We start from the raw sequence: 115,343 nt of genomic DNA, 5'->3' as shown, positions 1-115,343 counted from the left end.
CAGCTCGTCGCCCACACGCACCTGGCCGGCGAAAGCGGTGCCAGTCACCACCACGCCTGCGCCGGTCACGCTGAAGGCACGGTCGATGGCGAGACGGAAATGGTTGTCTTCGCTGCGTTTGCGCAGGGTTTCGGCCTGTGCGAGGAGTGCGGCCCGAAGGGGTTCGACGCCTTCACCGGTCACGCTGGATACCGGGAAGATTGGCGCGCCGGCCAGCGGGCCGGGTTGCAGCAACGCCTCGAGCTGTTCGCAGACGGCCTGGACATGGGCGGGTTCGACGCGGTCTATCTTGGTTAATGCCACCAGCGCGCGGCGGATTCCCAGCAGTTCGACGATGGCCAGATGTTCGCGGGTCTGTGGCATCACGCCGTCATCGGCGGCGACCACCAGCAGCACACAGTCGATGCCACAGGCCCCGGCGAGCATGTTGTGAACGAAGCGCTCGTGGCCCGGCACGTCGATGAATCCGGTGAGGTCATTCTCACCGAGGGAGGCATAGAGGTAGCCCAGATCGATCGTAATGCCGCGCAGACGTTCTTCCTGGCGGCGGTCGCCCTCCTGGCCGGTCAATGCTTTGAGCAGCGTTGTCTTGCCGTGGTCGATGTGGCCAGCGGTGCCGATGATCATCTGGCCAGCTCCTGCTCGAGGTGGGGCAATTGTTCCAGGAATGCTGGCTCGTCATCGAGCTGGCGCAGGTCGAGCCAGAGCGCGTCTTCGGCTACCCGACCGAGGATCGGGATTGGCAAGCCGCGCAGGGCTTCTTCCAGCAAGCGCAGGCTGCGGCCACGAAGGCGCCGGGGCTGTTGCGAACGAATACACAGGGCAGCAGTTGGCAGGCGGGCCACGGGTTGAGCCCCACTGCCGATCATGCCAAGGGTGTTTTCGACCGTGACCTGCCAGGGCTCGCCCAGTGCGCTGGCCAGCGTTGACGCCAGGCGTTCGGCCTGGGTGCGGATGTCCGCGTGTGGACGGCTGAGCAGGCGCAGGCTGGTCAGTCGCTCGGCAAGGCGATCAGGATCGCGATAGAGGTTGAGCACCGCTTCCAGCGCAGCAAGGGTCAGCTTGTCCACCCGCAGGGCGCGCTTGAGCGGGTTCTTCTTGATCTTCTGGATCAGCTCGCGGCTGCCAACGATAAGCCCTGACTGTGGGCCGCCGAGCAGCTTGTCGCCGCTGAAAGTGACGATGTCCGCACCGTCGCGCAAGGCTTCCTGAACGGTGGGTTCCTTGGGCAGGCCCCAACCCGAGAGGTCAACCAGGCTGCCACTGCCGAGGTCTTCAAGCAATGGCAGACCGTGTGCATGGGCAATCTGCGACAGCTCGGCGGTGGCGACGCTGGCGGTGAAGCCCTGCACGCTGTAGTTGCTGGTATGAACACGCATCAACAGGCCGCTGCGCGGATTGATCGCGGCTTCGTAGTCCTTGGCGTGGGTGCGGTTGGTGGTGCCCACCTCATGCAGCTTCACACCGGCGCGGGCCATGATGTCGGGGATGCGAAAGGCGCCGCCGATCTCGATCAGCTCACCACGGGAAATGATGCCTTCCTTGCGGGCGCCAAGGCTGTTCAGCGCCAGCAGCACGGCGGCGGCATTGTTGTTGACCACCGTGACGGCTTCGGCGCCGGTCAGCTCACGGATCAGCCCTTCGATCAGGTCGTCGCGATCGCCGCGCTTGCCGGTGGCCAGGTCGAATTCGAGGTTGAGCGGATAACGTGCCGCGAGGGTGATCGCCTCGACGGCTTCATCAGGCAGTAACGCGCGGCCGAGGTTGGTGTGCAGCACCGTGCCGGTCAGGTTGAAGACGCGGCGTACGCGGCTACGGTGTTGATTGGCGAGCCGTTCGCCGGCGCGGCCCGCAAGCACCGCTTCGGACAGCTCCAGCGCGGCCAGCTGACCGTGACGCGCCGGCTCTCTCAATTCGTCGAGCAGATCGCGCAGGGTGCCCAGCAGGGCATCACGGCCATAACGCTGCTGCAGCGGTGCGCAGGCCGGATCTCGCAGCAACTTGTCGACGGAAGGCAGGCGAACGCTGCTCATCGTGGGTGCACCCAATATGGGTGTGCCGTGAAATGGCTGCTCTGGTTACCGCTGTGTCGCCCACCGGGCCGTGTTTCGATGCTGCCTGACACGCAGGACCTCTCGACTATTACTGCTATGCGAACAGCATAGACGTCCATTTACGGGCAGGGTTCAGCGAGCGGTCGCCACGATAGGCACAGGCCAGAGCCGGTGAGCGGGTTTTGAAAGGGCCAGCGGATAGGCGGCGCATGGCCGGATTATTCAGCCGTAGGCGCGGCCGACGGAGGCCGCGCCTACGGCTGTCGGTTTGTTGTGTTCAGTCAGTGATGCAAGGCGCAAACAAAAAGCCCCGCCAACGGGGCGGGGCTTTTCTCAAACGACTCTGTGCGCAGCGGAGTCGCGTCAAACATCAACTCAGGCGTTTTGGCGGATACCGGCAACCAGCCATGGCTGATTCTCGCCCTGGGCTCGCTCCATGCGCCAGCTTTCGCTGAACGGCTCGCCCTGATCGAAACGCGAGTTCTTCGACACGCCGACGAAGGTCAGGGTGGCGATGGTCTTGTCGGCCTGATCGTCCACACCGTCGAGCTGAATCTGCAGATCGTCGATGTAGGTGGACTGGTAGGCATCGCCAATTTCGGCACGCTCGCGCTTGAGGAACTCCAGCAGCTGCGGTGTGACGAACTCGCCGATCTTGTCCATCTCGTTGGCGTCCCAGTGCTGCTGCAGCGACAGGAAATGCTCACGAGCGGCAGAGACGAAGTTCTGCTCGTTGAACCAGGCGGGTGCGTTGATCATCGGTGCGGCAGCCGCACGAGCGGCACTGCTGCCACCGAAGATCGACTGCTGAGCAGGCATCTCACGCTGCATCGGTGCGTTTCCATGTCCGTGTCCGGCCATCGCAGGCTGCTGCTGACGACGGCGCGCGGCGAGGAAGCGGAACAGCAGGAAGGCGATCAAGCCAAAGATCAGGATATCCATGAACTGGATGCCTTCGAAGCCATCACCCATGAACATCGAGGCCAGCAGACCACCTGCGGCGAGACCGGCCAGCGGGCCGAGCCAGCGCGATGCGCCACTGGCAGCTGCGGGAGTCTGACGGCCAGCCTGGTTGGGCGCTGCTGCCTGAGTCTGTTGGGGTGCCTGGCGAGTCTGATGGCTGGGCGCAGAGCCGAAGCTCTTGCCGCCGCCGAAGCGCTTGGCGTGAACGTCAAGGCTAAAGGTCAGGCTGATACACAGGGCCATGAAAATGCTGAGCACACGTTGCATTTGGTATTCCTGATTGAATGATGATACGGCGCTGATGGTGCATGGCCCGGTGCGGGCACGCCAGTTATAGAGTGTTTCGGGCTTTTGCTTCGCTGCGCTTGCAAGCTCGACGGCAAGCGCAGCGGAGCATCTGACTCAACGCCAGTTATACAGCTCTTTTTCGGAGATTTCGTGCATCGGCTTGACCTGCGCCTGGAACGCCTTCATCGAGGCCCAGATGCGGCCGTTCAGCTCGCTTTGCGCAGCCAGCTCGCCCAGAACGACGTCGGACTGTTCACGCATGGCGCTCAGCACTTCATCGGGGAAGCGCTTCAGCTCGGCGCCTTGCTGCTTCAGCTGGTCGAGCGCCATGGCGTTGTTGTAGACGTAGTCGTCCATCATGTCACGGCTCGCGGCGAGGGCCGCTTCGGTGAGGATCGCCCGCAAATCTTCCGGCAGGGCTGCCAATGCCTTCTCGTTGACCAGCAGCTCCAGCACGGCCTGGGGCTCCTGCCAGCCTGGGTAATAGTAGTACTTGGCAGCTTTATGTAGGCCAAAGGCGAGGTCATTGTAAGGGCTGACCCAGTCCGAGGCGTCGATGGCACCGGTCTGCAGCGCGGTGAACACCTCACCGCCGGGCATATTGACGGTGGTCGCGCCGAGGCGGCTCAGTACTTCGCCACCCAGACCCGGCATGCGGATCTTCAGGCCCTTGAGGTCCTGCAGCGAGTTGATTTCCTTGTTGTACCAGCCGCCCATCTGCATGCCAGTGTTACCGACTACCATCGGCTTCACGCCATATGGGGCATAGGCCTCTTCCCAGAATTTCTGGCCGTCGCCACGGGTCAGCCAGGCGTTCATCTCGCTGGTAGACAGTCCGAACGGAACCGAGGTGAAGAACTGTGCGGTCGGGACCTTACCCTTCCAGTAGTACGCCGCGCCGTGGCCCAGCTCGGCCGTGCCACGCGAGACGGCGTCGAACACTTCCAGCGCTGGAACCAGCTCACCGGCAGCATAGACCTTGATGGTCAGGCGACCATCGCTCATGGTGCTGACACGATCAGCCAAGCGCTGAGCGGCGGTGCCCAGGCCGGGGTAGTTCTTCGGCCAGGCGGTAACCATTTTCCAGTTGTAGGTCTTGGGCGCTTCGCTAGCGGCAGCTTGCGGCTCGGCGGTGGGTTCGACTTTCTTCTCGTCGTTGCAGCCTGCAAGGCTGAGGGAGGCAAGCAGGGCAGCGGCGGCACCAAACAAGTGACGGCGTTTCATGAATGGCTATTTCCTTTGGCGAATTTTATTAGTATCGGTACAGGTTGACGTAAACGTCATAGCGCTTCCAGTTTGGCATAACTGAGCATCAACCACTTGCTTCCTTCACTCTCGAAATTCACTTGCACGCGGGCCTGGGCGCCGGAGCCTTCGAAGTTGAGAATGGTGCCCTCGCCGAACAGCGAATGGCGGACGCGCTGACCGAGATTGAATGGCGTCTCCGGCACGTTGGCGCCGTCGAACAGTGAGCCGCCGCTCATGCCGCGGCTATTGAAGCTGCGGCTGACGGTGTTGCTCAGGCGTACTTCGCTGACCAGCGCGGGCGGCAGCTCCCGCACGAAGCGCGAAATCTTGTTGTAGGTCTCGCTGCCGTAGAGCCGACGGGTTTCGGCGTAGGTCACGATCAGCTGCTGCATGGCGCGGGTGATGCCGACATAGGCCAGGCGGCGTTCCTCTTCGAGGCGGCCCGGCTCTTCCAGACTCATCTTGTGCGGGAACAGGCCTTCTTCCATGCCGACGAGGAAAACCAGTGGGAATTCCAGACCCTTGGCGCTGTGCAGGGTCATCAGCTGCACGCTGTCTTCGTGGTCGCCGGCCTGCTGCTCGCCGGCTTCCAGCGAGGCGTGGTCGAGGAAAGCGGCAAGCGGGGTCTGCTCGTCTTCTTCCTCTTCACTGTAGTGGTCGAAGGCGCGCGCAGCGGACACCAGTTCCTCGAGGTTTTCCACCCGCGCCTGGGCCTTCTCGCCCTTTTCGTCGCGGTGATAGGCCAGCAGCCCGGATTGCTCGATGACCAGCTGCGTCATGTTGTGCAGCTGCATGCCTTCGACCTTCAGCGCGAGCGTGTCGATCAACTCGACGAAGCCGTTCAAGGCGCTGGCGGCACGGCCCGACACCACCTTGGTGCCAACGGCCTGGTGCAGCGCGGCCCACATGGATGTTTCCTGCTGTCGGGCCAGCTGGCGCAGGCATTCGACGGTTTTTTCACCAATCCCGCGCGCCGGCACGTTGATCACGCGCTCCAGCGCCGCGTCGTTGTCCCGCGCCTGGATCAGGCGCAGGTAGGCCATGGCGTTCTTGATCTCGGCGCGCTCGAAGAAGCGTTGGCCGCCATAGATTCGATAGGGGATACGTTCGCGCAGCAGCGCTTCTTCGAGTACCCGGGACTGAGCGTTGGAGCGATATAGAATGGCGATCTCGCTGCGGCTCATGCCGTCGCGGATGGCCTTTTCGATGCTCTCGACCACGTAGCGCGCTTCGTCGTGTTCATTGAAGGCGGCGTACAGGCTGATCGGCTCGCCTTCGCAGCCCTCGGTCCACAGTTCCTTGCCCAGGCGACCCTGATTGTTGGCGATCAGCGCGTTGGCGGCCTTGAGGATGCAGGCGGTGGAGCGGTAGTTCTGCTCCAGTCGGATGGTTTCGGCATCCTGGAAGTCTTCGCTGAACTGGTGCAGGTTTTCCACCCGCGCGCCGCGCCATCCGTAAATCGACTGATCGTCGTCGCCCACCACCATCAAGCTATCGCCGCCCTTGGCCAACAGGCGCAGCCAGGCGTACTGGACGGCGTTGGTGTCCTGGAACTCGTCCACCAGGATGTGGCGGAAGCGCCGCTGATAATGATCCAGCAGGCCCGGATTGTCGCGCCACAGATCCAGCGCGCGCAGCAGCAGCTCGGAGAAGTCGATGACCCCGGCGCGTGCGCAGGCGTCCTCGTAGGCCTGGTAGATGCTCAGCATGGTCGCCAGGAACAAGTCGCCGCTGGGCTGGATATGCTTGGGCCGCAGGCCTTCGTCCTTCTGCCCGTTGATCCACCACTGGGCCTGACGCGCTGGCCAGCGCTGCTCGTCGAGGCCGAGATCGCGAATCACCCGCTTGACCAGGCGCTGCTGATCGTCCGAATCGAGGATCTGGAAGTTCTGCGCCAGCTTCGCTTCCTGCCAGTGGGCGCGAAGCAGGCGATGCGCCAGGCCGTGGAAGGTGCCGACCCACATGCCTTGCGGGTTGACCTTCATCAGCTGCTCGATGCGATGACGCATCTCTGCGGCGGCCTTGTTGGTAAAGGTCACTGAAAGGATCGAGTGCAATGATGCGCGTTCGACCTGGTGCAGCCAGGCGATGCGGTGCACCAGTACGCGGGTTTTGCCCGAACCGGCACCGGCGAGGACCAATTGACGCCCCAGCGGCGCGGCTACGGCCTGGCGCTGGGCATCGTTCAGGGAGTTCAGGAGGAGGGAGAGATCGTCATGCATGGCGCCATTCTAGCCGGAAACCGGGTCGTGCCGCTCGTTCAACGGACGGACGCCAGTGACGCCGGGGGTAAGTTGAATGCTTGGCTGGGTAGACGGAGCGGGCCTCCAGAGCCGTATGGCTGCGGTCGGCCCGTCTTTGAATATCCGCCTGATCGATACCTGCGTATCGTCGTTCACGGTCTTTGGTCGGACAGGCGATGACCGGACGCTAGCGTCGTGCCATTATCGGGGCGTGCTGCAGTGAACGCCCTGCTCCAGACATCTATTATAAGAACAGCCTGATGATCGATTCCGCACAAGCCAACTCGGCGGCGTCCATGGCCATGGAGGACCCCGCCGCTTTCAACCTCGCCAAGATTGACCAGCGGGCCGAGCGTACGCGGCTGCTCTACGAGGGTTCCCGGCTTGCGCTGGTGCTGATGATCATCACCAGCCTGGTCTTTCCCATTGTGCTTTGGGCGGAAGCGCCAAAGCTGCAATTGTCGATCTGGTCGGGCGTGACCTTGGCGCTCGCTCTTTTGCGGCTGCAGCAGACACTTAGCTTTGTCAAGGCCAGCGCTGACGAACGTAAACGCCCCCGCTGGTATCGATCCTTCCTGCTGACCAGCGTCGCCAGCGCGGTAACGCTGAACTACGCCATCATCGAGCTGGCGCTAGGCGGGTCTTTCCTTCAACAGACGCTACTGCTTGGCTCGCTCGGCTCGGTATTTTTCGCCGGCGGCGTGGCGTGCGGCGTATCGCCTCGAGCGTTCGGTGCCTTTGTCATTCCTGGGCTGCTTCCCGCTGTGGGCGTGCTGCTGGGCAGTGGAGAGCCCCAGCTGCAGGGGTGGGGTCTGCTGGCGGCGATCCTGCTGCTGACGCTGTGCATGATCGCCTGGCAAATGAACCGGCTGGTGACGGCTAGCCTCGCGCAACGGCTACAAAATCAGTTGCTGATTCGGCGATTGGAAAGCATGCGTGGTGAGGCCACTGAACTGAACGGCGAGCTGGCTCGGGAAATCGAACAGCGCCGGTATGCCGAGGGTCGGCTGCGAGAAGCCTTTGACGGGCTCGAACGGCGGGTAGTCGAGCGCACTGCAGCGCTTCGTGAAAGCGAGGCACGGTTGACGCTGGCGCTGGAAGCCAGTGAGTTGGGAATGTGGGATTGGGACATGGCCAATGGTGATGTCCATCATTCGAGGATGGATGTGATTTTTGGTGTTGGTCGGAGCGACCGGCTGCGGCTGGCCGATCAGCAGCGACCCGAAGTGCATCACGAGGACGGGCCGCGCGTTCGGCAGGACCTGATCGATCACCTGAAGGGCAAGACCGACAGTTACTCGGTGCAGTACCGTGCGATGCTGACCAACGGTAGGTCGATCTGGATCGAAGACCGCGGCCGGGTGATCGAGCGTGACGCGGAAGGGCGCGCCTTGCGCATGATCGGTACCCGGCGAGACATCAGCGAGAGTCATCGGCAAGCCGAGCAATTGCGGTTGGCCGCGACGGTGTTCGAGGCCGCGGGTGAGGGCATGGCGATCATGGACCCCGAGTTCCGACTGCTGGCGGTCAATCAGGCCTGCTGTAATCTGTCCGGCTTCAGTCGAGAGGAGCTCATCGGTGAAAGCGTCGCCCTGCTCGCCAGTTCCGAGGACAGCCGCCAGCAGTACGCCACGATTCGTGAAAGCCTGGCGCAACACGATAGCTGGCAAGGCGAGCTGATCGAGACGCGCAAGAATGGCGAGGTGTATCCGCAATGGGCACAGATGCGGGTGGTGCGGGACGTGCACGGCAACATCACCAATGTGGTCGCCTTCGTATCCGACCTCAGCGTTCGGCGGCAGGTCGAGGAGCGGCTGCGCTACCTGACCTACTATGACGAACTCACCGGGCTGGCCAATCGGACCCTCCTCAAGGAACGGCTGCACAGTGCATGCGAACGCAGCCGTAACAGCAACCGCGGGCTTGCCGTCCTGTATATCGACCTGGACCGCTTCAAGATTCTTAACGAAAGCCTCGGGCACGAAGTTGCGGATCAGCTGTTGCGCGAGGTGTCCCGCCGCCTTTCGCACACGCTCTCGGATGCCGACACCATTGCACGCCTGTCCGGTGACGAGTTCGTGGTGGTGCTCGATGGCTATGGCAGCCTGGCGAGCCTGGCGCATACGGCCAGCCGGCTGCTGACGCGCATCAGAAAACCGATTCATCTCGACGACCAGGAGGTGGTAGTGGGCGCGTCCATTGGCGCGAGCCTGATGCCGGACAATTCACGTGAGGCGACGACGTTGTTGCTGCAGGCCAATATGGCCATGCAACACGCCAAACATCTAGGGGGTAATACCCTGCAGTTCTTCACAGAGCGCTTGCAGGTGTCGAGCCTGGAAAATCTCAAGCTGGAGAACCAGCTGCGTCACGCACTCGAGGATGGCCAGCTGGAGGTGTTCTATCAACCGCGATTGAACGTGAAGGATGACAGCCTGGATGCGGCCGAAGCGCTGGTGCGCTGGCGCCATCCACAAAAGGGCCTGATCGCGCCGGGATTTTTCATTCCCCTGGCCGAGGAAACCGGTCTGATCATCCCGCTTGGCGAGTTCGTGTTGCGCGAGGCCTGCCGACAGGCGCGTCAATGGCAACTCGAAGGATTGGCGGCCATTAGGGTCTCGGTGAACCTGTCCGTCAAGCAGTTGCGCCAGGGCAATTTCGTCAGCCTAGTGCGGCAGGTGCTGGAAGAGACAGGTCTACCGGCCGACCGGCTCGAGCTGGAACTGACCGAAAGCCAGTTGCTCGATGACATCGACAATGCCGTCAGCATCAGTCGTCAATTGCGCGGGCTGGGCGTAAAACTGGCCATCGACGATTTCGGCACCGGCTATTCATCGCTCAGCTACCTCAAGCGGTTTCCGGTTGACTACGTGAAGATCGACCGCTCTTTCATCTCCGAGCTGGATCAAGTAGGTGAAGACTCGGCCATCGTTCGCGCAATCATTGCCATGGTGCACAGTTTGGAATTGAAAGTCGTGGCTGAGGGTGTCGAGACCCAGGCGCAGGCGGAATTTCTTAAGGCGCACAACTGTGACGAGATGCAGGGCTATCTGATCAGCCGGCCCGTGCCGGCCGAAGAGTTCATCAAGCTGTTGGTCTGACAAGCCTCGCCGACTCAGGAATGGCCCGTCTCGCTAGCCGCGGTGCGCGCTGCCGTCCAGCTCGCGCATCACCAGCGCATGCTGAAGGTTGACGCTGTCCGGCACCGGCAGGTACAGCACATGCCCATCACCCGGCGCCACTTCTGTGCGTTCGCCGCGCTTGTTTTCCAGGGCGTCCAGGCGGAAGTTCAGATTGCCTTCCGGGGTCATGAGCTCGAGGCGGTCACCCACGGCGAAGCGGTTCTTGACGATTACCTCAGCCAGCCCGTTGCGCCGCTCCCCGGTCATCTCGCCGACGAACTGCTGGCGGTCCGACAATGAGAAGCCGCGCTCGTAGTTCTGGTACTCGTCGTGGACATGACGGCGCAGGAAGCCTTCGGTGTAGCCGCGGTGAGCCAGCGATTCCAGGGTGTCCATCAGTGATTTATCGAAGGGTCTGCCAGCGAGTGCATCGTCGATCGCCTTGCGGTAGACCTGCGCTGTACGCGCCACGTAGTAATGGGATTTGGTGCGGCCTTCAATCTTAAGCGAGTGCACGCCCATCTGTACCAGCCGCTCGACATGCTGCACGGCGCGCAGGTCCTTGGAATTCATGATGTAGGTGCCGTGCTCGTCCTCGAAGGCTTCCATCATCTCGCCAGGACGGCTGCTGTCCTCGAGCAGGAACACCTGATCAGTTGGCGCACCCGCGCCCAGGGTCGGCTGGCTTCGGTCGTGGTCAAGCTGCTGGAGCGGAATCGGCTGGTACTGCTGGACGATGTTGCCCAGCTCGTCTTCCTTGCCCTCGTGGGCTTTGTACGCCCAGCGACAGGCATTGGTGCAGGAGCCCTGATTGGGGTCGCGCTTGTTGATGTAGCCGGAGAGCAGGCAACGCCCGGAGTAGGCCATGCACAGCGCGCCGTGAACGAACACTTCCAACTCCATGCCCGGCACCTTTTCGCGGATTTCGCCAATCTCTTCCAAGGACAGCTCGCGGGAAAGAATGGTGCGGGTCAGGCCCTGCTGACGCCAGAACTCGACGCTCGCCCAGTTCACCGCGTTGGCCTGCACCGAGAGATGAATGGTCATCTCCGGGAAATGCTGGCGAACCAGCATGATCAGCCCCGGATCGGACATGATCAGTGCATCGGGGCCCATCGCGACCACCGGCTCCAAATCCTTTATGAAGGTGCGCAGCTTGGCGTTGTGCGGCGCGATATTGACCACCACGTAGAACTGCTTGCCCTGGGCATGAGCCTCGTCGATGCCCAGGCGAAGGTTGGCGTGGTCGAACTCATTGTTGCGCACGCGCAGGCTGTAACGCGGCTGTCCCGCGTAGACCGCGTCGGCGCCATAGGCAAAGGCGTAACGCATGGATTTCAGGGTGCCGGCGGGCGACAGCAGTTCGGTGCACGAGTGGGTCATGGTGCAGTGGCTCTGTATACCAACATAAAGTGTGCGGATTCTATCGGGTTGCCCAACGCTTTTCGCCCCGCCAGATCAAGTGAAAGACGAACTCCTGAGCCTGCGCCAAGTCACTCTTAGACAGGGCTTGGGTCGAGCGCACCAAGCTCCGATGCGAGCCAGCCCGTTACCTTCCGGAGGCCATCGTGAGCGCCAACCTCGTCGATGCCAGAGGCAGCCTGACCGCGACGATCTTTCTTGGGATCGGTTTGATGGCGGCGATCGATGAGATCGTTTTTCATCAAATCCTCGCCTGGCACCATTTTTTCGACCGTTCAACGCCTGCCATCTCGCTGCTGTCCGATGGCTTGTTGCATTCGGCTGAGCTGCTGATGCTGGCGGCCGGCTTTTACCTGTTCGTCCGGTTGAGTCGTAGTCAGGCAGTGTCGCGCCTGCACGCCTGGGCGGGACTGTTCTTCGGCGCCGGCGGCTTTCAGTTGTTCGACGGCATCGTTGATCACAAGGTGCTGCGCGTGCATCAGGTGCGCTACGTCGATAATCTGTGGCCCTACGATTTGGCCTGGAATGGCTTCGGTGTGCTGCTCCTGGCGGTGGGTTTCATCATCTGGCGTAGAGCCCGCCCCAGCGTGCAGCAGAGGGGGGGTGAGTAGCCTGTGAGTCACAATGCTCATTTGTTGACCCTGGCTGGAACGTTTTTTTTGGTACTGCTGACGCAGGGGATATGGTTTGCCTATGTGCTGGGTGTCCGTGCCCAGCGTAAGCAGCGCAAGACCTGGCATTGCTGGCGGTTAATCAGTTTCAGCCTCGGTTGCGGGCTGTTGGTGCTGGCGTTCTCGCCACCGATGGTGGAATGGGGGCATTCCGATCTGCGCGGGCATATGGCTCAGCACCTATTGCTTGGCATGTTCGCGCCTATCGCTTTGATGCTCGGGGCGCCGGGCACGCTGTTGCTGCGCAGCTTGCCGGTGATCACTGCACGGCGCATCACCAGTCTCGCCGGAACCACGCCGGTGCGCTGTGTCACTCATCCCGTCACAGCATTGCTGCTTGATATCGGCGCGCTCTACTTGCTCTACCTTACGCCGCTGTATCAGCTCAGCTTCAGCGAGCCGGTTTTGCACATCTGGCTGCACCTGCATTTCGTGCTGGCTGGCTATTTGTTCAGCTGGTCCATCGCCGGACCGGACCCCGCGCCCCATCGGCCAGGGATGCGGGTGCGGTTGGCCGTCCTGTTCGTCGCCGTCGCCGCCCATGCTGTGCTCGGCAAGCTGATGTATGCGTACGGCTACCCTCGAGACGCAGGGCTCGACTTGGCCGAGATCGAAGCCGCAGCGCAGCTGATGTACTACGGCGGTGATCTGGCCGAGCTTATCCTGGCGCTGGTGTTCTTCGCGGGCTGGTATCGGCGACGCCGTATGACTGAAGCGGCAAGCGAATGGCAGACGGCAAACCGCCGGACCTAGCGGGCACCAGATCCGGCGGTTCGTGTTGCAATGGCGCCGAGTGACTAGGCCGCGGCGATTACATCGCCATGGTTTTCCGGCTCGATCAGCGCGCGGTGCAAGGCCGCGACGGCGTCATCGTAGTCTTCCTCGTTGACCACACACTGCATCTCGACCTGGCGGATCGACTGATGCACGGCCTGGATGCTGATCCCGGCGCCGGCCAGCGCTGCCACGGTCTTGGCCAGGATGCCCTTGACCTTGAGGTCGGAACCGATCGCCGAGACGATGGCCACGTTATGTACCGTGACTTCCGCAGCCGGATACTTTTCCTCGATCAGCCGCGCGGCGCGGTTGATGAGCTTGCGCGAGCCCGATGCGTAGTAGGTGATGCTGTTGGCGTCGGAGTCCTTGTTCACCACGTAGAGGCGCAATTGCTTGAGCAGTTTGCTGATCTCGATGTCGTAGCCGACGTCGCCGAGCATGTCCTGATCGAACACCTCTATGCCAAAGACGTCCTTGCGCCCGGCGATGATCTCGACACAGGGCCGCTCGCTCTTGTAGTCCTGGCTGATGAGCGTGCCGGCGTGATCGGGCTCGAAGGCGTTTTTGATGCGGAGTTCGATACCAGCGCGGCGCAGCGTCTTGGCTGCACGCGGATGGATCGCTTCCATGCCCAGGTTCGACAGCTGGTCAGCCACGTCATAGTTGGTCCGGCCGATGGTCACCACCTTGTCGGCACCGACGAGATTCGGATCGGCGCTGGAGAGGTGAAACTCCTTGTGAATGATCGCTTCCCGAGCACCGGTCGCAGCAGCAATCTGGGCAAAGGTGATCTCGCTGTAGCCGCGGTCGAAGGTGTTCATCAGGCCCTCGCTGCAGTGCGTATAGCCGGTGGCTACGACCAGCTCACGGGACAAATCCACCTCCGTGAAGCTGTGACGGACCATCTCCTCGAAGGGCAGCGGCGCGTCGCGGTGCCAGCCAGTGAGATCGACCATCTTGGCGTTGACGCCGCGGTGCTTGAGCGCCAGCACCGAATTGAATGCGCTGTGCGCCTCGCCGAGAGAGGCAAGCATTTCGCGCACCTTCATCAAATGTTCGTCGAGCTGGAAATGGCCGTAGGCGCAGAGGCGCTGCAGGCTGCTCATGCACTCACGCGCATCGTCGATACGCGAGTTGATGAATTGGTTGGCGGCACGCAGCTCGAAGTCGCCGAACAGCTCGGCATTCTTGCCAAGCATCCGCTCACGGACGGTTTCCAGCGCATCGAGCCAGGCGCCTTCGTTGCGGGCATCGGCGAAGCGCTGGTAGACGCCGGGCTCGCCGGTCTTCTTGTGTTCGAGCAGCAGGTTGGTCATGCCGCTATAGGCTGATACGACGAATACGCGCTGGTAGAGCGCATCGCCCTCGCGGCCGCCGATGAAGATATTGTCCAACAGCTCATCGAAGCGGCTCATGGATGTGCCGCCGATTTTTTCTACGGTATGCATCGATTCATCGTCCCGTCTTGGGGGTGAATTTTCATCCCTGGGCCGCCTTTCGGCCGCCAAGAAAGAGCAGGCCCGGTATGCGGGCCTGATCGGGTACGTCAGAGATATTGCTGTTTCTGAATCTGCAGGGGCTCGAAATGCTCGCGCTCGGCAACAAAGGCCGGACGAGGCGAAAGCCCGCAGAAGGGTGCCTGCGCCTGATTATCCACGTGGTTGTAGACGTAGAACAGGTTGCTGCGTGCACTGGGGGTGATGTTGCTGTTCGAGCCGTGCATGGTGTTGCAGTCGAAAAACACTACGCTGCCTGCCGGGCCGGTGGCGGTATCGATGCCGTAACGGTCCGCGAGTTGGGTCAGGCTGTCGTGATCCGGTACACCGAACTCCTGCTTGCGCAGGGATTTCTCGTAGTGGTTCTCGGGCGTCGCACCAACGCAACGGATGAAATGCTTGTGCGATCCGGGCACGAGCATCAACGGACCGTTGTGCGGCTCGTTGTCGGTGAGCAGGATCGAGCAGCTTAGCGTGCGCATGCGCGGCAGGCCGTCTTCGACGTGCCAAGTCTCGAAATCCGAGTGCCAGTAGAACTCTTTGCCGGTAAAGCCGGGTTTGAAGTTCATCCGCGACTGATGCACATAGATGTCGCCGCCAAGAATGAAGCGGGCGATGCCTGCGGTCCGCTCATCGGCAGCGATTCGAGCAAACAGCTCATTGTCCTGGTGGATGGCGAACACCGAACGGATCGCGCCGCTGTCGGGTTCCTTGATGGTCTTGCCGGACTCGGCGACGGCCGGATCCTGGCGCATGCGATCGAGTTCTTCGCGGAACACCGCGACTTCCTCGGCGCTGAACAGATTGGGGATGACCAGGTAACCGTCACGCTCGAAGCGTTCGATCTGCTCTGGTGCAATCGGGGCGTTGGATAGGTCATTGCGGTAGACGACCGGATCCAGACGTTCTTGCCAGCTGGGTTCGTCGTGCTGGCGCGAAGGGTACAGGTCGGCTTGCACGGGGTTCACTTTAGGCTCTCCTTGATTCGGGTGTCGCAGGGCGGGGTGCAGCCGCCCTGCGGAGTCGCGTCAGACTACGGTTTCGGCCTCGAGCGGATAAACACCGCTCTCGTCATGCACTTCCTTGCCGTTGAGTGGCGGGTTGAACACGCACGCCAGCTTCATTTCCTCACTGCCACCACGGAGCAGGTGCTCGTCGTGCTTGTCGAGGATGTACAGGGTGCCGGGCTCGATCTTGTAGATCTTGCCGTCTGCGATGGTCTCGATTTCACCGTTGCCGCTCATGCAGTACACCGACTCCAGATGGTTCTGGTAGTGAATGTGCGTCTCGGTGTTGGCGTAGATGGTGGTGATGTGGAACGAGAAGCCCATCTTGTCGTCCTTGAGCAGCATCCGGGTGCTGTCCCAGGTTTCGGTCTTGATCTTGCGATTGGACTGCTCGCATTCGGCCAGGGTACGTACGATCATCTTTTCTGATCCTCAAGAAGCTTGGTTGGCGGCTTGATCGGACATCACGGCGGCGAACGCCTTGTCCAGGATGCTCATGGCCTTGTCGATCTGTTCTTCGCTGATGATCAGCGGGCAGAGACACTTGACCACTTCGCTGTGGGCGCCGCTGGTCTCAACGACCAGACCGTTCTCGAATGCGTGGCGGCAGATAGCGGCAGCGGTGTCGCCGTCTGGGCAGCTGATGCCGATCATCATGCCGCGGCCCTTCACGAACAGCGAATCCGGACCATAGCGGCGGACGATCTTGTTCATGCCGTCGGCGATGCGCTTGCCCTTGGTCTTGACGCTGTTGGCGAACTCGTCGTCCTTCCAGAAGTGCTCGATGGCGGCCGCGGCAGTGACGAACGCATGGTTGTTACCGCGGAAGGTCCCGTTGTGCTCGCCCGGCTTCCACTGGTCCAGCTCCTTGCGCAGCAGCACCATGGCAAACGGCAGGCCGTAGCCCGACAGCGATTTGGACAGGGTGATCATGTCCGGCTTGATGCCCATCTCTTCAAAGCTGAAGAAGGTGCCGGTGCGGCCGCAACCGGCCTGGATGTCGTCGATGATCAGCAGCATCTCGTGCTTGCGGCACAGCTTCTCGAGCTTGCGTACCCATTCGGCGGATGCGGCGTTCAGACCGCCTTCACCCTGTACCACTTCCACGATCACCGCAGCCGGCTTGTCGATACCGCTGGACGGGTCGGTCAGCAGCTTGTCCATCATCGCGATCGTGTTGACCTTGTCGCCGAAGTAATTGGCGTAGGGCATGCGGCTGACATCAGTCAGCGGAACGCCGGCGGCGCCACGGTGGTGCTTGTTACCGGTCGCGGCCAGCGCGCCGATACTGCAGCCGTGAAAGCCGTTGGTGAAACTGATGATGTTGTTGCGGCCAGTCACCTTGCGTGCCAGCTTCAGCGCAGCTTCCACCGCGTTGGTGCCGGTCGGCCCGGTGAACTGCATGATGTAGTCCATGTTGCGGGGCTTGAGGATCAGCCGGTCGAAGGTGGAGAGGAAGTTCTCCTTCGCTTCGGAATACATGTCCAGGCCATGGGTGAGGCCGTCGGCGGCGATGTAATCGAGCAGCGCCTGCTTGAGCACCGGATGGTTGTGGCCGTAGTTCAGCGTGCCGGCACCTGCGAGGAAGTCGATGTAGGACTTGCCTTCGCGAGTGATGAGTTCAGCGCCACGGGCCTGCTTGAAGACCACTGGGAAGGAGCGGCAGTAGCTGCGAACGCCGGATTCGTGCAGTTCGAAAGTTTTCATGCGTTTTCCTCTAGTTCTTCTTCTGAATGGGGGGCGGCGAACGGGCCGGCGCGATAAAGCACTTCGTCTTCGTGCTTGCCGGCGAAATGTTCGGCGCGGGAGAACAGGGTTCGGGTGCTGTAGTCGACGCCAAGTTTGGCGAAGGCCTTCTTGAACAGCGCCTGAGATGCCCCGTTGTCCGGGGAGATAGTGGTTTCCAGATTGCTGACGCCCTGCTCCCTGGCGACCCGCGCGATCAATGCCATGAGCATGCGTAGCGCCAGACCCTGACCGCGCATCGAAGCGTCGACCGCGACTTGCCAGACGAAGAGCGTGTCCGGGCGAGAAGGGGGGCAGTAACCGGAAATGAAACCTACCAATTGTCCATCTGCGTCTGTGGCGGCAATGGAGGTGTCGGCGAAATCGGTGCATTGCAGCAGGTTGCAGTACGCCGAATTGGTGTCCAGAGGTTGGCAGCGCGCCACCAGCTCATGGAGGGGATAACCGTCGCCGTCGGTTGGGCGACGGAGCGTTACGGTAGGAACACTCAAAACAAGACCTTTGGGGTTGCTGATTGAAATCCTTTACTAGAATAAACACATCAAAAAATTAATCTCAACCCAAGTCACCGATCATGGCGGTGGATTCGCCACGGATATCTCCGAAGTTTGCCGTTTATCGCGAAAGTTGAACTATTACGAAATTCGCAGCGAGTGGTCCCGATCTGGCGGGTATATAGAGCCGGATATACATGCCGGTTCGGACGTCGATGTATGGGAGATCGAGCGACCGGATTGCGACGCGATCACGCGCTGTGTCGGCGCAGGGCAGTGCCTGTCTGTAGGCCTTGCCAGCCGGGGCTTTGGCGAATTTTTGGCGAGGCCATTTCAGCTGTTTATAGCCTGCGAGTTGGCATGGGCACAACTGACAGAAGTTGGCGATGAATCAAGCCGTCATCGATGGATGATAAGTAGCGAGTTCCATCGCCAACTTCGCGCAGAGATATCAGCGATCAGCATTACGAAGATGGCGACTCAATCCACATTGATTAAATTTTTTTGTCAGCAGCACAATCAGGCGATGCCGGAAAGTTCACCCGCTAGTTGCCAGACGTCCGGCGGGTTAGTTGCTACAAGTTGTATCGAGCCGCTCTAGTTCGGGGCTGGAAGCGATCTTGCGAGACTGGCAAATGGTTGCGTTGACTGGCTCAGCGCCACCATTGGCGTCCCTGATGCTCGATCAGCTGGTGCGCCTGCTCCGGGCCGTCGGTTCCGGCCGGATAAGGCCTGGGTTTGCGATAGTGGCTCTGCCAGCCGCTGAGGATGGGGTCGACCCAATTCCATGCCGCTTCCACTTCGTCGCGGCGCATGAACAGCGTCGAGTCGCCTTCGATGACGTCCAGCAACAGCCGCTCGTAGGCCTCCCAGCGACGTGTGCTGCTGAATGCCTTGGCCAGATTGAGATCGAGCTCTACGGGCTCCAGCTGCATTCCCTTGCCCGGTGCCTTGGCCATGAGCTGCAGGCTGATGCTCTCCTCGGGCTGCAGGCGAATCACCAGGCGATTGACCTCACCTTTGGTGAACAGCATGTGCGGTACCTGCTTGAAGGTGATGATGATCTCCGAGCGCTTCTTCGCCATGCGCTTGCCGGTGCGAAGGTAGAAGGGCACGCCGGCCCAGCGCCAGTTATCGATCTCGGCTTTGACGGCGACGAAGGTCTCGGTGTCGCTGTCGTTATCGACGTCCTTCTCGAAGTAGTAGGCCTGCACGTCCTGACCGCCGATCTGCCCCGCGACGTATTGGCCGCGCACGGTCTTGTCCTGCACGTCATTGCCGGTAATGGGCTTGAGGGCCTCCAATATTTTCACCTTCTCGCCGCGTATCGATTTTGCGTCGAAGCGCACCGGGGCTTCCATGGCCACCAGGCAGAGCAGTTGCAGCAGGTGGTTCTGCAGCATGTCGCGCATTGCGCCGGCATGGTCGTAGTAGCTGCCGCGTTCTTCGACGCCGAGGGTCTCGGCCACAGTGATCTGAACATGATCGATATGACCGCTGCGCCAGATTGGCTCGAACAGCGCGTTGGCAAAGCGCAGGGCCATGAGGTTCTGCACCGTTTCCTTGCCCAGGTAGTGGTCGATCCGGTAGATCCGCGATTCGGGAAATACGTTTCCGATGGCCTCGTTGATCTCGAGCGCCGACTTGAGCGAGTGGCCGATCGGCTTCTCCAGCACGATGCGCGCGTCTTCGCCCGCGAGCCCCGCGCTTTCAAGGTTCGATGCAATGGGCTCGAACAGGTTGGGTGCGGTGGCCAGGTAGTGCACACGCACGCGGCCCTCCGCCTGTCCAAGGTGATGTGCGAGGCGGACGTATTCGCCCCGCTGGGTGGCGTCCATCGAGAAATAGTCGAGGCGCTGGCTGAACGCTTTCCAGATATCAGCCTCGAAATCCGTGCGCACGATCTGGGCTCGGATATGCCGCTCGGCCAGAGCCATATAGGCGGCGAGATCGATGTCCTGACGGGCAATCGCAACGATGCGCACGTCGTCATGCAATCGTTTCTCACGGTGCAGGTAATAGAGCGCAGGGATGAGTTTGTGTAGTGCCAGGTCGCCGGTACCGCCAAATACCAGCATGTCGCAGGAAATGGACACAGCGTCACTCCTAGAAAGGTGGACAGACTCGATAGGTGGGCGATACTGCGAAGCTTGTAGTATAACTACAAGCCCACTACAACCCAGCCGGCATGACGGGTGCGAGCGCACCCGCAGCGTTCGACCATTCTTGCCGGGTTTTGATCATAGCGAGTCCCTCACGTGAACCTGCTGCAACACATCGCTCAATCGAGAAGTTCATTACGCAAGTCGGAACTCAAAGTGGCCGACCATGTGCTCCTCGATCCAGCCGCCGTGATGCACAGTTCGATGGCCGATCTGGCCCACACGGTAGGGGTCAGCGAGCCAACCATCGTGCGGTTCTGTCGCGCCATCGGTTGTCTGGGCTTTCAGGATCTCAAGCTGAAACTGGCCCAGAGTCTGGCTGCCGGCGCCAGTTTCGGCCAGTTCGCCATTAGCGAAAACGATTCGGTTACCGACTTTGCGCTGAAGATCTTCGACACCACCTTGCACACGCTGATGGAGGTGCGCGAGAAGCTCGACTCCGATGCGCTGGAGCGCGCAGTGGCTGCGATGGCCAAGGCTGAGCGGGTCGAGTTCTACGGCTTCGGTGCGTCCGGTGCAGTCGCCACCGATGCCCAGCACAAGTTCTTCCGCCTGCTGCTCAGCGCAGCTGCCTATTCCGATCCGCACATGCAGGCGATGTCAGCTGTCACGCTGAAGCCCAGCGACGTGGCGATCTGCATATCCCAGTCGGGTCGCTCCAAGGACCTGCTGATCACCGCGAACGTGGTACGCGAGTCAGGTGCCACGCTGATCACCCTCTGCCCGAGCCAGACGCCGTTGGCGGAACTGGCCACGATCAATCTCGCCATTGACGTGCAGGAAGACACCGAGATCTATACCCCACTGACCTCCCGCATTGCCCATCTGGTGGTGATCGATGTGCTCGCGATGGGTGTCGCCATGGCGCGCGGTCCGAGCCTGGTCAATCACCTCAAGAGCGTGAAGCGCAGTTTGCGCAGCCTGCGGTTGTCGCCGAAATCGGTGAAGCCGCACGAGGATTGATGCGTCGCACGACCCTTTGAGCAGCGTTCATCGCTCCGTCATCTGTTTGTCCTGACAGCGTCACCTGAGGCTTCGATGCTGGGCTCTCCCGACACCCGTTCCGGAGACCGCGCATGTCCCAGCACCGTGAAGCCTATGTCAACCTCGATGCCCGTGCTCGCCGCAAACAACAGGACGAGCGCCGTATGCATTTCCGCCGCGCCATCGAAAGCTACGACGAGCAGCGCCAGCTGCATGCGCAACTGATGGAGTTTCCCGACCTGCTGATGGTCAGCCCGCTGCTGGATGGTCAGGCGGAACACCGGCAAAACGCGCAGCCAGCGCGGTGATCTGAGCGCGCTCTTCACGGATGAAGGCAAAGAACGCCTGTGCGACCGGGCTCAGTCGCTTCGCTCTGGGATGCACCACGCACCAGCTGCGGTACAAGGGCAATTCCTGAACCGGCAGTTCTTGCAGTAGGCCGTGAGCCAGTTCCAGGTGAACCGCATGGCGTGGCATCAGCGCCACGCCCAGCCCGGCTATCACCGCCTCGCGCAGCGCATCCAGCGATGCGACCTGTATCGTCTGAGCGAAATGCGCGCGTTTCTGGCGCAAATAGTCTTCCCCGGCTTTGCGCGTGCCTGAACCTGCTTCACGTACGATCAGTGGATAGGCCGTGAGGTCCTGCAGGGTCAGGTCAGCGGTCTGGCTCAACGGATGATCAGCCGGCGCAACTGCCACGATGGGATTGTTCAGAAAGGGCATGAATTCCAGGTCCATGTCGGTTGGCACTTGCGACATGATCAATAGGTCGTCGCGACTGATCGACAGTCGCTTGACCGCCTGCGCGTGGTTGACCACGACCAGCTCCAGGCTGACCTCGGGATGCTTCCTTTTGAACGCGGCGAACAGGTGCGGCGTGATGTACTTGGCGCTCGACTCGACGGCTAGATTCAGCTGCCCCTGTAGTGAGCCCTGCATGTCGGACAGCTGCATATCCAGGCTGTCCAGACGCCCGAAGATGTCGGTGCTGGCGCGCTGGAGCGCCTCGGCCGCGGCAGTCAGATAAAGCTTCCTGCCCAGATAGTCGAACAGCGGCTGCCCGATCAACTCCTCGAGTTGGCGAATCTGCAAGCTTACGGCTGGCTGCGTCAGCGCCATTTCTTCTGCCGCGCGGCTGTAGGAGCGGCTTTCACATACCGCCCGGAACACCTGCAACTGGCGCAGGGTAATTCGCATCATGCTCTTTCGCATCTTCTCGCCCTGCTGTCCGTCGCAGCCTGCTGTTAATGGACGAGTCGCTAGGCCCCGTCTGGTCAGCCACTCGCTAGGTGTATAAGTAAATACTTATTCCCGGTCAAACTATTATTCATTTTCAGTAATCATGCCGGGAGGCGTAGGGTTTACGGGCCGGCACAAGATGCAGGCGTGACATGGGCCCCGTCAGGCGGCCTTCTGCTCATCGACCGAGGGAATGACAGCATGATCAAGAAGCTGCTGATCGCCAACCGCGGTGAAATCGCGGTCCGCATCGTGCGGGCCTGTGCGGAAATGGGCGTGCGCTCGGTTGCGGTGTTTGCCGAGCCCGACCGCCATGCGTTGCACGTCAAGCGTGCTGACGAAGCCTATTTCATTGGCGACGATCCACTGGCCGGCTACCTGAACCCACGCAAGCTGGTAAACCTGGCGGTAGAGACCGGTTGCGATGCGTTGCATCCAGGCTACGGATTTCTGTCCGAGAACGCCGAACTTGCGGAAATCTGCGCCGAGCGCGGTATTCGCTTCGTTGGCCCCAGTGCTGAAGTGATTCGCCGTATGGGCGACAAGACCGAGGCCCGGCGCAGCATGATCAAGGCCGGCGTGCCGGTCACGCCCGGTACCGAGGGTAATGTGAAGGATGTCGAAGAGGCGCTGGCCGAGGCCGGCCGTATCGGATATCCGGTGATGCTAAAGGCCACCTCAGGTGGCGGCGGTCGCGGGATCCGCCGCTGCAACTCGCGTGATGAACTGGCTCAGGCCTACCCGCGCGTCATCTCGGAGGCCACCAAAGCCTTCGGTTCGGCAGACGTATTCCTTGAGAAGTGTATCGTCGAGCCCAAGCACATCGAGGCGCAGATCCTCGCCGACGCCTTTGGCAACACCGTGCACCTGTTCGAGCGCGACTGCTCGATCCAGCGCCGCAATCAGAAACTCATCGAGATCGCACCAAGCCCTCAACTGACGCCGGAGCAACGCGCTTATATTGGCGACCTCGCCGTGCGTGCGGCCAAGGCGGTAGGCTACGAAAACGCCGGTACCGTGGAGTTCCTGCTCGCTGAAGGCGAGGTGTACTTCATGGAGATGAACACTCGGGTGCAGGTCGAGCACACCATCACCGAGGAAATCACCGGCATCGATATCGTCCGCGAACAGATCCGCATCGCCTCGGGCCTGCCGCTCTCGGTCAAGCAGGAAGACATTCAATATCGCGGCTTTGCCTTGCAGTTCCGCATCAACGCCGAAGAGCCGCGTAACAACTTCTTGCCTTGCTTCGGCAAAATCACCCGCTACTACGCCCCCGGCGGCCCCGGCGTGCGCACCGATACGGCGATCTACACCGGCTACACCATTCCGCCGTACTACGACTCCATGTGTCTGAAACTGATTGTCTGGGCGCTGACCTGGGAAGAAGCCCTCGCCCGCGGTTCGCGTGCATTGGACGATATGCGCGTGCAGGGCGTGAAGACCACCGCCACCTATTACCAGCAGATTCTTGCCAATCCGGATTTCCGCAGCGGGCAGTTCAATACCAGCTTCGTCGACAACCATCCGGAGCTGCTGAACTACTCGATCAAACGCAAGCCGGGCGAGCTGGCCCTGGCCATCGCTGCCGCCATCGCCGCCCACGCAGGACTGTGAGGAACGAACCATGACTGCTCAAAAGAAAATCACCGTTACCGACACCATCTTGCGTGATGCTCATCAGTCGCTGCTGGCCACGCGCATGCGCACCGAAGACATGCTGCCGATCTGCGAAAAGCTGGACCGCGTCGGTTACTGGTCGCTGGAGGTATGGGGTGGGGCGACCTTCGACGCCTGCGTGCGTTTTCTGAAAGAAGATCCCTGGGAGCGCCTGCGTCAGCTCAAGGCCGCGTTGCCAAACACCCGCTTGCAGATGTTGCTGCGAGGGCAGAACCTGCTGGGCTACCGGCACTACGCGGATGATGTAGTCGAGGCGTTCTGTGCCAAGGCGGCAGACAACGGCATCGACGTGTTCCGCATATTCGATGCGATGAATGATGTGCGGAACCTGGAAACTGCCATCCGTGCGGTGAAGAAGACCGGCAAGCACGCCCAGGGCACCATCGCCTACACCACCAGCCCGGTGCACACCGTTGAGTTGTTCGTCGAGCAAGGCCGGGCGATGCGCGACATGGGCGTTGACTCCATCGCCATCAAGGACATGGCTGGCCTGCTGACGCCGTTCGCCACCGGTGATCTGGTGCGCGCGCTGAAGGCGGAGATCGACCTGCCGGTATTCATCCACTCCCACGACACGGCCGGCGTGGCCAGCATGTGTCAGTTGAAAGCCATCGAGAACGGTGCGGACCACATCGACACGGCCATTTCCTCCATGGCCTGGGGTACCAGCCACCCCGGCACCGAGTCCATGGTTGCCGCGCTGCGCGGCACACCGTATGACACCGGGCTGGACCTGGAATTGATCCAGGAGATCGGCCTGTACTTCTATGCGGTGCGCAAGAAGTACCACCAGTTCGAGAGCGACTTCACCGGCGTCGACACCCGCGTGCAGGTTAATCAGGTGCCAGGCGGGATGATTTCCAACCTGGCCAACCAGCTCAAGGAGCAGGGCGCACTCAACCGCATGGACGAAGTCCTGGCCGAGATCCCGCGCGTGCGTAAGGACCTCGGCTACCCGCCGCTGGTTACGCCGACTTCGCAGATCGTCGGTACGCAGGCGTTCTTCAATGTGCTGGCTGGCGAGCGCTACAAGACCATCACCAATGAGGTGAAGCTTTACCTGCAAGGCGGCTACGGCAAGGCGCCAGGCACCATCGACGCCAAACTGCAGCGCCAGGCCATCGGCGGCGAGGAGATTATCGAAGTGCGTCCGGCCGATCTGATCAAGCCCGAGCTGGATAAGCTGCGTCAGGAAGTCGGTGCGCTGGCCAAGTCCGAAGAGGACGTGCTGACCTACGCCATGTTCCCGGATATCGGCCGCAAGTTCCTCGAGGAGCGCGAGGCGGGTACCCTGCAACCCGAAGTGCTGCTGCCAATTCCCGACGGCACCGCAGTCAGCGCCGCTGGCGGCGGAGGCGTGCCGACCGAGTTCGTCATCGATGTGCACGGCGAGACCTACCGTGTCGATATAACCGGCGTTGGTGTCAAAGGCGAGGGCAAGCGGCATTTCTTCCTCTCAATCGACGGCATGCCGGAAGAGGTCGTCTTCGAGCCGCTGAACAACTTCGTCAGCGGCAGCGGCGGCGGCCAGCGCAAGCAGGCCAGTGGTCCGGGCGACGTGAGCACCAGCATGCCGGGCAATGTGGTCGATGTGCTGGTCAAGGAAGGCGATACGGTCCGAGCCGGGCAAGCGGTATTGATCAGCGAGGCCATGAAGATGGAAACCGAGATTCAGGCGCCGATTGCCGGTAAGGTAAAGGCCGTTCATGTGGCCAAAGGTGACCGAGTGACGCCCGGCGATCTTCTGATAGAGATCGAAGCCTAAGCAAACACCCCACGGGGAGCCGCAAGGCTCCCTTTTTTTTGCCCGTATTGCGGGCTGAATGACTGAAGGAGGTATAGATGGGGCTCGACCCAGTAGTGCTGTTCTTCCTGTTCGGGCTGTTCGCCGGGCTGGTGAAGAGCGAGCTGAAACTGCCGCCAGCGCTGTATGAAACGCTGTCTATCCTGCTGTTGCTGGCGATCGGTTTGCACGGCGGCGTAGAGTTGGCCGAGCAGGCCAGCGCAGCGCTTCTTGGCCAATCAGCGCTGGTGTTGCTGCTCGGGTGTGCGCTGCCGCTGTTGGCATTTCCGACGCTGCGCATGCTAGGTTTTTCGCGAGTCGACTCGGCCAGCGTCGCGGCGCATTACGGCTCGGTCAGTGCCGGGACCTTCGCCGTGGTTGTGGCTTTCATGCTGGCCAACAAGATAGCCTTCGAAAGTTACATGCCGCTGTTCGTGGCGATTCTGGAGATCCCGGCAATTCTCGTGGGCATCGTGCTCGCCAAAGGCGTCACGCGCGACACCAACTGGCGGGAGTTGGGTCGCGAGATCTTTCTCGGCAAGAGCATCATGCTGCTGCTTGGTGGGCTGGTCATCGGTGCCATCGCCGGCAAGGAGGGAATCAAGCCGCTCGAACCTTTCTACACCAGCATGTTCAAGCCGGTGCTCGCCCTGTTTCTACTGGAGATGGGGTTGATAGCCTCGGGCCAGATGGGCTCGTTGCGCCGCTACGGCGTGCGTCTGGCGATATTCGGCCTCGGCATGCCGCTAATCGGCGCGGTAATCGGCGCTGTGTTGGCGCGGCTGATGGGACTTTCACTTGGCGGTACGGCGATGCTGGCCACGCTGGCGGCCAGTGCCTCCTATATCGCAGTGCCGGCGGCTATGCGCCTGGCACTGCCTGAGGCCAATCCGTCGCTGTCGCTGACCGCGTCGCTGGGGATCACCTTTCCGTTCAACATCCTGGTCGGCATTCCGCTGTATCTCGTGCTGGCCGAAACCCTGATCTCCTGGGGGCTGTAGACATGACAATCGCAACCCGAACGTTGCTCACCGTGATCTGCGAGGCGGCGCTAGAGAAGAAACTGGTGGCCGACCTGGACCACCTCGGTGCACCAGGCTGGACCCTGTCCGAAGCGCGCGGGCGAGGCAGTCGCGGCGTGCGCAGCGCCGAGTGGGACACCGAGAGCAATATCCGGCTGGAGATCATCTGCAACCGCGAACTCGCCGAGCGCATCGCTGATCACCTGCAGGTTCGCTATTACGACAACTTCGCCATGGTCTGCTACCTCGCCGACGTGCAGGTGTTGCGGCCGGGCAAGTTCTGATGACCCTCAAGCCGCTCCGGTCAGAGCAGCTTTCGGTACTGTACGAAGCCCGTGCGTTCTGCGATCCGATCGTAAAGCTGCCTGGCGGTGATGTTGTGTTCTTGCGTCAACCAATGCACACGGGAAGCGCCTGCAGCTAGCGCTGCGGTATGGACGTGTTCGATCAGCATGCGACCGACCCCTGCATCGCGCAGGTCTTTTGTCGACAAACAGGTCCTGAAGGTAGCAGTAGTCGCCCGCCGTCCAGCATGAGCGTTGAAGAAGAAATGCACCAGTCCGACGGCTTGCGCGCCGCGCCACGCCAGGCGTCGAACTCAGTGTACTGAGCGAGTATTGCCTGGCTGAGCCGGGCCAGGCGCCGCGTGCCGGTTTGGTGTTGGGCTTTGCCGGGGTCGACGAGCAGCGGATCGCCCAGGCGCTGGAAAAATTGAGCCAGGCCTGGCGTTAGCTGTGATGACGGCGGTTTGGTCGGCGTCTAGTAACGGTGACGCGACTGCATGGTCGGCCCAGGCGAAATCCCATCAAAGAGGTTTTGGACCCACCGGCACGTGTGCTTACCCAGATGAGACCTGCATGCAGAACCTATTGAACGAGATCCTCGATGAAGTCCGACCGTTGCTCGGTCAAGGCAAGGTGGCCGATTACATTCCGGCGCTGGCGCACGTGCCGGCCGATCAGCTGGGCATCGCTGTGTACAGCGCCGAGGGAGAGCTTTACTACGCCGGCGATGCAAAGACGCCTTTTTCGATCCAGAGCATTTCCAAGGTTTTCAGCCTGGTCCAGGCGATTCAGCATTGCGGCGAATCGTTGTGGCAACGGCTGGGGCACGAGCCATCCGGGCAGCCATTCAATTCGCTGGTGCAACTGGAGTTTGAACGTGGCATACCACGCAACCCTTTCATCAATGCCGGCGCACTGGTGATCTGCGATATCAACCAGTCGCGCTTTGCCGTGCCGGCGCTGTCCATGCGCGATTTCGTTCGCCATCTGTCCAACAATCCTTTGATCGTGTCCGACTCGGTAGTGGCCGATTCGGAGTACCAGCACCGTGCGCGTAACGCCGCGATGGCCTATTTGATGCAATCATTCGGCAACTTCCACAATGATGTCGAAGCGGTGTTGCGCAGCTATTTTCACCATTGCGCGCTGCGCATGAGCTGCGTCGACCTGGCTCGTGCGTTTGGCTTTCTGGCCCGCGACGGCGCGTGCCTGGCAGGTGGCGAGCCGGTGCTAACACCGCGCCAAGCCAAGCAGGTGAATGCCATCATGGCCACCAGCGGCCTTTATGACGAGGCTGGCAATTTCGCTTACCGCGTGGGGTTGCCCGGCAAAAGCGGCGTGGGCGGGGGCATCGTGGCGGTGGTGCCGGGGCGCTTCACGGTCTGTGTCTGGTCACCGGAACTGAACCAGGCTGGCAATTCGCTGATCGGCATGGCGGCACTGGAGAAACTCTCACAACGCATTGGCTGGTCTATCTTCTAAGGCCACCGAACCAGATTCATCACGCCGGGGCATGCCCCGGTGCTCGTTACGGTCTGTCACATCTGTAGAGTGTCCGGCTTGAAGCGTGCAACGTCGTATCTACCCAAACCATAAGAGAGATCGTGTTATGAGTCTCGATGACAAGACGACCGAAACAGCGCAGGAGGCGCTCGACAACCTGATCGCGGGGGTCATGCAGTTCCGCGAAGATATCTATCCGGAGCAACGGGAGCTGTTCAGCAAGCTCGCCCACGAGCAGACGCCGCGCGCAATGTTCATCACCTGTGCGGACTCACGCATCCTGCCGGAACTGATCACCCAGAGCTCACCTGGCGACCTGTTCGTGACCCGCAACGTTGGCAATATCGTGCCGCCCTACGGGATCATGAATGGCGGTGTGTCGACCGCCATTGAGTTCGCGGTAATGGCGCTCGGCGTGCATCACATCATCGTCTGCGGGCATTCCGATTGCGGCGCGATGAAAGCGGTGCTGAACCCCTCGAGTCTCGATGGCATGCCGACCGTACGCAGCTGGCTGCGTCACGCTGAAGTAGCGAGGACGGTAGTCGAGGAAAACTGTGGCTGCGCCGACCACAACACGCTGGGCGTGCTGACCGAGGAAAACGTGCTGGCCCAGCTCGATCACCTGCGCACACATCCGTCGGTGGCGGCGCGCCTGGCCAGCGGCCAGCTCTTCATTCACGGTTGGGTCTACAACATCGGCACCAGCGAGATCCGTGCCTACGATGCGGCCAAAGGCGAGTTCCGTCTGATTGGAGACGGCCCGCTGCCAATGGCTACGCCCAAGTCGCGCTACGTGTGACCTGTGCTGCGACCGATGCGGTCGCGGCACCTGCGGATCAAATCGCGATGGTCAGGGGGCGCCGGGGCCGGCGTACCCCTTGTCGATCCGTCATCTGGCGATCTGCATATGCCAGATGCCGCGCGTGTGACAGTTCCGGTTCGTCGAAACGCTCGGCATCTGTACTCTTCGGCAGTGGCGTGGGAGCGGTGCGCTCCTACTAAGCAGCTGTGTGGCGTGAGTGCGGTCGCGCTGTTGGACGACGTCAACACAGTTGCACGAAGGAATGGTTGACGCTCCAGGGTGAAGCGAACCAGCAGCTCAGGCTTATCGATGCAGCACGAATTGGCCAGTGAAACGCACCGCGTCGCGGCCATCGGCGGCGAGAATGCGGCTGTGGAGTGTCAGGCGTGAACGGCCGCGGCGGCGATAGATTGTCTCGAAGCGTTCCCAGGCCCCATCGTCTGGTGCAGAGCAGATCGCTGTCGCGTCATCGACCACCGGAAGCGGGTAGTCGATCTGCCCTTCCTGGATAACGATATGACCATCTTCGATCCCGGCTTCGCGCAGGCGTAGGTGTAGCCATCCCCAGCCCGCCAGCACCGACGCGCAGTACAGGCTGCCACCGAACATGCTGCTCTTGTGATTGATGTTCGCTTGCAGCGGGACCTTCAAGCGCAGCTCGTGATTTTCCCAGTGCTCGACACGCAGGCCCATCGCTCGGGTCAGCGGGATGTCGTGGTGCAGGATGGCTTCCAGGTAACGGCTATCGCGGCTCATGCCGGGCGGATTCCTAAACGTTTGCAGATACAGGCAGACGTCAAGCATGACCGCTGAGTCACGATATTGCCAGTTCCCTAAGCGGTTTTTAGCGCCCGGATGGGGGCTGTCCGGATGGAGTGGTGTTCTGTCAGCGAGCCGGTAGCTTCTGCTGATATGCGCAGTAGCCGGGACGAGGGCCGACGTGTGGATGGTTGCGGCAGGTGTCCGGGCGTTTGGCGTAGACCGTGCACAAACGTGTCTTCCGATCCAGATAGAGGCAATCGCCGTTGGCCAGGCGGGTCAGCGTGAAGATGCCGTGCTTCTGGTTGAAGTGTTCGACGATCCCGGCTTTGCTCAGGCGCTTGGCAACGTTCTTCGGAGGCTCGTCACGTTCGAAGGCATTCACCAGTTCCAGACGAACCAGGTCATCGAAGCGCACTTCGACCGGCAGCGTGCAGCAGGTTGCTCGGCAATCGCGGCACAGCCCGTTGCTGTAGCGAGCCCATGTTTCCAGGCGGTCAGGGTCGGCCGAAGCGATTAATCGTGTCTTCACGGTGGCGGTATCGGTGATGGCGGCGCGCGATCATAACGACACGGCGCGGAATTTCCAGTGAATCCGACGAGTCGAACGCCGGACAGACGGTCACGCAAATTCAGGCGAAACCTGCAAACCTGTCTGCATGCCATTTCCTGCGGTGGCCCGACGCCGCCATGAACCCCTCATTTGTCCTATTTCTCAGCTCCACGAGGTCTGTCCATGACGCAAGAAACGACTGCTCCCAACGCCGATGAGGTCGCAGCATTTCGTGAAAACGTAATCAGCAAGCTGACCTATTCGATCGGCAAGGACCCCGAGCATGCCTCCGACCATGACTGGTTCGAGGCGGTGGCGCTGGCCACGCGTGACCGCATGATCGACCAGTGGATGGACCGTACCCGACAGGGCTATCGCGAAGGCAAGAAGCGGGTCTATTACCTCTCGCTGGAATTTCTCATAGGCCGTCTGCTCACCGACAGCCTCAGCAACCTGGGTCTGCTCGATGTGGCGCGCGAGGCGCTGGCCGGCGTAGACGTCGACTTCGAACGTATCCGTGTACTCGAGCCTGACGCCGCACTGGGTAACGGTGGCCTGGGCCGTCTGGCCGCTTGTTTCATGGAAAGCATGGCGACCCTCGGTGTGGCCGCGCATGGTTACGGCATCCGGTACGATCACGGCCTGTTCCGTCAGGCGATCGTCGATGGATGGCAACACGAGCAAACCGAAACCTGGCTGAATTTCGGTAACCCATGGGAGTTCGAGCGTCCGGAGGTCAGCTATCTGATTGGCTTCGGCGGCAGCGTGGCGGCAATGCCGTCGGACGGCTCGGGCCAGGATCAACCCAAGCATTTCTGGCACTGGGCCGAAGGCGTTCGCGCGATTGCCTACGACACGCCAGTGGTGGGTTGGCGCGGTGCGAGCGTCAATACGCTGCGCCTGTGGCGTGCGCGGGCCGAGGCGGATTTTCATCTTGAGCGCTTCAATGCCGGCGACCACATCGGGGCGGTCGCCGAGGAAGCACGCGCAGAAAGCATCTCCCGTGTTCTGTATCCTGCCGATAGCACAGAAGCGGGGCAGGAGCTGCGCCTGCGCCAGGAGTATTTCTTCGTCGCCGCCTCGCTACAGGATCTGATCCGGCGCCATCTGGACCAGCGTGGCACCCTGATGAACCTGCCCGAGTTCGCCGCGATCCAGCTCAACGACACGCACCCGGCGATCGCGGTTGCGGAGTTGATGCGCCTGTTGGTGGATGTGCATGACGTGCCCTGGCGCAAGGCCTGGGAGCTGACCGTCGGCACCCTGTCCTATACCAACCACACGCTTTTGCCCGAAGCCCTTGAAACCTGGCCTGTAGGGCTGATGGAGCGCCTTCTGCCGCGCCACATGCAGATCATCTACCTGATAAACGCCCAGCATCTCGATGCCTTGCGCGAGCGTGGCATCCATGACGTCAACCTGCTGCGCTCGGTCTCGCTGATCGAGGAAGGTCATGGTCGCCGCGTGCGCATGGGCAACCTCGCGTTTCTCGGTTCGCACTGCGTCAACGGCGTTTCGGCGCTGCACACGGGTCTCATGCGCGAGACGGTATTTACCGACCTGCATTCGCTGTATCCCAAGCGGATCAGCAACAAGACCAACGGCATTACCTTCCGCCGTTGGCTGTATCAGGCCAACCCGCAGCTGACTCGCCTGTTGGTCGACCACGTCGGCGAGGACCTGCTCGATTCACCGGAAACCATGCTGCGCCAGCTCGAGCCCTGTGCCGATCAGCCGGACTTCCGTGCCCGCTTCGCCGCCCAGCGGCTGGGCAACAAACAGTTGCTGGCGCGGATGATTCAGGAGCGTTTGGGAATCAGCGTCGATCCGAATGCGTTGTTCGACGTCCACGTCAAACGCATCCACGAATACAAGCGTCAGTTGCTGAACCTGCTGCATACCGTCGCGCTGTACCAGGCCATTCGCTCCGATCCGGGCGGCCACTGGGTGCCGCGCGTGAAGATCTTCGCCGGTAAGGCGGCGGCCAGTTATCACACGGCCAAGCTGATCATCAAGCTGACCAACGATATCGCGCGAACCATCAATGACGATCCCACCGTGCGTGGCTTGCTCAAGGTCGTGTTCCTACCCAACTACAACGTCAGCCTGGCCGAGCGCATCATCCCGGCAGCCGATCTGTCCGAGCAAATCTCTACCGCCGGACTCGAGGCCTCGGGAACCAGCAACATGAAGTTCGCGCTCAACGGTGCGCTGACCATCGGCACGCTGGATGGCGCCAACGTCGAAATGTGCGAGCAGATCGGCGCCGAGCACATGTTCATCTTTGGCATGACCGCGCAGGAGGTCGAGGCGCGCAAACAGGCCAATGAGTACAACGCCGAAGCCACTATCATCGGTTCGCCGCGGCTCAACGAAGTATTGATGGCGATCCGCAATGGCGCCTTCTCCGCTGACGATCCGGGTCGCTACACCGCTTTGATCGACGGCCTGAAATGGCACGACACCTTCATGGTCTGTGCCGACTTCGAGGCTTATTGGCAGGCGCAGCTGGAAGTCGAGGCGCGCTGGCGCGACGCGGACAGCTGGTGGCGCTCGGCGGTGCTCAACACCGCTCGTACCGGCTGGTTCTCGTCGGATCGCACCATCCGCGAATACGCCGAGGAAATCTGGAAGGTGCTCTGACGTGCAGAGTGGGGCGGCTTGCCGGGACGGATCGGACCGGTGCCGCCCCGCATCACGATGGAAATTTTGTGATGACGGAAGGGTGGCTTACAGGCACTTTGCCGCTTCGCTGAACTCTGCGCGTTGCTGACAGGTCTGAGGGAGGGTTAGTTTCCCCCTGGCCTGCTAAACTGCGCGGGCTTATCCATCCCTCCGGAGCCATTCCATGTCACGCGTAACCCTGAGTCGCTACTTGATTGAGCAGACCCGCAGCAACAACACCCCTGCAGATCTGCGCTTCCTTATCGAAGTAGTGGCTCGAGCGTGCAAGGAAATCAGTCACGCCGTCTCCAAAGGCGCGCTGGGCGGCGTTCTTGGTGCAACCGAAACCGAGAACATTCAGGGCGAGGTTCAGAAGAAACTCGACGTCCTTTCCAACGAAATCCTGCTTGAAGCCAACGAGTGGGGCGGTCACCTGGCCGGTATGGCGTCCGAAGAAATGGACAATGCCTACCAGATTCCTGGCAAGTATCCGAAAGGCGCTTACCTGCTGGTCTTCGACCCGCTGGACGGCTCCAGCAACATCGACGTCAACGTATCGGTCGGCACCATCTTCTCTGTACTGCGCTGCCCCGGTGAGTGCTTCAGTCAGAACGACGTGCTCGGTGAGGAAGCGTTCCTTCAGCCCGGCACCAAGCAGGTTGCGGCGGGTTACGCGATCTACGGCCCGCAGACCATGCTGATGCTGACCCTGGGTAACGGCGTCATGGGGTTCACCCTCGACCGCGAGCTGGGCAGTTTCGTACTGACCCATGACAACATCCGCGTTCCGGAAAGCACTGCTGAATTTGCCATCAATATGTCCAATCAGCGCCACTGGGAAGCACCGGTTCAGCGTTACGTCAGCGAATTGTTGGCCGGCCAAGAAGGCCCGTTGAACAAGAATTACAACATGCGCTGGATCGCCTCGATGGTCGCCGACGTGCACCGCATCCTGACCCGCGGTGGCATGTTCATGTATCCGCGTGATTCACGCGAACCCGGCAAGGCCGGCAAGCTGCGTCTGATGTACGAGGCGAACCCGATGTCCTTCATCATCGAGCAGGCGGGTGGCGCGGCGACTACCGGCACTCAGCGAATCCTCGATGTTCAGCCCGAGTCGCTGCACCAGCGTGTGCCTGTGTTCCTGGGCTCCAAGGAAGAAGTCGAACGCGTCACTGGCTACCACAAGGGCTGACACGTGACGTCGCCCTCGCAGGACTTGCTGAGCTGGTGGTTTGGCGAGGGCACTACCGCCAGTGAAATAGCCGGCGCAAGAATGGGGCTCTGGTTCGGCTACAAGCCCGAACAGGATGCCGAAGCCCGAGAGCGTTTCGGTGTGATCACCGAACGTGCGCTCAGCGGTGAGCTTGACGAGTGGGCCGAGTCGCCGCAGGGCTGGCTCGCGCTTGTCCTCTTGCTTGACCAGCTGCCACGCATGATCCATCGCGGCACACCGCAGGCGTTCGCAGGCGACGACCGCGCCCTGCAGCTTGTGCGCGATGGCATGGCCCATGGCGGCGATGTTCTGCTTGCGCCCATCCAGCGGGTGTTCGTTTATCTAGTACTTGAGCATGCGGAAAATCTCAGCGTCCAAGATCAGGCCGTGCAGCAGTTCGAGCAGCTCCTGGCCATTGCCGATGCAGAAGAGCAAAAGCTGTTTGCCGACTTTCTCGACTTTGCTGAGCGCCACAGGCAGGTCATTGCCCGTTTCGGCCGTTTTCCCCATCGCAACGAAATACTCGGACGGACCTCCAGCGAGGCCGAACGGGCTTTTCTTGCCGAGCCCGGTTCACGCTTCTAGCCAGGCGCGGAACCTCCCGAGCGGCTCGCTTCCTAACCATTACTGCCAGGCGTGGCCAAGCACGGCCAGTTGCCGATAAACAAAGGAACCTGTCATGTCGTTGCGCCATCTGTCACTGATCACTGCCGTAATCGTGCTGGCTGCATGCAGCCCAGTGACTCAGGAGAATTTCGCCAAGCTGAAGGCCGGGATGCCCCGTGCCGAGGTTGAACAGCTGCTGGGCAAGCCGGGCGAATGCGCCGGTGCGCTGGGCATGTCGAGCTGCACCTGGGGGCAGAAGAATCGCTTCATCAGCATTCAGTTTGCAGGCGACAAAGTCATGATGTTCTCTGGCCAAGGCTTGAAATAGGGGGTGCTATGCGTCTATTCGTTGCGATGTGTTCAGCGCTGCTGATCGCCGGCTGTGCTGGCTCCGGTGCGGATGTCGACGGGCCGGAAACGGCCGGACAGGTCAATCTTGAGCGCTACCAGGGGACCTGGTACGAGCAGGCGCGGCTGCCCATGTTTTTTCAGCGCAATTGCGTCCGGTCGCAGGCCAGTTATCGTCTGCAGGAAGACGGCAGTGTCGCGGTGACCAATCGTTGCGAAACAGAAGAGGGTGAATGGGAGCAGGCCGAGGGCGAGGCGGTTCCCCAGCAGGAGGGCCAGACGGACAGACTTTGGGTGCGCTTCGATAACTGGTTCAGCAATCTTTTCCCGAGCCTGACCAAGGCGCATTACTGGATTCTCTATCTGGCCGACGACTACAGCGCGGCGCTGGTGGGAAGCCCGGACAGGGATTACCTCTGGCTGCTTTCGCGGGAAAAAGACATCGATGCTGCGACCCGTGACCGTTTACTCGACGAGGCGCGTAAGCGTGGCTATGACACCAGCGAGCTGATCTGGCGCGGAGAGTCGGGCTGAGTGCTCGCCAGTGACGGCACAGACCGCAGCTATACCCGCGTCAGTCCCAGCTCAATCGTGCCAGCTGCCATCGACCGTCGGTTAGCCACCATTCGAGTCTGACGTCGTAATGCCCGAGCCGCTGGGGCAGGAGTGCTTCAGCGCCGGTCAACGCCACCTGAGCTTCGCTATAGCCTTTGTCGCGATAGGTGGGGTCGATCCAGCTGCGGCTGTTGAGCGCGATCACGCGCACATTGCGATGGCGCAGGAACATCAGGGTCGCTGTACGGCGCACCCAGTCCCGGTCCAGCTCCCGATTAGCGCTGAACTCGTTGTGGACGAGGTCCATGAGCTGGGAAGTGTCCTTGTTCTCGATGCTGCTCTGGAGTGAATCAACCGCTGCCTTCAGTGCAGCCTCCGGATCATCGCGACCGCATCCCACCAACAGTACCGCCACCGTCACGAACGCGACGGCTAATTTCCATACGGGCATGCCTAACCTCTCGAACCTCGTTATGATGCCGGAAACGTCAGGCGGTCCTCACCCGCGTACCGATCATGGAGTGTGCCATGCAGACCTTGTATCCGGAGATCAAACCCTACGCCCGGCATGAGCTGGCGGTCGAAGCGCCGCATGTGCTTTACGTCGACGAGAGTGGGTCACCGGAGGGCCTGCCTGTGGTCTTCGTTCACGGTGGCCCAGGCGGCGGTTGTGATGCGCTGAGTCGACGCTTCTTCGATCCCAACCTTTACCGCATCATCACCTTCGATCAGCGTGGCTGCGGTCGTTCCACCCCTCACGCAAGTCTCGAAAATAACACCACTGCGCACCTGATCGCGGACATGGAGCACATCCGTGAATTTCTCGGCATCGACAAATGGGTGCTCTTCGGTGGCTCCTGGGGCTCGACGCTGTCACTGGCGTATGCGCAGTCCTTTCCAGAGCGCGTCCATGCGCTCATCCTGCGCGGGATTTTTCTCTGCCGACCGAAGGATCTCCAGTGGTTCTATCAGGACGGTGCCAGCCGGTTGTTCCCTGATTATTGGCAGGACTACATCGCGCCGATCCCACCGGAGGAGCATGGTGATCTGATGCAGGCGTTCTACAAACGTCTGACCGGCACGGATCAGATTGCCCAGATGCATGCGGCTAAGGCCTGGTCGTGCTGGGAGGGCCGCACTGCCACCCTGCGGCCCAATACTCAGGTGGTCGATCGCTTTTCCGATACGCATCGGGCATTGGCGATGGCGCGCATCGAATGCCATTACTTCGTCAATCAGGCGTTCCTGGAGCCCAATCAGCTGCTTCGCGACATGCACAAGATCGCGCATCTGCCCGGCATCATCGTCCACGGCCGCTACGACGTCATCTGCCCACTGGACAATGCGTGGGAGCTGCACGAAGCATGGACGAACAGTGAGCTGCAGATCATCCGCGAAGCGGGGCATTCGGCTTCCGAGTCCGGGATCTGCGATGCACTGGTCCGTGCCGCTGCCCAAATAGCCCAGCGTCTGCTCGATCTACCACCCGAAGAAGCCTGATGAAGGCCCTGATCCAGCGCGTAAGACAGGCGAGGGTCGAGGTGGCGGGCGAGACAGTAGGTTCCATCGACCAAGGGCTGTTGGTGCTGTTAGGGGTGGAGCGGGAAGATGATCAGGCGCGTGCCGATAAGCTCCTGCACAAGCTATTGCGATACCGGGTTTTCAGCGATGAGAACGGCAAGATGAACCGTTCGGTGGCAGATGTTGGCGGTGGGCTGTTGCTGGTTTCTCAGTTCACCCTGGCGGCTGACACAAGCAGCGGCCTACGGCCGAGCTTTTCAACGGCCGCACCGCCGGAACTCGGCAGAGCACTCTACGACTATCTGGTCGCTCAAGCGCGCTTGCAGCATGCGCAGGTGGCATGCGGCCGTTTCGGTGCCGACATGCAGGTGCACCTTCAAAACGACGGGCCGGTGACCTTTCTGCTGGAGAGCTGAGGGCTGACGCCAGTGCCAGGTCAGCGGCTCGACGGTTCGAGCCCGTTTTCGTGCAACCAGGTGATCGCATATTCACGTAGCTGCACGGTCTGGTATTCCAACCAGGCCTGGCGGACCGCCGGGAAGTCTTCCAGCTTGAAGTCGAAGGTGCGCAGCGGCTTGCGTCCCTGCAGTGCATTGCTTAGAACGGCATGGGCGTTCGGGTCATGCTGCGTGAAGAGAAACGCCTCGCGCATGGCGATGGACTGCGGTAAGCCGAGCGGCTCGATATGCAGGTAACGGTCATCCTGCACGTCATACTTCTCATTGACGCCCGGCGCTGCTTCGCCAGGGAACACCGCACGAATCTCACCTGACTCCAGGTCCAGGTAGTGCTCCGTGGCATCGCGATTGTCCAGCGCGTATTCCAGGCGGTGAAGGTCGATGGTCAAGGGTCGCATGGCTACAACTGTCATCAGGGTTCACTGTCTCTGACCCGTGTGCACCGAGTACGTGCACTACGTTTATCGGTACTGCGTCTCAATTCTAGAAACGCGGGTCAGAACAGGCGCGCCAGCAGGGCGCTGACGGCGGTTTCCACGCGCAGGATGCGCTCGCCGAGCTGAACGGGCTGCAAGCCGGCATCGGTCAGTTTCTCGACTTCGTAGGGTATCCAGCCGCCTTCCGGCCCAATGGCCAGGGTCACCGGTTCGATCAATGCCCGAGGGCAGGCTGGGTATTCGCCTGGGTGGCCGACCAGGCCGCGGGTACCGGCGACGAGTTGTGGCAGGCGGTCCTCTACGAAGGGCTTGAAGCGTTTCTCGATGATGACTTCAGGCAACACGGTATCGCGCGCCTGCTCCAAACCGAGCAGCAGCTGCTCGCGGATGGCCTGCGGTTCTAGAAAAGGCGTCTGCCAGAAGCTTTTTTCCACTCGGTAGCTGTTGAGCAACACAAGCCTGGGCACGCCCATGCTGGCTATGGTCTGTAGCACGCGGCGCAACATCTTTGGGCGGGGCAACGCCAGCAGCAGCGTAACGGGTAATTTGGCTGGTGGGGCTTGCTGGAGCTCAATCTTGAGTTCGGCTTCGCTAGGGGTCAAACGTAGCAGGTGCCCTTGGCCCATCTCGCCACCGATAAGCCCGACACGCAAACACTCACCCGCCTCGGCGCGGTGAACCTCGTGAATATGCGTCAGGCGGCGGTCTCGCAGGACTACCCGGTCGGCGGCAACAAAGTCGGCCGCCTCCAGTAACAGCAGATTCACGGGTGCGAAGCAGGTGGCTGATCGCCGTGGTGGGGCTCGCTGCCCTCTGCGTCGCCTTGGAATTCCTCTTCGCGCTTCTTCACCATGCTGCCGCAGAGCAGCCCGGCTTCGAACAGTATCCACATAGGGATGGCGAGCAACGCCTGAGAGAACACATCCGGCGGTGTCAGTACCATGCCGACGACGAAGCAGCCGACGACGACGTATGGACGGCTCTTGCGCAGGCTGGCTACGTCGACGATGCCCACCCAGATCAGCAGGAAGGTCGCCACTGGAATCTCGAACGCGACGCCAAAGGCAAAGAACAACGTCAGGACGAAATCAAGGTACTGGCCGATGTCGGTCATCATCGCCACGCCTTCCGGCGTCACGCTGGCAAAGAAGCCGAACATGATCGGGAAGACGACGAAGTAGGCGAATGCCATGCCACCGTAAAAGAGGAAGATGCTTGAGATCAGCAAAGGGACCGCCACGCGCTTTTCATGCTTGTACAGGCCGGGAGCAATGAAGCTCCAGACCTGATGCAGGATGACCGGCATCGACAGGAACAGCGCCACCATCATGGTCAGCTTGAAGGGCGTCAGGAACGGCGAGGCGACACCGGTGGCAATCATGGTCGCGCCTTCAGGCAGGTACGCCCTCAGTGGGGCGGCGACCAGTGCATAGATCTGCTGTGAGAAGTAGAACAATGCGCCAAACAGCAGCAAGATTGCTACCACGCAGCGCAGCAGACGCTTACGCAACTCCGTCAGGTGGGCAACCAGCGGCATTTCCTGATCATCGGTGGATGTTTTGCTCATGGCTCAGGCGATTTGTCCGGGCGAGGTATGGGGGCCGTGTCGGCGGGTTTGGCTTCGGCGGGCGCTGCCGCTTCGGAAGGGGTAGCATCCGGTGGCGGTGTAGCCGATTGTGGGGACGGCGTGCTGTTTGCGCTGGGCGAACTGGGCATGATGCTCTGCTTCATTTCCCGCTCGAGGTCGAGGATGCGCTCGTTGTGCAGCTGACGGCGAATCTCGTCGGCGCCAATCTCGCGCTCGACTTCGGACTTGATGCTCGCAAAGCTGCGCTTGGCGCGCCCGATCCATAGACCTGCGGTGCGTACCGCACCAGGCAAGCGTTCCGGACCCAGCACGAACAGCGCAACCAGGCCGATCAGCAGCAGCTCGGTAAAGCCGATATCGAACATGGCGCCTCAGTTCTTCTTCGTCGGTTCTTCGACCTTGCGGGCCTCGGCATCAATGGTATGACTCTGCTTATCGTCGACGCTGGGCTTTTCGTCGTCGGTGCCCATTGACTTGCGGAAGCCCTTGATTGCGTCGCCCAGGTCCGAGCCCATGCCCTTGAGGCGCTTGGTGCCGAAAAGCATGACCACGATGAGCAGAATGATCAGGAGTTGCCAGACGCTGATTCCACCAAAACCCATGCTGCAGTACTCCGAAGTTGTGTATCAGGGTTGCGGGCGAGCGGCTTTTTCCGCGTGCCCAGAGAGACCGAACCGCCGGTCCAATTCGTCCAGTACCGCCTGTGGATGCTGATCCAGCGCGGCCAGCATGACCAGGCTATGAAACCAGAGGTCGGCGGTTTCGTAGATCAGATCACTGGCGTCACCGCTGCTGGCGGCATCCTTGGCTGCCAGTATGGTTTCCACCGACTCCTCGCCGACTTTCTCGAGAATCTTGTTGAGTCCCTTGTGATAGAGGCTGGCGACGTAGGAACTGTCCGGTGCGGCACCCTTACGGGCCTCTAGAACCTCGGCCAGACGGGAAAAAGTATCACTCATGCGTGTGCTCCGCGTATATCGCGTGCGGGTCCTTTAGAACCGGTTCGACGGTCTTCCACTCGTCATTCTCAAGGACTCGATAGAAACAGCTTTCCCGGCCGGTGTGACAGGCGATCCCACCGATCTGTTCGACGATCAATACGATTACGTCGGCATCACAATCCAGGCGCAGCTCGTGAAGATGCTGCACGTGGCCAGATTCCTCCCCCTTGCGCCACAGCTTGCCACGCGAACGTGACCAATAGATGGCGCGGTTCTCTTTTGTGGTCAGCTCCAGCGACTCGCGGTTCATCCAGGCCATCATCAGGATGCGCCCGGTCTGATGGTCCTGGGAGATTGCCGGCACCAGGCCGTCCTCGTTCCAGTTGATTTCGTCCAGCCAGTTCATCGAATTCTCCATTCAATGCGCCAAGTGTGCCAGCCCTGCAGGCGGGTGGCTATCGGCGCACCACGATGTAAATGCCGGTCGCGAGCATCAACCAGGCGGGCCAAGCGGCAACCGCTGAAAAGCTTTCTGCGCCAGCGGCCAGCGTGGCACCTCCGCCCAGCAGGGCCGCACCGACGAGGCGCAACGGCCAGTGATGACGATGCTCCCGCCAGGGAGGCGGCAGGTTGTTCGCGTGGGGGCCCGACATGCGCTCGAGCAGTTCACGGGTCATGCCGGCCAGGTGCGGCAATTGCTCGATCTGCGCCTGGGCATTCTTCAGCAACTGCTTGGGGCTCATGCGTTCACGCATCCAGCGCTCGAGGTAGGGCTGTCCCGTCGCCCACAGGTCCAGCTCGGGGTACAGCTCCCGGCCCAGGCCTTCGATGTTCAGTAGCGTTTTCTGGAGCAGGACCAGCTGCGGCTGGACCTCCATGTTGAAGCGGCGCGCAACCTGGAACAGGCGCACCAGTAGCTGACCGAAGGAAATGTCCTTCAGCGGTTTCTCGAAGATCGGCTCGCAGACGGTACGGATTGCCGCCTCGAACTCGTTGACCTTGGTCTCCGCTGGCACCCAGCCCGAATCGATATGCAGTTGCGCCACCTTACGGTAGTCGCGGCGGAAGAATGCCATCAGGTTGCGTGCCAGGTAGTCCTGATCTTCCGGGGTGAGGCTGCCGACGATACCGAAGTCCACCGCAATGTATTGAGGGTTCCACGGCTGATGGGAGCTGACAAAGATGTTCCCGGGATGCATGTCGGCATGGAAAAAACTGTCGCGGAAGACCTGGGTGAAAAAGATCTCCACGCCGCGCTCGGCCAGCTGTTTCATGTCGGTGCGCTGTTCTGCCAAACGCTTCATGTCGGTCACTGGTACGCCGTAGATGCGCTCCATGACCAGCACCTGTGAGCGGCAATAGTCCCAGTAAACCTGAGGGACGTAGAGCAGCGGAGAACCTTGGAAGTTGCGCTTGAGCTGACTGGCGTTGGCCGCCTCGCGCAACAAGTCGAGTTCGTCGTAGATTGTCTTGGCGTAGTCGTCGACCACTTCCACCAAATGCAGGCGGCGGGCTTCGTTCGAGGCGCGTTCAGCAGTCTTCGCCAGCAAGAACAACCAGGCAATGTCCTGACTGATGATGGGCCGCAAGTTCGGCCGGACAACCTTGACCACCACTTCTTCGCCGCTGCGCAGTCTGGCGGCATGGACCTGGGCAACCGAGGCAGACGCCAGTGGCTTGCTGTCGAACCGAGCAAACACCTCGCTCACTGGCGCGCCCAGCGCCCGCTCGATGAGCGCAGTGGCGACAGCCGAATCGAACGGAGGCACTCGGTCCTGAAGCATGGCCAGCTCTTCGGCGATGTCCAGCGGCAGCAAATCGCGTCGGGTCGAGAGAATCTGGCCGAACTTGATGAAGATCGGGCCGAGCCCCTCGAGCGCCAGGCGTAGGCGCGCGCCTCGGGAAAGCGCAGTGCGGCGGCGTGGTAGCCAGCGCCATGGCAGCAGATAGCTGGTCGCACGCAGCCACCACGGCATCGGCAAGTCGAGGATGATGTCGTCCAGCCGGTAACGGATCACCACCAGCAGGATGCGAAACAGGCGGCGGGCCGCGGCGAACAGCTTCATTCGGATCGGTCTGGTTTCGAAAGGTGAGTGAGCCGCTCGATACGGGCTTCGAGTCGGTCGAGGTCGAGCTTGAGGCGGTCAAGTTCGGCGAAGCGCGTTTCGGCCTCAGCCGTGCCGACCAGCATCCGTGATTCTTCGCTGAGGTAGTCCGCCAGGTTCTGCTGCAGGCTGTCAGCGCTTTGTCGAAGCCATGCGGACTGGCTGCGCGCGCTGGCGCCCAAGAGGTGCGCGCCGACCGGCCCCAGCCAGCGTGCTACCTCGTATTCCCAGTCCAGCTCCAGGTCTTGCAGGACCTCGGCCAGACTGATCAGCACGCTGCTGTCCCCTTCGATCTCGACGTCTGGGCCGTGCAGGATCGTCGTCTTGTTGCGGGTGGTCGCCAGGCGCATCAGGCTAGTGGCGGACGCACGCAGGCGGCAATCCGCGTCGCTGCCCCATTGCGCAGCCAGCCGCAGGCCATCGTCATCGGCCAGGATGAACAATCGCCAAGCCGGTGCCGTGCAGTCGATCTCGATGATCCGGCCGCTGAGCCTGGCCAGCCGCGGTAAGGCGGTCGGGTCCAGGCGCAGTACGCTGTTGATGCCGCGCTCGGCGCCGGCCAGCAGGGCAGCGCGCAGCATCAGGGTTTGATGCCGCGGTGCAAAGCGACGATGCCGCCAGTCATGTTGTGATAGGTGACGCGCTCGAAGCCGGCGTCGGCCATCATGCCCTTGAGTGTTTCCTGATCCGGGTGCATGCGGATCGATTCGGCCAGGTAGCGGTAGCTCTCGGAATCGTTGGTGATCAGCTTGCCCATCATCGGTAACAGGCTGAACGAGTAAGCATCGTAGGCCTTCGAGAACAGCTGATTGGTCGGTTTGGAAAACTCCAGGACCAGCAACCTTCCGCCCGGCTTGAGCACGCGCAGCATGGACGCAATGGCGTCCTCCTTGTGCGTCACATTGCGCAGGCCAAAGGCGATGGTAACGACGTCGAAATGATTGTCAGGGAAGGGCAGCTTCTCGGCGTCAGCCTGGACGAACTTCACGTTGCCCGCCACGCCCTTGTCGAGCAGGCGGTCGCGTCCGACTTTCAGCATCGAGGCGTTGATGTCGGCCAGTACGACTTCGCCGGTAGGCCCGACGATGCGCGAGAACTGGCGTGCCAAGTCGCCTGTGCCGCCAGCGATGTCCAGGACGCGGTTGCCATGGCGGACACCGGAAAGCTCGATGGTGAAGCGCTTCCAGAGGCGATGCACGCCGCCGGACATCAGGTCGTTCATCAGGTCGTACTTGGCGGCGACTGAATGGAAGACCTCGGCCACCTTCTGCGCTTTTTCGCTCTCCGGCACGTTCTTGTAGCCGAAGTGGGTAGTGGGTTCTGCGTCACGCTCTATGCGGGGATCGGTCATGTCACTGTCACCGGAAGAATGTGCCCGCATTCTAAACCTAAATGCACCGTCGAGCGCCAAGCGGCGAGCGTCAAGTCAGCGCAGACCTAAGCGGCCGGGCGCAGCCCGACGGCCGGTTGCATGGAGCGGCAACTGATATAGTGCGCGCCTTTTTTAACCCGTCGTCAGGAGTCGCAATGGCCCGCATCATCGTCGAGCGCAACCACAACCTTGGCCTGGCCGCCGCCCGCGAGAAGGCCGAGCAGGTGGCAGCGAAGCTGGTGCGAGATTACGGCGTGCGCTGTGAGTGGCAGGGAGACGTGCTGGAAGTTCGTCGCAGCGGTGCTGATGGGCGTATCGAGGTCGAGGATGATCGTGTTCGAGTGCAGCTCGATCTAGGCCCGCTCCTGGCTGTCATGGGCAGCAGTGTTCAGGCGCAGCTCGAACGAGCGCTGGACAAGGCGCTGCAAGCCTAGGTCAGGGATCGCACCAAACATCAGAGCATCAGTTTGACCGGCGAGATATCCGGGTCCCGCGACTTTCCGGCGGCGGCAAGCGCGTCGAGGTAGTCCGCCCACATCTGCTGCTGTTCGGTCGCCAGCCGGTAGAGATAGTCCCAGCTGTACAAGCCGCTGTCGTGGCCATCGCTGAAGTTCAGCTTCAATGCGTACTGTCCAGCCGGCTCGATTCCTTCAAGCGCGACATTGATTTTGCCGGTCTGCAGCACAGGGTTGCCGTGACCCTGCACTTCGGCGGAGGGCGAATGGACGCGCAGAAACTCAGCGGGCAGCACGTAGCGCTCGTCGGTACCGTACTCCAGCTCCAGTGTTTTCGACAGCTTGTGTAGCTTGATTGCGGTGGGGATACGCATCGATGGCTCCAGACAAAAGCGCCGGGCCTCGTTCACGAAGACCCGGCGCAGCTGCTTGCTTAAAGGATGTAGCGCGACAGGTCTTCGTCTTCAGCCAGTTCGCCGAGGTGGCTGTTGACGTAGGCGGTGTCGATGCGGATCGGTTCGCCGTTCTGCTGCCCAGCCAGGTCCCCGGCGCTGAACGATACCTCTTCAAGCAGGCGCTCCAGCAAGGTATGCAGGCGGCGAGCGCCGATGTTCTCGGTCTTCTCGTTGACCTGCCAGGCGATCTCGGCCAGCCGCTTGATGCCATCGTTGGTGAACTCGATTCCCAACCCCTCGGTTTTCAACAGCTCGCGGTACTGTTCGGTCAGCGAGGCGTGCGGCTCGGTGAGGATGCGTTCAAAATCTTCCGGCGACAGGGCCTTGAGCTCGACACGTATCGGCAGACGACCCTGAAGTTCCGGTACCAGATCGCTGGGCTTGGACAGATGGAACGCGCCCGAGGCGATGAACAGGATGTGGTCGGTCTTGACCATGCCCAGCTTGGTGTTGACCGTGCTGCCTTCAATGAGGGGCAGCAAGTCACGCTGGACGCCTTCGCGGGAGACGTCTGCGCCACTGGTGTTGCCGCGCTTGGCGACCTTGTCGATCTCGTCAATGAAGACGATGCCGTTCTGCTCCACCGCTTCCAGGGCGCGGGCTTTGAGTTCTTCCTCATTGACGAGACGAGCGGCTTCTTCATCACGGACCAGCTTGAGCGCGTCCTTGATCTTCAGCTTGCGGCTTTTCTTCTTGCCCTTGCCCATGTTGGAGAAAAGATTCTGTAGCTGACTGGTCATTTCCTCCATGCCCGGCGGCGCCATGATCTCCACACCAGCCGGGCTCTCGGCCACCTCGATGTCGATTTCCTTGTCATCAAGCGAGCCTTCGCGCAGGCGTTTGCGGAACAGCTGGCGCGTATTGGAATCGGTGCTCTGCACGGGTTGCTCGTCGTTGAAGCCGGCCGGGCGGGCCTGTGGCAGCAACGCGTCGAGGATTCGCTCTTCGGCAGCGTCTTCGGCGCGATGGCGCATCTTCACGACTTCCTGCTCACGCAGCATCTTCAGCGCGGCGTCGGCGAGATCGCGGATGATAGATTCCACATCGCGGCCTACATAGCCGACCTCGGTAAACTTGGTCGCTTCGACCTTGATGAATGGCGCATTGGCGAGTTTGGCCAGGCGACGGGCGATCTCGGTCTTGCCGACCCCGGTGGGGCCGATCATCAGGATATTCTTCGGGGTCACTTCCGGGCGCAGCTCGGCAGAGAGCTGCATCCGCCGCCAGCGGTTGCGCAGAGCAATGGCGACGGCACGCTTGGCGTCGTCCTGGCCGATGATATGGCGGTTGAGTTCGTGGACGATCTCGCGGGGCGTCATGGACATGGTGCGGTACTCCGGGACTCGAGGGCGATCAGATCGCGCTGTCGAGCTCCTCGATGGTGAGATTCTGATTGGTAAAGACGCAGATATTGCCGGCGATGTTCAACGCGGTCTCGGCGATGTCCTGTGCGGACATGCTCTCGTCGCCCTTTTGCATTAAGGCCATCGCGGCGGCCTGGGCGAAACCGCCACCAGAACCCATGGCGATCAGGTCGTTTTCCGGCTGCACAACGTCGCCGTTGCCGGTGATGATCAGCGAGGCGTCCTTGTTCGCAACGGCCAGCATGGCCTCCAGGCGGCTCAGCGAGCGATCGGTCCGCCAGTCTTTCGCCAGTTCAACGGCAGCGCGCACCAGATGGCCCTGGTGCTTTTCCAACTGACCTTCGAAACGCTCGAACAGGGTAAAGGCGTCAGCAGTGGCACCCGCGAAGCCCGCCAGTACCTGGCCGTGATAGAGGCGCCGAACCTTCTTGGCGTTACCTTTCATGACGGTATTGCCGAGGGATACCTGGCCGTCGCCGCCCATGACGACTTTGCCGTTGCGGCGTACTGAAACGATGGTGGTCAAAGGAAAAATCTCCACGCAGCGGGGCGATGAATGCCCGAATGCGTTTGATATGGGGGACGCTGCCGCGCATTTCAACCAATGCGAGGGAATCGCGTCCGGTCCAGGTATCAGCCTGCCGACGCAACTCGGTCCGCCATGCAACGCGTGCTGATTGTTACTGATCCGAGCGTTAGGATCTGCGGGTGGCGAGGCTGCGCTATTGCAGCGCGAAATCCAGCTGTCGCCAGGCCTCGTATACCGCGACGGCAACCGTGTTGGACAGGTTCAGGCTACGGCTGTCAGGCCGCATCGGCAGGCGAAGGCGCCGCTCATTGGGCAGGGCGTCGCGGATGTCCGGCGGCAAGCCGCGGCTTTCGGGGCCGAACAGGAACGCATCGCCGCGTTGGAACCGAACCTCGTGAAACGGCTGCGAACCTTTGGTGGTAAAGGCGAACAGGCGCGGGTGGTCAAGGCTTTCAAGGCAGCTGTCAAGATCGGCGTGTCGCTTGAGTGGCGCGTACTCGTGATAATCCAGACCGGCACGGCGCAGCCGCTTGTCATCCAGTTCGAAGCCCAGTGGCTCGATCAGGTGCAGGCTACAACCGGCATTGGCGCAGAGCCTGATAATGTTGCCGGTATTCGGCGGAATTTCCGGTTGAAAAAGGATTACGTGAAACATGCGCGGCACCGACTCTGAAAACGACCGGCATTCTACTGCGGCAGGCGACCCTGCGGCTGACAACCCGCTACCTCGCCTTCGCCGGCGCTTTTTCGGCTCGCTGGTGCTGCTTGGGTTATTGTTTGGCTCGTTTCTCGGCCACGTTTTTCGGCCTGGCCCGGTGGAGCTGTTGCGCGTCGAGCCGGTAGCGAGCGGGCTGCAGCTGTGGTTCAACCGCGAGCCGGAGCTCTACAGCCAGGACGTCGACGGCGCCGTCGGGATGCTGTTCCAGTCCAGGGGCAACGCTGATGCCGGGCGTATAGAGATGGACGGCACCAGCGTCGGCTGGCGCGTGCAGACGACAGAGAAGGGGTTGTTGCTGCATTTCGTGGCGACCCGACCGCTTGTAGCCAGCTGGTCGGGTGAGAAGAGCAACGGTGAGTGGCGCCTGCTAGTGCAGGTCAGGCCGCGTTGAAGTGCTCCCGCTTGCTGCGTTTTTGACTGCCGGATCAGGCGTCGTCTCCTTCGTCTTCGTCGGTGCTGTCTTCGCCCATGCCCAGTTCCTTGATCTTGCGCGTCAGGGTGTTGCGTCCCCAGCCCAATAGCAGCGCTGCATCGCGGCGGCGGCCAGCGGTGTGCTTGAGTGCGGTTTCGATCATGATGCGCTCGAAGGACGGCACCGCTTCGTCAAGCAGGTTCGACTGGCCCCGAGCCAGCGCCAGGTCGGCCCAATGCCGCAGCGCCTGCTCCCAATTATTCGATGGCATGGCATCGGCTGGCTGATTGAGCAGTTCCGGTGGCAGGTCATCGATATGCACCTCGCGCCCGGACGCCATCACCGTGATCCAGCGGCACGTGTTTTCCAGCTGCCGCACGTTACCCGGCCACGGCAGGTTCTGCAGATATTCCTCGGTTTCGGGCTTGAGCAGCTTGGTCTCGACCGAGAGTTCTGTTGCCGCATTGGCAAGAAAATGCGAGGCCAGCGTGGGGATGTCTTCGCGTCGGTCGGACAGGCGTGGGATATGGATGCGGATAACGTTCAGGCGATGGAACAGGTCCTCGCGGAACTTGCCGGCCTGGACCAGGGTTTCGAGATTCTGGTGCGTCGCCGCGATGATGCGCACGTCCACCTTGACCGGCGTGTGTCCGCCCACTCGATAAAACTCACCGTCCGCCAATACGCGTAGGAGACGGGTTTGGGTGTCGGCTGGCATGTCGCCGATTTCGTCGAGAAACAGGGTGCCGCCATCGGCCTGCTCGAAACGCCCGCGCCGCTGATTGGCGGCGCCGGTGAAGGCGCCTTTCTCATGACCGAACAGCTCGGACTCCATCAGATCTTTCGGGATCGCGGCCATGTTCAGCGCAATGAACGGCGAAGCCGAACGTGGACTGTGGCGATGCAACGCATGGGCAACCAGTTCTTTGCCGGTGCCGGACTCGCCGTTGATAAGAACGGTGATGTTGGAGTGGGAGAGACGGCCAATCGCGCGAAACACCTCCTGCATCGCCGGTGCTTCACCGATGATTTCTGTTGTGTGGCGCTGATCGACAGGCGCTTTGAGACCCTGCTGCTCTCGGGCATGCTGATTGGCGCGCTTGACCAGGGATACGGCTTCATCGACGTCAAATGGCTTGGGCAGGTATTCAAACGCCCCTCCTTGATAGGAAGCCACTGCGCTGTCGAGGTCCGAATGCGCGGTCATGATGATCACCGGCAGGCGCGGATAAAGGTCGCGAATCTGCGCTAGCATGTCGAGACCGCTGACGCCCGGCATGCGAATGTCAGAAATGATCACGTCCGGCTGCTGCCGCGCGAGCTTCGCTAGCACGCCATCGGCGCTGTCGAAGCTCTGGGTGGTCATGCCTTCCTGCTGCAGCGCTTTCTCCAGCACCCAGCGGATGGAGCGGTCATCGTCGACAATCCAGACAGTTTCGCTGCGGCTCATGCGGTTGGTACTCCTTGCTCCAGCGGTAGGAAGATCGAGAACGCGGTGTGCCCGGGATGGCTTTCGCATTCGATCAAGCCCTGGTGCTGACTGATGATGTTCTGGGTAATGGCCAGGCCGAGCCCGGTGCCATCAGGGCGGCCGCTGACCATCGGATAAAAAAGCGTGTTCTGCAGTTCGGCGGGAATGCCCGGCCCGTTGTCGATGATTTCGATGCGTGAAACCAGACGGTGGCGAATGTGGCCGATGGTGAACTGGCGCAGGGTGCGGGTCCGCAAGGTCAGTCTTCCGAGGCCAAGGTCGGTTTGTGCGGCCATGGCCTGCATGGCGTTGCGCATGATGTTGAGCACGGCCTGGATCATCTGCTCGCGGTCCATCAGGACCTCGGGAATGCTTGGGTCATAGTCGCGCACCAAAATGATGCTGCCTTGGCATTCGGCTTCGATCAGGCTTGCCACGTGTTCCAACACCTCGTGGATGTTGGTCATCGACAGCGACGGTAATTTGTTCGAGCCAAGCATCCGGTCGACGAGATTACGCAGGCGATCAGCCTCCTCGATGATAACGCCGGTGTAGTCTTTCAGATGCTCCTCCGGCAGCTCGCGAGCCAGCAGCTGGGCTGCACCGCGAATGCCGCCAAGCGGGTTCTTGATCTCATGAGCAAGCCCGCGGACGAGCAGCTTGGTGGTTTCCTGCGTCGACAGCTGCGCCTCTTCCTTAGTGATGCGCAGCAGCCGATCACGCGGCAGTACCTCGAGCAGGAGCATCGTCTCTTGCTTCGTCAGTACTGGTGTGACGGCGTAATCCACGGTGAGCGACTGGCCACTGGCAGAGGTGAGGGTCGCTTCCCGCTTGGTAAAGGGGTGGGCCTCTTCCACAGCCAGGCGCAGTGCGGCCAGAGCCTCGGAGGACTCAGTAAAGAGTTCGCTGATGAACTGGCCATGGCTGCGCTGGCCGCTGACGGCGAGCAGCATTTCGGCAGCGGGGTTCATGTATTCCAGGCGCAACCGCGAATTCAAGAGAAGGGTGGCGGTGGTCAGGTTCTCGATCAGCAGGCGCTGTAGGGCTTCGTTGATCATGGCAGTCTGCATCCGGGATGTGAGTCGGGAAATGCAAGAAGCAAACCAAGGCGCTCCTTTTCGGCGCGGCGCCGGGTGGACTAGCGCTCCAGAGAGGGGCGTCAGCTGAAAAGGGCGGTGCTAAACGAGATGGTCCATTCTGCGCACCATTATGGTGCTGAGGATGATCACAGAAAGGGCACGAATGGAATATCTTTCTTTTCCTTCGGCTTATCCTTGATAAGGCACTCGGGACGGACGCCGTAGTCCGCCTTTTTGCAGGGATTGACCATGCGCCGCTGCGCTAGGGAGGTGCGCATCATATGGAACACATGAGGCGTGCTGGATTGCAGGCTTTCGCCCTGGCCGTCGATAACCTCGACCACCAGCTGATGGCTGCCCCTGTCGATGTTCTGCAGCATCATCACAGGGCTTTCGCCTGGCGCACCCACGGGTACGCCGTCGAGCAGCAGCCGATACTGATGGCCGGGATGCAGGGCAGGGTCGCTGGTCACGCTGACGGCCAGCTCGCCTGCGTTGTTGCGAATGGTGGCGTCAGACTCCGGCTGCACGACCGCGAGCATCGTGTAGCCGGGCGTGGCCGCCTTCAAGACCTTGACCGCCTGCTTTGGTGGCGGTACGGGCTGTGCGGCCATGCTGTTGGCCGGTTTGGTCTCGACCTGTTCCGCCGCACGGCCACCGGGGCGGTCAGTGAATACCCGATTGCCTTCGGCGTCGATATAGCTATAGATCGCGGCGCTCGCAGGCGCTGCGAGCGCTAGTAACAGACCCAGGAGTCCAAGCCGTGCGGTGTGCTTCATCGGCGCGCCGGGCTGGAGGTATGGACGCGCTGGACGGTGAATTGCTCCTTGGCGCGTCGCACGACCTCCTCTCCATTTATTACTTCGACCTCAAGCAGGTGGGTGCCTCGATCTACGTTAGTAAGCTGCAGTGAGGTCTTGCTGCTGGGTTGTCCCTGAGGAACACCGTCGAGCAGGAAGCGGACCTGGTGCCCCTGTTTCAAGGGTGGATCGAGTTGGGCGTTGACAACAAAGGTGCCGTTGTTAGCGCGCAGCGCCTGCTCGTCCGGTATACCCCCGATCGCGAGGCTCCGATAGGGCTGCTGACGCTGCTGTTCGCTCTGCTCGTTCGCCAGCGGCGGCGGAGCGTCGGGCGTCTTGATGTCTACGGTATTGGCGGGGGGAAGATTGACGGCGTCTGCGTTCACGCCTTCGGGCGGTTGATTGGTGAAGACGGTGTTGCCCTTGTCGTCAGTGTATTTGTAGATCTGCGCCATGGCTGGCGCCATGATCATGACTAGCAGGCTGAACAATGCAATGCGCATGGGAAGCTCCGCGGTAGGGATGACTGGAAGCCTTGCACCGCTCTGGCGGCTAGGCAAGTGCGACCGTTGCGATTTGAGATCGACGCCACTCCGGTCGTCTCTGGTTGCGTCGGTATCTTGGATAGGGACACTTCAGAAACGAAAAAGCCTCCCGAAGGAGGCCTTTTCTGTCACGCGTACCGGATTAGACGCTGTAGTACAGGTCGTATTCCAGCGGATGAACGAAGGTACGGACCTTGATTTCTTCCTCGCTCTTCAGCTCGAGGTAGGCATCGATGAAGTCGTCGGAGAACACGCCGCCCTTGGTCAGGAACGCACGGCCCTTGTCGAGTTCTTCCAGGGCTTCCTTCAGGCTGCCGCAAACCTGCGGGATCAGCTTGCCTTCTTCCGGCGGCAGATCGTAGAGGTTCTTGTCAGCTGCATCGCCAGGGTGAATCTTGTTCTGGATACCGTCCAGGCCAGCCATCAGCAGTGCGGCGAAGCACAGGTAGGGGTTGGCAGCCGGATCCGGGAAACGCGCTTCGATACGGCGGGCTTTCGGGCTGGATACGTAAGGGATACGGATCGAGGCGGAACGGTTGCGAGCCGAGTAGGCCAGCATGACCGGCGCTTCAAAGCCCGGAACCAGGCGCTTGTACGAGTTGGTCGACGGGTTGGTGAAGCCGTTCAGAGCCTTACCATGCTTGATGATGCCGCCAATGAAGTACAGGGCGGTCTCGGACAGGCCAGCATAGCCTTCACCGGCGAAGGTGTTCTTGCCGTCTTTGGAGATCGACATGTGCACGTGCATGCCCGAACCGTTATCGCCGTACAGCGGCTTCGGCATGAAGGTAGCGGTCTTGCCGTAAGCGTCGGCAACGTTGTGCACGCAGTACTTCAGGGTCTGAACTTCGTCAGCCTTGTTGACCAGCGTGTTGAACTTGACGCCGATTTCGTTCTGGCCGGCAGTCGCCACTTCGTGGTGATGCACTTCGACAACTAGGCCCATCTCTTCCATGGCGTTGCACATGGCAGTACGGATTTCGTGGTCGTGGTCGCACGGCGGAACCGGGAAATAGCCGCCTTTGACGGCTGGGCGGTGGCCCTTGTTGCCGCCTTCGATGTCGGCGTCGGTGTTCCAGGAACCCTGCTCGGAGAAGATCTTGAACATGGAGCCGGAAATGTCGGACTTGAACTTCACTTCGTCGAAGATGAAGAACTCGGGCTCCGGGCCAACGAATACGGTGTCACCGATACCGGTGGACTTGAGGAACTCCTCGGCGCGCTTGGCGATGGAGCGCGGGTCGCGGTCGTAGCCCTGCATGGTGCTCGGCTCGACGATGTCGCAGACCAGGATCAGGGTCGGTTCTTCGGTGAACGGATCCAGCACGGCGGTTTCGTCGACCGGCATCAGGATCATGTCGGAGGCTTCGATGCCCTTCCAGCCATGGATGGACGAGCCGTCGAACATCTTGCCATGTTCGAAGAAATCTTCGTCGTGAGCATCACGCGCCGGAACGGTCACGTGGTGCTGCTTGCCCTTGGTGTCCGTGAAGCGCAGATCAATCCACTTCACATCGTAATCTTTGATCAGTTGAAGCGACTTCGACATGGTGCTCTCCAAGTGGTGGAAGCGTTGACAGATGCTTCCGAAATCTAGGGGTGAAGCCGAGCGGGAAATACTCCGCCAAGGCGACCTGCCTCACAAGGGAGCAAATTGCATGCCAGTGCTCCGAGATGGTTCCGGGCGGGCTTATAAAGGCCATTCGGCGTGCTTTCGACCACTTGTCGGGCATATATCTACAGTACAGTGCACTTAGTTGGTGCGCTGATCAGCTTGATTGTTCCATTTAAGTGCATGGTAAGCGGAGAGCCACGAATCCGATAAAACTGACTAAAGCTTGATCAAATTCCGATATACTCCGCGCCCCTCTTTTTACGCCGTGTCGGCGCATGCGCTGTATTCAATGAAGCTGATCGTCAAGGTTTTCCCCGAAATCACCATCAAGAGCCCGCCGGTACGTAAGGGCTTCATTCGCCAGCTGGCGAAGAACATCCGTACCGTATTGCGCGACCTCGATCCCGAACTGCGGGTGGAAGGGGTGTGGGACAACGTCGAGGTGGAAACGGCGCTCAGCGACGCGAAGATTCTGCAGCACATGATCGAGCGCCTGCGTTGCACGCCGGGCATCGCCCATTGCCTTGAAGTGCACGAATACCCGCTGGGCGATCTGGATGACATTGTCGCCAAGTGCAAGGCGCACTATGCCGATCGGTTGAAGGGCAAGATTTTCGCCGTGCGCTGTAAACGCGCCGGCAAGCATCCGTTCAGTTCGATGGATGTAGAGCGCCATGTCGGTAGTGAGCTTCGGATTCAGTGTGGCGGGGCCGGCATTTCCTTGAAAGCGCCTGAAATCGAGGTGCGGATGGAAATCCGCGACCAGCGCCTGTTCGTCGTACATGCGCAGCACGACGGTATTGGTGGCTACCCGCTGGGCGCGCTGGAGCAGACGCTCGTACTGATGTCCGGTGGTTTCGACTCCACGGTGGCGGCCTATCAGATGATGCGCCGCGGGCTGATGACGCACTTCTGCTTCTTCAATCTGGGTGGCCGTGCCCATGAGCTGGGTGTGATGGAAGTCGCCCACTATTTATGGAAGAAGTACGGCAGCTCGCATCGCGTACTGTTCATCAGCGTGCCCTTCGAAGAAGTCGTGGGTGAGATCCTTCAGAAGGTCGACAACAGCCAGATGGGTGTGGTCCTTAAGCGCATGATGTTGCGCGTCTCGACCCAGATTGCCGAGCGTCTCCATATCGATGCCCTGGTCACCGGCGAAGCGATTTCTCAGGTGTCCAGCCAGACCCTGCCAAACCTGTCGGTGATCGACTCGGCGACCGACATGCTGGTGCTGCGCCCACTGATCGCCAGCCACAAGCAGGACATCATCGACACCGCCTTTGAGATCGGTACGGCCGAGTTTGCCAAGAATATGCCCGAGTACTGCGGTGTGATCTCGGTGAACCCGACCACCAAAGCCAAGCGCTATCGCGTCGAACACGAGGAAAAGCAGTTCGACATGGCTATCCTAGAGCGCGCCCTGGCCAATGCTCGGCAGGTGGCGATCGATCGAGTGATCGACGAGTTGGGTCAGGATGTGCAGGTTGAAGAAGTCGTCGAGGCCCGTGCAGGTCAGGTGGTCCTCGACATTCGCCATCCAGACCTTGCCGAGGACGAACCTCTGGAAATGCAGGGCATCGAAGTGCAGACAATGCCTTTCTATGCGCTGAACAACCGCTTCAAGGAGCTGGATGAGAATCGCCAGTACCTGCTGTATTGCGATAAAGGTGTCATGAGCCGCCTGCATGCTCATCATTTGCTGAGCGAGGGGCATGTCAATGTGCGCGTTTATCGTCCGAACTAAACAGCCCGGCCTGCTGGGCGGCAGTATCCGCCACCGCCCTCCCGACCTGCTTCGCGGCTAACTGCCGCGACACGTCGTTAACGATCTGCAATTCCTTCATCCGATTTTTTGCGTTGGGCCGCTTGATGCATTTGCCGAGTAGCCCCACCCCACTACGAGACCACTACTGTGATCGAGAATCTACGTAACATCGCCATCATCGCCCACGTTGACCATGGCAAAACCACCCTGGTCGACAAGCTCCTGCGTCAGTCCGGCACCCTGGAGCGCGGCGAGCTCAACGACGAGCGTGTGATGGACTCCAACGACCAGGAAAAAGAGCGCGGCATCACCATCCTGGCCAAGAACACTGCCATTCGCTGGAACGAGTACCGCATCAACATCGTCGACACCCCCGGCCACGCCGACTTCGGCGGTGAAGTCGAGCGCGTGATGTCGATGGTCGACTCCGTACTGCTGCTGGTCGACGCGCAGGACGGCCCGATGCCGCAAACCCGCTTCGTGACCAAGAAAGCCTTCGAAGCCGGTCTGCGTCCGATCGTCGTCATCAACAAGGTTGACCGTCCGGGCGCACGTCCTGACTGGGTTCTGGACCAGATCTTCGACCTGTTCGACAACCTCGGCGCTACCGAAGACCAGCTGGACTTCCAGGTCGTCTACGCCTCGGCCCTGAACGGCATCGCCGGCCTGGATCACACCGACATGGCCGAAGACATGACTCCCCTGTATCAGGCCATCGTTGACCACGTACCGGCCCCGCAGGTCGACATCGACGGCCCGTTCCAGATGCAGATCTCCGCGCTGGATTACAACAGCTTCCTCGGCATCATCGGTGTCGGCCGTATCGCCCGTGGTCGCGTCAAGCCGAACACCCCGGTCACCGCCATCGACATGCATGGCAAGAAGCGTAACGGCCGTATCCTCAAGTTGATGGGTCACCACGGTCTGCACCGCGTCGACGTTGAAGAAGCCACCGCTGGCGACATCGTCTGCATCAGTGGTTTCGACGAGCTGTTCATTTCTGACACCCTGTGCGACATGAACAACGTCGAAGCGATGAAGCCGTTGACCGTCGACGAGCCGACCGTTTCCATGACCTTCCAGGTCAACGACTCGCCGTTCTGCGGTAAGGAAGGCAAGTTCGTCACCAGCCGTAACATCAAGGAACGTCTGGACAAGGAACTGCTGTACAACGTGGCCCTGCGCGTCGAAGAAGGCGACTCTGCCGACAAGTTCAAGGTCTCTGGCCGTGGTGAACTGCACCTGTCGGTACTGATCGAGAACATGCGCCGCGAAGGCTTCGAGATGGCCGTAGGACGTCCGGAAGTTATCATTCGCGAAGTGGACGGCGTCAAGCACGAGCCGTTCGAGAACGTCACCATCGACATCCCTGAAGAAGCGCAGGGCAAGGTCATGGAAGAGATGGGCCTGCGCAAGGGTGACCTGAGCAACATGGTGCCGGATGGCAAGGGCCGTGTTCGCCTGGAATACAACATCCCGGCTCGTGGTCTGATCGGCTTCCGTAACCAGTTCCTGACGCTGACCAACGGCGCAGGCATCCTGACCTCGATCTTCGACCGTTACGACGTGATGAAGTCCGGCCACATGTCCGGCCGTCAGAACGGCGTACTGGTTTCGGTCGAAACCGGCAAGGCGCTGACCTACTCCCTGGAAACCCTGCAGGCGCGCGGCAAGCTGTTCGTCGAACACGGCCAGGAAATCTATAACGGTCAGATCGTTGGCCTGAACAGCCGTGACAACGACCTGGGCGTCAACCCCACCAAAGGCAAGAAGCTCGACAACATGCGCGCTTCGGGCAAGGACGAAACCATCGCCCTGGTTCCGCCAGTCCGCTTTACCCTGGAGCAGGCTCTGGAATTCATCCAGGATGACGAGCTGTGCGAAGTGACGCCGAAGTCGATCCGTCTGCGCAAGAAGATCCTCGACGAAGGCGAGCGTAACCGCGCTGCCAAGAAAGCCAAGGCCTGATAGGGCTTAGCTGTACAAAAAAGGCGCCTTAGGGCGCCTTTTTGCTGGGTCTGAAATCCCACCCAATCGCTGCTAATCCCGAAAGTTCCGTGCTTAATGTTAGGAATGTGACGCTGTTAGCGCTTTGCTCTCACTTCCAATATCGCCGGTAGTTGTCCGGTGATGGCATAACGCCCATCATCGCCGTCCTCCGCTTTACCGAACCAAGGATGGTTGCGATGCGCCCGCTGTTGTTCGCTACGTTCCTCTTCGTCATATCCACCGCCGGCTTCGTATCGGCCCAGACCCCGCCAGCCAACACCCCGCTGCCCGGCGAGCGCGACCTTATCCGAGATCGTCAGGAACGCCTGCTTGAAGAGCAGCGTCGACGACTCGAAGAGCTTCAGCAATTGCCTGGTCGCGATGCGACAGAGGTTGAGCCGGTGCCAGAGGACCAGCGGTGCTTCGATATCCGCATCATCAATCTCAAGGGCGCCACGCTCGTTTCTGAACCGCAGCAAGCGGCGCTGGTGCAGCCTTATCAAAACAAATGCTTGGGCGCCAATCAGCTCAATGCGCTGCTCAAGAGCATCACCCAGTTCTATATCGATCGAGGCTACGTCACCTCTCGCGCGTACCTGCCGCAGCAGGACATGGCCGATGGTGAATTGGAGGTTCTCGTCGTAGAAGGGCGCCTCGAAGGGCTGGAGCAATCGGCGGTAGCCAATGAGCGTGAATTGGCAATGGCTTTTCCAGGCCAAACAGGCGATGTGGTTGACCTGCGCGAGCTGGAACAGCTAGTCGATCAGTTGAATCGCTTGCCATCCCGTCCCGCCCAGTTGGAGCTCTTACCAGGCGAGCAGGTTGGCGGGAGCCGCGTCAGCATGAAAGGCGACCCGCTCAAGCCTTGGCGCGTCAGCTTGAATCGCCACAACGGCGGCGAGTCCAGCACGGGTGAGCAACAGTGGGGTGCCGGGTTGGATTGGGACAGCCCGCTGGGGCTCGCCGATCAGCTCAGAATCTATGGTGGCGGCGATGCAGTAAGCGACCAGTTTCGACATTCGGCCAATCAGGGTTTGTTCTACAGCGTGCCGTACGGTTGGTGGACGTTCAGCTACAGCTACAATCAGAGCTACTACCGCACCCAAGGTGAATCGTCGGGCTTTCTTTTCGAAATGGATGGCGAGAGCAAAAGTCACCAGGCCAATGCCGAGCGCGTGCTCTATCGCGATTCAGTCAGCAAGACTGCCGTCAGCTTCGGTCTGTCACATCTGCGCACCCGCAACTACATCGAGAACAGCCTGCTTGACGTCTCCAGTCAAAGGCTGTCAGAAACGCAGCTTGGCCTGAATCACGGACGTCGCATCGGCACCGCCTTCGTCAACGCCGACATCGGCTGGCAGCACGGCGTTGGCAACTTGGACGCCCAGCGCCGCGGCGATCCCCAGCATGGGGAGCCAGATGCTCGTTATCACAAATACAGCCTGACGCTCAGCGCGCTACAGCCGTTTGAACTGTGGGGCGAGTCCTTCAGTTTCGATTCGCTGATTAACGCCCAGAAGAGCGAAGACGTGCTTTATAGCCCCCAGCGCATCAGCATTGGCGGGCTGGCTTCTGTCCGCGGCTTTAAAGAGCAGTCGCTCTCCGGCGACACGGGCGGTTATTGGCGTAATCAGCTGCGCTGGCGTCGGCCCATCGGCTGGGAACCTTTGCGTCCGCTGCTTCAGGAGTACAGCCTGGCCTACGCCTATGACGTAGGTGTTATCCATGGCGGGCGTTACAACCCAGATCTTCATGGCCGGCTCTCCGGTCACGGTCTGGAGCTAAGCGCACGGGGCGCGCACGTGGCGACCTCGGTCACCTTTGCCCGCTCGTTGAAGCGTCCGGAAGCAATCACCGAGCGCGAGAGCCCGGCGTACTTCCGCGTGGACCTGTTTTTTTAAAAGATCTAGCCAGCCGTGTAGGGCCGGCCGGAATGAGCGGAGCTCGTTCCAAAACACCAATTTGAGTCAAGCAAAGCCGGAGTCTTAGACATGGACGTACGCAGCCCCTTCTTCCAGAACGTCGCCACCATCCTGGTCGGCGTCATGTTCCTCAACCCCATCGTCAGCGCTGCGGCAGAGCTGACGGCGGCGGCGGGCAGCGGCGCCACGGTCGGGCAGGCGGGCAACGGCGTGCCAATCGTCAATATCGCCACCCCTAACGGCAACGGGCTATCGCACAACAAATTCAAAGACTACAACGTTGGCCAGCAGGGCCTGATCCTCAACAACGCCACCGGGCGTACCCAGAACACCCAGCTGGGCGGCATCATCCTTGGCAACGCCAACCTAAACGGCAAAGCCGCCGGGCTAATCCTTAACGAAGTGACTGGCGGCAATGCCAGCCGGCTGCAGGGCTACACCGAAGTGGCTGGCAAGTCTGCCCATGTGGTGGTCGCCAACCCGCATGGCATCAGTTGCGACGGCTGCGGCTTCATCAACACCCCACGCGTAACCCTGAGTACCGGCACCCCGATCATCGAAAGCGGCCGGCTCGACCGTTTCGACGTCAACGGCGGCCATATCGGTATCGAGGGTCAGGGCCTCAACGCTAGCAACGTCGACCAGTTCGACCTCATCACCCGCAGTGCCAAGATCAACGCCGAGCTGCACGCCAACAAGCTGAACATCATCGCTGGTCGTAACGAAGTCGATGCCACTACGCTTGCCGCAACGGCCAAGGCGCCGGATGGCAGCGACCAGCCGCTGCTGGCCATCGACAGCTCCGCACTGGGTGGCATGTACGCTGGCGCGATTCGTCTGGTGGGTACCGAAGCGGGTGTAGGTGTGAAGCTGGCCGGGGATATGGCGGCCAGCGCGGGGGATATTCAAATTGATGCCAATGGGCAACTGACCATGGGGCGGAGCGCAGCGGGTAACGATCTAAACGTTGACGCGCAGGCCATCGAGCTCAAGGGCGATGTATATGCCGCTGGTACGGCCACCATCCAGTCCCAGAGTGACCTGGCAAATCGCAAAAGCCTGGCGGCAGGCAACAGCATTTCGCTCAACGGTGCCGACGTGGTTAACGAAGGCATCATCGAGGCGGGCTTAAACCGCGATGGCAGCCAAAATGCCAGTGCCGATCTCCTTGTTTCCGGTCGGTCGGTCATCAACAAAGGAACCCAGATTGCCGCACGAACGCTTGATATCCAGGCCTCCGAAAAACTAGACAACCGCTCAGGCACGCTATCTGGTGCCAACTCCCGTATCGAAGCCGGGCAGATCGATAACCAGCAGGGACGATTGCTGGCTGATCAAGGCATGAAGCTCACAGCAGCCCAGCTCAACAACCAGGCGGGCCTGGTCCAAAGCGGTACCAGCGCGCAGATAGCTGTCACCGGGACTGTCGATAACAGCGCAGGCGACTTACGCGCCGGTCAGCAGCTTGATATAAGCGCCGGCACGCTGAGCAACAAGCAGCAGGGCATCGTTGCTGCCCAAGGTGCGGCAAACGTGGATGTTGGTTCGCTGGACAATCGCACCGGTCTAATAAGTGCAAAACAGGGGCTCGCACTCACGGCTACCCAACTGGATAACCGTGACAATGGTTTGGTGGTATCGGAAGGGGCGCTACAGCTGAGCGCAGCCGAGCTTGACTCCAGCAATGGCGGAGAGGTCTCTGCAGCAGGTGATCTGCACGCCCAGTTCGGCCAACTGACCCAGGTAGGTGGTCGGATCATCGGTGGAGCAGCGGTTAGCCTGGACCTCCAAGGCGGCATGCTAGACAACCGAAAAGGGCTGATCAGCGGTAAAGAGTCGGTCGTTATTGCTGATGCGAAGTCGATTAGCAATCAAACGGGTGAGATTTCGTCTTCGGGCACAATCGAGCTAGCGGGCAGCCAGATCGATAACAGCCAGGGCGGACGCATCATAGCGGCTGGCACGCTTGGTATCAGTGCGGGTCACTTCGATAACAGCCAGGCAGGTCTGATGTCAGGCTGGCAGGGCGTTTCGCTGACTGGCGGCAGTCTAGACAACAGCGCCGCCGGCACACTTTCTAGCCGCGACGGTAAATTGAGCCTTTCATTAAGCGGAGCAATCGATAACCGCGGCGAGGGCGCTTTGGTCAGCAAGGGCGACCAGCAGATTACCGCCGGTAGCCTCGACAACAGCGATAAAGGCATCGTTTCCAGTGAAGGGGGGATTCAGCTTGATCTCGCTGGTGATTTGGATAACCAGGCGGCAGGACAGATCAGTGCAGTGGGGGATCTGGCCATCATTGCATCAACCGCGGGCAACCAGGGCGGCCAGATCAGCAGTGGCACTAGCCTCTTGCTCAAGGGCACTTCGCTCGATAACTCGGCGGGTCAAGTGAGCAGTGCGGGTGCGTTGACGCTCGGACTGACCGGAGCGCTGCTCAATAGTAACGAAGGACAAATCACCAGCGCTGGCCCGCTGGTTTTGACCGCCGACAAGATTGTCAACCAAAACGGCCGGCTCTTCAGCGAAGGCCTACTGAACCTGTTTGCTAATAGCTTCGACAACAGCAATGGCGGGACGCTAGGAGCCGGAGGCACGCTAACCGCAAAGATCAACGGAGCGCTGGATAACAGCCAGGATGGGTTGATATTCAGTCAGAACGACAAGCTCATTATCAGCGCCGGGAGTTTGATTAACAACAGCGGGACCCTACAGAGCGCGACCGATCTGCTCGTCACGACCACAGCCGACATGAGCAACCAGGCCGGCAAACTCATTGCTAATCAAGGCAACCTCGATATCCAGGCGGCCAGTCTCGATAATTCGGCGGGCGGGCTGCTCAACAGCATTGCAGGCTGGCTGAAAATCGCGACGGCAGGGCTATTCGATAACAGTTCGGGTACGACCCAGGGCCAAGCGCTTGATATCGAGAGCGGGCAACTCGCCAACATTGCCGGCCATGTTTCAGCGCTTGCAGGCGACACGGCGATCACTACTGGATCGCTGAATAACCGCAACGGCGGGCTCTATGCACATGATTCACTCATCGTCGACGCCAACGGGCTCAACAACGACGGAGGCAAGATTGGTGCGAGCCTGATTGATTTCAGCCTGGCAGGTGCTTTAACCAACACGTCCGGCCTCGTTGAAAGTAAAAGCCAACTGACACTGTTTGCGGCAAGTATCGACAACAGCAACGGAAAACTTCGTGGCCTTGGGCAAAGTGGCACGACGGTCCTGACAACGACTAGCGGTGAGTTCGATAACCGTAATGGCCTGTTGGAAACAGCCAATACCGACCTCAGCCTCGATGTTGCTGGCTTACTCAACGACGGCGGTACGGTGCAGCATGTAGGCACTGGTACCCTGGGTATCGCCAGTGCACGCGCCACCCAAGCTGGCGGCAGCTTGATCACCAACGGTTTACTGGATATCAGCGCAGCGAGCTGGACGCACAGCGGTCTGGTGCAGGCCAACCGGTTGCACCTGAATGTCGGCACCTTCACGCAAACTTCTTCTGGCCGCCTTCTGGCTACGAGCGCCCTGAGCGCATCGGGCGGCGACTGGATCAACCATGGCCTGATTGCCAGCGATGGCACCCTTGATCTGGACCTCGCCGGAGGTTACAGCGGCAACGGCCAGCTGAGCAGCCTCGGCGACATGAGCCTGCAAGCCGCGAATGTCACGCTGGATAGCAACAGCCATATTACGGGGGGAGGGGCAACCGACATCACTGTTACCGGCCTTGTCAGTAATCATGGCAGGCTGACTTCGGCGGGGGATTTCAGCCTGCGCAGCGCTACGCTGAACAACTACGGGACATTGGGCGGTGCGCAAGGGTTAACCATTCGCGCCGCCACTTTGCGCAACGAGAGCGGCCTCATCTTCAGTGGCGAGGACATGACGCTGCGTGGCAGTGACCTGCTAAACCTGCGCGGCGATATTTACAGCTTAGGTGGACTGGCCTTCGCGGCGACGGATAACGGAGCGTTGGCTCAGGGTTTCAGAAACTTGTCCGGTACCGTGGAAAGCGGTGGCGAAATGAACATCGCGGCTCGTAGTTTGGTAAACGCCCGAGAGACCCTGGACATTACTACCTACAAACAGGCGGCGCGTCTCGTTCATGTAGGCTGTACCGACTGCAGCGGCACTAACGAGGATGCACTGTTCCGCCTTGACGAACTGGAGCGTACAGAGGCTAGCAATATTAGCCCACAGGCGCAGATGCTTGCCGGTAAGAGCATGCGGCTGGTGAGCAATGAACTTGAAAACCGCTACAGCCTGATCGCAAGCGGTGGCGACCTTACCGTCGATACCTCTCGCTTTACAAATTTGGGCGCTCAGACCGGCGAAGTGACCGCTTCTCGGGTACTGAAATCCTACCGGGTTAAGGCTCGTCGGGTGAGGAACCAAATTGCGGACGCAGAAGCATTTACCGCACGTAATTGGAATACGAGCCCAAGCTATCGTCCAGGCGATATCAATGCCGACCTCAATACTTTCATCAACACTCACATCGAGCGCGTCCACAGCACGAGCGAGCCTGTAGTACAGAATGTCCAGTATTTCCACGGTATTGTGCAGGCTACTGGCAAGGTCACGATCAATGCTAGTGAGCAGCTGAACAACAGTCTTGTCCGACCTTCCTATAGCTACGTGAACGGGGGCGAGCGTGTCGCTGATACAAAGGCGCCGGGCACGAACATTGCCACCACCGTAACGCTCAATTCGCAGTTGCCACCCGACCTGCAACAAAAGCAGGTCAACCCGTTGACCCTGCCGGGCTTCACCTTGCCGCAAGGCGAGCATGGCCTGTTCCGCCTGAGCGACCAAAGTAGTCAGAACGCATCCGCAAGTGCGTCGGCCGGCACCGTGTCGCCTCAGCAAATCGGCGGTGTTCAGGGCTTGCCGTCAGCCGGCCGCCCTGCTGGTGCCCACAAGTACCTGATCGAGACCAATCCGGCACTCACCGACCTCAAGCAATTCATGAGCTCGGATTACCTGCTCGGTAACCTTGGCTATGACACCGATGCCACCCAGAAGCGACTCGGGGATGGCCTGTACGAGCAACGTTTGATTCGCGAAGCCATTGTCGCGCGTACCGGTCAGCGCTACCTCGCAGGCCTGACCAGCGACGAAGCGATGTTCCGCCACCTGATGGACAATGCCATCGCGAGCAAAGACGCGCTTGGTCTCAGCTTGGGCATCTCGCTCACAGCCGAGCAGGTCGCAGCCCTGACTCACGACATCGTCTGGATGGAAGAGCACGAAGTCATGGGAGAGACGGTCTTGGTGCCGGTGCTCTATCTGGCTCAGGCCGAGGGCCGGTTGGCCCCGACGGGCGCATTGATCCAGGGCCGTGATGTCGCCTTGATCAGCGGCGGTGCCCTCAACAACCAGGGCACTCTGCGCGCCAGCCAGAACCTCAAGGTGACGGCTGGCAACATCTCCAACGGAGGCCTGATGCAGGCTAGTGAGCGCCTGCAGCTACTGGCCACCGACAGCATCCGCAACACCGCCGGCGGCATCATCGCCGGGCGAGACGTGTCAGCCGTTGCCCTTACCGGCGACATCATCAACGAACGTAGCGTTACGACCCATCAGGCCGCTGACGGCGCGCGCTATCAGAACCGCGAAGACTTCGTTGACAGCGCCGCGCGTATCGAAGCAAGCCACGACCTGACGCTCTCAGCTGGCCGCGATTTGCTTAACCGTGGAGGTGTACTACAGGCGGGCGGAGATGCCAGGCTGGTCGCCGAGCGTGATGTAGAGATAGGCGCTGCTTTCGAGACCGACTTCTCCCTGCAGCGGAAAGGCAAGGGCGCCAGTCGTGTCGAGCAGACCGCCGTACATGGTAGTGAAGTCGCTGTTCAGGGCGATTTGACCATCGCAGCAGGCCGCGATGCGACCATTGCAGCGAGCCAGGTCGATGTAGGCTCAAACCTCACCCTTGTAGCTGAGCGTGATGTGGTGGTGCGCTCCGAAGCAAGCGAAAGCGCGTATCTCTACCAAAGCAGCCGGCGCAAGAGTGAAGGCTCCGACACCGTTCAGATAGGCTCTGTCATCACTATTGGCGGTGATGCGTTGCTTGCTGCAAGAAACGATTTGCGCGTAAGCGCTTCAACCGTATCCTCCGAAGACGGCGCTTTGACCTTGCAGGCTGGCAACGACTTAACCATCGATGCAACCGACAACGAGCACTTCGAGTCGCGCTACCGTAAAAAGACCAAAAGCGGAGCCCTTTCCAGTTCGACCAAAGTCACCTATGACGCAAGCGGCTACACCGAGGCGCAAGGCAGCCTCATCAGCGGCAATACCACCGTCTTGCAAGCCGGCAACGACCTCACCGTCCGCGGCAGTGACATCGTCTCGACCGAACAGACCACGCTGCGTGCGGGCAATGACATCCGAATCGTCAGCGCGACGGAAACCAGCACCAGCGAGCATCTGGAGCAAAGGAAAAAGTCGGGCCTGATGAGCAGTGGCGGTATCGGCGTAACGCTCGGTTCTACCGCCACCAAGAGCAACTCGACCAATGCCACCGAAACGTCCAGGGCAAGCACGGTTGGAAGCGTGCTGGGCAACGTCGATATCCGAGCGAGCAAGGATCTCGGCGTGGTCGGATCAGACATTGTCGCGGGTCGCGATATCCGCCTTGTTGGCCAGAACGTCACTATCGAAGCGGCAGAGAACCAGAGCCGTAGCGAGCAGCGTTTCGAAAGTAAACAGAGCGGCCTCACCTTGGCGCTGTCCGGCCCCGTCGGGAGCGCCGTTAACACGGCGTACCAGACGGCGCAGTCTGCACGCAAGGAAGATGATGGGCGCTTGGCCGCACTGCAAGGCGTCAAAGCGGGACTAAGCGGATACCAGGCCATGCAAGCTGTTGAGGCCGGTGGTGGCGCTGACGCAGCCAACGCTGGTCAATTCGTCGGCGTCAGCCTGTCTCTCGGTTCGCAAAAGTCCAGTTCTCAACAGGTGCATGAGCAGAGTGTTAGCCAGGGCAGCAACGTCACGGCTGGCCGTAATCTCAACATCGTTGCCACCGGAGGTGAAGGCGGTGGCGGAGACATCATCGTCAAGGGCAGCGCGTTACAGGCCGCCGGAGATATGGGGCTTGCGGCAGCACGCGACGTTCAGCTGCTTGCTGCCCAAAACACCCAGCAGCTCAAAGGCTCTAACAAGAGCAGTGGCGGTGCCGTGGGTGTCAGTCTTGGTTATAGCACTGAGGGATCAGCCGGCTTAAGTATCTTTGCCAACGCCAACAAAGGCTCCGGACAGGAGAAAGGCAATGGCACTACCTGGACCGAGACGACCCTCGACGCCGGAGGCAAGGTCAGCCTCGTCAGTGGTCAGGACACCGTGTTGCGCGGTGCGCAGGTCAGCGGCGACCAGATCGTTGCGGACGTGGGTCGTGATCTTCGATTGCAAAGCCTGCAGGACTCGGACCGCTACAACTCAAAGCAGACCGACGTCAGCGGCGGGGTGAGCTTTACCTACGGCACCATGAGCGGCAGCGGATCGATCAGTGTCAGCCAGAGCAAGCTCAAATCCGACTTCAACAGTGTGCAGGAGCAAACCGGCCTGTTCGCAGGCAAAGGCGGTTATCAGCTCGACGTCCAGGGGCACACCCAGCTTGATGGCAGCGTCATTGCCAGCACGGCAGATCCTGAGGCCAACCGGCTTGAAACCGGCACACTGGGTTGGACTGATATCCGCAACAAGGCCGAATTCAGCGCCCAGCAGCAAAGCGCTGGCTTCAGCAGCGGTGGCTCCATCGGCGACCAGTTCAAAGGCAACATGGCCAACGCCTTGCTTGTAGGCGCCAACCGCAGCGAAAGCGAAAGCAGCACGACCCACTCGGCCATTTCCCAGGGTGCCCTGGTCATCCGTAACGAGGCCGAGCAGCAGCAGGACGTGGCGACGCTCAGCCGCGACGTCGAGCACGCTAACAACGCACTGAGCCCCATCTTCGACAAGGAGAAGGAGCAGCGCCGTCTACGTGAGGTTCAGCTGATCGCCGAGATCGGCAACCAGACGATGGACATCATCCGCACGCACGGGCAGATCGAGGCGTCCAAGGCCGCGCGTGAAGAGTTTGCAAAGGCAGGCAACTTTAGCCCGAGCGCCGAAGAGATCGCTGGCAGCGACGCCTATAAGAAGAAGATGGCCGAATACGGCACCGGCAGCGACCTGCAGCGCGCCGCACAAGCCGTTACCGCAGCGCTGCAAGGCCTTGCCGGAGGCAACGTTGCCGGTGCCGTTGGTGGCGCAGCCGCACCATACCTGGCTCAAACCATCAAGCAAGTGGCTGGAGACAACGAAGCGGCACGGCTGATGGCCCATGCCGTGCTGGGCGCCGTGGTCGCGCAGTCTCAGGGCAACTCAGCTGCGGCTGGTGGGCTGGGTGCGCTGACCGCCGAGGTGGCCACGGATCTGATCGCCAAACAGTTGTACGAAGTTACTGACGTATCCAAGCTGACAGAAGAGCAGAAGCAGACAGTCTCTGCACTGGCAACGTTGGCCGGTGGGCTGGCGGGCGCGGTGGGCGGCTCGGGTGCTGCGGATGCGGTGGCGGGGGCGCAGGGCGGGAAGAACGCGGTTGAGAATAATGAATTTGGTTTGCCTATAGGAATGGTGCATTTTGGTCAAGCCGCAACTACATTGGCGGAGGATTTACAGGCAAAAGGTGCGACACCAGAGACAATTAGTTTAACGCTGCAGGGGCTGGCAAGAGGCGATGGGTATGATGGGCCTAATCCTGTCATGGACCTTCTTAAAACTGGAGGAGTTCTAGTACCTGTAGGGGCTGGGCTCGTGTTAAGTGCTCCGGTAACAATAGGTACTGTTGCAGTTGGCGCAGTAGTTTCTGGAGGTGTGGAATATTACTACCAGTATGACGTTAAAACGGGAGATGTGGATTTGATTAGTGTGGGTAAAGCCACTGTGATTGGTGGTTTAACTCAAGGGAAGAGCCTGCCGGTTACTGTGATGACAAACGTAGGTGGAGAGTATATATACAGAAGAATAAAAGATGATGATGTGGGGGCTTCGTTGGTTGGGAGTGCGATAGGCACGGCGGCGGGGTCGAAATTGGCTGACACAGCAGAAAACATTGGCGGAAATTCTCTTAGAACTACCAAGTCGGTTTTGGCCACTATATTAGGCTCTGTTGTTTCGAAGGAAGTGGAGTCCAAAGTGGAGCCGATTGTTGGCGGTCGCCAATGAAAAGAATAAAAGGATATAAAGGCCTTATATTCATAGCGATTTTGTATGTCTTAGGCGTTTTCGCAACGGTATATTTTGCTCGCTTTGCTACTGTTTGTTATTACCTTGGGATTAACCAATTTGATTTTTTTAAGGAGGCAGTCAGGGCTGGCGAAATAGGCATAAAGATAGGTGGATTGGTTGCGCTTATCAACTGTGCAGAAATCGTCTTTGAGAGATGGAGAGGAAAGAGGTAGACGGGCAATCGGATTGAAAGGAAAAGCAGAGAAAAGGGGGCAGATTTATCTTTCTAGGCTGGCGAGTTCATGAATAAATAAATCTGAACTGACCCCGGTTTCGCGGACACTGACCTAAGAGACAGCATGAAGGCGTTCATACTCAAACTGAAACAATAGGGGGCAGACCACGTTTTTGTTAGATGTTGATGTGGTTGAATAGCAGCTAACCTGAAGGAAAAGGATTTCCTATGCCACGTCGAGCAAGGCTTTTGCTGCCTGGTGTGCCGTTGCATTTGATACAGCGCGGTAATAATCGCAGCGCTTGTTTCTACGCTGAAGAAGATTATTTATTTTATCTGGACAACCTGAAGCTTCAGGCAGAGCAACATGGCTGCGCTGTTCATGCTTGGTGCTTGATGACCAATCATGTTCACTTGCTAGTCACCCCATCAAAACCTGAAAGCGCCAGCCTAATGATGAAGGGCTTGGGCCAGCGGTGCGTACAATACATCAATCGAACCTATGACCGTAGCGGTACGCTGTGGGAAGGGCGTTTTAGGTCTTGCTTGCTGCAAGAAGAGGATTACGTGCTTGCATGCTATCGCTACATCCAGATGAACCCTGTACGCGCCGGCATGGTCGAGCATCCCGCTGAGTATCGTTGGTCCAGCTACGGCGCTAACGCGCATGGGTTACCTTCAGCAATCATCGAGGCGAATCCGCTCTATACCCAACTTGGTGAAACGGCCGATCTACGAGCTAGTGCCTACCGTGAGCTCTTCAGGTATCAGCTTGATCCTGGCTTGGCTGATCAGATTCGGTCAGCAACCAATGGCAACTATGCCTTGGGCAACGCCCGGTTTGCATCGGAGGTCGAACAGGCTCTAGGGCGTCGAGCGGTGCGTGGGAAGGCGGGGCATCCGAAGCGTTCGATGTAGCTAGTTATCGACGCGAAATCGTGGTCTGTCCCCTATTCCCCGGCGCTAACGCGCATGGGTTACCTTCAGCAATCATCGAGGCGAATCCGCTCTATACCCAACTTGGTGAAACGGCCGATCTACGAGCTAGTGCCTACCGTGAGCTCTTCAGGTATCAGCTTGATCCTGGCTTGGTTGATCAGATTCGGTCAGCAACCAATGGCAACTATGCCTTGGGCAACGCCCGGTTTGCATCGGAGGTCGAATAGGCTCTAGGGCGTCGAGCGGTGCGTGGGAAGGCGGGGCGTCCGAAGCGTTCGATGTAGCTAGTTATCGACGCGAAATCGTGGTCTGTCCCCTATTCGTGGGATTCCAAAAGTATGCAATGACTAGGGGCGTGCCAGACGAAACAGCTGGAAGGATAACTAATAGCCTGTCCGCGATGAAGGTTTGCGACAATATCATCACGAATGGGAGGCAAACCTTTGCAGATGACTAACTTGCTTTATAAATATCGTTTTTGGATCCTTCTTCTTCTTGGGTGTGGTATCGCTATTAGCGCTGTTAGACACTGGGGCGACTGGAGGGTATTCGTGCCTGTCCTAGCAGGCCAAGTTTGGTTTGGCCGTGGTGTGTATTACTATGCCAGTGGAAAAGATATTATTTATGGGGGTGGAGGGTACGTAGCTGCAAACTCTGCACCATTGGTGAGAGCGATAATGGGTATCGTGGGGCTCGCAGTTTACTTAGCACTGTTTTTCTATTAATTTTTAATAGAAGATAAGAAAAGGGGACAGATTTATTTTCCGGCCCCGTTCGTGAGATGCGCTACAACCTGTTTCTCGCGTCTCCTCTAACCTGACGTCTTTCCACGGAATGGAGAGTGCCGCTATGCCCAGGATGGGCCGCCTCGTTTTGCCGAATTACCCGCACCATGTCGTGCAGCGTGGGCACAACCGTCAGGTTGTGTTTGCCGCTGACGAAGATTACCAGCGATACCTGGCTGATCTGCGTGAGCTGAAGGATGTCTTTGGCGTCAAGGTCTACGCCTATTGCTTGATGACGAATCATGTTCACCTGCTGCTGGCTCCCGGCGAGGCCATAGCAGGGCTTGGTCAGTTGATGAAAGCCCTCGCCGCAAATGCCACCCGGTATCGAAATCGATTGGAAGGTCGGTCTGGAACGCTTTGGGGAAGTCGCTATAAATCGAGCGTCGTTCAAACCGATAGCTATCTACTCGCATGTTCTCGCTATATCGAGCTGAACCCCGTCCGCGCACGGATGGCGGCTAACCCAAGCGAATACCGCTGGTCTAGCTTTAATAGCCGCGTAACCTTCGGGCAGTCGACCGGATGGCTAGATACCGATCCTTGCTATTTGGCTTTAGGGTGGACCCAACAACAGCGGAGCGAGCGATATGGAGCATTTGTTCGAGGCGCCTATCGCAAGCGGAGCTATCGCTGATCCGTGAGGGCCTGCAGCGCGGCCAGCTGACGGGCAGTAGCCGCTTCGTAGACGAAGTGGAGCGGATTGCCGGGCTTCGCATCGAACGAAGAGGACAAGGCAGGCCGAGAGCCTGCACGGAAAAATAGGTCTGTGTCCCTTTCCCCCAAAACAAAAACGCCCGATCAAAGACCGGGCGTTTTTCACTACTCAAGGCTAACCGTAACAATAGGGGACAGACGACGTTTTTGTTAGACGTTGATATGGTTGAATAGCATTTTACTGGAAGGGAAAAGGATTTCCTATGCCACGTCGAGCAAGGCTTTTGCTGCCTGGTGTGCCGTTGCATTTGATACAGCGCGGTAATAATCGCAGCGCTTGTTTCTACGCTGAAGAAGATTATTTATTTTATCTGGACAACCTGAAGCTTCAGGCAGAGCAACATGGCTGCGCTGTTCATGCTTGGTGCTTGATGACCAATCATGTTCACTTGCTAGTCACCCCATCAAAACCTGAAAGCGCCAGCCTAATGATGAAGGGCTTGGGCCAGCGGTGCGTACAATACATCAATCGAACCTATGACCGTAGCGGTACGCTGTGGGAAGGGCGTTTTAGGTCTTGCTTGCTGCAAGAAGAGGATTACGCGCTTGCATGCTATCGCTACATCCAGATGAACCCTGTACGCGCCGGCATGGTCGAGCATCCCGCTGAGTATCGTTGGTCCAGCTACGGCGCTAACGCGCATGGGTTACCTTCAGCAATCATCGAGGCGAATCAAAGGAAAAAGGGGACAGATTTATTTTTCTAGGCTGTCCCGTCCTGAATAGGGTTTACACCTTCTGATCTGTTTTTCAGTACTAAAAGGGGACAGTACATAAAAGGGGACAGATTTATTTTTCATCTGATCGGCTAAGCTGAAGGTCTCTACGGAAGGAGGTCGTTATGCCCAGGATGGGCCGTCTTGTTTTACCGAACTACCCGCACCGTGTCGTCCAGCGAGGCCATAACCGCCAGGTTGTGTTTGCCGCTGACGAAGATTACCAGCGATACCTGGCTGATCTGCGTGAGCTGAAGGAGGCCTTTGGCGTCAAGGTATACGCCTACTGCTTGATGACGAACCATGTTCACCTGCTGCTGGCTCCGGGTGAGGCCATAGCAGGGCTTGGTCAGTTGATGAAAGCGCTCGCCGCACGAGCCACACGGTATCGGAACTGATTGGAAGGCCGGTCTGGGACGCTTTGGGAAAGCCGCTATAAATCGAGCGTCGTGCAGACTGATACCTATCTTCTTGCGTGTTCTCGCTATATCGAACTGAACCCCGTTCGCGCACGGATGGTGGCTGATCCAAGCGAATACCGCTGGTCCAGCTTCAACAAATGGAAAAGGAGACAGATTTATTTTTAGGCTGGTGAGGGGCCATTAAAAAATCTGTCCCCTTTTTAATGATATTGCAACGATATTTCGGGATGCCCAATACTAGTGCTAACATGTAGAGCAGCCCTCTTTCCCTAGCAGTTACCTACTCGTTACGCCTAAGCACAGTCCGATTCCGGGGCTAGTAGGTAGTGCTGTTGGTTCATCGGCTTCTGAGTCGCTACAGGTAATAGATAAGATAAAGAAGGACTTATATGGTGCTTTTCTTAAAAAAACGTTGCTGCTACTGCCACTTGTTTTATTTTTTTCAGCAGGGGTCAGTGTTGTTTTCATAGCAACTGAAGCTCTTATTTCATTTCGTTTATTAAGCCTGGCTGAGGTTCGGGCGGTAGCTTTAGTCGGAAGTTCAGTTGGCTCAGTAGTTGGTGCTGCGGTTTGGTTTATTCTGTTAAGAGGGTGGAGGTAGAGAAATAGGGGACAGATTTGTTTTCCAGCCCTGTTCGTGAGATGGGCTGCAGACCGATTCCCGCGCTTCCGCTAACCTGACGTCTTTCCACGGAATGAGAGCGCCGCTATGCCCAGGATGGGCCGCCTTGTTTTGCCGAACTACCCGCACCATGTCGTCCAGCGAGGTCACAACCGTCAAGTCGTATTCGCCGCTGACGAAGATTACCAGCGCTACCTGGCTGATCTGCGTGAGCTGAAGGATGCCTTTGGCGTCAAAGTCTACGCCTACTGCTTGATGACGAATCATGTTCACCTGCTGCTGGCCCCGGGTGAGGCCGTAGCAGGGCTGGGTCAGTTGATGAAAGCGCTCGCCGCACGGGCCACACGGTATCGGAATCGGTTAGAAGGCCGGTCTGGGATGCTTTGGGAAAGCCGCTATAAATCGAGCGTCGTTCAAACCGATACCTACCTATTGGCTTGTTCTAGATATATCGAGCTGAACCCCGTCCGCGCACGGATGGTGGTTGACCCAAGCGAATACCGTTGGTCTAGCTTTAACAGCCGCGTATCCCTCGGACAGTCGACTGAATGGCTAGATACCGATCCTTGCTATTTGGCTTTAGGGTGCACCCAACAACAGCGGAGCGAGCGATATGGAGCATTTGTTCGAGGCGCCGTATCGCAAGCGGAGCTATTGCTGATCCGTGAGGGCCTGCAGCGCGGCCAGCTAACAGGAAGTAGCCGCTTTGTCGACGAAGTGGAACGGATTGCCGGTCTTCGAATCGAGCGAAGAGGGCAAGGCAGGCCGCGAACTAGCGCGGAAAGATAAATCTGTCCCGTTTGTAAATAAGTTAAGGTAGGGATTATCTGGAAGGCTCGCTATTGTTGCAAGGGATCGCGGCGAGGAGTGTCTAAGGAAAGAAACTACGTCCCCGGAAGTGCTGGCCAAATGGGTATACGATATTTTCAACAAGAAATGAATAAATAAATCTGTCCCCTTTTTTCAATAAGCGGTGGCGTTCCTATAATGATTGATAGTGTGCGAAAGGAGCAAAAATGAGAGGGAAAAATTCGTTGCCTAGATATATGCGTCCAGGAGGCTTCTATGATTTGTCTAGTGTTAAAGGTAATATTAGATATATTTTATTGTGTTTGCTTGGTGCTTGTATAATTTGGTATTCAAACCATATTTTTGATGGGTTGGATATGCTTTTTGAATTTAGCTCTACACCTGATTCCGAGAGCACAATTCGTGTTAGAAGGTTTTGGGCAGGTGTCTTGGGGGCGGTTGGAACTTTAACAGGGCTTGCCAAAATACTGTGGCTATATCGGTATCGTAAGCACGCAATAAAAAGTGCTGAGGGGCAGTGGTATGATAATCCTTCTTTGAGTAAGAAAGATTTAACTACAGAAGAAAGGGGTGACGTAAGCTAGCCTCGGTTAAACGAAAAAGGGGACAGGGGAAAAAGTAGATAGATTGGACTACCCCCGCTCCGGTAGACATTTCCCGACCTCATAACGAGGCGCTTTCAAACGCCTCAGGACTGACGCCACCCAGGTGACTGTGGCGTCGGGTTCGGTTGTAAAAGACCTCGATGTAATCTGGGAAAAAGGGGACAGATTTATTTTCCGGCCCCGTTCGTGAGATGCGCTACAGCCTGTTTCTCGCGTTTCCGCTAACCTGACTTCTTTCCAAGGAATGGAGAGTGTCGCTATGCCCAGGATGGGCCGCCTTGTTTTGCGGAACTACCCGCACCATTTCGTTCAGCGAGGTCACAACCGTCAAGTCGTATTCGCCGCTGACGAAGATTACCAGCGCTACTTGGCTGAGTTGCGTGAGCTGAAGGATGCCTTTGGCGTCAAAGTCTACGCCTACTGCTTGATGACGAATCATGTTCACCTGCTGCTCGCGCCGGGTGAGGCTGTAGCAGGGCTTAGTCAGTTGATGAAAGCTCTCGCCGCACGAGCCACACGGTATCGAAATCGGTTGTAAGGCCGGTCTGGGACGCTTTGGGAAAGTCGCTACAAATCGAGCGTCGTTCAAACCGATACCTACCTATTGGCTTGTTCTCGATATATCGAGCTGAACCCGTCCGCGCATGGATGGCGGCTGACCCAAGCGAATACCGCTGGTCTAGCTTTAACAGCCGCGTATCCCTCGGGCAGTCGACTGAATGGCTAGATACCGATCCTTGCTATTTGGCTTAGGGTGCACCTAACAACAGCGGAGCGAGCGATATGGAGCATTTGTTCGAGGCGCCGTATCGCAAGCGGAGCTAGTGCTGATCCGTGAGGGCCTGCAGCGTGGCCAGCTGACAGGAAGTAGCCGCTTTGTGGACGAAGTGGAGCGGATTGCCGGTCTTCGAATCGAGCGAAGAGGGCAAGGCAGGCCGCGGCGTAACGCAGAAAAATAATCTGTCCCCTTTTACGTTCCTTAGCGGGTTACATGAAGGAAGACCTCAAAAGGAGCTGCGTCTGCTGCCGCATTAAGTACTGGCTTCAAAGAGTTTGCTATGAAGTTAGGCGTTCCTGCTGCTGCCGCGGATAAAGCAGCTACTGCACTTGGCTTGGCAGATGTATGTAACAATTTGGTTGATGAGATGAAGCGATGAAAAAAAGCAGTGTAGAGCGTAAACTTTATTCTTTTAGGTACAAGATACTATCAATAATGCTGATTTCGGTAGTGTTGAATATGATTACTTTGATCGATGATGTAGAAATTTTGATTGCGTTCTTGCTAGTGCAGGCTTTGTTTATTCAGGCGTACTTTTCTTATGTTAGTGGTCGTCATATTTCCATAGGGTTCGGGATTTTGGGAGAGACAAGTATGGAGTACGGACGAGACGTGATGGGTGGATTTGTGCTGGCAGGCTTTATTTTGATGTTTTTTTTAGAGGGTACTAGTGTAATGGATCTACTGATCCCGGACGCCGATTTAGGCGAAGATCCTCGCCATTAAGAGTGTTCGATGTGAAAGAAAAGGGGACAGATTTATTTTCTAGGCTGGTGAAGGCCTGAATAAATAAATCTGTCTCCTTTTTCATTCGTAGCAGGGCTTGGTCAGTTGATGAAAGCCCTCGCCGCACGAGCCACCCGGTATCGAAATCGGTTGGAAGGCCGGTCTGGAATGCTTTGGGAAAGTCGCTACAAATCGAACGTCGTACAGACTGATACCTACCTACTTGCCTGTTCTTGCTGTATCGAACTGAACCCCGTCCGAGCACGGATGGTGGTTGACCCAAACGAATACCGTTGGTCTAGCTTCAACAGTCGCATAACTGTTGGGGGGCCGGCTGCATGGCTGGACGACGATCTCTGTTACTTGGCTTTAGGGAGCACCCAGCAACAGCGGAGCGAGCGATATGAAACATCTGTTCGCGGCGCCGTATCGCAAGCGGAGCTATCGCTGATCCGTGAGGGCCTGCAGCGCGGCCAGCTTACAGGGAATAGCCGCTTCGTAGACGAGGTAGAGCGGACTGCCGGGCTCGAATCGAGAAGAAAAAGGGGACAAAAACAATAGGGGACAGACCACGTTTTTGTTAGACGTTGATATGGTTGAATAGCATTTCACTGGAAGGGAAAAGGATTTCCTATGCCACGTCGAGCAAGGCTTTTGCTGCCTGGTGTGCCGTTGCATTTGATACAGCGCGGTAATAATCGCAGCGCTTGTTTCTATTCTGAAGAAGATTATTTATTTTATCTGGACAACCTGAAGCTTCAGGCAGAGCAGCATGGCTGCGCTGTTCATGCTTGGTGCTTGATGACCAATCATGTTCACTTGCTAGTCACCCCATCAAAACCTGAAAGCGCCAGCCTTATGATGAAGGGCTTGGGCCAGCGGTTCGTGCAATACATCAATCGAACCTATGACCGTAGCGGTACGCTGTGGGAAGGGCGTTTTAGGTCTTGCTTGCTGCAAGAAGAGGATTACGTGCTTGCATGCTATCGCTACATCGAGATGAAACCCTGTACGCGCCGGCATGGTCGAGCATCCCGCCGAGTATCGTTGGTCCAGCTACGGCGCTAACGCGCATGGGTTACCTTCAGCAATCATCGAGGCGAATCCGCTCTATACCCAACTTGGTGGAACGGCCGATCTACGAGCTAGTGCCTACCGTGAGCTCTTCAGGTATCAGCTTGATCCTGGCTTGGTTGATCAGATTCGGTCAGCAACCAATGGCAACTATGCCTTGGGCAACGCCCGGTTTGCATCGGATGAAGAAAAAGGGGACAGATTTATTTTCCAGCCCTGTTCGTGAGATGGGCTGCAGACCTTGGCTGATCTGCGTGAGCTGAAGGATGCCTTTGGCGTCAAGGTATACGCCTACTGCTTGATGACGAAGCATGTTCACTTGCTGCTGGCCCCAGGCGATTCGATAGCAGGGCTTGGTCAGTTGATGAAAGCACTCGCAGCACTAGCCACACGGTATCGGAGTCGGTTGGAAGCCGGTCTGGAACGCTTTGGGAAAGTCGCTACAAATCGAGCGTCGTACAGACTGATACTTATCTACTTGCCTGTTCTCGTTATATCGAACTGAACCCCGTCCGAGCACGGATGGTGGTTGACCCAAGCGAATATCGCGGGTCTAGCTTTAACAGTCGCGTAACCGTCGGGCAGTTGACTGAATGGCTAGATACCGATCCTTGCTACTTGGCTTTAGGGAACTCTGCAAAACAGCCGAGCGACCGGTATCAGGCATTTGTTCGTGGATCAGTCTCGCAGGCGGAGCTATCCCTGATCCGTGAGGGTCTCCAGCGCGGCCAGCTGACGGGCGATAGCCGCTTCGTAGACGAAGTAGAGCGGATTGCCGGGCTGCGAGCGATGAGAGCAACGCCGACCGCGTGCCCTCACGGAAACCTAAATCTGCCCCCATTTCCCGTCGCCCTCTTTTTCGCATCTTCTCCTAAGGCGGGACGGCAACGATCAGCCATGATCCATCCCGCGTTAATCATTTGCCAATCAGAAGCGGGCACCCAGGGTGAGCATCGCTGCGTGGTCCGCTTCGGCATCGGCGTTATGGCCCGGCTGATCCATCCGCATCAGTGAGACTTTTATGTCGTCGATAACCGGAGTCGAAGTAGCGAAGTAAACCTCTGTGTTTATCTGTCGACCCGTGGGCGCTAGGTCCACATTAACGGTGCCGATTGTGTACGCGCCGTTCTGGTAGCCGTTGATAAAACTGAGATTGGCGTTGGCGGATTCGACCTTTAGCGGCTGAGCGACGATCACTCCGTATTGCTGTACGCCCCGGTTGTATCTCCCGCCGATGAGCCAGCTGCTGGTAACCACCGTGTCCACGTTATCGAAGAGTCCGCGTGCGGATATGTCGCTCTGACCCAGGTAAGCGCTATGGAAAAGTGTCAATGCGTCGCGTTGGAATTCGCCGCGAAGGCCTACGAAGCGGGTGCTTGCATTATCGTCCAGACCAAGCGCTCCGCCCGTTTCTGTGCCGAACAGGCTGTCTTTGCCGTTGACCAGCCCCAGTTCGAACGTGGACGTATAGCTGTTGGCCCATTTATAGCTGAACGAGGTCGACACCCCGGATCGTTCCGCTGAGCTGACCGCAGTGATGGCCAGACTGCCACCAGCGAGTCCGAACGCTTGTTGCATGCCCATCGCGCTCTGGTCGTCCTCGCTCATCCAATACGGGGCGGTAAAGCTGACCCGTTGTTGCGATAGGCCAGAAAAATCCGTTCCGCCGGCCAGAACGTCCACGCTCGAGACCATGCCGAAGCGTGTCGAAATACCATCAGCGCCGGCGAAGCCCAATACCATGTTATCGACCAGGGTGTCGTCTTGCCCGTTATAGCCGATGGTCAAGGTCATGCCATGCTTGCTCTCGACTTGTCGCGGGGCTTGCCGCGTCAGGCGGTTGCTTGCTGCGAGGAGGTCGTACTCGAATTTCTCGGTCTGTACTGCTCCGCCGAGGTCGGTAATGAAACCGGCGCCCTGGGAGTCCAACGCCATGACGTTCAAGCCTTGGAGGGGGTTGCCAGTGCCGAATGCGCTTCCCAGTTTCATCGTTGTGATCGCCAGAGGCGCGTGTTCACCCGACCCGCCTACAACGGTCAGCGTGCCGAGTGGCAGAGTCGCTGAGTCAACATCCAACAGGCCTTGCCCGTATAGGCTCATGTCTGAATAGATTCCGCTCTTGTCGGCTGTGACGAAAAGGCGAGATACGATCTGCTCGTTGGTGAGCATCGGGAACGCGTCTTTCAATACGGCCAGCGCACCCGTTACGGCCGGGGCAGCCATAGATGTGCCAGTCATGACGGCGTAGTAGTCGCTTCCGACAATCGACGGTGCAGCGATTCCGGTCCCAGGTGCCGAGATGCACCAGTCCCGGGCATCACCACACGCCTGTGAAGACGGGTGAAGTTGACCTGTAGAGGAGTCAATATTTGCAACGGCGACCCAGTTGTCCTCCAGCTCTGGAAACAGCTGGGGTAGGGCCGCTAGCAAACTCGGTTGGCTACCGCCATCGTTTCCATTCGCCCAGACGTAGATGACATCGTTTTGCGCTCCGGTGCGGAACTCGGAGATCATCTCTGGAAAGTACGACTCGATCTGTTGGGCCGTGAAGTCGGACGCGTAAGCGCTAGGCCCCCAGCTGTTGTTGATGAAGTCTGCGCCGCGCTGGCGAGCCCAGCGGAACGCGCCCGCGGTCTGCTCACTGTTGGTCGTGAGGTTGCCCTGGCTGTCACCGATCCTAACCCCTAGCAAGGAAGTGTCGGGCGCATAACCGACACCCATGTAATCGTTAGCTTTGGCCGCCAGGATGCCCGCAACGTGCGTACCATGGCCGTCGACATCGATTGCGTCAGAGGCGAGCTCGCTGCCAGTGTAGGCGTTATAGAAGCCGTCGAACTGGCCGGACAGTTCGACATGGTCGCTATAGAAGCCAGTGTCCAGCGCCGCGACAACGGCGCTCGACCCTGTGTAGCCACGGGCATGTGCCGCCTCGATGCCGGTGATGCTCATGCCGCCAGTGAAGCGGTACTCAGCTTCGGTTGGTCTGGAGATAGGCGTAGGCGCCGGGTCGGGCGATGGGGTCGGCAGGATCGTGTCCTCTTCTTCCGGAAACCTTGGATCCACCGGCTCAGGAACGGGCTGTTCGCTCGGGGGCTCCTGGGGTGGAGTTGGCTGTTCAGGCGGTGGGGGGCTTGGCTGTGGAGTGCCGCCGCCCCCGCCCCCACCCCCGCCTCCTGCGGCCGCCGCAATGCCGCCTACCCCCGCGACAACGAGGCCAACCTGGACCAATCGATTGCTGAAGATGCTACCGCCTGTTTCAGTGGTGGTGCCGGCTGCTGACGATACGCCAAGCGCATCGAGCCGTGCCTGGATGAGTCCTGCACTATTGGAATCGAGAAGTCCTCTTTCGGTCAGGTAGTCAAAGGCCTGTTGCAACGTCCGCCCCTGTTCGGCGCTTTCCACTCCAGCAAGAACCTCTTCCAGCCTTTCGGGAGAATGCTCCGCAGCCTCGGTCAGTCGCTGTGCCATCCGTTCTGTCTCAGAAACCCGGGACGCGTTCTTGCCAGCGTCCGGCACTGCAGCTTCCGCTGCAAGCGTCGCTTGTGCGGCGGTGATCGCCGCAACAGAGAGGTAAATGGCCGAAGCTAGGAGGCTTTTTCTCATAGTTAGGGTCCCATCGTAGTGAAAACAGAATGCTTGTTCTGCCTCGCGTTAGTCTGGCGAGGTCGGGTGGGTGCGGCGCAATATAACTTTCGCTAATTACAAGAAAGCCTGTTACGCACCGTTGTGCTCGAAAAGGCGATGAGTGGCTATCGGCTATGTTTGAAGATTAGTAGCAAGACGAGTGATGTCCGTATTCGCCGCCTGGACAAAAAGTCGAGCTGGTGGTCGGCGTCGTGCCGGTAGACACACTAGGAGAACGAGGGCTGAAGGTCCACAGAATCAGCGCGCCACGGGGCGGGCAATATCTGTGAAGGGCATCGGCGAGCTGCGGATAGGACGAAACTCATCCGCATCCCGCACGTGGTCATGATAACGCCGTGGTGATGGCTACTCGATTGTCCGCCTTTGGTGCCTGCGGGCCGGCACCCAAAGCGGCAAGGAAGACGGGACTACCTCAGCACCCGGTCATGAAATGGCATCGATTTACTTGGCTAAGCTGTCCCAGCGGTCGGCCAGAGGTGCCGCTGTTGCTTGTATCGGCACAAGCCACGCTTTTATGACTGGTCACGGTGCCGGTGTGCTTGCTTCACCTCTGTCGGTAACACCGTTACGCTCAAGCCGATACGCGCTAATGGACTCGTATACGGCCTTACGCAGCCGGTTGATACCACCGATTGGACGGTGGTCGGGCAGGGCATGCCAGGGGTTGAAGCTGAGGTTGTCACAGGCCAGGTTCTGCTCGGGGCTGTCGAAATCCTGTGGCGGCAGGAGAATGTGGGCAACGGTTTCGAACGGCGAGATGGCTTCGCTCCATTCGATGCTGGTGTCCTCGATGGGCATGTAGTGCTCGGCATTCTGACGTTGCACCTGCAGGGCGAAACAGGCAGGGACGCGGTCGAGTGACAGTTGTTGGTAGAGCGCGCTACGCAGGAAATTCGGCAGGTCGCGATTCAGTGCGGGGAGCTTGTAGAGCGGGCAGTTTTCCGGCGTTGGGATAACGCGGTACTTGATGTTGTGCGGGCCGAGCTTGTACGGCGCAACAGAACTGTAGGTAGTCGCAACCGGGCTTTCGGGCGCAGGCGCGAGGGTCTGCAGCGCGATGGACAGATGGCGCAGCTCCCAGCTGCGCGGATCCAGGCTGGGAAAGAACGCCAGCGCCTTCTTGCCCTGCGCCTGGGAAGCGAAGTTGCTTCGGTATTCGGCGACGTCGCGGACGAAGAACACCGGGTGGTTGAACATCACGAAGTCCTGTTCGCCAGCGTGGCGCGAGCTGCGCGTGAGTTTTTCTCCTGGCACCTCGAGCAGCTTGATGGCCATGCCGCGCGCGTCCTTGATGCGGTCGAATTGTGGATAGGCGTTGCCGTTGGACAGCCGCACCCAGGCCTGCCAGGTTTTGCCCGGCTGGTTGAACACACCATGCCGCAGTGCCGGTTCCAGGTCGTTCCGTACGCTGACCTCGGCACGCACGCAGCCGTGGGCCTTGGCGTGAGCATCACGCAAAACGCGGGTGTTCTCACTATGCTGTTCGACCACGGCGATGGCATCGGCGATGATCGCTTGGGTGTCTGCCGCTTCGGTCGGTGCTATGACTTCTGCGGTCGAGACGGGCCCGCGATGAGTGATGTGAAAGTGAATGGCGGCAATAGCCCAGCCGATCAGGCCGATGCAAAAGGTGGCAAGCAATAGCCGGCCCAGCAGGCGGCCGATCCAGAGCCAAAGTCTTGTAAGCATGTGGCAGATCCTTGTGCGTAGTCGGGTCAGGAGCAGCTTGGGCCGGAGTTATGAGGGCGCGCCGGCAGTTCCGTAAGGCAAGGCTCGAAGCGGGGGTCACCGAGCACCTTGAGGTACTCGACCAGCGCCCAGCGCTCATGCGGCGCCAGTGCCCGTCCGATCACACCGTTGCCGCGACAGCCAGCACGAAACTCGTGGCCGCGGTTGCTGTTACCGGTGATCGCGGTATCCAGCAGAAAGCCACCTTCGAAGCGATCGGCGCGGATGCCCAGTTGCTGCGGATCGTATTCGCGGCTACCGACCCAGAACTGTTTCTGCCGTTCGGCCACCGGCGACAGCAACTGGAACAGTGTCGGCACCGAGCCGTTATGCAGGAAGGGCGGTGTCGCCCAGATGCCATCCAGCGGGCGTGCCTTGTAGCCGCGCAGTTCCTGCACGCCGATGGGCAGGCCGAAGCCGTCGAACTCGGCACGTTCGTCTGGTCTGATGCCCGCGTCGCGATAGGCGCGCGCTTCGACATAGGCGGTGATATAGGCGAGCCCTTTGGCGCTGGACACCTGGGTCAGGTCCAGCGGGCTGGACGTCTTGCCGAACAGGCGCACGTCCAGCCTGTCCAGCTCGGCCTGTGTCCAGCCGAGGCGGGACAGGTCGAAACGATGGTCGGCGATGTTGTCGGCCGTGGTCGGGTCGGTTCCCACCACGGTCGTTGGAATCACCGGCATGTGCCACTCAGGGTCGCGGTCGGGCGCGAAGCGCTTGGTCGCCGGTTTTGGCTTGGCGTCGTGGCAATGGGCGCAATTCTCACGGTAGAGCGCGCGGCCGAGGCTTGCCTGTTCCAGGTCGATGTCGCCCAGAATCGCTTCGGGCCATCGCGGGGGTGCCAATCGCATGAGCGTGGTTTCCAGCGTGTGCAGATCACGCACGCGGATCCCGGAGGCGTAGCGCTCACCTTCCGGTATCGGCGCGCCGTTCTCGTGCATCAATTGTAGCCGCGCGCCCACGCCCAGCGCCTCGCCAATGTTGCGCGCCATCGGTTGCATGGCCGAACCGTTCCACTGCACCCAGTCGAACTTCCAGATGTCCCACAGCTGCGGATAGCTCACCGGCGCGTTGGCGACGCGGTAATTCGCTGAATCAAGGGCATCGCCGAACGCCGTGTTAGCGATGCGACCGAACGCATCGGTACGGCCGAAGCCTTCTTCGGTGGGGTAGAGCCCCCGGTGCCAATCGTTGTAGGCCGTGCCGAGCAGGCGGTCGAGGACTCGCTTGAAATCCTGACGCAACTGAGCGCGGTCGCGTTCGTAGCTTTCCCCAAGCACCCTGTGGGCGAAACGGCGGAACTTGAGCGGGTTGTAGTAGGTGAAAGCCATGCTCATGCCGAGTGCTTGGCCGAAGGAGCCGCCACGCAGCGTCGGTACAGTCGAAGCCAACGAGTGCATCGCGGCGCCACCGTCGATACGAATGGCCTGTCCGTTGTAGCGCAGCTCCCCGGTGTGACAGGCCGCGCAGGTCACATCCAGGTAGGCGCGACCGGTTTCGTCGTCCTCGTGGCGGGCAAAACCGACCGGCAGGTTGCCAGGGTTCAGCGTGGTGGATTGTTGAGCGGGATCGACCAGAAAGCCAAAGCGGGCAAGGTAATCGGGCGTAGCGAACCTGTCTTGACTGAAGGGCCGCTCCAGCGCACGAAACCAGTCGTACTCCAGCCCCTTAACCTGGGTGCCTTGCGGCGTGTAGTAATAGGTCTGCCGATCAGCCTTGTCCCATTGGTCAAGATAATGCAGCGCCTCGGGTGCTTCGTACTCCGGAAGGTTCGGGTAGGCCACAAAATACAGCCCGATCCCAGCCGCTAGCACGGCCAACCCCACCAGCCCAAGCAGGGCGCATCGTAGCAATCGCATCGGTACATCCTTGTAGCGTTATGGCGAAAGCGCGTTTATGGCAGGGTTGTGGGGTGATGGCAATATGCCTTTTAAACACTGGCTGATTAAACCGCCAGCGGACGGGCTTGGTTGGCGGCGCTTAGTTCGTGGCTCTCTCGATCCAATACCGTCGGAGGTCTGATGAACCTTAGAACTACCGATACGGAGCCAAGCTTGCTATGCGTATTGACGCGTTCATCGGTTATTTGCAGATAGCTAACTTGTCGCAGCTTATCCAGGCTTGGATTACCTTATCTTTTGCGGTTACGTATTTAATCTTGTACCAAAAAAAATTGCTTTCAGTCTCGGTAAAGTCCGTTAAGATTACTTTGTCACCATTCACTAGATACATCGTTGTCGCTTGATCGAGGCTTGGCGCTTTGTACAGTATCGCTTTAGGAGATGTGACGATTGTAGATAATGGCTCGCGCTGGTTATGGTTTGGGTTGTTTGTGACGAGTAGATGCTCCACTTTATCTTCCGGTAAATGAATCGTTCTTTCTATATAATCACATCCGAGGCAGCTGTCTGTGACCTTGAGAACAGGGTTGCCGCTTTCGATCGCGTAAATTTCTTCGTGCCATTTCGCTCCGCTTCGATAGCTGCTAATTATGTAGCCGGCCTCCAGTGTGTAGTTGCAAATCCGCTTTGAAAAAGCTTCAAAATTGACAAATGAGCTTTGAGTTGAGTCGTATCGGTATATTGCCGAGCAGCTGTTAACGCTGCCCTCGTCGGCATGGGTCAAAATTAATTCTGGAATTCCATCTCCTGTTAAGTCTTCCAATGCGGCATCCGTGTAACCATCTGCTATTGCGTCCTGCGCCCCCTTCGGAAGGCCAATCCGTTCGCAGTCTTCCTGATTGCATATTTTTACCGGGGATAAGGGTAAGCCAGTCAGAACGAACTTCGGCCCGTCGTCAGCTAACTCGGCTTCTTCTGCAGCCAGGTAGTTGGCTGTAGATATAGTGAAAAGCATTTGTATAACGCCAAGGCAAAAGATCTTTTTCCAGAAAGGTCTAAGATCTGAAGCTATATTTATCATTCAAGTCTCCATTCTTTTTTGATTGCCTCAAATATCTTTTTGCGCTCAGCTAACCCGTTATCGCCGCCGTTAACGGCTAAAGTTACAATGCCGACGTTGTTTTTTTCATGCTCGATTAATTTGTTGATATCGCCTTTCGCATTATGCTTTTTATATACGCCACCGTTGTGTCTCCAGAACCAACACGATGCGTCTATAGCGTTGTACATGTTAGAGGCGATTAGGTCAGGGGCTGACGTAAAGTCTATGCCTCTGTACTTGGAGTAGTTGACGTAGTTTTTTTTCCACGTCAGCTGGATGAGCCCTTTTCCCTTATACTTGGGCCCGTCTCCGAACGTAGTATTACCGTTGGCTTCTGCATCCCTGTGTCTGCCCGGGTTGTACTCTTCTCCTGACGCAAACTCAATTGTTGTTTCGAAATGGGCCGACTCATGGAAGCACTGTGCCAGGAAGTGCGCTTTTTGGTAACCTGTGATGATGCCGTGCCTTATCAGGGCGGCATTCAAAAGCTTCACGAACTCTTTTTTATCGAAATCGTAGATGGCAGGATAGCTTTCTCGGAACATCGTTATAAATCGCTGGGACCCACCACGACCGGTAAACCAAGCCCCAGGCTTGCTTAACATCTTCTCTAGGAAGGGAACTGTTATATCCTCCGCTTTGGGTAACGAAAGGCTGCTGGAAAGCCCAAGCGCGTTGATGTGCCATGCCTTACCATCCGCGCCGACCCCGTGTTTTTCGGCTAGATCGTCCCACCAGCTCAACTTCTTGATCCGCTGCTTTTCCTCTTCCCAAACAAGGTTCGGCTGTCCTGGTTCTTCCGCCAATAATGGATCAAGCTCGTCCCACTTGCTCTTGTTCCAGAACCACTCGCTTTCGTATTTCGCGACCAGCTGGCCAAGCACTTGAGCGTGCCAAGGCCTGGCCAGCGCTGCTTGGATTTCAGCGCTAGTCAATACGCCATCCTTATCGGTATCGGCGATATCGTAGAGTCGAGCGAGCGTTACGAGTGGGCCGCCATCGGCCTTGCTGATCTGTGCCCGGTAGTTGTGCTGTTCGTCTGCTTCCAATAGGCCTCTGGCATCGAAGACGTAGGCGAGCTTTTCGAAGGGCGTTCCGGTTTCCTCTATGAACTGGAAGCCTTCCCATTCCCACGGGCTATGGCGAGTAGTGATCAGCTCCTGCTCGGCGAGCCAGCCATCGATGGGGTTGCCGTTAGCGTCGGCGAACAGGCCGTCCAGCCGCCACCAGTGCACAACGCTGTCGGCGCCAGCCTTGACCTGAATCTTTCTCGAAGCGGGGAGCCCATCCAACAGGGACTGCGGAATGATCAGGTCGACGCCGATCTGCGTGCCGTCGTCGTCCAGCTTGGGTGGGTTATCGGGATTGATGTCGTCCCGGTGCGAAACCAGTTTGCTCGCACCTTTGTAAATCTTGAGCAGGGTTTTCTGGTCGTCCGGCAAGCGGCTGGCCCAGGCGAGGCTCTGCGCGATGAAAGCGGGCACATCGTCGCAACTGAACAGTTCGACATGGACCATGCGCTGAGCGGCGCTGTCGTGGTTCTGGTACAGACCGGGATGACCAATAAGGTCACCCGCCTTGATCGGCAACCCGCTGTCGAGAACGACGACCTTGCCGTATTCCGCTGGCTCGCTGTGCGGTTTGAGCAAGCTGGTGGATACATAGCCGGGCAGTTGCCCCTCGTCGTCGGCTGATAGGACGGGTTGTGCCGTCCCGCTGATCAGGCTGATCAGCTTGCTGAACTCACCTTCCGTTTCGCCAATGGTGATTTCGGCGCCCTTGCACAGCTCCGACAGCCTGGTGCTCTCCTTGCTTGGTGCTGCGCGGACGCTCAGGCCGTCTTTCTGCGTATTTACGGTATAGCGCTTGGCTCCCCAGAATGAAGGGCGCGGCAGGTCCGGTTGTGCTTGGTAGCCGTCCCAATCCATCAGATGCATGTACAAGCTATAGAGGGTCAGGCTTGGTGGATTTTGCCCCACGGCAACGCTGCCGTCTGCGTTCTCCAATGGCGGCGGTTGGAGGCTATGCTTGACCAGCACGAACCCCGTGGAAAAGGGTGCACGTCTGACCAAGGGAATGTCGTCGGTGAATTCGCTGACCGGGTAGCGCTCGTCGATGCGGTAGGCGATCACCTCTCCGTCGGCGATACAGCGCACGCTTGACTGGTCGAATGCAGCGGCGGTGCCCTCGTCGAAATGCACGCCTCCGTGCCACAAACCGTTCCCTCCCGTCGGGTAGTAGCCACCCTTGGCCAAGGCCATATGCGTAAGCATCTTTAGGGGGTCGCTGCTGGTGTCCTTGCAGGGAAACGGATATTCCCAGTTGATCGGCTTGAGTTCGGCCATGTTGATGCTTCCTTACTTTTGGGCCAGCTCGAAGGCCAGCGCCTGTCCTTTTCTAGCCTGAGAAATTAAGCGAGCGCTTGCATTTTCCGGTTAGCTTGGCCACCTCGCCTGGTGGTGCCTGCTCCAACAGGTGTCCCGCCTGATCGCTATCGACCATTCCCGGCAACACCGGCGGCTTGATCTTAATCCCAGCTCCTTTACCCGGCGCGCCGCCAGCGTTGATTCGCACCAGCGGGCCGCTGACGGTGATGCCGCTGGGGTCGAGTTTTATGAAGCTGCCGCCGGCCTTGATCGTCAATTCGAGGCCGGCTTCGATGACCATTTTCTGCCCGGCTTTAAGGTGGATCTCGCGGCCGGCTTTGGTCAGCTGGGCGGTGCCGAGCTTCATGTGCTGGCTTTGCGCGATGGTGAGGTGGTCCTCGGGTTTGACTTCCACCTTGCGGTCGCCGGTGACGGTCAGGTGTTCCTCGGCGCGGAATTCGCTGTAGCTGTTAGCCTCGACGGTGTCGTGGCGTTCGTGGCCAATGCGGATTTTCTGGTCGTGTTCGATGTTCTCGTCCCAGTCGCGCTGGGCGTGGACATAGATCTGCTCCGCGCCCTTGCGGTCGTCGATGCGCAGTTCGTTGTAGCCGCCACTGCCGGGCGAGCTGAGGGTCTTGAAGACGCTTCGCGTTTTGTTGGCCGGCAGGTCGTAAGGGACCTGATGTTCCTTGTGATACAGGCAGCCGGTGACCAAGGGCTGGTCGGGGTCGCCTTCGAGGAAGGTCACCAGTACTTCCATCCCAACACGGGGGATGGCGATGCCGCCGTAACGGTCACCCGCCCAGCTTGAGCTAACACGCAGCCAGCAGCTGGTCTTGTCATCAGCCTGGCCGTGGCGATCCCAGAAAAACTGGACCTTGACCCGACCGTATTCATCGCAATGGATCTCTTCGCCCGCGGGGCCGGTCACCACGGCGGTCTGGCTGCCGAGCACCTTAGGCTTGGGGTGGACAAGGGCAGGGCGATAAGGGACATCCCAGGGCGTGGCGGTGAAGTGGTTGCGATAGCCTTGGGTGAAATCCGTGCTTTCGCCTGATTGCGTGACGGATTCCTCTAGCGCCTGCGGCTGTTTGCCTTCGTGAAGCACCTCGGTCAGCAGCCAGAGATCATTCCATTCGCGGCGCGGATGATCGGAGATTTCCAGGAGGTGCCCGCTGACCAGCCGAGGCTGGTCACTTTGACCTTCAGCCAGGCGGTAATCGGCGCGATGGCGTTCCAGGGAGCGCTGGGACAGATGCTTGCCGCGGGTGCGATCAGTGAAGCGGCCCGGATAGTCATAATCCTCGAGGTCGGGCTCCGCCGACTTTTTCCCGTCTGAGAGTTGGCCCTTCTGCGCGGCCTCCATTATCAGGCGTGGCTGCTCGAAGTCATAATCGCGTCGGCTGACCCGGCTGGTGCGGGTCTCCAGGCGTACGGCGAAGCGCTTGATCACAGGCTCGTCGGCGACCAGGCCGCTATCCTGCAGATACGCGGTGGGTTGCCCGAGCTTTGCAAAGCTCGTCTGGTCATCCCCGAACACCAGGACATGGCCCTGCGCGCTGTGCTCGAAGTGGTAATGGATACCTTCCTCTTCGCACAGGCGCTGGATGAAGTGCAGATCGGTCTCGTCGTACTGCGTGCAGTAATCCCGCTCCGGGTAGACCACCGGGCCAAGCTGGAAACGATAGGCGTCTGCCTGGATGCCGTGGCCTTCAAGCACCTCAGCGATGATTTGCGGCACGGTCAGGTGCTGGAAGATGCGTTGATCGGTGCGGTGTGCGAGATAGGCCAGTTGCGGGACGATCGCCAGCCGGTAACGGGTCAGGCGCTTGCCGGACTCGCCCTGGGCGACGCGATGAATCATCCCGTGGATGCCGTTGCCGGCCGGCGAGAGCGCCAGGAAGGCCGGCTTATGCAGCAAGCTTTGCAAATCAATATCGGGGCGCTCGCTGATCAGCTCAAGGTCGAAGCGGTAGGGCTGGCTGATAGCCTCACGTCCTGTGAATGCGAGGACCTGCAGGTCATGCTCGATGCCTTCTATGTCAAGGCTGAAATGGGTGTCGTTGGCCGCGTTGAACATGGCGCTTCCTTGTTTCTCATGTCATCCATGGGTGCGCCCGAACCAGCGTTGGAGGCGGCTGGGTGCGGGGCGGCGGAATATATCCAGCAGCTGGGTCAAGCTCGCCGTGCGCTTATCAGCGTCAAACGACAATGCTGCTCGCAGTGTGGGCCAGCCGTGAGCCAGCTTCGGTGGACGCCGCAATTGCTTGTCGAGTGCCATTGCTTTCGCCTGCCTTGCACTCAGCCGGCGGAACGGGTGGCTGCCACTGGCCATTTCGTAAAGTAGGCAACCGAGTGCATACAGATCGCTGGCTTCCGATGGCTCCGCTCCGTCTAGCAACTCAGGGGCTGCATAGCGCGTGGTCCAGGCCTTGAACCGAGTGCGCGAGAGGCGTGGCAGGTTATTCAGTACGCCTTCGAGTGGTTGGCCGAGACCGAAGTCGAACAAGCGAAGACCGTCTTCTGCCAGGATCACGTTGCTTGGTTTGATATCGCCGTGAATGACGCCACGGCTGTGGGAGAAAGCCAGTGCTTCGATCAACGGCAGTGCGATTTCGCGCAGCTCGTCCCAGGCGAGGCCATCAGGACGCTCACTTAGCAACTGGTCGAGCGTCGGCCCCTTGAGCAGTTCAAGGGTAATGAAAGCGCGTTGGCTCATGGCGTCCACATCGAATCCGAATAGCCGCACAACGTGTCGATGGCTTAGCCGTGTGGTCAGTGCGAATTCTGTATAGAGCAACGCGTGGGCATCGGGGTATTCGGTGAATTCGTCGCTCAGGGTCTTTAGGGCAACGTAGGGCTCTGGGTCGCCAAACTGTTCACGAAGCAGGTCTCGAGCGCGGTAGACCGCGCCCATGCCGCCGACGCCGAGCAGCCGTTCGATCAGGTAGCGTCCAGCCAAAACGTCGGGCAAGTCGCTAGCCGCGATGGCTCCGCTTGAAGGGGCGAGTTTCGCCGCTGTAGCCGCCGCGTCAGTGAACGCGAAGTAGGTGAGGTCTGACGCCGGCTCGGCGCGCAGGGGCTCGTTCATAGGCGTACCACCACAGCGCTGAGGTTGTCTCGGCAAGGTCCTTCCATAGCCTCTTCGAAGAGCCGTTGCAGGGCCAGGCCCGTCGACGGCGCGTTGAGCGCTGCGCCCAAGTGATCCGGCGACAAGCTTTGATAGAGCCCGTCGCTGCACAGAAGGAGGGTATCGCCTGGATAGACGTCGAACTCGAGAATATCCAGCGTCAGCTGTTCGCTGGCACCGATGGCGCGGGTAAGAGCATGCGCATCGGGATGGCGTGCGGCTTCCTGCAAGCTGAGGCGCTGTTCGTCGATCAGCTGTTGCAGCAACGAATGGTCGCGCGATAGCTGATACAGGCGACCGCCACGCCAGAGGTAGCAGCGGCTATCACCGGCCCATACGCAGGCGGCGCGATCGCCGTCCATCAGCAAGGCGACCACGGTGCTGCCGATCACCGGGTCGGGTCGATCAGCGGTGACGGTCAGCTCCTGCCCAAGTCGGCGATTGAGGTCATGCAGGCAGCGGCGCAGATTGACCAAGCGCTCGGCCATGCTGCCGTCGGGCAGCTCGGCCAAGTGCTCGACGATCAGCCGGCTGGCCAGCGCACCGTTCTGGTGGCCGCCCATGCCATCGGCAACCACCCAAAGGCCTTGCTCGGGTAAATCGAGAAAAGCGTCTTCGTTGCGTGCACGGACTTTGCCCGTGTCGGTCCTTGCCGCGCTGCGCCAGCTGTAGGCCAGACTTGCAGTAGCTGGCATTACAGCGTCGCCGGAAGCTTGAAATCGCGCAGCATGGCGATGTCGAACGGGTTCGGCGAGCGTTGGCTGTGCAAGAGGTAATTGGCATTGCGACCGCCCAGGTTGGCCTTGAGCATGAGCACGTCGCGTCCGCTGTGGTAGTCGACCTGCATCAGGTCCAGCAGGCGGAACAGCGACCAGGGGCCGGTGTTCTTCTCGATGCCGACGCGGCGCCCGCCCAGCTCCTCGACAACCAGGCTGGTACGGCCATCCGCTGCGTCAGCTGGCCAACTGAAGGCGGTCTGAACGATCGGGCCGTGGCGGTATTCCATCTGCTGGTTACCGAAGCGGAAGTCGGCACGACCCAGGCTTGAGTCGAGGGAATAGGGCTCGAGCTTGAAGCGGATCTGTGGCTCGTTCGGGTTTTCTGCGAAGAAGCTACGGCGGATGGTTTGGGCATTGCTCATCTGCGATAGAAATTCGCGTGACAAGGGCAGACCACGCCCGTCGACTCGACGAAGCTGATATTGACCAGCACTGCCGCTGACGAACGCCTTCAGGTAGCGATCAAAGAAGCCGTCAGCAACGCCTTGCGCCTTGAAGAACTCCCGGAAGTCGGCGATGGCGACGTCGCTTTCACTGTGAGCGCTGAACGGATAGCGCTGGCGCAGCGAACCCTTGTAGAAGGCGTACAGCTCGCTCTGGTAGCGCTGGTTGAGGTAGTGGTAGGCGTCGTTCAGCACCAGGGTCCAGCTGTCTTCAGCGAGCAGGCCTAGCCAGTTGCCGATCGGCTGTGGCAGACGCGCTGCGCTGGCACGCAACTGGTTGATCGCATCGCGCTGACCACCCATGCGTGCCTTGGCGAGCTCGAACGCGGCCTGGTCAGGCGCACTGGAATGTGCCAGGCCCGCCAGTTGCAGTTGGAGTGCATCGAGGGCTTGCAGTGTCGGGACCAGTTCGGCGCTGGCGCCCGCGTTGTCGTCGAGCAGACGATGCAGGGGTTCGAAGCGACGCTCCAGCGTCTTGCGTGCCGTGTCAGGTAGATTCTTGGCCAATGCGGCCTGCGCCTGCTCCGCAGCAGCGGATGCCAGCTTGGCGGCCTGGCCTACCTTGCCGTTGGCGCCCTTGAGCGCATCGGCCGCTTCCGCGGCATCGCCGGCGGCGTCCGCCGCCCCGGCAAAGCGGGTGTTGTCACGAACTTCGACCAGCAACTGCAACAGCGGCGAGTTGGCTGCGGACAACCCGCTGAGCAATACAGAGCCCTGACCAGCGCCGGCAATCGGCTCCAGCGTCAGTTGTGCTACCGCCTCACTCCAGAAGTTGGCGTAGTCGCGGAAATACAGCTGCTCCATTTCGACCATCAGGCGTCCAAGGTCCTTCAGGCTCAGGCTGTCACCCTCGCCGAGCACCCAGTTGTCGCGCAGAATCTCGCGTACCAGGTCACTGCCCTGGGCGACATAGAACTTCTGGTAGCCGTTCTGGGTGTAGAAGCCCGGGATGGTGTAGTCACTGCCATTGAACAGTGCACCCTGCGGACCGAGGCGTTGGCTGAAGCGGTAGTCGGGCAGGCTGCGAGCCTGATCGCGCAACATGCGGTAGACGATGTTGGCCAGCGATTCGCTGCGCAGTACTTGACGTGCTTCGGCGACCAACTGGTCGTTTAGCGCATAAGGTGCAAAGCCTTCGTTGAGCAGTCGCTCAAAGTGACTGTTCAGCCCGTTTTGCGCCACGGCGTTACCCGCATAGCGCAAGGACCAGTCAGCAGCCAGCCATTCCTTGAGGAAGCCATTGTCGCGGCGCTCTGCAAGGTTGAGCATAAGATAGGCGCGCAGGCTGCCCAGCAGGCGTTCACGGTCGGTGAGGTTGGCGCGGATTTGAGCTTCAAGCTGACGAGCGACGCGGGGCAACAACAGGGCTTCTAACTCGCGGCGATAGGCCTGGTGGACGGTGGGATCGACCACCTCGCCCTGGTAGAGCCCACCGCGTTGCAGGGAGGACACCACGGCCTTGTCCGGGAATACCTGGGTGGCTGCGTAGCTGGTATCCAATGCCTTGAGGGTGCGCAGCGCATCGTCCTGAGCGGTGATGCCCTGATGCTCACGCCCCAATTGGCCGGCCAGGTTGCGCAGCTGCTCGAGCCGTTCGTGGTTGTTGGAGAAGCCATTGGCCCAGAGTGCGCCAAACAGCGCAAGGCAGGCGAAGCTTGCCGCATACAGGGCGCGCTGGCCCCAATCGATGCGGCGCACCTCTTTATGGTCCAGACCGGCGAGGTCTGCTTCGGGGAAAATCACGCGGCTGAGCAGGTGATTGATGAAACGCGCCCGGCCACTGCGGAACGTCGGCAGCGCGCTGCTCGACAAGCCCAGATTGCGGCCGATGCCACTGGTGAGCGGGTCCAGCCCACCCTGCAGTTGCGGTGCGCTGGTCAGGTAGAAGCCGCGCAGCTGGCTGGCACGTTGGTAGCGGTTGCCCGAGAACGCCAATTCAACGAACAGGCAAAGCCGCTCGCCGATCTGGCCAAGCTGGTGAGGAAAATCGAGGATGCGGCCACGGCGCTGGGTATCGCGCTCCTGGTGCATACGCAGGATGACCTGGCTGTTGAGCCGGCGCAGCAGTTCTTCGAATTCGCCCCGGACCACATTGACGTCTGTACAGTCCTGCTCCTTGCGAAAGCTCGCGCCAAGCACCTGGTCGCTTTCTTCGCGCGACAGCTGATCGAAGAACTCGTCGAAGCCCAGCACCTTGTCGGCTTTGCTCAGCACCAGGTAAACCGGCACGTCAGCGCCCAGGCGCTGGTGGATTTCGTGCAGGCGCTGGCGGCTCTGGCGCGCCAGGGTTTCGAGCTCCAGTTCACCAGAGTGCAAAAGCTGCTCGACCGGGATGTTGACCATCACGCCATTGAGCGGGCGAGCGCGGCGGCGGCGCAGCAGGCCGAGCAGTGTGTCCCAGGCCTTGCCGTCGACCGAGGCGTCCGGCTGGGTCAGGTAGCGACCGGCGGTATCGATCAGCACCGCATGGTCTGCGAAGTACCAATCGGCGTAACGGGTACCTGAGACATCCTTGGTCAGGCGCTGGTTTTCGCCCCGGTTGAGGGGAAAGTCCAAGCCGGAGAAGTCCAGCAGCGAGGTCTTGCCGCTGCCTTGCGGCCCGAGCAGCAGGTACCACGGCAGATCGTTGCGCCATTTTTCGCTGCGCCCGCGGTACAGGCTCGAACTCTTGAGGGTGCGCATGGCGTCGCGGTAGCGCTGGCGCAGGATGCCCTGTTCCTCGCTCACCAAGCCTTCGCGGCGTAGGCGCTCCTGCGCCTCGTCATCGCTGGCTTCGGCCTGCTTGCGGCGGGTACTGCGCCAGCTGGCGAACACGATGAACAGCCCCCAGGCCAGGCACAAACCAGCGATGGTCAGCAGACGGCTGGTGGAGGATTCCCAGAACTTGTAGTCATTGACTGCGAGCAGCGGACCAACGAACCAGACCAGCAGGGCCAGCATCAGCAGGACACATAGGCTCCATACCCATGTCTTGCGGAAAAACGCGGCAAGCTTGCCGAAAAAAACCTTCATGGCATTACGTCCTTGTTACGGCTGAGGCTCGACCTGAACGGTCGGATCGACGGGTTGGTACGGCTGCAGCACGGTGTCGCGCTGTTCGCCCAACACCCAGGAGAAGCCTGCATACAGCACCCCCAGGCAAACCAACGTGAACAACGCGACCATCCACCAGGGCACGATGCGCACCAGGCGTCGACGCGTGTCGCGCAAGCCCTGCCAATGGGGCGAGACCTCGCGCGGGACATCCCCACGCAGCTGGCGAATCTGCCGGTAGAGGCTGTCGCGCACCGCTTCCAGTTCGAGCATGCCGCGTGGCATCACCCGGTATTTGCCTTCAAAACCAAGCGACAGGCACAGGTACATCAGCTCCAGCATGGGCAGGTGCTTGACCGGGTTGCGCGACAAGCGCTCGAGCAGCTGGAAGAACTTCTCGCCGCCGAAGGTCTCGTTGTGAAAGGAGGAGAGCAGGCTCATCTGCGACCATTCGCTCTCGTTGCCCCACGGCGTGGTCACCACCGCTTCGTCGATCGCCGTGCACAACACGTAACGTGCGGCCATGACCTGGCTGCTCTCGGCGCCATCGTGCAGCGCGCGGTGTTCGAACAGCTTGAGCTCGCCAGACAGCCGCTGGTTCAGCGCTTGCAGGTCTTCGCCTTCGTAGCTGTGCTTGAGGCGAACCACCTCCGACAGCAGCGACGAGGCGGCCGCGACCAGGGGATTGAGACTGATGTTGAAGGTTTCGGCCGGGCGCAGGCGCGCGGCATAGATCATCCGCTCTTCGAGCTGTTCGAATTTCGGAGGCGCGCTGAAGTCGGTTAGCGGGCTCTGTGCTGGCGCTTCGCCGTGGCGATTGAGGATGACGGTCTTGTCGTCCTGTCCGTAGTCCATTTCTCTGATCATGTCGGTCAGTTCCTGATCGCCCAGAATTTCAGCTCAAGCCCGGAGAACTCACCGGACACGTGGAAGGCGAAGCCGCCGGAGCGCTCCAGCTGCGCCAGTTCCTCGGAGCTGAGCTCCAAGGCGAAATAGGTCTTGCCGGAATGGAAGGGGATTTGCCTCGGCGCGACGGAAAGCGGCTTCACCTTGATCCCCGGCAGGTGCAGGTTGACCAACTGGCGGATGCGCTCCACCGGACCGACCTTCAGATGGGCTGGCAGGCGTGTGCGCAGCTCTTCGGAGTCGCATTGAGCGCTGGCAGCCAGCACGAAGGACGCACTGCCGAGCAGCTTGTGGTCGTGCAACGGCGAAACCTGAATGCCGTACTGGCGCTGTTGCAGCAGCAGCTCGATGGCATGCTGCTCGAGCACCATCGACAGGACCTGACGGATCGCATCCATCAGCTTGCGGAACGACAGGCCCTGATCGTTGTGGAGGTAACGACCTTCCAGCCGAGGACGCTTCGTCTCGCTGGAGAACGTCGCCAATTCACCGAGCAGCCCCAGCAGCTCGCGGTAGATCTGCTCGGGATGCACCCGATCGATACCCATGTAGTGGCGCAGCACCGGTTCGTAGCGGTTGATCAACTGCAACATCATGAAGTCACCGACCTCGGCACCGCCCACCTTGCCGGTCGCGCGGATACGCTCTGCCAGGATGTCGCCGCGATGGCCGAGCATGCTGATTACTTCCTTCAGGCATGACAGCAGATAGCTGGAGGCCTGAAAGTCGATGAAGGTGGGAATGTATTCGGGGTCGAGGCTAATGACCCCGTCCGGCGTGGTGTCCAGGATGTCGCAAAGCTTGAGCTTCACGTACGCCTGGTCGTTCTGCTGCTCGCCCAGGAGCAAGCGAAAGTCAGGCCGGCCGGTACTGACCTGGCTGCTGCTGCTGTCGCCTGCGTTGGAGTCGGTGACTTCTTCGTCAAAGGCCATATAGCGCGCCAGTACATCTTTTTGCTCAGGCCGGCGGCTCTCGATGTGATTCCCGGTGACCAGCGGCAATGCCAGATAGACCGGCGTATTGCCCGTGTTGGGCGGCACGTCGAGGGCCAGCGGTTCACGCTCGGCCCCAATATCGAAGAGGCTGCCGTCAGGCAGAATGCCACTCGCCTGGCTGAGCACCAGCTTGCCCATGTTCAGGAACTGACGGTCAATCTCCAGCCCGAAAAATCCCCAGGCGTAATGCCCGAGCTTTTGGGTGCGCAGCTTGAGTTGCGCATCGTAATAACGGTCGCTTTGCTGGAAGTGCTGCGGACGCAGCAGCATGCCTTCCTGCCAGACCACCTTGTTCATGCTCATCGATCAGTTCCCCTTCGCAAGGGAGTCGATGGCTTTGATACCGTGCTCGTCGAGCTTCAGCTCGATGCGGTTCTGTGCTTTTTGCTGCAGCGGAATGACGAAACGCCAGCTGGATTCAGGCAGGTCGCGGTAGGCGGCCAGCACGCCGACATAACGGCTGCCTTCCTGCACGAAGAGCTTGAGGTCGCGTTGTTCGCCCGGGCGAAGTTCCAGCTCTTCCTGGACCACCAGGTCCGGCGACAGCGCCTCCTTGGGGCGCTGATAGAGCGAGAAGAAATCGGCGTTCTCGAAGGCCACCGGATGCTTGAGTTCGATCAGGCGAATCACGATGGGTGAAGGCCGGCCGTTGAGGTCTGGATTGAGCCGGTCGCTGCCTTGTAGCGACAGGTCCAGCTTGGTCAGATCGGAGTTGGGCGATAGCGCAGAGCAGCCACCCAGCACGGCTAACGCCGCGAACACCGCGGCGGGAAAAAGGCGAGACATGGACATCATCCTTGAAGGTCGGTGTTGAGAGTGGCAATCAGGCGAACCTGCTCCTCGTAAGCCTGGGCGAAGTCGCGAGCGAATAGCCGCTCGCTCCAGTCATCGTCACGCTGCATGGCCAGGTGCAGGCGCCGATAGGCACGCCAGCGACTACCGGACGTCGAGATGAGCGGCTTGTTATCGCGCTCGAAGCGCAGCGCCAACTGATCGGGCGATAGCTGTTCGAGCATGCCTTTGATGGCGGCTCGACTGGCAGCCAGCATGGCCACCTGATGCGCTTGCAGGTCACGATAAGCACGCCCCAGCGCCTGTTCGGCGGGCAGCTGCCCGGCCTTACCGCCGCGCAGAAGAAGGCTCAAGGCTTCACCGCTGTCGATGCTGTGTTTGAGCGGGTTATTGCCGGCGCTCTGCACAGTCGTGAGCGACAGACGCATCTCGTTCTTCAGCTCGCCGCGGGTGCGCAGCGCTTGCTGCAATCCGCCGACGCTCTGCTTGAGCAGGCCTGCGGCTTTCAGGACCAGCGCTTGCCGCGCGTCTTCATCAAGCCCTTCGAGGTCAACGCCCAGCGCCTCACCAAAACGTGCCCAGAAGCCGGGCGGCAGGCGCTCAGGCTCTGGCGCAGCCTTGGGCTGCATGGCCGGTTTGGGGATCACCAGTTCAGGGACCTGAAGGTTCTCCTCGTCGATCTGGGCGTAATCGCGCTGCTGAGCCTGCGCTCGCGACGGAGCGAGCACAGCGGTGAGGTCGTCAACCTCAGCGTAGACGCGCTCCTGCTGATCCAGGGCAGTGAGCGGGTCGAGATCGAGGAAGGCATCGTCCGGGATGATGCTGCCGGCCGGCTGCGGACGGCCGATATCGCCTTCGAACGAGGCCGGATCCTGAATCAGGCGCGCACGTATTTCAAAGTCACCCAGGCAATAAACGCTGCCATGCTCGATGCGCTGCGCCCGGCCCTTGTCCAGGCTCGCGCCGGTGTCCTTGAGTTGGATGCCGTTGCTGCTGGTGTCGGTAAGGAAGAAAGCGCCGTCCCGGTAGCTCACTTCGGCGTGGCGGCTGGACAACACACGCTTGCGGTCCGGGATGACCCAGTCGCAATCTTCGGCACGACCAATGATGCCGCCGGCCTGCTTGAAAGTTTTGCTGCTGATCAGGCCCGGTACGAATTGCTGCGCACTGACCATATCGAAAACCAGTTCCATGGTTCCTTTCTCCTGATGGATCAGTTGCTGCGGGTAGGCGCCTGCGGATCACCCAATGGACGATATTCATCGTCGTTGAACTTGTAGTTGCCGGAGCAACCGGCGAGGGCGAGGGATGCGGCGAATAGAGCGAGGGCGCAATAGCGGGCTAGCACGCGATTTCCTCCTTGAAAGCGTGTGGGCTGGCGGTCCGCCCGCCGAAATCGGCGGCGCGAGACCCAGGCTGAGTATTGAAGTTCACCGGGTTGTTTAACGGGGTGAACGGGGTCACGAAAAAGGGTGGGGTTGGAGTTGAAACGAGAGCTGCAGCTACAAACGTTGCTCGCTGGTTCAACGTGAAGCTTCGGTTTATGGACATGCGGAGCACTATTGAGCTCCGGGGGTTACTGAAGCCATTTGAACCGTCGCGACCCTTCAGCTGCACCAGCTTCGGACGCTGTGCTGATCGCAGGGCTTCTATGGCAAAGCCAAAGCGAGCTTGAACACACCCTCACATCAAACGCCGATACTTGCGCGGGTGACATGACGCCAAACATCCCCGACGGCTCGACGTCATGCAGTCGTTTATGCCGTGTCGAAGCCACGAATATCGAAATACTGCAGGCCGCCGAATGTCTTAGCCGAGCGTTGAGCCGTAGTGTGTACCATCTGGTCGTGGATGAAGTGGCCGAATAATTGGCTCGGTTCGTTCGGTAGGGGAGTGGGGCGCTCGTTAAACCACTCGTGGTCCAGTAATACAACCCATATTGCTGATTGCTGCGAACCACCGGCTGCTGCGCGTCCGTGCGCTTTCAACGCAGTGCGCATGCGGCGAGCCTCGTTATCCACGTCCTCCAACCAGCCCAGTTGAGCACGTAAGGTCTCGCGTTCCGCTTGCAGTTCCCGGGTGCGCTCCAGCCGGGCCTGTCTGTGTTCCTGGCTTTCGCGCTGTAACCCTAGCAGGCCACGACTGGTGCCGGTCTGGTACTGGCTGGCGTGTAATCGATCCTCTTCTTCGCCGATCTCGCGTAGGCGTTCTACATAAGGTCGCCAAAGCGATGCCAGCCAGCGGACATACAAGCGCATATGGCCAAGGAAGGGGCCCTTCTTGCCCAGCCCGAGCTCACGCAGTTGTGCAATGCTGAGTTCGGCCGCTCGCTGATAGTGCCTGACCAATGCGTAGGCATTCTTGCCGGCGACATGATCGTTGTAGGCAAATAGTTGAGCGGCTTTCATGTCGACGTCTGCTAGATCTTCTAGGTGGGGGAAAGGCACACCCGCCCTAAACGCCGCTTGGTACATCCGATGCAGGCTGACAAGCGCCAGCTCGGCACTGGGCTTCTGCTCGCCGGGCAGCAAGCTGCCTCCGATGTCCTCGCTGACTCCAGGCATAAGTTCTTCGCGCCAGCTCGGGTTGCCGTTACCGAGAAGGCTGGCGCGACGGTAGAAACGCCGCTCATGGGCTGCTACCAGATGTAAGGCCTGGCGCACCTGAGAGGGCAGGCTATTGGAATCGCCCAATACGGTGCGTAAAGGACCGGTCAACAGGTCGTCGACTAGTGGCACCTCGATATGGCTGCGATCGACCGCATCGAATAGGCCCACGAACAGCACTACCAGCTGGATGCCTTGATATTCCACCATGTCTCCATCGATCAAGCAGCGGCCTAGCAGCCGATGCAGAAAGCCACGCGCCAGTGTGCCTCCATAGTCGAACCCGTAGACCGACAGCTCGATTCGTTTCAGACGTGGGCCATGCGCCTTGCGCAATTCATCAATATCCTTATTCAAACGGCTGATTGCACCATCTACCCGGGTATTCGCCCCGGTCTTGAGCAACTGAGCGGTGAATGGATGGTCACGTAGTGGCGCCACAGCCTCAACGGTGGCGTCGATCGCCGCGCCTTTTAGCACCTTCAACGCGCTTTGCGGGTGCCGACCCAGCTCGCTCAGGTCGTGCTTGAAGCGCTCCCACCAGTTGCGTTGTTTCCAAAGATCCTTGAATGCCTCTTTTCCTTGATCCAGCGCCACGTCCTTAGGTACATCGGCCGCTGTTCCGCCGAAACTGTCCAGTGAGCCGTTGGCCGTGATGGTCAGGTCAGCGTCGTAGTCCTCGCCCAGCCCAGAGATATAGACCTTGCGGCAAGCGAACATAGGGTCAGGTAGTTGGCTCGGCGTGTCGACAGGGTGAGCTAGGTAGAGTTTGGCGACATTGCTGACGCGCCCGGTATGTACGTCCTTAAGTAAATGCCGTCCAAATCCATCAAAGAAAAAGCCGATTCGCAGGGTGCGTTCACAGCGCACCACATGACTGTTTTCTAACCGCTCCCCACAGCGGGCCAATGCCGCAGCGGCCTGATCAAATTGACGTACGCTCATTGGGTTTGGACCTCCTTGTCCCTGGCGTAAAACTCACTCAGTTCATCCCTCAGCGGGCTGGTATGGGCATTGCTCCAGGCCAGACGCACCTGGTCTCCCGGCAGGAAATGGACGTGCAGGGTATCGTCGGTCCGCTGGCGCCGAGGGTTGGGCAGTTCGAGCGTGAGGGTTTCCTCCCTGGCACCATGGTCGTATTGGGTGCGTGTCATGCTTTTGATCCACTCCACCTTCAGCGTCTCGCCCTCGATACGCCAGCAGCAGGTCACACCGCCGTTACCGCCCCAGTTGTCATTGACGAAATAACTGAAGATCGGCCTATCGGTATGGTTGTGGCCATAAAGCGCTGCACCCGGCATACGCAGGGCCTGCCAGATGACGTAGGCCACGACCAGCGATCCCCAGAGCAATAGCTGGAACAGTCCCTTGTGTAGGGGTGATAGGGATTGCCAACGGGTTTTGAGAGCTTGTAGCCGACTCACATTAGATTCCTTCTTCTGCTGCCAGGACTCGTTCGAGCGTGGCGTGTTCGTGGTCGATGCGTCGCAGGATATCGGGCCAGTCAGGGCGGTCGTGCAGCGACGTTTTTGCTATGAGGCTGTACAGCACGAAAAACGCCTGATCATCCGGTTGCTCCAGCTTCTGCTCTTCAGCGACATCAAGCAGTCGCTGCACCTGTTTCAGCCGCTCGCCATGGCAATCGCTGGCGAAGGATTCCGGCGCAATGTTGACGACTTGCTGAAGCAATTGCTCAGCGCGAGCATCGTGCTGCAAGTCGCGCATCAACGCGTCGTCCAGACGGATCGGGTGGTATTCAGCGATCTCGCGCTGCGCTAGTCCGGCGAAACGTTGCCAACCCTGCTCTGTTCTGGCCCACCAGGTCTCGACAGGTCCGAACAGCCATCGGTGCCATGGCTGGTCTGATCGCTGGTGTAGTAGCGGCAACGCCGGTGGGGCATAGCTCCGGATCAACAATGAGGTCCCGTTTGCATCTACGCATGCCAGTGCGTCGCTAAGATGATTGGCCAATTGCTGAGCAGACACCGGGCTGCTCATCCAGCCAAGCAAGCCGACATCGAGCAAGCTGTATAGGGCTACAAGGTCGTCGAACGGTCGGCCGGTCATGTCTAGCAGCAATGGGCCGACGTCGCGCAGATGGGCGACCTCCGGCTGCGACATTAAGGGCCAATGATTACTCTCTACCTCGACCAATCCGTTGCGTTGATCGGAGCTGAGCAGGGCTTGTTCGATGATCAGGGCCAAGGTGCGACCCTCGGCGCAGGCGCGAGTCCAATCCGGTTCGCCGAGCTCGAAATCACTCATCGCTGCTCCCCTGAGAGAATGGCTGCTCGCTCGCGGACGGCTTTAAGCAAGCATTCCACGCAAATGCCCGCGGGCGGTGCCAGCCGCACTTTTTCCTGTCCAGGAAGCTGGGCCAGCAGAGAACCGGCGCGGTCGCTGTCAGCTAGTAGCACCTGCCCCGGCAGGATGGGATGGCTGCCTGAACCTTTTCCCGGCGCGCCGCCCGAATTCATCTTGATGGTCGCGCCATTCAGCGTGACGCCGCTCGGGTCGAGTTTTAGGAAGCTGCCCCCGCCATTGGCGGTGAGCTCCATGCCGGCGTCGATGACGACCTTGCTGCCGGCGTAGTAGTGGATTTCGTTGCCCGCCTCGATGAACTGCCCGGTGCCGATCTTCACGTGCTGGGTGTTGCCCACGGTCAGGTGGTCGTTGGCACGGATTTCGGTCTTGCGGTCGGCGTGGGTGGTGCGGTGTTCTTCTGCCTTGAATTCGCTGTAGCTGTTGGCCTCGACGGTGTCGTGGCGTTCGTGGCCGACGCGGATCTTCTGATCGTGTTCGATGTTCTCGTCCCAGTCGCGCTGGGCGTGGACGTAGATCTGCTCGGCGCCTTTGCGGTCTTCGATGCGCAATTCGTTATAGCCGCCACCGCCCGGGCTGCTGAGGGTCTTGAAGACGCTGCGGGTCTTGTTGGCCGGCAGGTCGTACGGGACGACATGCTCCTTGTGGTACAGGCAGCCGGTGACCGAAGGCTGATCAGGGTCGCCTTCGAGAAAAGTCACCAGCACTTCCATCCCGACGCGGGGAATGGCGATGCCGCCGTAGCGGTCACCCGCCCAGCTTGAGCTGACACGCATCCAGCAGCTGGTCTTGTCGTCGGCCTGGCCCTCTCGGTCCCAGTGGAACTGGACCTTCACGCGGCCGTACTCGTCGCAGTGGATTTCTTCACCGGCAGGGCCTGTGACCACGGCGGTCTGGCTGCCGAGGACCTTGGGCTTGGGATGCTTCAGCGCGGGGCGGAAGGGGATGTCCCACGGCGTGGCGGTGAAGTGGTTGCGGTAGCCTTGAGTAAAACCGTCACGGGCGAGGCTGTCGGTCGTCACCGACTCTTCCAGCACCTGCGGCTGCTTGCCTTCGTGGAGGATTTCGTTCAGCAGCCAGAGCTGGTTCCAGTCACCACGCGGGTGTTCGGTCAGCGCGAGGAAGTGGCCGGTGACCAGCTGCGGCTGGTCGCTTTCGCCTTCGGCCAGTTCGAAGTCGCTGCGGTGGCGCTCAAGCGCGCGTTGGGACAGGTGCTTACCGCGGGCGCGCTCGGTGAAGCGGCCGGGGTAGTCATAGTCTTCCAGGTCCGGTTGGAATTCACTCTGAAAAGCGCCTTCCATCGTCAGACGCGGCTTTTCGAAATCGTAGTCGCGGCGGGTGACGCGGCTAGTGCGCGTCTCGACCCGCAGGCCGAAGCGCCTGACCACCGGCTCGTCGGCGACGAGGCCTGAATCCTGCTGATAGGCCACCGGTGAGAGCTTGGGAAAGCCCGTCTGGTCGTCGCCGAACACCAGCACGTGGCCCGCGGCGCTGTGCTGGAAGTGGTAATGAATACCCTGCTCCTCGCACAGGCGCTGGATGAAATGCAGGTCGCTCTCATCGTACTGCACGCAGTAGTCACGCTCGGGATAGACCGAGCCGAGGCCGAAGCGGAAGGCGTTGGCCTGGATGCCATGCTCTTCCAGCACCTGGGCGATGATCTTTTCCACCGTCAGGTGCTGGAAGATGCGCTGGTTGGTGCGGTGAGCCAAGTAGGCCAGCTGGGGCCGCAGGGTGATGTGGTAGCGGGTCAGGCGCCTGCCGGAATCGCCCTGGGCGACGCGGTAGATGAGGCCATGGATGCCGTTGCCGGCCGGCGAGAGGGACAAAAAAGCTGGCTGGTGCAGCAGGCTTTCCAGGTCCAGGTCAGGGCGTTCGCTGACCAGTTCCAGCTCGAAGGCGAAGGGCTGGGAAAGCGCCTCGCGGCCCTTGAACTCGAGGACTTGCAGGTCGTGCTCGACGCCTTCGATGGCGAGGCTGAAATGAGTGTCGTTGGCCGGGTTGAACATGGTCTCTGCTCCGTCCTTAGAGATCTGCGGGGCTGATGTTCAGCCGTTCCATGCGGTACAGCAGGGTACGCCGGGGCAGGCCCAGCTCGCGGGCGGCCTGGCTCTGGTTGCCGCCGTTCTTGCGCAAGCAATCAATCAGCAGGTTACGCTCGACGCGTTCGAGCCGCGCGCGCAAGTTCAATGTGCTGTCCAGCTCGTTATCCACGGTGCGCAGGCTGAAGTGTTCCGGTAGTAATTCGCCACCGTCGCACAGGAGGACGGCGCGTTCGACCAGCCCCTTGAGCTCACGCACGTTGCCGGGAAACGGATAATCGGCCAATTGCTCAAGCGCCGCGTCCGACCAGCGCACGGTACTGCGCTGCAGAAAGCCGCAGGCGTTGTCGGCAAAATGGCGGGCTAGACGTAGCACGTCCTGATCTCGGTCGCGCAGCGGCGGCAGTTCGATCGGGAAGATGGACAGGCGATAGTACAGGTCCTCACGAAAGCGGCCTTCCTCGACACGCTTGAGCAGGTCCTGATGGGTTGCGGCGACAATCCGGACATCGACTTTGTGCGTGCGCGTGCTCCCCAACGGCCGTACTTCACCTTCCTGCAGCACACGCAAAAGCTTGGCCTGCAAGGTCAGCGGCATGTCACCGATCTCGTCTAAAAACAGCGTGCCGCCGTCGGCGGCGTCAAACAGCCCTTCGTGATCACGATCAGCGCCGGTAAAGGCTCCCTTGCGATAGCCGAACAGCTCGCTTTCCAGTAAGTGTTCCGGCAACGCCGCGCAGTTCTGGCCTACGAACGCCTGACTGCGACGCGAGCCGCAATCATGAATGGCCCGGGCAACGAGTTCCTTTCCAGTGCCGGTTTCGCCAGTCAGCAGAACGCTCACGGGGTTATGCAAAACCTTGCTGATCAGTCCGTAAACCGTGCGCATGCGCGAGCTCTCACCGATCAGCCCGTAGCCACTGGCGCAAGGTCGTGCAGGGGCCGTGTCTGGAGGCGCAGGTTGCGCTGCGCCGTGCAGTCTTTTGAGCAAATGGGCCTGGCTGAGGGCGAAACGGCCAAGGTTGGTCAAGGTTGCGGCTGCGATAGCGAGGTCCTGGGTGGCGGTACTGGCAGCCACCATCAGCCCGACGGTATGGCCTTCAGCATTCTCCAACGGCAGGCACAACAGGCTGCGCCACGGGCGCGATGACTCGGGCAGGAATCCGGTTTCATGCAGGTTGGCGTCCAGCGGGACGATGCTCAACTGGCGATTCTGGCTGAGGCAGTACTGCAGCAGCTGTTCGTCACGGTAGTCGCTGGGCAGGCTCGCTGTTTCTTGCCGCGGCGAACCTTCGAACCATTCGGCCGACAGGGTCAGGCGTGTGTGGGTCGCATCCAGGAGGTAGAGCTGAGCGAGCGGGCAGCTGGCCAACTGCGCCGCCATCTTGACCAGACCGTCCAGCCAGCCGCGTGTGTCAGTCGTCCAGGCCAGCTCCGCGAGCCGATCCAGTAGCGCACTGGCAAGCGCAGATTGTTCGGTAAGCACTGACGGGACCTTAAGCGAACTCACAAACCACCGTTCCTTGGCTGTCCAGGGTGGCATGGACGCGTTGCAGCGCTTCGCCGCCGGCCATGGCGTCGAGCAGACGGTCGACCACTAGCGGCTGCAAATGTTGGTCAATCAGATGGTCGATCAGACGCGCGCCGCTGTCGCTGTGGGTGCAGCGCTCGGCGAGGTTCTCGACCAGCGCCTCGCAATGACTGAACTGCAGCTGGCGACGCGCCAGACGGTCACCGAAGCGCGACAGCTTGAGCGCGACCAGTTCGTTGAGCACTTCGCCCTGTACGGGGTAGTAGGGCACCACGCGCATACGAGCAAGGAGTGCAGGCTTGAAGTGCTGGGTCAGCGCCGGGCGGATGGCCAGCTCCAAGTCCTCGGTTGCCGGGCGCTGGTCGCCCTGGCAGAGGCTGGCGATACGGTCGCTGGCGAGGTTGCTGGTCATCAGGATAAGGGTGTTGCGGAAGTTGATCTCGCGCCCCTCGCCATCGTTGGCCACGCCTTTGTCGAAGATCTGATAGAAGACATTCATCACGTCCGGGTCGGCCTTTTCGACTTCATCGAGCAGGACCACCGAATACGGCTTCTGCCGAACGGCCTCGGTCAGCATGCCGCCTTCGCCGTAACCGACGTAGCCCGGTGGCGCGCCGATCAGGCGGGACACGGTGTGCTTTTCCTGGAATTCGGACATGTTGATGGTGGTGAGGAAACGCTCGCCGCCATAGAGCAGGTCAGCGAGCGCCAGTGCGGTTTCGGTCTTGCCGACGCCGCTTGGGCCGACCAGCAGGAAAACGCCAACAGGCGCGTCGGGCTTGTTCAGTCCGGCTGCGGTGGCACGCATCGAGCGGTCGAGCGCATCGATCGCTTGCGCCTGGCCCCGTACTCGCTGGCGAAGATCATTCGCGAAGCTGAGCACCTTGCTGTTGTGTTCCCGGGCGAGCTGAGAAAGCGGCACGCCGGTCCAGTGGCTGATAACTTCCGCCACCAGGCGAGGGCAGACCTCGAAACTCACCAGCCGCTCGGTCGCTTGGGCGCTGGCGAGTTCGACCTGAAGATCACGCAATTCGGCTTCAAGCTGCTCGAGGTCCGGGTGCGCTTCGCTATCGGAGTCGGTAGCTGGGGCCAGGCGCGCGGCAGCGCATTGCTTGCGAAGCTCCAGCAGGCGCTCGGCCAGCGTGCGTTGCGTGGACCAGCGTGTTTCCAGCTGCTCGAGTTCGGCGCGGGCAGCCGCCAGGCGGGTCTCCAGAGCATCCAGTCTTTCGGTATCGATGTGCAGGCCGGCGTCGAGGTCGCGGCGCAGCGCGAGGTCCTGGCGCTCGCCCTCGGCAATCTCGCCGCGCAGGCGTTCCAGCGCTTCGGGAGCCGCAGCGAGACTGATGCGCACACGGGCACAGGCGGTGTCGAGTACATCGACAGCCTTGTCCGGCAGCTGGCGCCCAGCGAGGTAACGGGCCGACAACTCGGCAGCGGCCACGACGGCGTCGTCGCGCAGGTAAATGCCATGACTTTTTTCGTACACCGGTGCGAGGCCGCGCAGGATGGTCACCGCTTCGTCGACGGTGGGTTCAAGCAGTTGGACAGGTTGAAAACGCCGGGCAAGGGCAGGGTCCTTCTCGAAATACTTCTTGTACTCGCTCCAGGTGGTGGCGGCGATGGTGCGCAATTCGCCACGCGCCAGCGCTGGCTTGAGCAGATTGGCGGCGTCGCCACTGCCGGCCTGGCCGCCAGCGCCGATGAGGGTGTGGGCTTCATCGATGAACAGGATGATCGGCTTGGGGGACGCTTTGACCTCGTCGATCACGCCCTGCAAGCGGCGTTCGAACTCACCTTTGACGCTGGCGCCGGCCTGCAGCAGACCGAGGTCCAGGCACAACAGCTCGACGCCCTTGAGCGCTTCGGGGACTTCGCCATTGGCAATGCGCAAGGCAAGACCCTCGACGATGGCAGTCTTGCCCACGCCGGCTTCGCCAACCACGATCGGGTTGCTTTTGCGACGCCGCGCGAGGATGTCGATCATCTGACGGATCGCCGCATCGCGGCATAGCACCGGGTCGAGTTTGCCGTCTCGGGCTTGCTGAGTGAAGTTGTGGGTGAAGCGCGACAGATTGGATTCGCCTGCCGGCGTTGCCTTGCCCGGTGCGGAAACTGGCTGCTGGGCCAGCGCGAATTCGCGCAGGCGTTCGGCGTTCAGGCGCGCCAGCAGCGGTTGGTAATGGCTACCGGCGTAGCGCATCGGGTTGCGCAACAGCGCCAGGATCAGTGCGGCCTGGTCGATCTGGCTCTGACCGAGTTCCAGGTTGCCTACCAGCAAGGCATCCTGCAGCCACTGCACCAGTTCGGCGGAGAATACCGGATTGCGTGATTCGCTGTGCTCGCCGCGCGGCTGCAGCGCCTGGGCGAGGGCTCCGGCGTCGACATCGGCGTCTTGCAGGGCTCGCATAAGCACGCCTTCGGGCCGCTCCAGCAGGCCCAGCAGCAGGTCTTCGACGAGAATCTTGCTGCCGCCACGCACCACACAGCGCTCTGCTGCAGCTTCGAGGTCGCGCTTGGTCTCGGCATCGAGTGCCTGGACCAGTTGTTGTAGGTCTACGTTGATCATTTCATCGTCCTTAATGAGTCTGGCTGCCCAGTGTGACCATGCCGTCGGCGCGTTCGCTGCCGAGCCAACTGGTCCAGCCGAGGCGGCAGGGGTTTTCGGCGCCGATGCGCATTTCGCGGATTTCGTCGCGACGCAGCTCCAGGCGAATGTCGTAGTCGAGTGGATCGCGCAGGGTGAAGCGCACCAGGGCGCACAGCGGCTGGTAGCCGTTGCCCACGGGCAGGAATTCGTGGAATCGGTCCCAGCTCAGCTGGCGGATGTGGATACGGAATTTGCCGCCGCGATCGCGTACCCGTTCGCCGAGTACCAAGCTCTCGCCGAGTTGGCTGTTGGCGCGGCCGAGACGATTCTGTTGCTCAGCGAGAATCTCGACCTGACGCTCCAGGCATTGCTCGATGCGCAAGTCGGCGTGCTTGAAGTAGTAGCGCAGCACCGACTCGATCAAGGCGGCCGAGTGCGCGCGCAGGCTTAGCAGCCCCAGATACGGAAGCAGGCGTTTCCAGTTGAGCTCGGAAGCGGCGCGGATCTGCTCGCCTCCGAGCCCGATCAGGGCAAACAGCTGCTCGGAAAGCGGGTCGCGCGCGCCACTGGTGAAGCGCGCTCGGTAGCGGTATTTCTGCCAGATCGGCAGCATCAGGCGCTGCAGACGGTTGTTGAACAGGTCGAGTAACTCGCGCGTCGGGTTCCCTTCGGCACTGTCTCCCAGGGCCTGCTCGCCGTAGAAGGCGGGCAGGGGCGACCCGGCACCAAACAGGCTGATCAAGTTGATGCGCAGCCGCGCACGCAGCTCGCCGTGCTCGTGGAAGAACTCGACGCGATCAATGTCGCTGCCGGGAAACCCCAGGCTCGGGTTGGCCTGAAACTCGAGGTGCTCATAGAGCGACTCTTCATCCAGCTCAGGATGCGCGGCTTTCAGACGGTCCATCACAAGCAGTACACCCTGGAACAGGCTGTATTCGCGGATGCCCCGGCTGATCCGGTTCAGACCGGGCTCAAAGCCAGCTGCGTGTCGGCCAGGCGGCGTTGAAGCCGAACTCAAAATGCTCATTTACACCTCGTAAACTGCGCTTCTTCGTTCGTCTTCGCCTTGCGTGGCTCTAACTCGCATGCCTTTGCACCCGGCCTTAGAGCAGGGGCTGTTGCCCCATGCGCGGCGTCCATTGGTACACCTCTCCCTGTGTGCTCCTGACGCGCAGCTCGTGGTACGAATTGAGGCTCGCGTACAGCGCAAAGAATTCATTGAGAATCGAGGCGAAGAGAAACAGGTCCCCCTCGCCCAGATAACCCTCGGGGTCCATCACCAGCTCGGTGCGCACGCCGCGCACCGGCAGGCCGCGGTGCAGCCGGTCGACATGCTGATGACTGATCTGCTTGAGTCCGCCGAGCAGGCGCTTGCTGACCTTCTCCGCGTGCTGGTCGTAATAGCGCGGCAGGTCATAGGTTTCGAGGATCACCTTGAGCGCCTCGACGTTTGCCAGCGACAGGTAGTTGAGCGACATGTTGCTGATCAACTTCCAAAGGAAGTCGCGGTGCAGCGGCGGCGCGTAGCTCGGCGTCACGGCGCTGATGTTGCGAAAGATCAGGAACTCCGGCGTGTCCTCGCTGGGCAGGCAGATGTCGCCCAGGCGCAGCTGGTGCGGCAGATTCTGGTTGGTACAGGTCAGCTCGATGGACAGCGTCTCGTGCTGGTCGAGGTTGCGCAGGCCAAAGCTGAGGTACGTCTCGAGGCTGTCGCCCAGCATCGAAGGTTGCTGGCGCACGCTGTAATGCGGGCGCGCCACCGGCACGTCGAAACTGGGGTCGTGCTCGAAGGATTCGAACGGCACGTATTCCTCGTAACCCAAGCCGCCGGGTTTCCAACCGGTGACGCGGTCAACCGAGAAGACGCCGCACTGGCTGCTGTCGAGCTCCGAGGGCATCAACAGATACTGGTCTTGCTTGCCGTCCAGGCGAATCGGGATGGCGTCGTGCTCGAACAGGTTGACCACCGGCGTGCAGTACAAGCGCACGTTATCCAGCGTCGGACGGATGCGTTGCACGCCCGCGTTGTGAATGTCGAAACGCAGCTCGAAGCCACGAGCCTGCTCCAGGACGTCCAGCGGCAGACGCTTGAGCGCGTCGAGACCCTGGAGGTCGACGAACAGGAATTTCTCCTGAAAGGCGAAGTACTCCTGCAGGTAGCGATAGCCGCGGAACGTGTTGAGCGGGTAGGGAATGAGCGCCTGGTCTTCGGCAAATCCCACCGGCTGAAGCTTCGACGGATCGATATGGAGCGCCGGCAGCGCAACGCCAAACCCGTCGGTGAATGGTTTGCCACTGGCATCCAGCGCGACCAGCTGCACGCCAGCGACATTGCGCAACAGGCTGAGATAGAGCATCTGGCTGATATAGCGCTCGCCGGCCAAGTGCAAGCGCAGCTGCTTGAGGTTCAACTCGCCCAGATGCCCATCGGCTGTCATCTGCAGACGCAGACTCAGCAGTGCGCCACTGCCTTTGACCGAGTAGTCCAACGCGTCGAGCGCCAACGGCAGCACTTCGGTGGCGTAGGCAGTGCGAAAGCGGCAGGTCACGCCCTGGATCGGCTTGGATTCGACTGGCGTGTTGCGCGGCACCATCAATGCAGGCCCCGGCCGCTTGACCGGATCGAACTGCAACATGCTGAACGCCGGCAGCGGGCGCATGTAGTTCGGCCATAAAAGGTGCATCAGCGAGTGGGTCAGCTCCGGCAGCTCGTCATCGAGCTTCTGGCGCAGACGCCCGGTCAGAAAGGCGAAGCCTTCCAGCAGCCGCTCCACATCCGGATCACGCCCGGCCTGGCCGAGAAATGGCGCGAGCGCCGGGCTGCGCTCGGAGAAGCGCTTGCCGAGTTGGCGCAGGGCAGTGAGTTCGCTCTGGTAATAGTGATTGAAAGACATCAGCCAGCCATCCTTGTGAGGCTCATCATCAACCGCCGATGATGATGGTGCCGGACCCGGCGATCACCGGATTGCCGTGATCACCCGTCGTACCCACCGTAGTGGCCGGTTTGCCATTGATCAGCACTGTTGGGATGACTGCGCTGGCCAAGGCGCTGCCGCAGCAGGTCGGGTCGCCCATTCGGGCGGCGGGCATGCCGTCGAACAGGACGTCGGGAGAGCCGGCCGCGATCGGGTTGGTGCCGTGGCCCTTTTTGGGACAATCGGTGGGGTCGCCCAGGCGGGCTGCGGGTTTACCGGACATCAGGCTCTCCTTAGTGGACCTTGACTTGTCCGCTGCCATCCAGGCTCGCGGAAAAACTCACATGACGCTTGAAGCCGTCGACTTCCAGCAGGCCTTCGATGGCGAACGACAGGCTCAATGGATCGTGGTCGCGGGGCAGGGATATCACCCGGACCTGGCTCAAGCGAGGCTCGTACGCTTCGATGAAGCGTTCGATGGCGATACGCGCCTGTTGCAGCGAGTCGTGCAGCGACAGGCGCATATCGTTCAAATCGGGCAACCCGTAGTCGGGCAACGTTTGCACGCTGCCCGCCCGGGTGCTGAGCATTTTGGCCAGATGTGCAGCCACCGAAGCCATTGCCGCGACTTCGCGACTCCAGCCGGCGCGCTTGTCGGCATCACCGCCGAGGCGTTCGAAAAGGCTGCCGTAGGCCATGGAGGCTTACTCCTTATCTAGCTTGCCAACCAGCGACAGGGTGAAGTCGGCGCCCATGTACTTGAAGTGCGGACGTACGTTCAGGCTGACGCGGTACCAGCCCGGCTCACCGTCAACGTCGCTGACGACGACTTGCGCAGCGCGCAACGGACGACGGCTACGGACTTCGGAGCTTGGGTTCTCCTGGTCGGCCACGTACTGGCGAATCCACTTGTTCAGTTCCAGCTCCAGGTCGGTACGCTCTTTCCAGGCACCGATCTGCTCGCGCTGCAGCACCTTGAGGTAGTGCGCGAGGCGGTTGACGATGAACAGGTAAGGCAGCTGAGTACCGAGCTTGTAGTTGAGCTCGGCATTCTTGCCTTCTTCGCTGTTGCCGAAGAACTTCGGCTTCTGCGCAGAGTTGGCCGAGAAGAACGCGGCATTGTCGCTGCCCTTGCGCATGGTCAGAGCGATGAAGCCTTCTTCGGCCAGCTCGTATTCACGACGGTCGGAGACCAGAACTTCGGTCGGGATCTTGGTTTCGATCTCGCCCATGCTCTCGAAGTGATGCAGCGGCAGATCTTCGACTGCGCCACCGCTCTGCGGGCCGATGATGTTCGGGCACCAGCGGAACTTGGCGAAGCTGTCAGTCAGACGGCTGGCGAAGGTGTACGCAGTGTTGCCCCACAGGTAATGCTCGTGGCTGTTGGCGACGTTTTCCTTGTACACGAAGGATTTGACCGGGTTGTCTTCTGGGTCGTAGGGGTTGCGCAACAGGAAGCGTGGCACGGTTAGACCGACGTAACGGGCATCTTCCTGCTCGCGGAAGCTCTGCCACTTGGCGAACTGCGGGCCTTCGAAGTGATCCTTCAGATCCTTCAGGTCTGGCAGGCCGGTGAAGCTTTCCAGACCGAAGAATTTCGGACCGGCCGCGGCAATGAAGGGGGCGTGGGACATGCTGGCGACCGAGGCCACGTACTGCATGGTCTTGATGTCCGGTGCGCTCGGGTCGAAGAAGTAGTTGGCGATCAGGGCGCCGACCGGCTGGCCACCGAACTGGCCGTATTCAGCGGTGTAGATGTGCTTGTACAGGCCGGACTGGACCACTTCCGGGCTGTCCTCGAAGTCGTCGAGCAGGTCCTGCTTGGACGCGTTGAGCACTTCGAGCTTGATGTTCTCGCGGAAGTTGGTGCGATCGACCAGCAGCTTGAGGCCGCGCCAGGAGGATTCCAGCGCCTGGAACTGCTGATGGTGGAGGATCTCGTCCATCTGGCGGCTGAGCTTGGCATCGATTTCCGCGATCATGCGGTCGGCCATGGCCTTCTTGACCGGCTCGTGCTCATTCTGCGGCTTGAGGAGTTCTTCGATGAAGGCGGATACGCCGCGCTTGGCGATGTCGTAGGCCTCGTCGTCCGGTGTCAGTTTGGTTTCCGCGATGATGCGGTCGAGGATGCCGAGTTCGGCGAGGTTCTTGCCGCTTTCGACGGCTGCTGCGCTAGTGCTCATGGTGTTGGCGTTCCTTGTCGGAGTAATCAGGCGTCCAGTTGTTCTTTGGCGGCGAGGCCCAGCTCACCGAGTACGCGGTCGCGCGAGACGTCGTCGGCCAGTACGCTCTCGATCGCCTTGCGGAAGGCCGGGGCATTGCCCAGCGGGCCTTTGAGGGCGACCAGTGCGTCGCGCAGTTCCATCAGCTTCTTAAGTTCGGGAACCTGCTCGACCAGGTTGGCCGGGTTGAAGTCCTTCATCGAATTGATGTTCAACTGCACGGCCAGCTCTTCATCGGTGGGCTCGTCCTGCAGACGGTTCGGAACCGAGAAAGTAAGGTTCAGCTCCTGCTTGGCCAAGACCTCGTCGAAGCTGTTCTTGTCGATGGCGATCGGCTTGCGGTCTTCGATCTTGCGATCGTCGGCGCGCTGGGTGAAGTCGCCGAGCACCATCAACTTCAGTGGCAGTTCCAGCTCTTCCTGAGCACCGCCGGTCGAGGGCTTGAAGGTGACGTTGATGCGTTCTTTGGGGGCTACCGAGCCTTCTTTGGCCATGGGTCTTCTCCTTTGCGTTTACGGCCCGGGGGCCTAATCGAGTACCACTTCGAGGTCGAGGTGGCACAGCCTGCGGTAAATCTCATCCTTGCTTTCACGCACGGCGTGGTTCTGCGGTAGCAGCTCACAGCAGCTATGCAACAGACGCAGCACCTCGAGGGCGAGATCGGGTTCCCAGTCGCCCAGGCCCGTGGCCTGCAGCGTCTGATCGAGGGATTCCAGTTGGGTCTTGGCCAGGTCGTATTTCTTGGCCTGGAAGCACAAACGAGCCAAAGTCAGCTGCCAGAAGAAGCGCTCGCGCCCGCCTCGGGCCTGGTTAAGGCCAAGCTTGAGCTTCTGCACGGCGCTTTTTAAGCCGTCTTTGCGCAGCTGTGGGAGGACTTCCTGCAAGGCGTCTTCCCATGCCGGTTTCGCAGCTCCCTGGTTGCTTGGCGGTTCGCTTGTGATTTGTGCAGGCTGCACGTGCGGCATCACCCTTGCACTGATCCAGGCGCGGGTTTCCGCATCGGCGAAAGGGGTACCATCATGAAAGCGCAACTCGTCCAGGCCCGGCATGCGCTGCAGGAATAATGCGAGCTGGATTTCCACCTCACGCATTGCTTGGTCTGCCCCGAGTTCACTTAGGCATTCCCAAGCCAGGCGCTGCCCATCGAGCCAAAAGGGTGCGCGAGCGATACTTGCTTCCAGATCAGCCAGCAGATCAGCGTAGAGCCCTTGGGCGAAACGCTCACGGTAGCTGCCAAGCTTGTCTGCCGGAACGCCTCGAAGAGCTGTGATCTGGTCGGCGTTGCGCTCAGGTAGGCTGTCAATCGATAGCCAGAGCAGCGTTCGCCCGAGGCGAAGCGGTTTGAGGTCGGTGGCTTTTTGCTTCAGCCACCAACTGCATAGCGGGCGTGCGTGGTCTTGCAGATTACGAAGGCTCTTGTGCGCGTCCTTTTCATGTTCGACCGGTGCCGTTGCGTTAAAGACCTG

93 protein-coding genes and 6 pseudogenes (2 of these 99 running past the window's edge) are annotated in these 115,343 nt (G+C 60.0%); 35 read left to right on the top strand and 64 right to left on the bottom strand.

Features of this window, described 5'->3' with window-relative positions; translation table 11 throughout:
• The 5 genes from selB to uvrD all read right to left on the bottom strand — a co-directional run.
• Positions 1-627 carry the 5' portion of a selenocysteine-specific translation elongation factor gene (gene selB / locus JQR87_RS18890; RefSeq protein ID WP_407294288.1) on the bottom strand. 1,290 nt of this gene lie to the left of the window's left edge, so 627 of the gene's 1,917 nt are visible here — the first part of the coding sequence; it begins with the start codon at positions 625-627; its stop codon lies off the left edge, out of view.
• Entirely contained in the window at positions 624-2,033 is a 1,410-nt protein-coding gene (selA, locus tag JQR87_RS18885) for an L-seryl-tRNA(Sec) selenium transferase (RefSeq protein WP_407294289.1), read from the bottom strand. The genes selB and selA overlap by 4 nt, the downstream gene beginning before the upstream one ends.
• A gap of 396 nt (positions 2,034-2,429) precedes the next feature.
• Positions 2,430-3,284 carry a Tim44 domain-containing protein gene (locus tag JQR87_RS18880; RefSeq protein WP_407294291.1) on the bottom strand — a complete coding sequence of 285 codons (855 nt, stop codon included), beginning with the start codon at positions 3,282-3,284 and terminating at the stop codon, positions 2,430-2,432.
• 135 nt (positions 3,285-3,419) lie between these two features.
• Positions 3,420-4,529, bottom strand: coding sequence for a TRAP transporter substrate-binding protein (locus JQR87_RS18875; protein ID WP_407294293.1), 1,110 nt, complete (start codon positions 4,527-4,529; stop codon positions 3,420-3,422).
• Between the two features lie 56 nt (positions 4,530-4,585).
• Positions 4,586-6,775: a DNA helicase II gene (uvrD, locus tag JQR87_RS18870; RefSeq protein ID WP_407294295.1), complete on the bottom strand. Its 2,190-nt coding sequence runs from the start codon at positions 6,773-6,775 to the stop codon at positions 4,586-4,588.
• A 281-nt stretch (positions 6,776-7,056) separates the two neighbouring features.
• Here uvrD and JQR87_RS18865 point away from each other — a divergent pair, with 281 nt between their 5' ends.
• Positions 7,057-9,897, top strand: a complete 2,841-nt coding sequence (locus JQR87_RS18865) for a putative bifunctional diguanylate cyclase/phosphodiesterase (RefSeq protein ID WP_407294297.1) — start codon at positions 7,057-7,059, stop codon at positions 9,895-9,897.
• A gap of 33 nt (positions 9,898-9,930) precedes the next feature.
• Here JQR87_RS18865 and yegQ read toward each other — a convergent pair whose 3' ends face one another.
• A complete protein-coding gene (gene yegQ, locus JQR87_RS18860) occupies positions 9,931-11,301 on the bottom strand; it encodes a tRNA 5-hydroxyuridine modification protein YegQ (RefSeq protein ID WP_407294299.1) in 1,371 nt (456 codons plus the stop codon).
• 185 nt (positions 11,302-11,486) lie between these two features.
• On the opposite strand from yegQ, the gene JQR87_RS18855 reads away from it, so the two are divergent.
• Both JQR87_RS18855 and JQR87_RS18850 read left to right on the top strand, forming a co-directional pair.
• Positions 11,487-11,951 carry a DUF2243 domain-containing protein gene (locus JQR87_RS18855; protein WP_407294301.1) on the top strand — a complete coding sequence of 155 codons (465 nt, stop codon included), beginning with the start codon at positions 11,487-11,489 and terminating at the stop codon, positions 11,949-11,951.
• 3 nt (positions 11,952-11,954) lie between these two features.
• Positions 11,955-12,764: a cytochrome c oxidase assembly protein gene (locus JQR87_RS18850; RefSeq protein WP_407294303.1), complete on the top strand. Its 810-nt coding sequence runs from the start codon at positions 11,955-11,957 to the stop codon at positions 12,762-12,764.
• A 44-nt stretch (positions 12,765-12,808) separates the two neighbouring features.
• On the opposite strand, the gene JQR87_RS18845 is transcribed toward JQR87_RS18850, so the two are convergent.
• The 6 genes from JQR87_RS18845 to zwf all read right to left on the bottom strand — a co-directional run bounded on the left by JQR87_RS18845 (position 12,809) and on the right by zwf (position 19,627).
• Positions 12,809-14,236 carry an aspartate kinase gene (locus JQR87_RS18845; protein ID WP_407294305.1) on the bottom strand — a complete coding sequence of 476 codons (1,428 nt, stop codon included), beginning with the start codon at positions 14,234-14,236 and terminating at the stop codon, positions 12,809-12,811.
• 98 nt (positions 14,237-14,334) lie between these two features.
• Positions 14,335-15,243: an ectoine hydroxylase gene (gene thpD / locus JQR87_RS18840; RefSeq protein WP_407297894.1), complete on the bottom strand. Its 909-nt coding sequence runs from the start codon at positions 15,241-15,243 to the stop codon at positions 14,335-14,337.
• A 69-nt stretch (positions 15,244-15,312) separates the two neighbouring features.
• Entirely contained in the window at positions 15,313-15,711 is a 399-nt protein-coding gene (locus JQR87_RS18835) for an ectoine synthase (protein ID WP_407294307.1), read from the bottom strand.
• A 12-nt stretch (positions 15,712-15,723) separates the two neighbouring features.
• Positions 15,724-16,998, bottom strand: coding sequence for a diaminobutyrate--2-oxoglutarate transaminase (gene ectB / locus JQR87_RS18830; protein ID WP_407294309.1), 1,275 nt, complete (start codon positions 16,996-16,998; stop codon positions 15,724-15,726).
• Positions 16,995-17,528 (bottom strand): diaminobutyrate acetyltransferase, encoded by a 534-nt coding sequence (gene ectA, locus JQR87_RS18825; RefSeq protein WP_407294311.1) that lies wholly within the window; start codon positions 17,526-17,528, stop codon positions 16,995-16,997. Before ectA ends, ectB begins: the two co-directional genes overlap by 4 nt.
• A 656-nt stretch (positions 17,529-18,184) precedes the next feature.
• Positions 18,185-19,627: a glucose-6-phosphate dehydrogenase gene (gene zwf / locus JQR87_RS18820; protein WP_407294313.1), complete on the bottom strand. Its 1,443-nt coding sequence runs from the start codon at positions 19,625-19,627 to the stop codon at positions 18,185-18,187.
• Between the two features lie 162 nt (positions 19,628-19,789).
• Here zwf and hexR point away from each other — a divergent pair, with 162 nt between their 5' ends.
• Positions 19,790-20,656 (top strand): transcriptional regulator HexR, encoded by an 867-nt coding sequence (gene hexR / locus JQR87_RS18815; protein ID WP_407294315.1) that lies wholly within the window; start codon positions 19,790-19,792, stop codon positions 20,654-20,656.
• Between the two features lie 113 nt (positions 20,657-20,769).
• A complete protein-coding gene (locus tag JQR87_RS18810; protein WP_407294316.1) occupies positions 20,770-20,985 on the top strand; it encodes a PA3496 family putative envelope integrity protein in 216 nt (71 codons plus the stop codon).
• On the opposite strand, the gene JQR87_RS18805 is transcribed toward JQR87_RS18810, so the two are convergent.
• Positions 20,927-21,889 carry a LysR family transcriptional regulator gene (locus tag JQR87_RS18805; protein WP_407294318.1) on the bottom strand — a complete coding sequence of 321 codons (963 nt, stop codon included), beginning with the start codon at positions 21,887-21,889 and terminating at the stop codon, positions 20,927-20,929. The genes JQR87_RS18810 and JQR87_RS18805 overlap by 59 nt on opposite strands.
• Before the next feature lie 228 nt (positions 21,890-22,117).
• Here JQR87_RS18805 and JQR87_RS18800 point away from each other — a divergent pair, with 228 nt between their 5' ends.
• From JQR87_RS18800 to JQR87_RS18785, 4 genes are all read left to right on the top strand, one after another.
• Complete coding sequence (locus tag JQR87_RS18800) at positions 22,118-23,533, top strand: acetyl-CoA carboxylase biotin carboxylase subunit (RefSeq protein ID WP_407294320.1); 1,416 nt, start codon at positions 22,118-22,120, stop codon at positions 23,531-23,533.
• 10 nt (positions 23,534-23,543) lie between these two features.
• Complete coding sequence (gene oadA / locus JQR87_RS18795; RefSeq protein WP_407294321.1) at positions 23,544-25,361, top strand: sodium-extruding oxaloacetate decarboxylase subunit alpha; 1,818 nt, start codon at positions 23,544-23,546, stop codon at positions 25,359-25,361.
• A 77-nt stretch (positions 25,362-25,438) separates the two neighbouring features.
• Complete coding sequence (locus JQR87_RS18790) at positions 25,439-26,380, top strand: sodium-dependent bicarbonate transport family permease (RefSeq protein WP_407294323.1); 942 nt, start codon at positions 25,439-25,441, stop codon at positions 26,378-26,380.
• Between the two features lie 2 nt (positions 26,381-26,382).
• Complete coding sequence (locus tag JQR87_RS18785) at positions 26,383-26,685, top strand: P-II family nitrogen regulator (RefSeq protein WP_407294325.1); 303 nt, start codon at positions 26,383-26,385, stop codon at positions 26,683-26,685.
• Between the two features lie 20 nt (positions 26,686-26,705).
• Here the strand turns inward: JQR87_RS18785 and JQR87_RS18780 are convergent, their stop codons facing one another.
• Positions 26,706-26,957: a GNAT family N-acetyltransferase gene (locus tag JQR87_RS18780; protein ID WP_407294327.1), complete on the bottom strand. Its 252-nt coding sequence runs from the start codon at positions 26,955-26,957 to the stop codon at positions 26,706-26,708.
• A gap of 301 nt (positions 26,958-27,258) precedes the next feature.
• Here JQR87_RS18780 and glsB point away from each other — a divergent pair, with 301 nt between their 5' ends.
• Complete coding sequence (glsB, locus tag JQR87_RS18775; RefSeq protein WP_407294329.1) at positions 27,259-28,167, top strand: glutaminase B; 909 nt, start codon at positions 27,259-27,261, stop codon at positions 28,165-28,167.
• Positions 28,168-28,294: 127 nt separating this feature from the next.
• A complete protein-coding gene (locus JQR87_RS18770; protein WP_407294331.1) occupies positions 28,295-28,990 on the top strand; it encodes a carbonic anhydrase in 696 nt (231 codons plus the stop codon).
• 306 nt (positions 28,991-29,296) lie between these two features.
• Here JQR87_RS18770 and JQR87_RS18765 read toward each other — a convergent pair whose 3' ends face one another.
• Entirely contained in the window at positions 29,297-29,749 is a 453-nt protein-coding gene (locus JQR87_RS18765; protein ID WP_407294333.1) for a thioesterase domain-containing protein, read from the bottom strand.
• Between the two features lie 130 nt (positions 29,750-29,879).
• Positions 29,880-30,284, bottom strand: a complete 405-nt coding sequence (locus tag JQR87_RS18760) for a YkgJ family cysteine cluster protein (protein ID WP_407294335.1) — start codon at positions 30,282-30,284, stop codon at positions 29,880-29,882.
• A 204-nt stretch (positions 30,285-30,488) separates the two neighbouring features.
• Here JQR87_RS18760 and JQR87_RS18755 point away from each other — a divergent pair, with 204 nt between their 5' ends.
• The 5 genes from JQR87_RS18755 to JQR87_RS18735 all read left to right on the top strand — a co-directional run bounded on the left by JQR87_RS18755 (position 30,489) and on the right by JQR87_RS18735 (position 35,673).
• Positions 30,489-32,948: a glycogen/starch/alpha-glucan phosphorylase gene (locus JQR87_RS18755; protein ID WP_407294337.1), complete on the top strand. Its 2,460-nt coding sequence runs from the start codon at positions 30,489-30,491 to the stop codon at positions 32,946-32,948.
• Between the two features lie 205 nt (positions 32,949-33,153).
• On the top strand, positions 33,154-34,164 hold the full coding sequence (locus tag JQR87_RS18750; protein WP_407294339.1) for a class 1 fructose-bisphosphatase: 1,011 nt from the start codon (positions 33,154-33,156) through the stop codon (positions 34,162-34,164).
• A gap of 3 nt (positions 34,165-34,167) precedes the next feature.
• Positions 34,168-34,770: a DUF924 family protein gene (locus tag JQR87_RS18745; protein ID WP_407294341.1), complete on the top strand. Its 603-nt coding sequence runs from the start codon at positions 34,168-34,170 to the stop codon at positions 34,768-34,770.
• A gap of 94 nt (positions 34,771-34,864) precedes the next feature.
• Positions 34,865-35,119: a hypothetical protein gene (locus tag JQR87_RS18740; protein WP_407294342.1), complete on the top strand. Its 255-nt coding sequence runs from the start codon at positions 34,865-34,867 to the stop codon at positions 35,117-35,119.
• A gap of 8 nt (positions 35,120-35,127) precedes the next feature.
• Positions 35,128-35,673 (top strand): lipocalin family protein, encoded by a 546-nt coding sequence (locus tag JQR87_RS18735; protein ID WP_407294344.1) that lies wholly within the window; start codon positions 35,128-35,130, stop codon positions 35,671-35,673.
• Positions 35,674-35,713: 40 nt separating this feature from the next.
• On the opposite strand, the gene JQR87_RS18730 is transcribed toward JQR87_RS18735, so the two are convergent.
• Positions 35,714-36,145 carry a hypothetical protein gene (locus JQR87_RS18730; protein ID WP_407294346.1) on the bottom strand — a complete coding sequence of 144 codons (432 nt, stop codon included), beginning with the start codon at positions 36,143-36,145 and terminating at the stop codon, positions 35,714-35,716.
• Positions 36,146-36,222: 77 nt separating this feature from the next.
• Between JQR87_RS18730 and pip the strand changes: the two genes are divergently transcribed.
• Both pip and dtd read left to right on the top strand, forming a co-directional pair.
• Positions 36,223-37,194: a prolyl aminopeptidase gene (gene pip, locus JQR87_RS18725; protein WP_407294347.1), complete on the top strand. Its 972-nt coding sequence runs from the start codon at positions 36,223-36,225 to the stop codon at positions 37,192-37,194.
• Positions 37,194-37,631 carry a D-aminoacyl-tRNA deacylase gene (gene dtd / locus JQR87_RS18720; protein WP_407294349.1) on the top strand — a complete coding sequence of 146 codons (438 nt, stop codon included), beginning with the start codon at positions 37,194-37,196 and terminating at the stop codon, positions 37,629-37,631. Before pip ends, dtd begins: the two co-directional genes overlap by 1 nt.
• 20 nt (positions 37,632-37,651) lie before the next feature.
• On the opposite strand, the gene JQR87_RS18715 is transcribed toward dtd, so the two are convergent.
• The 10 genes from JQR87_RS18715 to ubiE all read right to left on the bottom strand — a co-directional run bounded on the left by JQR87_RS18715 (position 37,652) and on the right by ubiE (position 44,095).
• Complete coding sequence (locus JQR87_RS18715) at positions 37,652-38,071, bottom strand: UPF0158 family protein (RefSeq protein ID WP_407297896.1); 420 nt, start codon at positions 38,069-38,071, stop codon at positions 37,652-37,654.
• 98 nt (positions 38,072-38,169) lie between these two features.
• The gene (locus JQR87_RS18710; RefSeq protein WP_407294350.1) at positions 38,170-38,877 is read right to left on the bottom strand and encodes a 16S rRNA (uracil(1498)-N(3))-methyltransferase; all 708 of its coding nucleotides are present in this window, start codon (positions 38,875-38,877) and stop codon (positions 38,170-38,172) included.
• Positions 38,874-39,677, bottom strand: a complete 804-nt coding sequence (tatC, locus tag JQR87_RS18705) for a twin-arginine translocase subunit TatC (protein WP_407294351.1) — start codon at positions 39,675-39,677, stop codon at positions 38,874-38,876. Before tatC ends, JQR87_RS18710 begins: the two co-directional genes overlap by 4 nt.
• Complete coding sequence (gene tatB, locus JQR87_RS18700) at positions 39,674-40,063, bottom strand: Sec-independent protein translocase protein TatB (RefSeq protein WP_407294352.1); 390 nt, start codon at positions 40,061-40,063, stop codon at positions 39,674-39,676. Before tatB ends, tatC begins: the two co-directional genes overlap by 4 nt.
• Before the next feature lie 6 nt (positions 40,064-40,069).
• Positions 40,070-40,300 carry a twin-arginine translocase TatA/TatE family subunit gene (gene tatA, locus JQR87_RS18695; RefSeq protein ID WP_407294353.1) on the bottom strand — a complete coding sequence of 77 codons (231 nt, stop codon included), beginning with the start codon at positions 40,298-40,300 and terminating at the stop codon, positions 40,070-40,072.
• Positions 40,301-40,324: 24 nt separating this feature from the next.
• Positions 40,325-40,657, bottom strand: a complete 333-nt coding sequence (locus JQR87_RS18690; RefSeq protein ID WP_407294354.1) for a phosphoribosyl-ATP diphosphatase — start codon at positions 40,655-40,657, stop codon at positions 40,325-40,327.
• Positions 40,650-41,045 (bottom strand): phosphoribosyl-AMP cyclohydrolase, encoded by a 396-nt coding sequence (hisI, locus tag JQR87_RS18685; protein ID WP_407294355.1) that lies wholly within the window; start codon positions 41,043-41,045, stop codon positions 40,650-40,652. The genes JQR87_RS18690 and hisI overlap by 8 nt, the downstream gene beginning before the upstream one ends.
• Positions 41,046-41,094: 49 nt before the next feature.
• Entirely contained in the window at positions 41,095-42,705 is a 1,611-nt protein-coding gene (gene ubiB / locus JQR87_RS18680) for a ubiquinone biosynthesis regulatory protein kinase UbiB (protein WP_407294357.1), read from the bottom strand.
• Entirely contained in the window at positions 42,702-43,325 is a 624-nt protein-coding gene (locus tag JQR87_RS18675; RefSeq protein WP_407294358.1) for a ubiquinone biosynthesis accessory factor UbiJ, read from the bottom strand. The genes ubiB and JQR87_RS18675 overlap by 4 nt, the downstream gene beginning before the upstream one ends.
• Positions 43,325-44,095, bottom strand: coding sequence for a bifunctional demethylmenaquinone methyltransferase/2-methoxy-6-polyprenyl-1,4-benzoquinol methylase UbiE (gene ubiE, locus JQR87_RS18670; RefSeq protein WP_407294360.1), 771 nt, complete (start codon positions 44,093-44,095; stop codon positions 43,325-43,327). Before ubiE ends, JQR87_RS18675 begins: the two co-directional genes overlap by 1 nt.
• A gap of 176 nt (positions 44,096-44,271) precedes the next feature.
• Between ubiE and JQR87_RS18665 the strand changes: the two genes are divergently transcribed.
• Positions 44,272-44,550, top strand: coding sequence for a polyhydroxyalkanoic acid system family protein (locus tag JQR87_RS18665; RefSeq protein WP_407294362.1), 279 nt, complete (start codon positions 44,272-44,274; stop codon positions 44,548-44,550).
• Positions 44,551-44,570: 20 nt separating this feature from the next.
• Here JQR87_RS18665 and JQR87_RS18660 read toward each other — a convergent pair whose 3' ends face one another.
• From JQR87_RS18660 to trmL, 4 genes are all read right to left on the bottom strand, one after another.
• On the bottom strand, positions 44,571-44,945 hold the full coding sequence (locus JQR87_RS18660) for a gamma-butyrobetaine hydroxylase-like domain-containing protein (RefSeq protein ID WP_407294364.1): 375 nt from the start codon (positions 44,943-44,945) through the stop codon (positions 44,571-44,573).
• 59 nt (positions 44,946-45,004) lie between these two features.
• Positions 45,005-46,351: an ATP-dependent protease ATPase subunit HslU gene (gene hslU, locus JQR87_RS18655; protein ID WP_407294366.1), complete on the bottom strand. Its 1,347-nt coding sequence runs from the start codon at positions 46,349-46,351 to the stop codon at positions 45,005-45,007.
• A gap of 28 nt (positions 46,352-46,379) precedes the next feature.
• The gene (gene hslV / locus JQR87_RS18650) at positions 46,380-46,916 is read right to left on the bottom strand and encodes an ATP-dependent protease subunit HslV (protein WP_407294367.1); all 537 of its coding nucleotides are present in this window, start codon (positions 46,914-46,916) and stop codon (positions 46,380-46,382) included.
• A 196-nt stretch (positions 46,917-47,112) separates the two neighbouring features.
• Positions 47,113-47,574: a tRNA (uridine(34)/cytosine(34)/5-carboxymethylaminomethyluridine(34)-2'-O)-methyltransferase TrmL gene (gene trmL, locus JQR87_RS18645; protein ID WP_407294369.1), complete on the bottom strand. Its 462-nt coding sequence runs from the start codon at positions 47,572-47,574 to the stop codon at positions 47,113-47,115.
• On the opposite strand from trmL, the gene JQR87_RS18640 reads away from it, so the two are divergent.
• Positions 47,573-48,028 carry a hypothetical protein gene (locus tag JQR87_RS18640; protein ID WP_407294370.1) on the top strand — a complete coding sequence of 152 codons (456 nt, stop codon included), beginning with the start codon at positions 47,573-47,575 and terminating at the stop codon, positions 48,026-48,028. The genes trmL and JQR87_RS18640 overlap by 2 nt on opposite strands.
• Before the next feature lie 34 nt (positions 48,029-48,062).
• On the opposite strand, the gene ntrC is transcribed toward JQR87_RS18640, so the two are convergent.
• The 5 genes from ntrC to glnA all read right to left on the bottom strand — a co-directional run bounded on the left by ntrC (position 48,063) and on the right by glnA (position 53,493).
• Positions 48,063-49,499: a nitrogen regulation protein NR(I) gene (gene ntrC, locus JQR87_RS18635; RefSeq protein ID WP_407294372.1), complete on the bottom strand. Its 1,437-nt coding sequence runs from the start codon at positions 49,497-49,499 to the stop codon at positions 48,063-48,065.
• Positions 49,496-50,578: a nitrogen regulation protein NR(II) gene (glnL, locus tag JQR87_RS18630; RefSeq protein ID WP_407294374.1), complete on the bottom strand. Its 1,083-nt coding sequence runs from the start codon at positions 50,576-50,578 to the stop codon at positions 49,496-49,498. Before glnL ends, ntrC begins: the two co-directional genes overlap by 4 nt.
• A 167-nt stretch (positions 50,579-50,745) precedes the next feature.
• A complete protein-coding gene (locus JQR87_RS18625; RefSeq protein WP_407294376.1) occupies positions 50,746-51,378 on the bottom strand; it encodes a DUF4124 domain-containing protein in 633 nt (210 codons plus the stop codon).
• Positions 51,375-51,902: a DUF4124 domain-containing protein gene (locus JQR87_RS18620; protein WP_407294378.1), complete on the bottom strand. Its 528-nt coding sequence runs from the start codon at positions 51,900-51,902 to the stop codon at positions 51,375-51,377. The genes JQR87_RS18625 and JQR87_RS18620 overlap by 4 nt, the downstream gene beginning before the upstream one ends.
• A gap of 184 nt (positions 51,903-52,086) precedes the next feature.
• On the bottom strand, positions 52,087-53,493 hold the full coding sequence (gene glnA / locus JQR87_RS18615) for a glutamate--ammonia ligase (protein ID WP_407294379.1): 1,407 nt from the start codon (positions 53,491-53,493) through the stop codon (positions 52,087-52,089).
• Positions 53,494-53,848: 355 nt separating this feature from the next.
• On the opposite strand from glnA, the gene thiI reads away from it, so the two are divergent.
• From thiI to JQR87_RS18565, 10 genes and pseudogenes are all read left to right on the top strand, one after another.
• Positions 53,849-55,303, top strand: a complete 1,455-nt coding sequence (thiI, locus tag JQR87_RS18610) for a tRNA uracil 4-sulfurtransferase ThiI (RefSeq protein ID WP_407294381.1) — start codon at positions 53,849-53,851, stop codon at positions 55,301-55,303.
• Positions 55,304-55,471: 168 nt separating this feature from the next.
• Positions 55,472-57,292, top strand: a complete 1,821-nt coding sequence (gene typA / locus JQR87_RS18605) for a translational GTPase TypA (RefSeq protein ID WP_407294383.1) — start codon at positions 55,472-55,474, stop codon at positions 57,290-57,292.
• 209 nt (positions 57,293-57,501) lie between these two features.
• The gene (locus JQR87_RS18600) at positions 57,502-59,214 is read left to right on the top strand and encodes a ShlB/FhaC/HecB family hemolysin secretion/activation protein (RefSeq protein ID WP_407294385.1); all 1,713 of its coding nucleotides are present in this window, start codon (positions 57,502-57,504) and stop codon (positions 59,212-59,214) included.
• 90 nt (positions 59,215-59,304) lie between these two features.
• A complete protein-coding gene (locus JQR87_RS18595) occupies positions 59,305-68,460 on the top strand; it encodes a hemagglutinin repeat-containing protein (protein WP_407294386.1) in 9,156 nt (3,051 codons plus the stop codon).
• Positions 68,461-68,947: 487 nt separating this feature from the next.
• The gene (locus JQR87_RS18590; RefSeq protein WP_434157922.1) at positions 68,948-69,616 is read left to right on the top strand and encodes a transposase; all 669 of its coding nucleotides are present in this window, start codon (positions 68,948-68,950) and stop codon (positions 69,614-69,616) included.
• 870 nt (positions 69,617-70,486) lie between these two features.
• Positions 70,487-71,187 (top strand): annotated as a pseudogene (locus JQR87_RS18585) (transposase).
• A gap of 155 nt (positions 71,188-71,342) precedes the next feature.
• Positions 71,343-71,846: a transposase gene (locus tag JQR87_RS18580; RefSeq protein WP_407294389.1), complete on the top strand. Its 504-nt coding sequence runs from the start codon at positions 71,343-71,345 to the stop codon at positions 71,844-71,846.
• Between the two features lie 134 nt (positions 71,847-71,980).
• Positions 71,981-72,409: pseudogene (locus JQR87_RS18575) on the top strand (transposase); the annotation flags it as partial.
• Between the two features lie 577 nt (positions 72,410-72,986).
• Positions 72,987-73,688, top strand: a complete 702-nt coding sequence (locus JQR87_RS18570; RefSeq protein WP_407294391.1) for a transposase — start codon at positions 72,987-72,989, stop codon at positions 73,686-73,688.
• A gap of 227 nt (positions 73,689-73,915) precedes the next feature.
• Positions 73,916-74,293 carry a hypothetical protein gene (locus JQR87_RS18565; protein WP_407294392.1) on the top strand — a complete coding sequence of 126 codons (378 nt, stop codon included), beginning with the start codon at positions 73,916-73,918 and terminating at the stop codon, positions 74,291-74,293.
• Positions 74,294-74,372: 79 nt separating this feature from the next.
• On the opposite strand, the pseudogene JQR87_RS18560 reads toward JQR87_RS18565, so the two are convergent.
• Positions 74,373-74,462: pseudogene (locus tag JQR87_RS18560) on the bottom strand (IS3 family transposase); the annotation flags it as partial.
• A gap of 111 nt (positions 74,463-74,573) precedes the next feature.
• Here JQR87_RS18560 and JQR87_RS18555 point away from each other — a divergent pair.
• The 5 genes and pseudogenes from JQR87_RS18555 to JQR87_RS18535 form a co-directional block, all read left to right on the top strand.
• Positions 74,574-75,273, top strand: a pseudogene (locus JQR87_RS18555) (transposase).
• Between the two features lie 194 nt (positions 75,274-75,467).
• Positions 75,468-75,818 carry a hypothetical protein gene (locus JQR87_RS18550; protein ID WP_407294394.1) on the top strand — a complete coding sequence of 117 codons (351 nt, stop codon included), beginning with the start codon at positions 75,468-75,470 and terminating at the stop codon, positions 75,816-75,818.
• Between the two features lie 69 nt (positions 75,819-75,887).
• Positions 75,888-76,379 (top strand): annotated as a pseudogene (locus tag JQR87_RS18545) (transposase); the annotation flags it as partial.
• 72 nt (positions 76,380-76,451) lie between these two features.
• Positions 76,452-76,886: a transposase gene (locus JQR87_RS18540; RefSeq protein ID WP_407294395.1), complete on the top strand. Its 435-nt coding sequence runs from the start codon at positions 76,452-76,454 to the stop codon at positions 76,884-76,886.
• 247 nt (positions 76,887-77,133) lie between these two features.
• Positions 77,134-77,687 (top strand): annotated as a pseudogene (locus tag JQR87_RS18535) (transposase); the annotation flags it as partial.
• A gap of 132 nt (positions 77,688-77,819) precedes the next feature.
• Here JQR87_RS18535 and JQR87_RS18530 read toward each other — a convergent pair.
• The 27 genes from JQR87_RS18530 to tssA form a co-directional block, all read right to left on the bottom strand.
• Complete coding sequence (locus tag JQR87_RS18530) at positions 77,820-80,495, bottom strand: S8 family peptidase (protein WP_407294397.1); 2,676 nt, start codon at positions 80,493-80,495, stop codon at positions 77,820-77,822.
• A gap of 564 nt (positions 80,496-81,059) precedes the next feature.
• A complete protein-coding gene (locus JQR87_RS18525; protein WP_407294398.1) occupies positions 81,060-82,226 on the bottom strand; it encodes a catalase family protein in 1,167 nt (388 codons plus the stop codon).
• Positions 82,227-82,252: 26 nt separating this feature from the next.
• On the bottom strand, positions 82,253-84,124 hold the full coding sequence (locus tag JQR87_RS18520) for a di-heme-cytochrome C peroxidase (RefSeq protein WP_407294400.1): 1,872 nt from the start codon (positions 84,122-84,124) through the stop codon (positions 82,253-82,255).
• Between the two features lie 223 nt (positions 84,125-84,347).
• Entirely contained in the window at positions 84,348-85,187 is an 840-nt protein-coding gene (locus JQR87_RS18515) for an XAC2610-related protein (RefSeq protein WP_407294402.1), read from the bottom strand.
• Positions 85,184-87,553, bottom strand: coding sequence for a glycoside hydrolase family 19 protein (locus tag JQR87_RS18510; RefSeq protein WP_407294404.1), 2,370 nt, complete (start codon positions 87,551-87,553; stop codon positions 85,184-85,186). Before JQR87_RS18510 ends, JQR87_RS18515 begins: the two co-directional genes overlap by 4 nt.
• A 52-nt stretch (positions 87,554-87,605) precedes the next feature.
• A complete protein-coding gene (tssI, locus tag JQR87_RS18505) occupies positions 87,606-89,654 on the bottom strand; it encodes a type VI secretion system tip protein TssI/VgrG (protein WP_407294406.1) in 2,049 nt (682 codons plus the stop codon).
• 21 nt (positions 89,655-89,675) lie between these two features.
• Positions 89,676-90,665 carry a serine/threonine-protein kinase gene (locus JQR87_RS18500; protein ID WP_407294407.1) on the bottom strand — a complete coding sequence of 330 codons (990 nt, stop codon included), beginning with the start codon at positions 90,663-90,665 and terminating at the stop codon, positions 89,676-89,678.
• Complete coding sequence (locus JQR87_RS18495; RefSeq protein ID WP_407294409.1) at positions 90,662-91,399, bottom strand: PP2C family protein-serine/threonine phosphatase; 738 nt, start codon at positions 91,397-91,399, stop codon at positions 90,662-90,664. Before JQR87_RS18495 ends, JQR87_RS18500 begins: the two co-directional genes overlap by 4 nt.
• The gene (gene tssM / locus JQR87_RS18490; protein WP_407294411.1) at positions 91,399-94,938 is read right to left on the bottom strand and encodes a type VI secretion system membrane subunit TssM; all 3,540 of its coding nucleotides are present in this window, start codon (positions 94,936-94,938) and stop codon (positions 91,399-91,401) included. Before tssM ends, JQR87_RS18495 begins: the two co-directional genes overlap by 1 nt.
• Before the next feature lie 15 nt (positions 94,939-94,953).
• Positions 94,954-95,826 carry a type IVB secretion system protein IcmH/DotU gene (icmH, locus tag JQR87_RS18485; RefSeq protein WP_407294413.1) on the bottom strand — a complete coding sequence of 291 codons (873 nt, stop codon included), beginning with the start codon at positions 95,824-95,826 and terminating at the stop codon, positions 94,954-94,956.
• Positions 95,827-95,831: 5 nt separating this feature from the next.
• Complete coding sequence (gene tssK, locus JQR87_RS18480; RefSeq protein ID WP_407294415.1) at positions 95,832-97,163, bottom strand: type VI secretion system baseplate subunit TssK; 1,332 nt, start codon at positions 97,161-97,163, stop codon at positions 95,832-95,834.
• A gap of 3 nt (positions 97,164-97,166) precedes the next feature.
• Positions 97,167-97,646, bottom strand: coding sequence for a type VI secretion system lipoprotein TssJ (gene tssJ, locus JQR87_RS18475; protein WP_407294416.1), 480 nt, complete (start codon positions 97,644-97,646; stop codon positions 97,167-97,169).
• A 5-nt stretch (positions 97,647-97,651) separates the two neighbouring features.
• The gene (gene tagH / locus JQR87_RS18470) at positions 97,652-98,845 is read right to left on the bottom strand and encodes a type VI secretion system-associated FHA domain protein TagH (RefSeq protein WP_407294418.1); all 1,194 of its coding nucleotides are present in this window, start codon (positions 98,843-98,845) and stop codon (positions 97,652-97,654) included.
• Between the two features lie 20 nt (positions 98,846-98,865).
• The gene (locus JQR87_RS18465; RefSeq protein ID WP_407294419.1) at positions 98,866-99,000 is read right to left on the bottom strand and encodes a type VI secretion protein; all 135 of its coding nucleotides are present in this window, start codon (positions 98,998-99,000) and stop codon (positions 98,866-98,868) included.
• Positions 99,001-99,409: 409 nt separating this feature from the next.
• A complete protein-coding gene (locus JQR87_RS18460) occupies positions 99,410-101,203 on the bottom strand; it encodes a hypothetical protein (RefSeq protein ID WP_407294421.1) in 1,794 nt (597 codons plus the stop codon).
• Complete coding sequence (locus tag JQR87_RS18455) at positions 101,200-101,682, bottom strand: DUF3304 domain-containing protein (RefSeq protein WP_407294422.1); 483 nt, start codon at positions 101,680-101,682, stop codon at positions 101,200-101,202. The genes JQR87_RS18460 and JQR87_RS18455 overlap by 4 nt, the downstream gene beginning before the upstream one ends.
• Position 101,683: 1 nt before the next feature.
• Positions 101,684-102,523, bottom strand: coding sequence for a DUF4123 domain-containing protein (locus tag JQR87_RS18450; RefSeq protein ID WP_407294424.1), 840 nt, complete (start codon positions 102,521-102,523; stop codon positions 101,684-101,686).
• Positions 102,520-104,589 carry a type VI secretion system tip protein VgrG gene (locus JQR87_RS18445; RefSeq protein WP_407294425.1) on the bottom strand — a complete coding sequence of 690 codons (2,070 nt, stop codon included), beginning with the start codon at positions 104,587-104,589 and terminating at the stop codon, positions 102,520-102,522. The genes JQR87_RS18450 and JQR87_RS18445 overlap by 4 nt, the downstream gene beginning before the upstream one ends.
• 16 nt (positions 104,590-104,605) lie before the next feature.
• Positions 104,606-106,165 carry a sigma-54 interaction domain-containing protein gene (locus JQR87_RS18440; RefSeq protein ID WP_434157844.1) on the bottom strand — a complete coding sequence of 520 codons (1,560 nt, stop codon included), beginning with the start codon at positions 106,163-106,165 and terminating at the stop codon, positions 104,606-104,608.
• Positions 106,119-108,719 (bottom strand): type VI secretion system ATPase TssH, encoded by a 2,601-nt coding sequence (tssH, locus tag JQR87_RS18435; RefSeq protein WP_407294428.1) that lies wholly within the window; start codon positions 108,717-108,719, stop codon positions 106,119-106,121. Before tssH ends, JQR87_RS18440 begins: the two co-directional genes overlap by 47 nt.
• Before the next feature lie 10 nt (positions 108,720-108,729).
• Positions 108,730-109,767 (bottom strand): type VI secretion system baseplate subunit TssG, encoded by a 1,038-nt coding sequence (gene tssG, locus JQR87_RS18430; RefSeq protein WP_407294430.1) that lies wholly within the window; start codon positions 109,765-109,767, stop codon positions 108,730-108,732.
• A gap of 76 nt (positions 109,768-109,843) precedes the next feature.
• Positions 109,844-111,634 carry a type VI secretion system baseplate subunit TssF gene (tssF, locus tag JQR87_RS18425; protein WP_407294431.1) on the bottom strand — a complete coding sequence of 597 codons (1,791 nt, stop codon included), beginning with the start codon at positions 111,632-111,634 and terminating at the stop codon, positions 109,844-109,846.
• Positions 111,635-111,662: 28 nt separating this feature from the next.
• On the bottom strand, positions 111,663-111,938 hold the full coding sequence (locus JQR87_RS18420; RefSeq protein WP_407294432.1) for a PAAR domain-containing protein: 276 nt from the start codon (positions 111,936-111,938) through the stop codon (positions 111,663-111,665).
• Positions 111,939-111,948: 10 nt separating this feature from the next.
• The gene (tssE, locus tag JQR87_RS18415; RefSeq protein ID WP_045160064.1) at positions 111,949-112,353 is read right to left on the bottom strand and encodes a type VI secretion system baseplate subunit TssE; all 405 of its coding nucleotides are present in this window, start codon (positions 112,351-112,353) and stop codon (positions 111,949-111,951) included.
• A gap of 6 nt (positions 112,354-112,359) precedes the next feature.
• On the bottom strand, positions 112,360-113,838 hold the full coding sequence (gene tssC / locus JQR87_RS18410; RefSeq protein WP_407294434.1) for a type VI secretion system contractile sheath large subunit: 1,479 nt from the start codon (positions 113,836-113,838) through the stop codon (positions 112,360-112,362).
• A 26-nt stretch (positions 113,839-113,864) separates the two neighbouring features.
• Positions 113,865-114,371: a type VI secretion system contractile sheath small subunit gene (gene tssB / locus JQR87_RS18405; protein ID WP_025240329.1), complete on the bottom strand. Its 507-nt coding sequence runs from the start codon at positions 114,369-114,371 to the stop codon at positions 113,865-113,867.
• A gap of 33 nt (positions 114,372-114,404) precedes the next feature.
• Positions 114,405-115,343, bottom strand: the 3' portion of a protein-coding gene (gene tssA, locus JQR87_RS18400) for a type VI secretion system protein TssA (RefSeq protein ID WP_407294436.1). Its footprint extends 624 nt past the window's final position; the window shows 939 of its 1,563 coding nt (coding positions 625-1,563); the start codon falls outside the window, past its right edge — the gene reads right to left on this strand; its stop codon occupies positions 114,405-114,407.

This window comes from Stutzerimonas stutzeri (genome assembly GCF_051028275.1).
Classification (GTDB): domain Bacteria; phylum Pseudomonadota; class Gammaproteobacteria; order Pseudomonadales; family Pseudomonadaceae; genus Stutzerimonas; species Stutzerimonas stutzeri_AS.
This window is presented reverse-complemented; position numbering and strand designations above follow the sequence as displayed.

Excerpts from the sequence above, each read along its gene's own strand:
- selA (WP_407294289.1), bottom strand. The coding sequence starts at position 2,033 with ATGAGCAGCGTTCGCCTGCCTTCCGTCGACAAGTTGCTGCGAGATCCG.
- JQR87_RS18880 (WP_407294291.1), bottom strand. The coding sequence starts at position 3,284 with ATGCAACGTGTGCTCAGCATTTTCATGGCCCTGTGTATCAGCCTGACC.
- JQR87_RS18875 (WP_407294293.1), bottom strand. The coding sequence starts at position 4,529 with ATGAAACGCCGTCACTTGTTTGGTGCCGCCGCTGCCCTGCTTGCCTCC.
- uvrD (WP_407294295.1), bottom strand. The coding sequence starts at position 6,775 with ATGCATGACGATCTCTCCCTCCTCCTGAACTCCCTGAACGATGCCCAG.
- JQR87_RS18865 (WP_407294297.1), top strand. The coding sequence starts at position 7,057 with ATGATCGATTCCGCACAAGCCAACTCGGCGGCGTCCATGGCCATGGAG.
- yegQ (WP_407294299.1), bottom strand. The coding sequence starts at position 11,301 with ATGACCCACTCGTGCACCGAACTGCTGTCGCCCGCCGGCACCCTGAAA.
- JQR87_RS18845 (WP_407294305.1), bottom strand. The coding sequence starts at position 14,236 with ATGCATACCGTAGAAAAAATCGGCGGCACATCCATGAGCCGCTTCGAT.
- JQR87_RS18835 (WP_407294307.1), bottom strand. The coding sequence starts at position 15,711 with ATGATCGTACGTACCCTGGCCGAATGCGAGCAGTCCAATCGCAAGATC.
- ectB (WP_407294309.1), bottom strand. The coding sequence starts at position 16,998 with ATGAAAACTTTCGAACTGCACGAATCCGGCGTTCGCAGCTACTGCCGC.
- JQR87_RS18810 (WP_407294316.1), top strand. The coding sequence starts at position 20,770 with ATGTCCCAGCACCGTGAAGCCTATGTCAACCTCGATGCCCGTGCTCGC.
- JQR87_RS18805 (WP_407294318.1), bottom strand. The coding sequence starts at position 21,889 with ATGCGAAAGAGCATGATGCGAATTACCCTGCGCCAGTTGCAGGTGTTC.
- JQR87_RS18800 (WP_407294320.1), top strand. The coding sequence starts at position 22,118 with ATGATCAAGAAGCTGCTGATCGCCAACCGCGGTGAAATCGCGGTCCGC.
- oadA (WP_407294321.1), top strand. The coding sequence starts at position 23,544 with ATGACTGCTCAAAAGAAAATCACCGTTACCGACACCATCTTGCGTGAT.
- JQR87_RS18790 (WP_407294323.1), top strand. The coding sequence starts at position 25,439 with ATGGGGCTCGACCCAGTAGTGCTGTTCTTCCTGTTCGGGCTGTTCGCC.
- JQR87_RS18785 (WP_407294325.1), top strand. The coding sequence starts at position 26,383 with ATGACAATCGCAACCCGAACGTTGCTCACCGTGATCTGCGAGGCGGCG.
- glsB (WP_407294329.1), top strand. The coding sequence starts at position 27,259 with ATGCAGAACCTATTGAACGAGATCCTCGATGAAGTCCGACCGTTGCTC.
- JQR87_RS18770 (WP_407294331.1), top strand. The coding sequence starts at position 28,295 with ATGAGTCTCGATGACAAGACGACCGAAACAGCGCAGGAGGCGCTCGAC.
- JQR87_RS18765 (WP_407294333.1), bottom strand. The coding sequence starts at position 29,749 with ATGAGCCGCGATAGCCGTTACCTGGAAGCCATCCTGCACCACGACATC.
- JQR87_RS18755 (WP_407294337.1), top strand. The coding sequence starts at position 30,489 with ATGACGCAAGAAACGACTGCTCCCAACGCCGATGAGGTCGCAGCATTT.
- JQR87_RS18750 (WP_407294339.1), top strand. The coding sequence starts at position 33,154 with ATGTCACGCGTAACCCTGAGTCGCTACTTGATTGAGCAGACCCGCAGC.
- JQR87_RS18740 (WP_407294342.1), top strand. The coding sequence starts at position 34,865 with ATGTCGTTGCGCCATCTGTCACTGATCACTGCCGTAATCGTGCTGGCT.
- JQR87_RS18735 (WP_407294344.1), top strand. The coding sequence starts at position 35,128 with ATGCGTCTATTCGTTGCGATGTGTTCAGCGCTGCTGATCGCCGGCTGT.
- JQR87_RS18730 (WP_407294346.1), bottom strand. The coding sequence starts at position 36,145 with ATGCCCGTATGGAAATTAGCCGTCGCGTTCGTGACGGTGGCGGTACTG.
- pip (WP_407294347.1), top strand. The coding sequence starts at position 36,223 with ATGCAGACCTTGTATCCGGAGATCAAACCCTACGCCCGGCATGAGCTG.
- dtd (WP_407294349.1), top strand. The coding sequence starts at position 37,194 with ATGAAGGCCCTGATCCAGCGCGTAAGACAGGCGAGGGTCGAGGTGGCG.
- JQR87_RS18715 (WP_407297896.1), bottom strand. The coding sequence starts at position 38,071 with ATGCGACCCTTGACCATCGACCTTCACCGCCTGGAATACGCGCTGGAC.
- tatC (WP_407294351.1), bottom strand. The coding sequence starts at position 39,677 with ATGAGCAAAACATCCACCGATGATCAGGAAATGCCGCTGGTTGCCCAC.
- tatB (WP_407294352.1), bottom strand. The coding sequence starts at position 40,063 with ATGTTCGATATCGGCTTTACCGAGCTGCTGCTGATCGGCCTGGTTGCG.
- tatA (WP_407294353.1), bottom strand. The coding sequence starts at position 40,300 with ATGGGTTTTGGTGGAATCAGCGTCTGGCAACTCCTGATCATTCTGCTC.
- JQR87_RS18690 (WP_407294354.1), bottom strand. The coding sequence starts at position 40,657 with ATGAGTGATACTTTTTCCCGTCTGGCCGAGGTTCTAGAGGCCCGTAAG.
- hisI (WP_407294355.1), bottom strand. The coding sequence starts at position 41,045 with ATGAACTGGCTGGACGAAATCAACTGGAACGAGGACGGCCTGGTGCCG.
- ubiB (WP_407294357.1), bottom strand. The coding sequence starts at position 42,705 with ATGAAGCTGTTCGCCGCGGCCCGCCGCCTGTTTCGCATCCTGCTGGTG.
- JQR87_RS18675 (WP_407294358.1), bottom strand. The coding sequence starts at position 43,325 with ATGCTGCGCGCTGCCCTGCTGGCCGGCGCCGAGCGCGGCATCAACAGC.
- ubiE (WP_407294360.1), bottom strand. The coding sequence starts at position 44,095 with ATGACCGATCCCCGCATAGAGCGTGACGCAGAACCCACTACCCACTTC.
- JQR87_RS18665 (WP_407294362.1), top strand. The coding sequence starts at position 44,272 with ATGGCCCGCATCATCGTCGAGCGCAACCACAACCTTGGCCTGGCCGCC.
- JQR87_RS18660 (WP_407294364.1), bottom strand. The coding sequence starts at position 44,945 with ATGCGTATCCCCACCGCAATCAAGCTACACAAGCTGTCGAAAACACTG.
- hslU (WP_407294366.1), bottom strand. The coding sequence starts at position 46,351 with ATGTCCATGACGCCCCGCGAGATCGTCCACGAACTCAACCGCCATATC.
- JQR87_RS18640 (WP_407294370.1), top strand. The coding sequence starts at position 47,573 with ATGCGCGGCACCGACTCTGAAAACGACCGGCATTCTACTGCGGCAGGC.
- trmL (WP_407294369.1), bottom strand. The coding sequence starts at position 47,574 with ATGTTTCACGTAATCCTTTTTCAACCGGAAATTCCGCCGAATACCGGC.
- ntrC (WP_407294372.1), bottom strand. The coding sequence starts at position 49,499 with ATGAGCCGCAGCGAAACTGTCTGGATTGTCGACGATGACCGCTCCATC.
- glnL (WP_407294374.1), bottom strand. The coding sequence starts at position 50,578 with ATGATCAACGAAGCCCTACAGCGCCTGCTGATCGAGAACCTGACCACC.
- JQR87_RS18625 (WP_407294376.1), bottom strand. The coding sequence starts at position 51,378 with ATGAAGCACACCGCACGGCTTGGACTCCTGGGTCTGTTACTAGCGCTC.
- JQR87_RS18620 (WP_407294378.1), bottom strand. The coding sequence starts at position 51,902 with ATGCGCATTGCATTGTTCAGCCTGCTAGTCATGATCATGGCGCCAGCC.
- glnA (WP_407294379.1), bottom strand. The coding sequence starts at position 53,493 with ATGTCGAAGTCGCTTCAACTGATCAAAGATTACGATGTGAAGTGGATT.
- thiI (WP_407294381.1), top strand. The coding sequence starts at position 53,849 with ATGAAGCTGATCGTCAAGGTTTTCCCCGAAATCACCATCAAGAGCCCG.
- JQR87_RS18600 (WP_407294385.1), top strand. The coding sequence starts at position 57,502 with ATGGTTGCGATGCGCCCGCTGTTGTTCGCTACGTTCCTCTTCGTCATA.
- JQR87_RS18595 (WP_407294386.1), top strand. The coding sequence starts at position 59,305 with ATGGACGTACGCAGCCCCTTCTTCCAGAACGTCGCCACCATCCTGGTC.
- JQR87_RS18580 (WP_407294389.1), top strand. The coding sequence starts at position 71,343 with ATGCCACGTCGAGCAAGGCTTTTGCTGCCTGGTGTGCCGTTGCATTTG.
- JQR87_RS18570 (WP_407294391.1), top strand. The coding sequence starts at position 72,987 with ATGCCCAGGATGGGCCGCCTTGTTTTGCCGAACTACCCGCACCATGTC.
- JQR87_RS18565 (WP_407294392.1), top strand. The coding sequence starts at position 73,916 with ATGAGAGGGAAAAATTCGTTGCCTAGATATATGCGTCCAGGAGGCTTC.
- JQR87_RS18550 (WP_407294394.1), top strand. The coding sequence starts at position 75,468 with ATGAAAAAAAGCAGTGTAGAGCGTAAACTTTATTCTTTTAGGTACAAG.
- JQR87_RS18540 (WP_407294395.1), top strand. The coding sequence starts at position 76,452 with ATGCCACGTCGAGCAAGGCTTTTGCTGCCTGGTGTGCCGTTGCATTTG.
- JQR87_RS18530 (WP_407294397.1), bottom strand. The coding sequence starts at position 80,495 with ATGAGAAAAAGCCTCCTAGCTTCGGCCATTTACCTCTCTGTTGCGGCG.
- JQR87_RS18525 (WP_407294398.1), bottom strand. The coding sequence starts at position 82,226 with ATGCTTACAAGACTTTGGCTCTGGATCGGCCGCCTGCTGGGCCGGCTA.
- JQR87_RS18520 (WP_407294400.1), bottom strand. The coding sequence starts at position 84,124 with ATGCGATTGCTACGATGCGCCCTGCTTGGGCTGGTGGGGTTGGCCGTG.
- JQR87_RS18515 (WP_407294402.1), bottom strand. The coding sequence starts at position 85,187 with ATGATAAATATAGCTTCAGATCTTAGACCTTTCTGGAAAAAGATCTTT.
- JQR87_RS18510 (WP_407294404.1), bottom strand. The coding sequence starts at position 87,553 with ATGGCCGAACTCAAGCCGATCAACTGGGAATATCCGTTTCCCTGCAAG.
- tssI (WP_407294406.1), bottom strand. The coding sequence starts at position 89,654 with ATGTTCAACGCGGCCAACGACACCCATTTCAGCCTTGACATAGAAGGC.
- JQR87_RS18500 (WP_407294407.1), bottom strand. The coding sequence starts at position 90,665 with ATGAACGAGCCCCTGCGCGCCGAGCCGGCGTCAGACCTCACCTACTTC.
- JQR87_RS18495 (WP_407294409.1), bottom strand. The coding sequence starts at position 91,399 with ATGCCAGCTACTGCAAGTCTGGCCTACAGCTGGCGCAGCGCGGCAAGG.
- tssM (WP_407294411.1), bottom strand. The coding sequence starts at position 94,938 with ATGAAGGTTTTTTTCGGCAAGCTTGCCGCGTTTTTCCGCAAGACATGG.
- icmH (WP_407294413.1), bottom strand. The coding sequence starts at position 95,826 with ATGATCAGAGAAATGGACTACGGACAGGACGACAAGACCGTCATCCTC.
- tssK (WP_407294415.1), bottom strand. The coding sequence starts at position 97,163 with ATGAGCATGAACAAGGTGGTCTGGCAGGAAGGCATGCTGCTGCGTCCG.
- tssJ (WP_407294416.1), bottom strand. The coding sequence starts at position 97,646 with ATGTCTCGCCTTTTTCCCGCCGCGGTGTTCGCGGCGTTAGCCGTGCTG.
- tagH (WP_407294418.1), bottom strand. The coding sequence starts at position 98,845 with ATGGAACTGGTTTTCGATATGGTCAGTGCGCAGCAATTCGTACCGGGC.
- JQR87_RS18460 (WP_407294421.1), bottom strand. The coding sequence starts at position 101,203 with ATGAGCGTACGTCAATTTGATCAGGCCGCTGCGGCATTGGCCCGCTGT.
- JQR87_RS18450 (WP_407294424.1), bottom strand. The coding sequence starts at position 102,523 with ATGAGTGATTTCGAGCTCGGCGAACCGGATTGGACTCGCGCCTGCGCC.
- JQR87_RS18445 (WP_407294425.1), bottom strand. The coding sequence starts at position 104,589 with ATGTTCAACCCGGCCAACGACACTCATTTCAGCCTCGCCATCGAAGGC.
- JQR87_RS18440 (WP_434157844.1), bottom strand. The coding sequence starts at position 106,165 with ATGCCACCCTGGACAGCCAAGGAACGGTGGTTTGTGAGTTCGCTTAAG.
- tssH (WP_407294428.1), bottom strand. The coding sequence starts at position 108,719 with ATGATCAACGTAGACCTACAACAACTGGTCCAGGCACTCGATGCCGAG.
- tssG (WP_407294430.1), bottom strand. The coding sequence starts at position 109,767 with ATGAGCATTTTGAGTTCGGCTTCAACGCCGCCTGGCCGACACGCAGCT.
- tssF (WP_407294431.1), bottom strand. The coding sequence starts at position 111,634 with ATGTCTTTCAATCACTATTACCAGAGCGAACTCACTGCCCTGCGCCAA.
- JQR87_RS18420 (WP_407294432.1), bottom strand. The coding sequence starts at position 111,938 with ATGTCCGGTAAACCCGCAGCCCGCCTGGGCGACCCCACCGATTGTCCC.
- tssE (WP_045160064.1), bottom strand. The coding sequence starts at position 112,353 with ATGGCCTACGGCAGCCTTTTCGAACGCCTCGGCGGTGATGCCGACAAG.
- tssC (WP_407294434.1), bottom strand. The coding sequence starts at position 113,838 with ATGAGCACTAGCGCAGCAGCCGTCGAAAGCGGCAAGAACCTCGCCGAA.
- tssB (WP_025240329.1), bottom strand. The coding sequence starts at position 114,371 with ATGGCCAAAGAAGGCTCGGTAGCCCCCAAAGAACGCATCAACGTCACC.